Origin of the sequence: Microbacterium sp. NPDC090225 (genome assembly GCF_044772365.1) — a bacterium.
Taxonomy (GTDB): domain Bacteria; phylum Actinomycetota; class Actinomycetes; order Actinomycetales; family Microbacteriaceae; genus Microbacterium.
Genome location: NZ_JBIVYS010000001.1, coordinates 1 through 115,343, shown reverse-complemented (window position 1 = coordinate 115,343; position 115,343 = coordinate 1). Strand labels below are relative to the sequence as shown.

Genomic DNA, 115,343 nt, shown 5'->3' with positions numbered 1-115,343 from the left:
CGTTGCTGCGGCGCTGGAGCTCGGTGGCGAGCTTCACGCGCTGCGCCTCTCCGCCCGAGAGCGTCGTCGCCGACTGCCCGAGGCGCACGTAGCCGAGCCCCACGTCGACCAGCGTCTTCATATAGCGGTGGATCGCCTGGATGGGCTCGAAGAACTCCGCGGCCTCTTCGATCGGCATCTCGAGGACCTCGGCGATGTTCTTGCCCTTGTAGTGCACGGCGAGGGTGTCGCGGTTGTACCGCTTACCGTGGCAGACCTCGCAGTCCACGTACACATCGGGGAGGAAGTTCATCTCGATCTTGATCGTGCCGTCACCCGAGCACGCCTCGCAGCGCCCGCCCTTGACGTTGAAGCTGAAGCGCCCGGGCTGATAGCCGCGCACCTTCGCCTCGGGCGTCTCGCTGAAGAGCGAACGGATGCGGTCGAAGACACCGGTGTAGGTCGCCGGGTTCGAGCGCGGCGTGCGGCCGATCGGCGCCTGATCGACATGCACCACCTTGTCGAGGTTGTCGAGACCCGTCACGCGGGTGTGCTTGCCGGGGACGGTGCGGGCGCCGTTCAGGCGTGACGCGAGCACCTGGTAGAGGATGTCGTTGACCAGTGACGACTTACCCGAACCGCTGACGCCGGTGACAGCGGTGAGCACTCCGAGCGGGAAGCTCGCATCGACGTTCTTGAGATTGTTCTCGCGGGCGCCGATCACGTTGAGCATGCGCTTGCGATCGAGCTTGCGACGCTTGGTCGGGGTCGGGATCTCGCGACGACCGGAGAGGTACTCCCCCGTCATCGACGCGCGATCGTCGAGCAGAGCCGCGTAGGGACCCGAGTGCACGACCTCACCGCCGTTGACACCGGCTCCCGGGCCGATGTCGACCACCCAGTCAGCCGCCTCGATCGTCTCTTCATCGTGCTCGACCACGATCAGGGTGTTGCCCAGATCGCGCAGCTTGAGCAGGGTGTTGATCAAGCGCCGGTTGTCGCGTTGGTGGAGGCCGATCGAGGGCTCGTCGAGAACGTAGAGCACACCGGTCAGACCCGATCCGATCTGCGTCGCGAGACGGATGCGCTGCGCCTCACCGCCGGAGAGAGAACCGGCTGACCTGCTCAGGTTGAGGTACGAGAGCCCCACCTGCAGCAGGAAGTCGAGACGCAGACGGATCTCACGCAGGACCTGGGCGGCGATCTTCGCCTCGCGCTCGGTGAGGGTCAACGTCTGCATGAAGGACTGCGCATCGCTCAGGCTGAGGTGCGAGACCTCGGCGATGGAGTGCCCCTGCACCTGAACCGCGAGGACTTCGGGCTTCAGACGATTCCCGTCGCACACGGGGCACGGCACCTCGCGGAGGTACTCGCCCCATCGACCGCGCTGCGTGTCGGACTCGGCCTGCAGGTACTGTCGCTCGATGTAGGGTACGACGCCCTCGAACCCGGAGGCGTACCGCATCTCTCGCCCGTACCGGTTCTTCCACTTCACGGTGACCTTGTAGTTCTCGCCCCGCAGCACCGCGTCCTGGACGTCGGAGTGCAGCTCGCGCCAGGGCGTGTCGAGCGAGAAGTCGAGGTCGCGTGACAGGCCTTCGAGCAGGCGCTCGTAGTACTGGAAGAGACCCTTGCCCTGCGTGGTCCAGGGGATGATGACGCCCTCGCGGATCGAGAGGTCCTCGTCGCCGAGCATCAGGTCGACGTCGACCGACATGCGCGTGCCCAGACCGGAGCACGCGGGGCACGCCCCGAACGGAGCGTTGAACGAGAAGGTGCGGGGTTCGATCTCGGTGAGGCTGAGCGGGTGCCCGTTCGGGCAGGCGAGCTTCTCGGAGAAGGACTGCCATGCGTCGTCGCCCTCCTCATCGACGAAGTTGACCTGGACGACGCCTCCGGCGAGGCCGAGAGCCGTCTCGACGGAGTCCGTCACGCGGCCGAGGATGTCGTCCGACGCCACCAGACGGTCGACGACCACGGCGATGTCGTGCTTGTAGCTCTTCTTGAGGGTGGGCGGCTCGGCGAGCTGGATGAGATCGCCGTCGACGATCGCACGGGAGTATCCCTTGGCACCGAGCTCGCGGAAGAGGTCGACGAACTCGCCCTTCTTCTGCGACACGATCGGAGCGACGATCTGGTAACGGGTGCGCTCGGGCAGCTCCATGAGCTGGTCGGCGATCTGCTGCACGGTCTGCCGCTGGATCTTCTCGCCGCACTCGGGGCAGTGGGGAATGCCGATGCGGGCCCAGAGCAGACGCATGTAGTCGTAGATCTCGGTGATCGTTCCGACGGTAGAGCGCGGATTCCGGTTCGTCGACTTCTGGTCGATCGACACCGCCGGGCTCAGCCCCTCGATGAAATCGACGTCGGGCCTGTCGACCTGACCGAGGAACTGCCGCGCGTAGGCGCTCAGCGATTCGACATAGCGACGCTGCCCCTCCGCGAAGATCGTGTCGAACGCGAGGCTGGACTTGCCGGACCCGGAGAGGCCGGTGAACACGACGAGCGAGTCACGGGGAATGTCGATGTCGACGTTCTTGAGGTTGTGCACGCGGGAACCGCGAACACTGAGTTTTCCGGGGGTGGCGACGGGGACGATAGGCACCGCACAAGTCTACGAGGGGCCACCGACATTGGCTCCGCAGCGCCCAGATGCTCAGGCGCCTCCGAGGCGCCGCCCCGCGAACGGCCCCAGTCCGTCTCGCAAAGCAGAAACTTCCTGCACGTCCATCCCGACCGCGGCCATCACCCTCGCCGGCACCTCCAGCGCACGCTCTCGCAGCACTCCTCCCGCCTGGGTGAGGGTGATGTCGAGACGCCGCTCGTCCTCCGTGCTGCGCTCCCGCGCGATGAGCCCCTCGGCCTCCAGCCGCTTGACCAGCGGCGACGCCGTCGCCGGCTCCAGAGCTAGATCGGCGGCGAGATCGTTCAAAGTGCGCGGGGATCGCTCCCACAGTGCCAGCATCACCAGATACTGCGGGTGGGTCAGCCCCAGCGGTTCCAGGATCGGTCGATAGATCGCGACGACGTTGCGCGCCGCGGTCACCAGCGCGAAGCAGAGCTGGTTCTCGAGCCGGAGGAGTTCGTCGGATGCGCTCATCAGGCCAACTATACAACCGCCCTAATCGTTAGTACACTAATGAACATGGCACATGATCCGGAACGGGCTCCCCTGCGCACGCGTATCCGCGAGGCGGGAGGGCTGTACGCCTGGGTGAACACCAACCTCATCCGGTTCGCCGGGCCCGCGTCCGTCGGCCCCTACGAGAAGACTCCCCCTCCGAGTGCCGCGGAGCGCGCCGAGCGCGCCTGCCCGCTGTGCGGGGCGCCGATGACAGCGCACGAGATCGACCGATCGGGACCGAAGCCCCTCATCCACTGCCCCTGATCCACTGCCCCGCGCGAGCGCCCGCGGCCGGCGCTCGGGGACGACAGAGACGCCTCAGCCGGCTCCGGCGCGCGCGATATCGATCCAGAACAGCAGTTCATCGTCATCGGCGATCGCCGATGGGGAGACATCGATCCATCGCGTACTCATCGTCCGCGGCCCCATCACCGCGCGCGCGGCTCCCTCGCGCAGCAGCAGCATCTCCTCGTCATCTGCCGCGACCTTGATCAGCAGCACTCCTCCCGGCCGCGCGCCGGCCAGGATCCGGCCGTCGAGCAGGAAGGCTCGAGTTCCGAACATCCGCCTCTCTTCGATGTCGGATGCGGGCGCGACGATCGCACGGATCCGGTCGGCGAGTTCTTCCCCCGCGGCATCCATCTGCGCCCCCTCACCAGCCGATCAGCCTCAAGCGTGACCGGCTCGCTCCATCGCGCGCAGCTCCTTCTTGAGGTCCTGCACCTCGTCGCGGAGTCGGCCTGCCAACTCGAATTTGAGTTCGGCGGCAGCCGCCAGCATCTGATCCGACAGGTCTTGGATCGTCGCTTCCAGTTGCTGCGCCCCCTCGGCCGCAATGCCGGTGCGCCGGAGGTTCGGGGTCGGCGACTTCCCCTTGCCCGTTGCACGCCCCCTCCCCGACATCAACTCGGCGGTGTCCGCGCCTTCGCGCGCCAGAACGGCGGTGATGTCGGCGATCTTCTTCCGCAGCGGCTGCGGATCGATCCCGTGCTCCTTGTTGTACGCGACCTGCTTCTCACGACGACGATCGGTCTCCTCGATCGCCTTGGCCATCGAGTCCGTCATCTTGTCGGCGTACATGTGGACCTCGCCCGACACGTTTCGCGCCGCACGCCCGATCGTCTGGATGAGCGATGTCCCCGAGCGCAGGAAACCCTCCTTGTCGGCGTCGAGGATCGCCACGAGCGACACCTCGGGGAGATCGAGCCCCTCGCGGAGGAGGTTGATCCCGACCAGCACGTCGTACACCCCGGAACGCAGCTCGCTCAGTAGCTCGACGCGACGCAGGGTATCGACATCGGAGTGCAGGTAGCGGACGCGAACTCCGTGCTCGCCGAGGAAGTCGGTCAGCTCCTCTGCCATCTTCTTCGTCAGGGTCGTGACGAGGATGCGCTCATCGCGCTCCACGCGCAGCCGGATCTCTTCGAGCAGGTCGTCGATCTGCCCCTTCGAGGGCTTCACGATGATCTCGGGATCGACCAGGCCCGTCGGGCGGATGATCTGCTCGACGATCCCATCGGCGATCCCCATCTCGTACTTCCCGGGCGTCGCGGAGAGGTAGACGGTCTGTCCGATGCGGTTCTTGAACTCGTCCCATCGGAGCGGACGGTTGTCCATCGCGCTCGGCAGACGGAATCCGTGGTCGACGAGCGTGCGCTTGCGCGAGGCGTCACCCTCGTACATCGCACCGATCTGGGGAACGGTGACGTGCGACTCGTCGATCACGAGGAGGAAGTCGTCCGGGAAGAAGTCGAGCAGCGTATGCGGCGGCTCTCCTGGAGCGCGCCCGTCCATATGACGTGAGTAGTTCTCGATGCCCGAGCAGAATCCGAGTTGCTGCAGCATCTCGAGATCGAAGGTGGTGCGCATGCGCAGCCGCTGCGCCTCGAGCAGCTTTCCCTGCTTCTCGAACTCGGCGAGGCGTTGCTCGAGCTCGGTCTCGATCGTGCCGATCGAGCGCTGGATCACATCGGTTCCCGCAACGTAGTGCGACGCGGGGAAGATCGGCACGGCGTCGAGCTTCTCGATCACCTCTCCGGTGAGCGGATGGAGCGAGTACAGCGCTTCGATCTCGTCGCCGAAGAGTTCGATGCGGATCGCGTGCTCCTCGTAGACGGGGATGATCTCGATCGTGTCACCCCGCACGCGGAAGTTTCCCCGCGAGAAATCGACGTCATTGCGGTTGTACTGCATCGCGATGAACTGGCGGATGAGCGCATCCCGGTCGTAGCGTTCTCCCACCTGCAGGGCGACCATCGCACGGAGGTACTCCTCCGGAGCACCGAGCCCGTAGATGCAGGAGACGGTCGAGACCACCACGACGTCGCGCCGGCTGAGCAGCGAGTTCGTCGTCGAGTGCCGCAGCCGTTCGACCTCGGCGTTGATCGACGAGTCCTTCTCGATGAAGGTGTCGGTCTGCGGGACGTACGCCTCCGGCTGGTAGTAGTCGTAGTAAGAGACGAAGTACTCGACCGCGTTGTTCGGCATGAGCTCACGGAACTCGTTCGCGAGCTGGGCAGCGAGCGTCTTGTTGTGCGCGAGGACCAGCGTGGGGCGCTGCACCTGCTCGACGAGCCACGCCGTCGTCGCCGACTTTCCGGTACCCGTGGCTCCGAGCAGAACGACGTCCGTCTCACCCGCGTTGATGCGCGCGGCGAGATCGGCGATGGCCTGAGGCTGATCACCGGCGGGCGCGTATTCGCTGATGACCTCGAACGGGCGAACGCTGCGAGTGGGTTCCATACGTCCAGCGTAGGCGGGGCCACCGACATCGGGGCCCGCTTCCCCTCCGGGCGAACGGTGCTCACACCTTTCCAGCGGGAGACCTGCGCAGACCGACGCCCGCGATCGCCGCGGCCGCGGCGCACATCACCAGAATGGCGGCGATGAACCACACCCACCCCATCCCGCCGAAGATCAGACCGAGCGCCCATCCGAACAGGCTCGACCCGGCGTAGTAGCCGAAGTAGTAGAGCGACGAGGCCTGCGCGCGCACCGCCGGATCGGCATCCGCCGGCACCCACCCCGAGGCGATCGCATGCGCACCGAAGAACCCCGCCGTGAACAGCACGAGTCCGGTGAGCACCAGCCCGGTGCTCGGGATCGCCAACAGCACCGCGCCCGACGCGGTGACGCCGATCGAGACCAGCAGCACGGGGTATCGTCCGCGCCTGCTGGCGAGCGACCCGGCCCAGGGCGAGGAGATCGTACCGGCGAGATAGGCCACGAACAGCAGGGTGACCAGCCAGGCCGGGAGGAGGAACGGTGGAGCCGCCAGATGGAAGCCGAGGTAGTTGTACACCGCGACGAAGGCGCCCATCAGAAGGAAGCCCTGCGCATACAGCGCAAGCTGTCGTGCCGAGCGCAACGGAAGCAGGAGGCGCGTCAGCATCCCGGGGCCGCGCCCTCGCGCGGCAGGAAGGAACCCGCGGGCGCGCGGCGTGAGCCAGAGGAAGAGAACAGCGGAGACGATGCAGACCGCGGCGACTCCCCAGACTCCCGCACGCCACCCCACCGCCTCTCCGATGCCGCCGGCGACCAGGCGCCCCGTCAGCCCGCCGAGCGTGGTGCCCGCGATGTAGCTCCCCGCGGCCGCCGCCGCGTGCGACGAGCGGACCTCTTCGCTCAGGTACGCGAGGGCGACGGCGGGCACGGCGCCCAGCGCGATGCCCTCCCCCAGCCGCAGGACGAGCAGAGGGAGGATGCCGCCGCTCAGCGGCGCGCAGACTCCGAGAACGGTGGCGACGATCACCCCGATCGCCATCGCGGGGATCCGTCCGATCCGGTCGGCGACCATCGACCAGGGAACCACGGCCGCCGCCAGCCCGAGCGTGGCGGCGGACACGCTCAGGGCAGCCGATGCCGGCTCGATCCGGAGGTCTGCGGCGATCTGCGGGAGCACTGCCTGGGTGGCGTAAAGCTGCGCGAACGTGGCGACGCCGGCGAAGAAGAGCCCGATGATCAACCGGCGATACTCCCGTGATCCCGGAGCGTGGCCCGTGAACGGTTCGTTCACCGGGCGCGGATCCGCTCCCACAGGGCGTCGGTGCGGGCTTCGGTCTCGTCGAGAGAACCGGACGTGTCGATCACCGCGTCGGCGATCGCGAGACGCTGATCATCCGAGACCTGGGCGTCGATGCGCTCCTTCGCGGACTTCGCGTCCATTCCGCGGATCTCGACGAGGCGGCGCAACCTCTCCGTCTCGGGAGCGTGCGCCACGACGATGAGGTCCCAGGGGTCGTCGACGCGCGCCTCCACCAGGAGCGGGACGTCGTAGACGACGATCGCGTCCTCATCGGCTGCGAAGGCCTCTTCGAAGCGCCGCTGGGACTCGGCGCGAACGGCCGGGTGCACGATCGCGTTCAGGGCGAGGAGCCGCTCGGGCCGGCCGAAGACCTGGGCACCCAATTCCGGGCGGTCCAGCGACCCGTCGGCGGCGATGACGCCGTCGCCGAACTCTTCGGCGATCCGACGGAGCACGGGGCCACCCGGCGCCTGGACGTCACGCACGATCTGATCCGCATCGACGAGGATCGCCCCGTGCGAGGCGAGTCGTCGGGCGATGGTCGACTTCCCGGATGCGATGCCGCCGGTGAGCGCGATGAGAGGCATGGTCTCCATCCTGTCACGCGGGAGAACGCGGAACGGGCCGCCACCCGAAGGTGACGACCCGTTCCTCACGTGATGCTGCTTAGGCGTTGCCACCCGAGAGCTTCTCGCGGAGAGCCGCGAGCGCCTCGTCGTCGGCAAGCGTGCCCGCGCCAGCGGCCTCGCTCGAGAACGACTGGCCGCCGAAGTCCTCGCCGGCCGCAGCCTCGGCCTCGGCCGCCTTGGTGACCTGAGCCTTGTGCGCCTCCCAGCGAGCCTGGGCCGCAGCGTACTCCTGCTCCCATGCCTCGCGCTGGGCGTCGAAGCCTTCCTTCCATGCACCGGTCTCGGCGTCGAAGCCCTCCGGGTACTTGTACTCGCCGTTCTCGTCGTACTCAGCGACCATTCCGTAGAGGGCCGGGTCGAACTCGGTGCCGTTGGGGTCGACCGACTCGTTGGCCTGCTTCAGCGACAGCGAGATGCGACGACGCTCGAGGTCGATGTCGATGACCTTGACGAACACCTCTTCGCCGACGGAGACGACCTGCTCGGCCAGCTCGACGTGCTTGCTGGAGAGCTCGGAGATGTGAACGAGGCCCTCGATGCCGTCTGCGACGCGCACGAACGCACCGAACGGGACGAGCTTCGTGACCTTACCCGGGGTGACCTGACCGATCGCGTGGGTACGGGCGAAGACCTGCCACGGGTCCTCCTGCGTCGCCTTCAGCGACAGGGAGACGCGCTCGCGGTCGAGGTCGACCTCGAGGATCTCGACGGTGACCTCCTGGCCGACCTCGACGACCTCGGAGGCGTGCTCGATGTGCTTCCAGGACAGCTCGGAGACGTGCACGAGGCCGTCCACGCCACCCAGGTCGACGAACGCACCGAAGTTGACGATCGACGAGACGACACCCTTGCGGACCTGACCCTTGTGGAGGTTGTTCAGGAACGTGGTGCGCGACTCCGACTGCGTCTGCTCGAGCAGCGCGCGGCGGCTGAGCACGACGTTGTTGCGGTTCTTGTCGAGCTCGAGGATCTTGGCCTCGATCTCCTGGCCGAGGTACGGCGTGAGGTCGCGGACGCGGCGGAGCTCGATGAGCGAAGCCGGGAGGAAGCCGCGGAGGCCGATGTCAACGATGAGGCCACCCTTGACGACCTCGATGACGGTGCCGGTGACGACGCCGTCGTTCTCCTTGATCTTCTCGACGTCTCCCCAAGCGCGCTCGTACTGCGCACGCTTCTTGGAGAGGATCAGACGGCCTTCCTTGTCCTCCTTCTGGAGGACGAGGGCCTCGACCAGGTCGCCGACGGCGACGACCTCGTTGGGGTCGACGTCGTGCTTGATGGAGAGCTCGCGCGAGGGGATGACACCCTCGGTCTTGTAGCCCACATCGAGGAGGACCTCGTCGCGGTCGATCTTGACGATCGTGCCCTCGATGATGTCGCCATCGTTGAAGAACTTCAGGGTCTTCTCGACCGCGGCCAGGAAGTCCTCAGCAGATCCGATGTCGTTGATGGCGACCTGCTTGGTGGCCGGGGCGGTCGTTGCGGTAGTCATGTAGTGGGTTGTCCTTGTGAATGGAAACTCAGGCCGTGAACAGCGACCGCGCACGGCCGATATCCTGCTTCACAGCGATTGGATTGGATTGATCGTCACGAGAGCATGCGTATGCACGCCACGAGTGACGCTTCAGATTACCAGATCTCGGGATGCTGCGGGGGCTCGGGGGCGGGATGCCCGTGCGAGACTGTCCCCGTGACCGATCGCCTGATGCTGCTTGATACCGCCAGCCTCTACTTCCGTGCGTTCTACGGGGTCCCCGACAAGGTCACCGCACCGGACGGCTCCCCCATCAACGCCGCCCGTGGGTTGCTCGATATCGTCGCGAAGCTCATCACGCTCTACGAGCCCACCCAGGTCATCGCCTGCTGGGACGACGACTGGCGACCGCAGTGGCGCGTCGACCTCATTCCGAGCTACAAGGGCCACCGCGTCGTCGAGGTCGTCGAGGACGCCCCGGACGTCGAGGAGGTGCCCGATCCGCTCGAAGCGCAGATCCCTCTCATCCGTCAGACGCTCGCGGCTCTCGACATCCCCATCATCGGCGTCGCCGCGCACGAGGCCGACGACGTGATCGGCACGCTCGCCACGACATCCGTCCTTCCCGTCGACATCGTCACGGGGGATCGTGACCTCTTCCAACTCGTCGACGACGCGAGTGACGTTCGCGTGATCTACACCGCCCGCGGCATGAGCAACCTCGAGATAGTCACCGACGCGACCGTCGTCGCCAAGTACGGCGTGCTGCCCAGCCAGTACGCCGACTTCGCGACGATGCGCGGCGATGCCTCGGACGGCCTTCCCGGCGTCGCCGGCGTCGGAGAGAAGACCGCGGCGACACTGCTCCAGGCCCACGCCGATCTCGACGGCATCCGTGCAGCGGCCACCGAAGGCGAAGGGATGAGCGCCGGCGTTCGTGCGAAGATCCTGGCCGCCAGCGACTACCTCGATGTCGCCCCCACGGTCGTCGCGGTCGCCACCGGACTCGATATCGCAGCACCGGGCACGCCGCTGCATCCGTTCGACGACGTCGCCCGCGACGCGGCCGACGCACTCGCCGAGAGGTGGAATCTGACGTCCTCCATGAACCGCGCGATCGCCGCGATCGAAAAGGTCACGGCCTCCGCCTGACCTTCAATCCGCCCAGGCGAGCAGACGCTCGAGCCCCCAGGTCGTCACGATCCGTGAGGTCGGGATCCCTGCACGCTCCGCCCGCTCGGCTCCGTGGTCGAGGAGCGACAGCTGTCCCGGGGCATGGGCATCCGAATCGATCGAGAACAGGCACCCCGCATCGAGGGCGAGCGCGATCAGCTCATCCGGCGGGTCCCGGCGCTCCGGCCGAGAGTTGATCTCGACGGCGACACCGTGCTCGGCGCACGCCGCGAACACGGCGGCGGCATCGAACTCCGAAGGCGGGCGCGTACCGCGCTCCCCCTCGACCAGGCGCCCCGTGCAGTGGCCGAGCACGTTCACCCGCGGGTGCGCCACCGCCGCGAGCATCCGGCGAGTCATCGAGCGGGCATCCATCCGCAGTTTCGAGTGCACGGACGCGACCACGATGTCGAGTTCCCCGAGAAGCCCGTCCTCCTGGTCGAGCATCCCGTCGTCGAGGATGTCGACCTCGATGCCGGCCAAGAGCGTGAACCCGTCACCGGACTCGGCGCGTACGAGAGGCATCTGCTCGCGCAATCGCTCCGCCGAAAGCCCGCGCGCCACCCGCAGTCGCGGTGAATGATCGGTGATCGCCTGGTACTCGTGACCCTGCGCACGTGCGGCAGCGGCCATCACCGCGATCGACGTCGTCCCGTCCGACCAGTCGGTGTGCGCGTGGAGATCGCCACGCAGTTTCCGCCGCAGATCGGAGACGCGCTCCGGCTCCACGTCGCCGCGGAGCTCGACCAGGTAGTCGGGGACCTTCCCCTCCTGCGCCTGACGGATCACCGCGAAGGTCGATGCCCCGATCCCCGGAGCCGCCCGGAGACGGTTCGGATCGGCGCGGACGTCGGCGGGCAACCCTTCGAAGGTCGCAGCGGCCTGTCGGAACGCCTTGGCCCGGTACCTCGACGCCCGCTCGCGTTCGAGCAGCGAGGCGATCTCGAGCAGCGCGGCGACCGGTTCCATGATGCACCTCAGCCTGCGGCGAGCTCCCGGCTCACGCCGATCCACTCGTCGAGCTTCGACAACGCCCGCCCGTCGTCGATCGCGGCGGCTGCCCGCTCGTACGCGCTGCGCAGTCGTTCGAGGATCGGACGCTGCACTTGCGTGGCGTCCTGCGAGAGCTCGAAAGCGACGATGCCCGCGGCGGCGTTCAGCAGCACGATGTCGCGCACCGCTCCGCTCTCGCCCTCCAGGGTGCGACGCAGGATGGTCGCGTTGTGCTCCGGCGATCCCCCCAGCAGGTCCGACAGGTCGGCGAGCGGGATGCCGAGGTCACGCGGATCCAGGTCGTGCTCGTGCACGTCGCCTCGAGTGACCTCCCAGATGCGGCTGTGCCCGGTCGTGGTGAGTTCGTCGAGTCCGTCATCGCCGCGGAAGACCAGGGCGGTGGCGCCGCGCGTGCGGAACACTCCCGTGATCAGGGGCACGCGTTCGAGCTGCGCGACGCCCACGGCGTTCGCCTCGGCGCGAGCCGGGTTGCAGAGAGGTCCGAGCATGTTGAAGACGGTGGGGACGCCGAGCTGCGATCGAACGGCTCCCGCGTGCTTGAAGCCGGGGTGGAACGCGCCTGCCCAGGCGAAGGTGATTCCCGTGCGATCGAGGATCGACGCCACCGCGGCCGGATCCAGCGTGAGCTCGAGTCCGAGAGCACCGAGCACGTCGGAGGAGCCGGAGGCCGAACTCGCCGCCCTGTTGCCGTGCTTGACGACGGGGATGCCCATGGCGCCGATGATGATGGCGGCTGTCGTCGAGACGTTGACGGTGCCGACGCGGTCACCGCCCGTGCCCACGATGTCGAGCACGTCCGGCGAGACCGGGAGCGGGACGGCGGCTTCGAGGATCGCATCGCGGAACCCGACGATCTCGTCGATCGTCTCGCCCTTCGCACGCAGTGCGATGAGGAATCCGGCCAGTTGGGCTTCGCTCACATCGCCCCGCATGATCTGACGCATCGCCCACGTCGACTCCCAGACGCTGAGGTCGCGACGCTCCAGAAGAGTGGTGAGCACATCGGACCAGGTCAGGGATTCAGCCATGTGTGCGATCCTATCGGCGCCGAGAAAACGTGCATCGCCTCTGTAACGGATGCCGTCGGCCGGACCACCCGTGATTTCCCGCGGATTCACCGACGATTCGCAGTGTTTTCTTAGGGTTACCTAAGTGAAAAGCTGGCGAAACGGGACCTCCGAGTGCAAGAATCACCCCCGGGAATCGGCCATAATGGAACGGTGACGACCTCAGCGACGTATGCCCCGGCGGCGAGAACCATCAAGCGGCCCAACCCGGTAGCTGTCGGCACCATTGTGTGGCTCGGCAGTGAAGTGATGTTCTTCGCGGGACTCTTCGCGATCTACTTCACGCTCCGAAGCACCTCCCCCGAACTCTGGGCCGACCGGACCGAACTGCTGAACGTGCCGTTCGCATTCGTGAACACCGCGATCCTCGTGCTCTCGTCGTTCACCTGCCAGATGGGCGTCTTCGCGGCCGAGGACCTCCAGGCCTACAAGATCGGCAAGGGCCAGAAGAACGGCGCCGGCCGTCGCCGCCTGTTCGGCTGGGGAATGGTCGAGTGGTTCTTCCTCACCTTCGCCCTCGGTGCGGTCTTCGTCTCGGGTCAGGTCTGGGAGTACGCCCAGCTCGTCGCCGAGGGAATGCCCATCAGCGCCGACTCGTACGCTTCCGCGTTCTACCTGACCACCGGCTTCCACGCACTGCACGTGACGGGCGGGCTCGTCGCGTTCCTGCTCGTCATCGGACGCGCGTTCGCCGTCAAGAACTTCCGGCACAAGGAGGCGACCTCCTCGATCGTGGTGTCCTACTACTGGCACTTCGTCGACGTCGTCTGGATCGTGCTGTTCGTCGTAATTTACTTCCTGAAATAAGAGCGGAGCTGATCCCCGAGATGGCACGAGAGAAGAAGCGCCGTTCTGGCGGTCGCCGCAGCCCCCTGGCTGCCGCGGCCCTCATCGGAGCAGGCCTCATGATCACCGGCGCCGTGTACGCCGGCGCATCCGCGGCCTTCGCCGCGACCGACACGCAGACAGCGGCGACCACGCTGACCGTCGAGGACGGCGAGAAGCTGTTCCAGGCGAACTGCGCCACCTGCCACGGCCTCGACCTGCAGGGCACGCCCAACGGGCCGAGCCTCTACGGTGTCGGCGAGCTCGCCACGGAGTTCCAGCTCTCCACCGGTCGCATGCCCCTGCAGATGCAGGGACCGCAGGCGCCGCAGAAGGAGCCGCAGTTCACCGAGGACCAGATCCTCGCGATCTCGTCCTTCGTGCAGTCCACGGCCCCCGGCCCCACCTTCCCCGAGGAGCGCATCCTCGACGGCGAGGGTGACGTGGCTCACGGCGCCGAGCTCTTCCGCGTCAACTGCGCGATGTGCCACAACGTGGCCGCCGCGGGTGGAGCGCTCACCGAGGGCAAGTACGCCCCCGCACTGACCGAGACCAGCGCGCTGCACATGTACGCGGCCATGGTCACGGGCCCCCAGAACATGCCGGTCTTCGGCGACCTGAACCTGTCGGACGAAGACAAGCGCGACATCATCTCGGCTCTCCTGTACCAGCAGCAGTCCGTGCAGATCGGCGGGTTCTCCCTCGGATCGCTCGGACCGGTCTCGGAGGGCCTGTTCGTCTGGATCTTCGGCATCGGCGCACTCGTCGCCATCACCGTGTGGATCACGGCGAAGTCCAACTGACGCTTAATCATCGAAGAGGAACGTACGAGGAGCACCATGGCACACGACGACGACTCGCAGGCTCTTGACAGGGCCTACCAGCCCTCTCCGGGGCTGGGCGTCGCAGTCAGCGACCCTGTGCAGAACCCGGGCCTGCCGCCGCACCGCGAGCGGATGACCGATAAGGACCCGCGCGCGGAGAAGGCCGCGGTCCGCACCGTCTACACACTGTTCTACCTGTCTCTCGCGGGCAGCATCTGGGCGGTCGCCGCCTACATGCTGTTCCCGATCGAGAGCGGCGCGCTCATCGACATCCGTCAGAACAACCTCTTCATCGGACTCGGCATCGCCCTCGCGCTGCTGTCCCTCGGCCTCGGAGCGATCCACTGGTCGAAGGCGCTCATGTCCGACAAGGAGCACATCGAGCACCGCCACCCCACGCGTGGCAAGGATTCGACCCGCGAAGCGGCCATCAAGGCGTTCTCCGAAGCCAACGAGGAGTCCGGATTCGGACGCCGCACGATGATCCGCAACTCGCTGTTCGCCGCGCTCGTCGCCTCGATCATCCCCGGTGTCACGCTGTTCCGCGGCCTGGCCCCGCACGCCACTCCGGACGACCCCTACGCGGGCGACCCGGTGCACCTGCTCAAGCACACGATGTGGGAGGACGGCATGCGCCTCGTCCGCGACCCGGACGGCACGCCGATCCGCGCCGCCGACGTGACGCTCGGCTCCGCCTTCCATGTGATCCCGGCCGACCTGGCTGAGCTGAGCCACCACGACGGCTACCTCGAGGAGAAGGCGAAGGCCATCGTCCTGATGATGCGTCTCCGTCCCGAACAGCTGATCGAGGCCGAGGACCGCAAGGACTGGTCGTACGACGGCATCGTCGCGTACTCCAAGGTGTGCACCCACGTCGGATGCCCGGTCGCGCTCTACGAGCAGCAGACCCACCACCTCCTCTGCCCCTGCCACCAGTCGCAGTTCGATGTGACGGATCACGCCAAGGTCATCTTCGGACCTGCCGCGCGCCCGCTGCCTCAGCTGCCCATCACCGTCGACGACGAGGGCTACCTCATCGCACGCAGTGACTTCACCGAGCCCGTCGGCCCGAGCTTCTGGGAGCGCCATTGAGCACCGCAACGCTGTCCAAAGAGGACAAGGACACCAAGGCGCCTCTCGGCGGCCGATTCGTCGGCGCCGCGTCGAACTACATCGATGAGCGCACCAGTCTGTCCGGCTTCGTCAAGGAGCTCGGACGCAAGATCTTCCCCGACCACTGGTCGTTCATGCTGGGTGAGATCGCCCTGTGGAGCTTCGTCGTCGTGTTCCTCTCCGGAACCTTCCTGACGTTCTTCTTCCAGGCGTCGATGGTCGAGACCCACTACACCGGCGCGTACGCCCCGATGCGCGGCATCGAGATGTCCGCAGCGCTGGAGTCCTCGCTCCACATCTCGTTCGACCTGCGTGGCGGTCTGCTCGTCCGTCAGATCCACCACTGGGCCGCCTTGGTCTTCGTGGCCGGTATCGGCGTGCACATGCTCCGCGTGTTCTTCACCGGCGCATTCCGCAAGCCGCGCGAGCTCAACTGGGTGATCGGCTTCGTGCTCTTCATCCTCGCTCTCGCCGAGGGCTTCACGGGCTACTCGCTCCCCGACGACCTGCTCTCGGGTAACGGCCTCCGCATCATCGACGGCATGGTCAAGGGCCTCCCGCTCATCGGCACGTGGACCTCGTTCCTCCTCTTCGGTGGCGAGTTCCCCGGTACCGACATCGTCGGACGCCTGTACTCGCTGCACATCCTGCTGCTGCCGATGCTGGTGATCGCTCTGATCGTCGTGCACCTCATGCTCATGATCATCAACAAGCACACGCAGTTCGCCGGCCCCGGCCGCACGAACGACAACGTCGTGGGCTACCCGATGATGCCGGTGTACATGTCGAAGATGGGCGGATACCTGTTCATCGTCTTCGGCACGATCGTCCTGATCGCGACGTTCTTCCAGATCAACCCGATCTGGAACTACGGCCCCTACGACCCCTCCCCCGTGTCCGCCGGAACCCAGCCCGACTGGTACATCGGCTTCGCGGACGGCGCACTGCGTCTGGCGCCGTCGAACTGGGACATCGTCTTCCTCGACCACACCTGGTCGTTCGGCATCCTCGTCCCGGTCGCCGTGCTCGGACTCTTCATCGTCGCCGTCGCGATCTACCCCTTCATCGAGGCGTGGGTCACCGGAGACAAGCGTGAGCACCACATCGCGCAGCGTCCGCGGAACGCGGCGACCCGCACCGCCATCGGCGTGGCCGGCGTCATCTTCTACGCCGTCCTCTGGGCCGCAGCTTCCTCGGACCTCATCGCGACGCACTTCATGCTCACGATGGAGGGTGTCATCCATACGCTCCAGGCGCTGCTGTTCCTCGGGCCGATCCTCGGATACTTCGTGACCAAGCGCATCTGCATCGCCCTGCAGAAGAAGGATCGCGAGATCGTTCTCCACGGCTTCGAGTCGGGTCGCATTGTCCGACTTCCCGGCGGCGAGTTCATCGAGGTGCACCAGCCCGTCGATCAGTACGACCGCTGGAAGCTCATCGACGTCGACGGCTATGAGCCGCTCGTCGTGCGCCCCAACGCCAAGGGCCGCATCTCGTGGACGGAGAACCTCCGTTCGTCGATGTCGCGCTGGTTCTTCGAGGACCGTCTCGCGCCGCTCACTCAGGCCGAGGTCGCCGCTGCGGATGCACACCAACACCACGTCACGGCTCACAACGAGGAGACCGAGGTCGCCGAGATCCAGGGCGCTCACGAGCGTGCCGGATTCCCGGATGCCCCGCTCGAGTCGACCGAGGATCACGTCGACGAGACGCCGAACACCCCTAGCACGGTCATCGCGACCGAGCCCGTGAAGAAGCCTCGCAAGAAGAAGTCGGAGGACGGCGAGTAACGTCCCGCCGCTCCCCCACTCGAAGGGCCCTGTCCACGCGGACAGGGCCCTTCGAGGTTCCCGTGGGAGGATCGAAGCATGACGTCTGCAGTCCGACTCATCCGCTCCGACTCTCTCGCCGAGACCCCGTACGCGTACGCCGCGACCGCTCCCGCCGGCTCGCGCCTCATCTTCCTGGCCGGCGCATGCCCGTTGGATGATGACGGGAGCACGACTGCCCCGGGCGACTACGCAGCGCAGGCTACACGCTGCATCGAGACCCTGCAGACAGCTCTCACGGCATCCGGTGCGTCGCTGACGGACGTCATCAGCACTCGTGTGCTGGTGGCCTCCACGCGACAGGCCGATCTCGTCACCGCCTGGAACGTCGTCGAAGCAGCGTTCGGTGAGCACGACGTGCCGAGCACCTTGCTCGGCGTCACGGTTCTCGGATACGACGAGCAACTCGTCGAAATCGAGGCGGTCGCCGCAGTGCACGGAGAGAAAGGATGAACGCCAACATTCGCCCCGCGCGCTCCACCGATGCAGAATTCGTGGAGGCGATCGAGTCCGCGGCGGATGCTCTCCTCGTCGATGCTCTGGGTGCATGGGAATGGCCCCCTGCCCAAGACGGCGCAACGCGACTCGCTTCTCCGGGGTTCGTCCTGCTCATCGAAGACGATGCAACGCACTCCCCCGTCGGCTTCGTGCACGTGCTCGACGCAGACGGGCATGCGCACCTCGAGCAGCTGTCGGTGCTTCCCTCGGCCGGACGACAGGGCCACGGGCGCGCCCTCGTGCGCGCTGCCCTGCACGAGGCGCAGGAACGCGGGTACTCGCGGATCACGCTGCGCACTTACGCCGAAGTTCCCTGGAACGCTCCGTTCTACGCCAGCTGCGGTTTCCTCGAGAGCCTTCCGGAGACGGCGTTCCAGCGCTCCTTGATCGAGACGGAGGAAGCACTCGGGCTCGAACGCCACGGGCGGCGCGTACAGATGACCGCCGAGCTCGATGACGGCACGCTCCTGTCAGAAAAGCGCCCACGGGCGACCGTTTGACGAGCGCGGCGCTCACCCTGCTTCTCCTACGCTGGGAGGCATGATCGATCGCGCCGACTATTTCGCCGCCAAGCTCTCCTACGAGACCGACGCCAGTGACGTCCATGCCGACCTTCGAGCGGGCAAACCGCTCGTCGTGATCGACGTGCGCTCCGCCGAAGCCTGGTCGCAGGGTCGCGTGGCCGGGGCAACGCACATGCACTACAGCGAGATCGAAACCCGAGCGCCTGCGGAGATCGCTGCCGACAGCGAGGTCGTCGTCTACTGCTGGAGTCCCGGATGCAATGCCGGCGCGAAGGGCGCCCTCGTCTTCGCCCGCCTCGGCTACACCGTGCGCGAGATGATCGGCGGATTCGAGTACTGGGCTCGGGAGGGTTATCCGGTGGAGGACGCGGATGGTGTGCACCATCGCCCCGTCGACCCGCTCACGGGCATCCCCCGCGTACGTAGCCGCCCGTGAACGCAGAAGAGGCCCCCAGGATCCCTGGGGGCCTCTTTCTTGCCGCTCGATCAGCGCGCGAAGTTACCGCGGTAGTACTCGTACACCCAGCCGACGATCGCGACGACGAAGATCGCCAGGCCGATCGGCAGGAGGAAGTGGCCGACGGCCAGACCCACCACGAAGACTCCGGCGGAGGCGGCCAGCACCAGCGGCCACCACGACCACGGGCTGAACTCGCCGAGCTCCGGGTCGCCGTCGTCGATGTCCGACGTCAGGATGTCTTCCGGCAGCTCACCGCCCTGAGCGTTGTGCGTGCGGTCGAGGTAGAACGCGATCATCGCACCCATGAAGGCGGCGAAGAACAGCGCGGTCGTTCCGACCCACTCGATCCGCATGGCGAAGTTGTCGTCCGGCGTCGCGAGGATGTGCCAGCCGGTGTAGATCACTCCGACCAGGGCGAAGAAAGCGGTGAGAATCCACCAGAGAATGACGTTGTCGCGCATGGCTCAGTGGACCTCTCGCTCGCCCGGAGCCGTGGTGGCGAACTCCGCTGCTTCGGGGTGATTCAGGTCGAAGGCCGGGCGCTCGCTGCGGATGCGCGGAATCGACGTGAAGTTGTGACGCGGCGGCGGGCAGGAGGTCGCCCACTCGAGCGATGCCCCGTAGCCCCACGGGTCGTTGACGGTGACCTTCGGCGCCTTGCGGGCCGTGATCCAGACGTTCAGGAAGAACGGCAGCATCGAGGCGCCGAGGATCATCGCACCGATCGTCGAGACCTGGTTCTGCCAGGTCCACCCGTCGGCCGCGGAGTAGTCCGCGTAGCGACGCACCATGCCGTCGACGCCCAGCCAGTGCTGGATGAGGAAGGTCATGTGGAAGCCGATGAACAGCATCCAGAAGTGGACGTATCCGAGACGCTCGTTGAGCATGCGTCCCGTCCACTTCGGCCACCAGAAGTAGAAGCCGGCGAACATCGCGAACACGACGGTGCCGAAGACGACGTAGTGGAAGTGCGCCACGACGAAGTAGGAGTCAGACAGCGCGAAGTCCAGCGGCGGGGCGGCCAGGATGACACCCGTCAGACCACCGAAGACGAACGAGACGAGGAAGCCGAGGGAGAAAACCATCGGAGTCTCGAAGGTCACCGACCCTCGCCACATCGTGCCGATCCAGTTGAAGATCTTCACACCCGTCGGAACGGCGATGAGCATCGTCATCAGCGCGAAGAACGGGAGCAGCACGGATCCGGTCACGTACATGTGGTGCGCCCACACGGCGACGGAGAGCGCGGCGATCGCGATCGTCGCGTAGACGAGTGTCTTGTATCCGAAGATCGGCTTGCGACTGAACACCGGGAAGATCTCGGAGACGATGCCGAAGAACGGCAGCGCGATGATGTACACCTCGGGGTGCCCGAAGAACCAGAACAGGTGCTGCCAGAGCAGGACGCCGCCGTTGGCCGGGTCGTAGATGTGAGCGCCGAGAACGCGGTCGGCACCGGCGGCGAAGATCGCGGCCGCGAGGACCGGGAACGCCATCAGGATCAGGAGGCTCGTGACGAGCGTGTTCCACGAGAAGATCGGCATGCGCCACATCGTCATGCCCGGAGCGCGCATCGTGATGATGGTGGTGATGAAGTTCACCGCACCGAGGATGGTGCCGAATCCGGAGATACCGAGTCCGAGCATCCACAGGTTTCCACCCGCTCCCGGCGAGAACGAGGCGCTCGCGAGGGGCTGGTAGGCGAACCACCCGAAGGATGCCGCACCCTGCGGGGTGAGGAAGCCGGCGACCGCGATCGTGGAACCGAAGAGGAAGAGCCAGAACGCGAAGGCGTTCAGACGCGGGAACGCGACATCGGGAGCACCGATCTGCAGAGGCAGGATCGCGTTCGCGAAGCCCGCGAACAGCGGCGTCGCGAACATCAGCAGCATGATCGTGCCGTGCATGGTGAACAGCTGGTTGTACTGCTCCTTCGTCGGGATGATCTGCATTCCCGGAGCGAAGAGCTCGGCGCGGATGACGAGAGCCATCACGCCACCGAGGAGGAAGAACAGCACCGAGGCGATGAGGTACATGTACCCGATCGTCTTGTGGTCGGTGGAGGTGATCCACTTGACGACGATGTTGCCCTTCTGCTCGACGCGCGAGGAGCTCATGAGAGCGGCCTGGCGCGGGGGCAGCGTGGTGGGACGGGAGCGGTTCGCCTCGTCGGTGCGGGGTGCTTCGGTCGTCGACATGGCTTACTCCTCTCCTTCTTCGGAGTCGTTCTTCGGGGTCGTGCCGGGGTAGTTGGACAGACGGTCGTACGCGTCCGTGATGTCTCCCGTGTTGCCCTTGTCCTTGAGGGTCTCGAGGTAGGCGTCGTACTCATCCTGCTCGACGACCTTGACGTTGAAGAGCATCATCGAGTGGTACTCACCGCAGAGCTCGGCGCACTTTCCTGCGTACTCCCCCACGCGCGTGGGGATGAACGACCAGGAGTTGTCCTTGCCGATGTACATGTCCTTCTTGTACAGGAAGTCGATGATCCAGAAGGAGTGGATGACGTCGCGCGACTGCAGCTTGATCGTGACCTTCTGGTCGACCGGGAGCACCAGGGTCGGCAGCTGCGCCTGGTCGATGTTGCCCTCGGCGTCGGGCTGGGCCTGAATGCCCATCGTCCAGACCGTGTCGTCCTCGGAGTCCGCGTCGTACTGGAAGTCCCACGCCCACTGCTTCGCGATCGCGGTGATCTCGACGTCGGGATCGTCCCACTGGGTCTCGATCGCGGCCTGGTCGCGGGCGGTGAAGAAGAACATCCCGAGCACGAGGATCAACGGCACGATCGTGTAGAAGATCTCGATCGGCATGTTGTAGCGCATCTGGACGGGAAGACCCGTCTGGCCCTTGCGACGGCGGTACGCGATCGCAGCCCAGGCCATGAGACCCCAGGTGATGACACCGACGGCGAGAAGGACGATCCAGGAGTTCACCCAGAGCGACGACACACGCTCGGTCTGGTTGGTGGCAGCGGGGCCATCATCGACGAAGCCGGGGAGATAGCCGTTCAGCTCGGCGGTGGTACATCCCGCCAGGGCCACAGCTGCCGCGACTCCCAGAGGGAGTGCGGCCCAACGAAGGCGGCGGCGTTTCGAGGGCACGATGCACCTTTCAGATTGCGGATAGGGCACACCCAAGTCTAGAGCAACCTCACACCCGATTCATGCCAACCACGCAGGTTGGCGGAGCCGATACGAGTCAGTGGAAGCTGTCGCCGCAGGCGCAGCTGCCGGCCGCGTTGGGGTTGTCGATCGTGAACCCCTGCTCCGAGATCGAATCCTTGAAATCGATGGATGCGCCGTCGAGGTACGGCACGCTCATGTTGTCGACGATGACCTCGACGCCGTCGAAGTCGACGGTCTCGTCGCCCTCGAGGTAGCGCTCGTCGAAGTAGAGCTGGTAGATCAGGCCGGAGCATCCGCCGGGCTGGACGGCGACGCGCAGACGGAGGTCGTCGCGGCCTTCCTGCTCGAGCAGGTTCTTCACCTTGGTCGCGGCCGCGTCGGTGAGGCTGATGCCGTGGGCCTTGGTGGTCTCTGAGGTCAGGGTGGTGTCGCTCATGTCGCTCCTTGTGACGGGCCGCAGTCGCACGGCTTTCCCCGCAATTCTACCGCCGCCCTCGGCGAAGTCGGCGAGATCCGGGGAAGAACCGTGCGACGACGGTTCACTGCGGGAGCGTGAGGGCGTTCATCCGAGCCAGCAACAGCGCCTCGGTCGCGACCGCGTTGCGGAAGGTGTCGAGGTGCAGCGACTCGTTCGGGCTGTGCGCACGCGAGTGCGGATCCTCCACCCCGGTGACGAGGATCTGCGCCTCGGGGAACTCCCGCACCAGGTCGGCGATGAACGGGATGGAGCCGCCGACGCCGAGATCCACGGGCGGGACGCCGTACCCGTCGCGCATCGCGTCGCGCGTGAGCGCGACCGCCCATCCGGAGGTGTCGACCAGGAAGCCGTTGCCCAGGTCGACGTCGGAGAACGTCAGCTCGGCTCCGAAGGGCGCGTGCGCCCGCAGGTGCCGCTCCAGCGCCTCGTAGGCTTCCTGCCCGCTCTGCCCTGGCGCGACGCGGGCGCTGATCACGACCGTCGCCTCGGGGAGCAGGGTGTTGGATGCCGCAGCCACGCTCGTGGCGTCGATGCCGATCACGGTGACCGACGGCTTGTTCCAGATGCGGCTGAGGATCGTGCCCCCACCGATCGGCGTCGTGCCGGGCAGAAGCCCGGCCTCGTCGCGCAGCGTTTCCTCGGTGTACTCCGGCGTCGCGGCATCCCGCTCCGTCATTCCGTCCACGGCCACCGAGCCGTCGGCGTTCCACAGCGTCGAGAGGAGAGTGACGGTCGCCATCATCGCGTCGGGCACCGCTCCCCCGAACATCCCCGAGTGCGAGGCATGGTCGAGGGTGCGGACGCGCATCGTGAACCGCGCGTTCCCCCGCAGAGACACGGTGAGTCCGGGCGTCGTCGAATCCCAGTTGCCCGAATCGGCGACGACGATCGCATCGGCGCGCAGAGCTTCCTTGTTGTCGGAGAGGAACTGGGCGAATGAGCGCGAGCCGTACTCCTCCTCGCCTTCGATGAACATCGCGATCCCGAGGTCGAGATCGTCACCGATCACGTCTGCCACGGCGCGGATCGAGGCGATGTGCGCCATGATCCCCGCCTTGTCATCGGCTGCGCCCCGCCCGTACAGGCGACCGTCGCGCACGGTCGGCTCGAACGGCGGTGTCTCCCAGAGCGCGTCATCCCCGGGAGGCTGCACGTCGTGGTGCGCGTAGAGCAGGATCGTCGGACGCCCGTTCCGAGCCGCCCGAGTCGCCAGCACGGCGGGCTGCCCCTGTTCGTCGGTGCCGGGGATGTCGGCGCGGAGGATGCGCACCTCGTCGAAGACACCGGTGCTCGTCGCGAGCGCAGCGACGGCCTCGGCACTGCGCTCGAGCTGGGTCTGATCGAACGCCGGCCAGGCCATTCCCGGGATGCGGACGAGGTGCCCGAGGTCCGACAGCGCGGCCGGATTCCCGGTCGCCACCGCCTCGAGGATGTCCGGTTCGGAGACAGGGGGAATCTCAGCAGAGGTCATGCGAGTAATCTTAAGGTGATCCCCCGTCAGCGAACCGAGGAACCTCGTGGCCACTACTCCTGCATCCCCTTCGACGAACGACGACGCCCCCGAGACGCCCGCCGTCGGAAAGGGGCGGGCGACGCCGAGCCGTGCGGAGCAGGAGGCTGCCCGCCGCCGCCCCCTCGTCGCCAACACCAAAGAGGCCAAGGCGGCGGCCCGCGCCGACCTCAACGAGCGCCGCGCCCGCGCACAGGCCGGCATGGCCGCCGGCGAGGAGAAGTACCTCCCGGCCCGCGACAAGGGGCCGCAGCGCCGCTGGGTGCGCGACTACGTGGATGCCGGCTGGCACCCCGCCGAGTTCGTGATGGCGGTGATGGTGCTCGTGATCCTCGCGACGCTCGTTCCCTTCAGCACTCTGGTCTCCTACTACGCCTACCTCGTGATGATGGCGTACCTCGTCATCGCGATCGGCGGCATGATCCTCCTCGGCATCCGCGTGAAGCGCAAGGTCGCTGCGAAGTTCGGGCAGGAGCGGATGGAACGCGGCCTCGGCTGGTACGCCGCGATGCGTTCGCTGCAGATGCGTTTCATGCGCCTGCCGAAGCCGCAGGTCAAGCGCGGCCAGTACCCCGAGTGATCCGCTCACTCCTGACAAACGCCTCGCCTCCCTGCGGAGACGAGGCGTTTTTCGTGCAGGGAGCGGTCTCGCTGCAGGCGTCAGCGGCGCCGGAGTCCACGGTTGATCTGACGTGCCCAGAGCGGACCGCGGTAGAGGAATGCCGTGTATCCCTGCACCAGCGTCGCTCCGGCCGACAGGCGCTCCTCGACGTCGGACGCCGTCTCCACTCCCCCGACTGCGATGACGCAGAAGTCCTCGGGCACCGCGGCGCGTACGACGCGCAGCACCTGGAGCGACCGCTCCTTCAACGGCGCACCCGAGAGTCCACCGGCCCCGGCCGCCGCGACGATATCGGGTTCGGTGCGCAACCCGTCGCGGCTGATCGTCGTGTTGTGGGCGATGATGCCGGCGAGACCTTCGGCGACGGCCAGCTGAGCGATGCCCGTGATCTCCTCGTCTGGGAGGTCTGGGGCGATCTTCACCAGCAACGGAGTCGTACCGGAGGCGTCACGCACCGCGCGCAGCAGCGGCGCCAGCGTCTCCACCGCCTGAAGACCACGCAGTCCCGGGGTGTTGGGCGACGAGACGTTCACGGCGAGGTAGTCGGCGAGCGGGGCGAGCCGGGTGGCCGAGGCGACGTAGTCCGCCGTCGCGTCCTCGACGTCGACGACTCGGCTCTTGCCGATGTTCACGCCGATGACGGTGTTCGGGGCCCCGCGCCGCAGACGCGCGAGCCGCCGCGCGGCGGCATCCGCTCCCTTGTTGTTGAAGCCCATCCGGTTGATCACCGCGCGGTCGGGGACGAGCCGGAACAGTCGCGGCTTCGGGTTGCCGTCCTGCGGGATCGCCGTGATCGTGCCGACCTCGACGTGACCGAATCCGAGTGCCGCGAATCCGCGTACGCCGACCGCGTTCTTGTCGAAGCCCGCGGCGATGCCGAACGGCGAGGGGAACGTCAGGCCCAGAGCCTTCACCTGTAGCGACGGATCGGGACGCGTGAGCGAGCGGGTGACCGTGGAGAACGGCGGCACGCCGAGCACACGGATCACCGCCATGCCGGCGTGGTGGGCGAACTCGGGGTCGAAGCGCGAGAGGACAGCGCGGAAGAGCAGCGGATACATCACTGCCAGATTACCGCTCGGCGGACTCCGCCTTCGCGTGGTCGGCCCGGAGGTCGGTGATCGCGGATTCGAAGTCCTCGAGCGAGTCGAAGGCCTGGTACACGCTCGCGAATCGGAGGAACGCCACCTCGTCGAGATCGCGGAGCGGACCGAGGATGGCGAGACCGATCTCGTTCGTGTCGAGCTGGGAGACGCCCGTTTGACGGACGGCCTCTTCGACGCGCTGCGCCAGGATCGCGAGGTCCGCCTCGGTGACCGGTCGGCCCTGGCAGGCCTTGCGGACACCGGAGATGACCTTCTCCCGGCTGAACGGCTCCATCACGCCCGAGCGCTTGATCACGTTCAGGCTGGCTGTCTCGGTGGTCGTGAACCGCCCGCCGCACTCGGGGCACTGTCGGCGTCGGCGGATCGAGAGGCCGTCGTCGCTCGTGCGGGAGTCGATCACACGGGAATCGGGATGACGGCAGAAGGGGCAATGCATCCGTACAACCTACTCCGTGAATCGTGCTTCGATCGCCTCGCCGTGAGCGGGGAGGATCTCGCTGTTCGCCAGCGCGACCACGCCGTCGCGCACCTCGGCGAGAGCGGTCCGGTCGTAGGAGATCACCTGCTGCGGGCGCAGGAACGTGTACGCGCCGAGGCCCGGCGCATACCGCGCCTGTCCCCCCGTCGGCAGCACGTGGTTGCTGCCGGCCATGTAGTCGCCCAGGCTGACCGGCGTCTGGTCGCCGACGAACACGGCGCCCGCGCTGGTGAAGTCGGATGCCGCGGCCTCGGCGTCGGTGAGATGCAGCTCGAGGTGCTCCGGCGCGTACGCGTTGCTGAACGCAGCCGCCATCGCGCGGTCGTCGACGAGCACGATCGCGGACTGCGGTCCGTCGAGAGCGGCGGACACCCGCGCTCTGTGCCGGGTGGCCGTTCCCTGCGCCGCGACCTCGCGCGCCACACGAGTGGCGAGATCTTCGGAATCGGTCACGAGCACCGCGGAGGCCTGCTCGTCGTGCTCGGCCTGGCTGACGAGGTCGGCAGCGACGAGTCGGGCGTCGGCAGCGGCATCGGCGACGACCAGGATCTCGGTCGCTCCCGCCTCGGCATCCGTCCCGACCACACCCGCGACCGCCCGCTTCGCGGAGGCCACGTAGTTGTTGCCCGGACCGGACACCACGTCGACGGGATCGAGCCCGACGCCGGGGACACCCCATGCGAACGCACCGATCGCGCCGGCGCCTCCCATCGCGTAGACCTCGCTGATGCCGAGCAGCGCGGCCGCGCCGAGGATCGTCGGGTGGATGCGCCCGCCCTGGTCCGCCTGAGGCGGCGAGGCGAGGGCGATCTGCATGACGCCGGCGACCTGCGCCGGAACCACGTTCATGATGACGCTCGACGGATACACCGCCTTGCCTCCGGGAATGTAGACACCCACCCGGTTGACGGGCTGCCACCGCTGCACGATGCGCGCACCCGGGCTGAGGAGGGTCGTCTGGTCCGCGGGCACCTGGGCAGCGGAGGCGAGACGCACGCGGCGGATCGCCTCTTCGAGTGCGGCGCGCACGTCGGGAGCGAGCGCATCGAGCGCTTGCGAGATGTGCTCGGCCGGAACGCGGATCGCGTGCTCGGTGACGCGATCGAAGCGCTCCGCCTGATCACGCAGCGCGGACTCCCCCTGCGTCCGCACATCGTCGACGAGGCGGGCGGCCGTGTCGAGCGCCTCCGCGCGTGCCTGGGTCGCGCGCGGCACGGCCGCGAGCATGTCTGCCGGCGAGAGCTCGCGCCCCCGCAGATCGATGATTCGCACTTCAGCCCTTCGTGATGCCGGAGATGTCGTGGAGGTACCCGATGCGGCCGTCGTCGTGCCGGACGACGAAGGCGCCGCCGCGGTCCTCGATCACGAGCGCCCAGGCCTGCGGGCCGATGCGGAAGATCGCCTCGCCGCGCTCGTCGTGCACGTCGCGCTCGGACGGCGCGAGGATCCAGAAGGGCTGCGCCGCCTGTGCGGGATCGCGGGGCTGCGTCGCCTCGGGATCCGAGACGATGGAGTCGTCGCCGAACACATCGGTCGGGTGCTCCGCTACCGCACCAGCGGGAGCAGGCACCGGCTCGGCGACCTCCTCGAGGAAGGATTCGATCTCGCCGGTGTCGGAGATGATCTCCGGCGTGCGGGATCGACGGGAGTACGACGGGGTGTACTCCTCCTCGGTGACCGCTTCTCCGGTGCCGGTGCCACCGCCCGAGGCGTGCGCGGCCAGCGGCACCTGTTGCGGCAGGTCGAAGCGAGCGATCTCGTCGGTCGCGTGGCCGTCGGGGGTGTCGGCGTCGAGGGCAGCACGCCGGGTGGTAGGCGGTTCTGCGCCGTCCCAGGATTCGTCCGGGGCCGGAGACTCATGGGACGCGGCCGGCTCGGAGTCGATGGACTCGGACTCGGACGACTCGGGAACGAACGACTCGGGAACGGCGTCGGCCTCTGCCTCGGCGGGGGCGGGTCGCTCGGCGCGCGGGCGGGCGATGACCGGGCGCACCGGGTTCGCGTTGCGGTGCGCGAGCGTGACGAGCCGGCCGTGGAAGTCCTCTTTCAGCCCCGGGATGATCGGAGCGAAGACCGTGAGGACGACCAGGGCGAGAGAAGCGAGGAGCTGAACGATGCCGACCCAGTTGAGAGTCCAGACGCCGAACTCGATCGACGCGGCGATCGACGCCCACAAGGCACTGATCCACGTCACCGCCGAGACGGTGAAAGCGACCGACGCGAACTGGTCGATTCCGAGGGAGCCCACTCGGCGGATGCCGTCGGGCGAGAACCGCCGCAGCACGAGCAGGAAGACGGCTGCCGTCGGCACGCCGATCGGCAGGATCCACTGGATGCCCGCTCCCCAGATGGAGGCTCCCGCGGTCAGCGGGAAGAAGGATACGACGAAGGCGATGAGCCAGACGCCGGCGATCGACAGCTCGCGGAGGGTGAATCCGAGGATTCCGAACTCCGGCGTCACCTCTTCGTCGTACAGGACACCGTCATCATCGAGGAACGCCTCGTTCTCGGCATCCGCGTTGTCGGGGATATCGGTACTCATGAGTCTTCCTTTCGTCACGACGCGCAGAGGGGGAGGCGCGTTCCGACGCGTCCTGATACTACCCGCTCAGCCCAAGCAGCCCGGTCCGAGGAGCGACTTGAGGTCGCCGAACAGATCGGCGGAGACCTTCACGGGCATGGGCACCTCGAACACCTTCGCGGTGCCACCGCGATGCACGCGCAGCAGGACCTCGGTCTCACCCGAATGGCGGCGGAGGACATCGGCGAGCTCATGCATCACACGCTCCGTGGCACGCTGCTCGGCGAGCACGAGGGCGAGCGGTCCCGCGGCATCGAAAGATCCGACGTCCGGGGCGAACGCGGACTGCGCGTGGAGGTTGAGCCCATCGTCACGGCGAGAAACTCGCCCGCGCACGGCCAGGATCGAGTCCTGCTGGAGCACGTGCTGGAACTCGGTGTACGTCTTTCCCATGAACATCACGGTGACTTCGCCGTTGAAGTCCTCGACCGTGATCATGCCGTACGGGTTTCCACTCGCCTTCGCCACACGATGCTGCACGCTCGTGACGAGACCCGCGACCGTGACCTGATCACCGTCCTGGAGGTCCTCGGAGTTGTTGAGGTCGTGGATCGAGATGGACGCGTGCTTCGCGAGCGGAACCTCGAGTCCGGCGAGCGGGTGATCGGAGACGTAGAGCCCCAGCATCTCCCGCTCGAACGCGAGCTTGTCCTTCTTGATCCATTCCGGGCGTGCGGGGACCTTCGCCGGCGCTGCCTCTTCCATCCCGTCGTACAGACTGTCGAAATCGAAGCCGATCGCGCCCTGCGCCTCGTTCCGCTTGCGATCGACCGCGGCCTCGACGGCGTCCTCGTGGATCTCGACGAGAGCGCGACGCGAGTCGCCCATCGTGTCGAAGGCTCCGGCCTTGATGAGAGACTCGACCGTGCGCTTGTTCGCGACGTGCAGGGGCACCTTGTCGAGGAAGTGATGGAACGAGGTGAAGCGCTCGTCCTTCCGCGCCTGCACGATGCCCTCGACGACGTTGCTGCCGACATTGCGCACCGCTCCGAGCCCGAAGCGGATGTCGTCGCCGACGGCCGCGAAATAGTTGATCGACTCCGACACATCGGGCGGCAGCACCTTGATGCCCATTCGGCGGCACTCGTTGAGGTACAGAGCCATCTTGTCCTTGGAGTCGCCGACGCTGGTGAGCAGTGCGGCCATGTACTCGGCCGGATAGTGGGCCTTGAGGTACGCGGTCCAGTACGAGACGACGCCGTAGGCGGCGGAGTGCGCTTTGTTGAAGGCGTAGTCGGAGAAGGGCAGCAGGATCTCCCAGAGCGCGTTGACCGCTCCGTCGGAGTACCCGTTGGCGTGCATGCCGGCCTGGAATCCGGCGAACTGCTTGTCGAGCTCGGACTTCTTCTTCTTGCCCATCGCGCGACGGAGGATGTCGGCCTGGCCGAGGGAGAACCCGGCCACCCGCTGGGCGATGGCCATCACCTGCTCCTGATAGATGATCAGGCCGTACGACTCCTCGAGGATGTCGGCGAGCGACTCCGTGAACTCGGTGTGGATCGGGGTGATCGCCTGCTGGCCGTTCTTTCTCAGCGCGTAGTTGGTGTGCGAGTTCGCGCCCATGGGGCCCGGGCGGTAGAGCGCGATGAGGGCCGAGATGTCACCGAAGTTGTCGGGCTTCATCAGTCGCATGAGCGAGCGCATCGGCCCGCCGTCGAGCTGGAAGACTCCGAGAGATTCTCCTCGACCGAGCAGGTCGTACGCCCCACGGTCGTCGAGAGCGAGGTGCTCGAGGTCGAGCTCCTCTCCCCTGTTCATGCGGATGTTGTCGAGCGCGTCGGAGATGATCGTGAGGTTTCGCAGCCCCAGGAAGTCCATCTTGATCAGGCCGAGAGACTCGCACGACGGGTAGTCGAACTGCGTGACGATCTGGCCGTCCTGCTCGCGGCGCATGATCGGGATGATGTCGAGGAGCGGGTCCGACGACATGATGACACCGGCCGCGTGCACACCCCACTGACGCTTGAGGCCCTCGAGACCGAGCGCGCGGTCGAACACCGTCTTCGCCTCGGGATCGGTGTCGATCAGCGCGCGGAACTCGCTCGCCTCCTTGTACCGCGGGTGAGCCGAGTCGAACATGCCGTCGAGCGGCATGTCCTTGCCCATCACGGGGGGCGGCATCGCTTTGGTCAGACGCTCGCCCATGCTGAACGGGAACCCGAGCACACGCCCCGCGTCCTTGAGCGCCTGCTTGGACTTGATCGTGCCGTAGGTGACGATCTGCGCGACGCGCTCCGAGCCGTACTTCTTGGTCACGTACTCGATGACCTCGCCACGGCGACGGTCATCGAAGTCGACGTCGAAGTCGGGCATGGAAACACGATCCGGGTTGAGGAAGCGCTCGAAGATGAGGCCGTGCTCAAGCGGGTCGAGGTCCGTGATCTTCATCGCGTACGCGACCATCGATCCCGCACCGGAACCACGCCCCGGACCGACCCGGATGCCGTTGTCCTTCGCCCAGTTGATGAAGTCGGCGACGACGAGGAAGTACCCCGGGAAGCCCATCTGCAGGATGATCCCGGTCTCGTACTCGGCCTGCTTGCGCACCTTGTCGGGGATGCCACCCGGGTAGCGGTAGTGGAGACCCGCCTCGACCTCCTTGACGAGCCAGCTGTCTTCGGTCTCACCATCGGGCACGGGGAACCGCGGCATGTAATTCGCCGCGGTGTTGAACTCGACTTCGCAGCGCTCGGCGATCAGGAGCGTGTTGTCGCACGCCTCGGGGTGATCGCGGAACAGCTGACGCATCTCGGCAGCGGTCTTGATGTAGTAGCCGTCGCCGTCGAACTTGAAGCGGTTGGGGTCGTCGAGAGTCGATCCAGACTGCACGCACAGCAGCGCTTCATGCGCGTCGGCCTCGTGCTGGTGCGTGTAGTGCGAATCGTTCGTCGCGACCAGCGGGATGTGGAGGTCCTTCGCGAGACGCAGCAGATCGGTCATGACCCGGCGCTCGATGGAGAGCCCGTGATCCATGATCTCGGCGAAGTAGTTCTCCTTGCCGAAGATGTCCTGGAACTCGGCGGCCGCCGCGCGTGCCGCGTCGTACTGCCCGAGGCGCAGTCGCGTCTGCACCTCGCCCGAGGGGCATCCGGTCGTCGCGATCAACCCCTTGCCGTACGTCTGCAGCAGTTCCCGGTCCATGCGGGGCTTGAAGTAGTACCCCTCCATGCTCGACCGCGAGCTGATGCGGAAGAGGTTGTGCATGCCCTCGGTGCTCTGGCTCCACATCGTCATGTGAGTGTAGGCGCCCGAACCCGACACGTCGTCGCTCTTCTGGTCGGGCGATCCCCACTGGACGCGTGTCTTGTCGCTGCGGTGCGTGCCCGGGGTCATGTACGCCTCGAGCCCGATGATCGGCTTGACCCCCGCGTTGCGCGCCGCGTTGTAGAACTCGAAGGCCGCGAAGGTGTTGCCGTGGTCGGTGACGGCGATCGCCGGCATGCCGTATTCCGCGGCCGCCTGGGTCATCGCGTTGATCTTCGCCGCCCCGTCGAGCATCGAGTACTCGCTGTGCACGTGCAGGTGGACGAAGGAGTCGGATGCCATGCTTCGAGTCTACTTTCGGCGTCCGACATCAGGTCGCCGATCGGGATCCTCGGAGGTCACTCCGACAGGTCGAGCCGCATCAGCACGCGGGGGAATCCGTTCAGGCGCGAGGCCGTGTCGGCCGACTTCTCGAAGCCGGCCCTCTCGAACAGCGCGCGCGTGCCGACGTACGCCATCGTCAGGTCGACGCGCTCCCCCGCGTTGTCCACCGGATACGCCTCGATCGCAGGCGCCCCCTGTGCACGCGCGAAAGCGACCGCGCCATCGACCAGGGCGTGCGAGATCCCCTGCTTGCGATGCCCCGGACGCACGCGGATGCACCACAGCGACCAGACGTCCGCGTCGTCGACATGCGGGATCCTGCGATTGGTGGCGAAACTCGTGTCGCGTCGAGGATGCACCGCCGCCCATCCCACCGGCTCGTCGTCGAGATAGGCGATCACCCCGGGAGGCGGGTCTTCCGCGCAGAGCCCGCGCACACGCTCGGCGCGTTCCTCGCCGCGGAGCTGCTGGTTCTCGACGCTGCCGATCCGGTAGCTCAGGCAGAAGCAGACGTTCGACGTCGGTTTCTTCGGACCGACCAGCGCGGCGACGTCGGCGAAGACCCTGGCGGGTCGAACCTCGATGTCCATGCCGACAGTATGGCCCCGGCATCCGACATCCGCGGGAAGGACGCGGGATCAGTCGCCCCGGAGCACCGCCAGAGCGTGCTGGAAATCGGTCGGGTACGGCGACTCGAACTGCACCCATTCGCCGGTCGCCGGATGCGTGAACGCGAGCTGGTGGGCGTGCAACCACTGCCGCGTGAGACCGAGGCGGGCCGACAGCGTGGGGTCGGCCCCGTAGAGCGGGTCGCCGACGCACGGATGCCGGTGCGCCGCCATGTGCACACGGATCTGGTGGGTGCGTCCGGTCTCGAGATGGATCTCGAGAAGCGACGCCCCGGGGAACGCTTCGAGCGTCTCGTAATGCGTGACAGAGGGCTTGCCGTCCGGGGTGACCGCGAACTTCCAGGAGTGGTTCGGGTGCCGACCGATCGGCGCGTCGATCGTGCCCGCGAGCGGGTCGGGATGCCCCTGCACCACGGCGTGATAGATCTTCTCGACCGTGCGCTCCTTGAATGCGCGCTTGAGGTGCGTGTAGGCGGTCTCGGACTTGGCGACGACCATCAACCCGCTCGTGCCGACGTCGAGCCGGTGCACGACGCCCTGGCGCTCGGGGGCGCCGCTGGTGGCGGCCCGGAAGCCGGCGGCCGCCAGGGCTCCGACCACCGTCGGACCCTCCCAACCGAGGGACGGATGGGCCGCGACGCCGGTCGGCTTGTCGACCACGACGATGTCATCGTCGTCGAAGACGATCCCGAGTTCGGGCACCGCGATCGGAACGATCTTCGGCCCTTCCTTGGGCTGCCACTCGACCTCGAGCCATCCTCCGCCGCGCAGGCGGTCGGACTTGTCGAGCGTCACGCCGTCGAGGCGAACGCCGCCTGATGCCGCGACGTCGGCCGCGAAGGTGCGCGAGAAACCGAGCATCTTCGCGAGGGCAGCGTCGACACGCGCGCCCTCGAGTCCGTCGGGTACCGGCAGCGAGCGGGACTCCACGATCAGCGCTGATCCTCGGCCGCGGCGGCCTCGGCCTCTTCGTCCGTCTCGACGGGTGCGTGGTCGCGCTCGCGCGAGCCGTCGAAACGCAGACCGAAGACGACGAGGAGCGCGACGGAGATCATGCCGCACACGATGAAGATGTCGGCGATGTTGAAGATCGCGGGCATCATCCACGGCATCGAGATCATGTCGACCACATGGCCCACCGGGAATCCGGGGTCGCGGAAGAGGCGATCGCCGAGGTTTCCCAGGACGCCGCCGAGCAGAGCGCCGAGCACGACGGCCCAGAGCCGGGAGCGCAGACCGAACGCCTTCCAGACGATGACTCCGGCGACGACCGCGAGTGCGATCGTGAAGATCCAGGTGACGTCCGACCCGAGCGAGAAAGCCGCTCCCGGATTGCGGACGTAGTACAGCTGAAGGAACTCACCGAGGACGGGAACCGGCTCCTGATAGGGAAGGTTCTCGGTGGTGAGGTACTTCACAAACTGATCGGCGGCCAGTACGAGCGCTGCGAGAATCGCAACGATCGCACCGGCCGCCGACCGACGAAGGGGAAGGCGTGGGCTCAAGACCTACGACCTACAGTCCGATCGCGGAGACGGGCGTCGAGTCCGTGGAAGCCGACTTCTCGTCGAGGTCGCGGAGCTGACCCTCGATGTAGCCGCGCAGCTGCGAGCGGTAGTCGCGCTCGAAGTTGCGGAGCTCGGTGATCCGGGCCTCGAGCGTGTTGCGCTCGCGCTCGAGTCGAGCCGACTCCTCGCGCTGCTTCGCCTCCGCCTCGGTGCGGATGCGGGCGACCTCGGTCTCGGCGTCGGCGATGAGCTGGTTGCGCTTCGCCTCACCCTCGGCGACGTGCTCGTCGTGCAGGCGCTGTGCGAGCTCGATGATTCCGGCGGTCGCCGTGGCGGAGCCGGACGGAGCGGACTCCGCAGGAGCCTCGGCGACGGGGGCCGGAGCCGCAGGCGCGGGGGCCTCGACGACGGGAGCGGCCGCGACCGGCTCGGCGGCCGGGGTGGCACCCGACTCGTAAGCGGCCAGCTTGGCCTTGAGTTCGACGTTCTCCTCGAGGGCCTTGCGCCACTCGATGACGATCTCGTCGAGGAAGTCGTCCACCTCGTCCGGGTCGAAGCCGTCCTTGAAGCGAACGTGCTGGAACTGCTTGGTGACGACGTCATCCGGGGTAAGTGCCATGATGGCTCCTCTTTCGGTGAGTTCGGTTGCCAGTTTCGATATGGCGTGGTCGTGATCTGGCGCGAACCCGGGGCGCGCACCTGGGAGCCAGCATAGCCCCCGCACCTTGGAGCCGCGATGTCGCGACACCCGAGGTGGAGGAACTGGCAGTGGTCAGATGAAGAGTCTGACGATGTTCATGAGGATCAGCACGATGAGCATCGTCAGCGCGAACCCGAAGTCCAACGACAGCGTACCGATGCGCAGCGGCGGGATGATCCGCCGGAAGAACCGGATGGGCGGATCGGTCACCGTGTAGGCGGCTTCGGCGACGACCAGGCCGAAGCCCTTCGGACGCCACTCCCTGTTGAACAGGGGGATGTAGTCGAGGATCAGCCTCGCGAAGAGGACGAAGATGTACAGCAGCAGCACCAGATGAATGATGCTCGCGGCGATCGAGACCAGCTGCACGGCTTACTACTGATCGAAGCCCGCGGACTCCGCGTCCGCGTGCGCGATACCCCCCTGGCCCGAGACCGCGATGTTCTCCGGCGAGAGCAGGAAGACCTTCGAGGTCACGCGCTCGATACGACCGTAGAGGCCGAGGGAGAGACCGCTGGCGAAGTCGATGAGACGGCGGGCGTCTGCATCGCTCATCTGGGACAGGTTGATGATGACCGGAACACCCTCGCGGAAGCTCTCGGCGATCAGCTGAGCGTCACGGTACTGCTTGGGGTGGACCGTCAGGATCTCGTTCACAGCGCCCACCGACGGCTGACGGACGGCGACGGGGCGACGCAGCGGAGTGACGGGAGCCGGTGCCGGCTCTTCGCGGTCACGATCGCGGTCGCGGTCACGCTCGCGGTGAGCGCGAGCGGGTGCCTGCTGCTCTTCTTCATAGGCTTCTTCCTCATCGGCGAGGCCCAGGTACACCATGGTCTTCTTCAGCGGGTTACCCATCGTGTCCTCCGGTTCGAACGATACGGGTTGGTCTTTGTAGAGGTTAACCCCGGTCGGGGCGGGGGCCGGTGATTGCCGACCCGATCCGTAGGTGTGTCGCGCCTGCGGCGATGGCTTCGACGAAGTCGCCGGTCATCCCCGCAGAGATCCACGTGGCTTCGCGAGCCACACCGCGCACCTCGTCGGCGACACGGTGCAGACGTGCGAAAGCGGATGCCGGTTCCTCATCGAGAGGGGCGACGGCCATGATCCCGCGCAGCCGCAATGACGGGAGCGCGAGGACATGCTCGGCGAGGGCTGCGGCCTCCGAAGGCTGAACACCGCCGCGCCCGGCGTCGGCCGTGAGATTGACCTGGACGAGCACGTCGAGCACGTCGTCGTCCTCGGCGGCACGATGCAACGCGTCGGCGAGGCGCGCACGATCCACGGAATGGACGACATCGGCGCTGCGACGGATCGCCGCTGCCTTGTTCGTCTGCGCCTGACCGATGAAGTGCCAGGTGAGATCCAGCGCCTCGAGCTCGTCGCGCTTGGCGGACAGTTCCTGCTGCCGGTTCTCCCCGACTTCCCTCACTCCGAGAGCGCTGAGGTCGCGGACGAGCTGGGCGGGATGAAACTTCGTCACCACGATCCGGGTGATACTCGCCGCATCCCGTCCGGCCCGGCGCGCGGCATCGGCGATCTGTTCGTCGATCGCCGACAGCCGCGCTCCCAGGTCGGTCACTTCAGGAATTCGGGGATGTCGATGTCGTCATCGGCGAACGCCGGCTCGATGCTCGTCGTGTGGCTGCGCTGCGGAGCCGCGGCGGGCTCGACCTCGGTGGCCTCGTCCTCGGCGACGGCATCCTTCTCGTCCGAGAGCGCGACTTCCGGGAGCGTCGCCGCCGCTGGACGCGACACGACCATCGGGTCGAGGCGCAGGGAGGGCTCGCCGCCGTCGAAGCCCGCGGCGATGACCGTCACGCGCACCTCGTCGCCGAGGGTGTCGTCGATGACGGTACCGAAGATGATGTTCGCCTCGGGGTGTGCCGCTTCCTTGACGAGATCCGCCGCATCGTGGATCTCGAAGATGCCCAGGTTGGAACCACCCTGGATCGAGAGCAGCACGCCGTGCGCACCCTCGATCGATGCCTCGAGCAGCGGCGATTCGACGGCGAGCTCGGCCGCCTTGATCGCACGGTCGGCGCCTCGCGCGGAACCGATACCCATGAGCGCGGAGCCCGCGCCCTGCATGACCGACTTCACGTCGGCGAAGTCGAGGTTGATGAGACCCGGCGTGGTGATCAGGTCGGTGATGCCCTGCACACCGGCGAGGAGCACCTGGTCGGCCGTTGCGAACGCCTCGATCATCGAGATCCCGCGATCGCTGATCTCGAGGAGACGGTCGTTCGGCACGACGATGAGGGTGTCGACCTCTTCCTTGAGCTTCGCGACACCGGCCTCGGCCTGGCTCTGACGACGACGACCCTCGAACGAGAACGGCTTGGTGACGACACCGATGGTGAGAGCGCCGATCGACTTGGCGATGCGTGCGACGACGGGAGCGCCACCGGTCCCGGTGCCGCCTCCCTCTCCCGCGGTGACGAAGACCATGTCGGCACCGGTGAGGGCCTGCTCGATCTCCTCCGCGTGGTCCTCGGCGGCACGACGGCCGACCTCGGGGTCGGCACCGGCGCCGAGCCCGCGGGTGAGCTCACGACCGACGTCCAGCTTGACGTCGGCGTCGCTCATGAGCAGCGCCTGCGCATCGGTGTTCACCGCGATGAACTCGACTCCGCGGAGACCGAGGTCGATCATGCGGTTGACGGCGTTGACGCCGCCACCGCCGACGCCGACGACCTTGATCACGGCGAGGTAGTTCTGGTTCTGGCTCATGGCCGGCCTCCGAGTTTTTCGAGCCTGGATCGGGCCAAACCTTAAACCTCAAGTAGAGGTGTAAAGTATTTCCCGGTATTGCGTTCTCTTGATCGAAGGTATGCGCCGCATCGGCGTGCGCGCGCAACGAGATGGGCGTGTCGCGCGTTTCCTCGCGAAAGTCGTCAGCCGACGACGGCGGCGTTCGGGGACGACACGTCGATCGTCCCGGCACCGGGGTTCGCCGCGAGGGTGCGCGCGAGCACGATGCCCTTCGTCGCCGACTTGTCGTCGCTCCCCCACACCACCGTCAACCCGCTGCTCAGTGTCAACGTGACGTCATCGGCCGTTGTCGCGCGCACGCCCGTCAGCTGAGCGCGGACGTCGGCCGGGAGAGAGCGGATGACGAGGCCGGCGCTCTCGAAAGCCGACGAGTCGGTGCCTCCGGCGATGTCCAGGAGAGGCTGGCCCGCAGGCTGATCCGTCGTGGTCGAGAGCGCCACTCCGGCCGCATCGACGAGCGTGTACCCGGCATCCGACCGAAGCACGCCCACGGGCGTGCGCTCGACGATGCGCACCGTCAGGTCGTGCGGCGGACGAGCCTCGAGCGCATAGGTCTCGATGAGCGGGAAACCGATGAGCGCCGCCTTGATCTCACTGCTGTCGACGAGCGCGAGCGGCGTACCGATCTGGTCGGCGAGCGCCGCCTCGATCGCGGCCGGGTCCAGGGTGGTGGCGCCGACGATCGTGATCTTCTCGACGGCGAAGAGGGGGCTGTAAGCGGCCGCGACGCTCCCGCCCACCAGGAGGAGGAGAGCACCGACGACGCTCCACCCGACGATGCGTCGCCTGCGGGAGCGCTGGGTGAATCGACGGATCTCCGCCCGGAGCGCCTTGCGACGAGCGCGGGCCGCGCGCCAGACGTCACGCGTGGACGTCGGTACATCGCCGACTGCATCTGCGGGCGCATCGACCTGCGCCTCCGCACCGACATCGATGCCGGACTTCGCGCCCTCCGACGTCTCCGCACCGACCGGTTCGACCTCGCGCGGTGCGCGACGCGGCGACCGCGACATCGACGGGCTCGCGCCCTCCGCCGGGTCCTTCGGCCGATCGGTCGGAAGCGGAGCTGGACGTCGCACGGGCTACGCCCCGTCGGTCCGGCTCAGCGCCTCCAGCACCTGCGGGATCATCTGGTAGACGTTTCCGCAGCCGAGGGTCACCACGACGTCGCCGTCGCGCGCGACCGTCGCGGTGTAGTCCGAGGCCTGCTGCCAATCGGCGACGAAGTGCACGTGCGAGGGATCACGGAACGCGCCGCTCACGAGCTCGCCGGTGACTCCGGGAACCGGATCCTCCCGCGCGCCGTAGACATCGAGCATCACCGTGTGGTCGGCGTACGTCTCGAGGACGTCAGCGAACTCCTGGTACATGTGCTGGGTGCGCGAGTATGTGTGGGGCTGCTGGATCGCGATCAGCCGACCGGAGCCGGCGATGCCGCGCATCGCCTCGAGCGCCGCCCTGACCTCCGTCGGGTGATGCGCATAGTCGTCGTAGACGCTCACGCCCCGTGCAATGCCGTGCAGCTCCAGTCGCCGAACGGTACCGGCGAACCCTTCCACCGCACGGACGGCGTCCACGAGCGGGTAGCCGAGCGCACCGAGAACGGCCACTGCTCCGGCCGCATTGATCGCGTTGTGCACTCCCGGAACGGCGAGCTGCATGCGCACGCTCTCACCGTCGCGCGTGAGTGTGGCGGCGACCGCGCCGGCGGTCTCGATCTCGGTCACACGCAGGTCGGCATCCTCGGCCTGGCCGAAGGTGATCACCCGGGGGTGCGAGAGGTCCGCACCCACGCGAAGCGCTCCCGCGTCGTCACTGGAGATCACGACCGCCTCGGACGCGGCATCCGCGAACCGGACGAACGCGTCGTGGAACGCCTCCTCCGAGCCGAAGTGATCGAGGTGGTCGGGGTCGACGTTCGTGATCAGCGCGACCGCCGTGTCGTAGAGCAGGAACGTGCCGTCGGACTCGTCCGCCTCGATCACGAAGAGGTCGTCCGATCCCGTCGCGCTCGACGTACCGAGCTGTTCGATCACTCCGCCGTTGACGAAGTGCGGGTCAGCCCCGAGATCGCGCAGCGCCGTGACGATCATCCCCGTGGAACTCGTCTTGCCGTGAGCTCCGGCGACCGAGACCAGACGACGTTCGCCGATCAGCCAGTGCAGCGCCTGAGAGCGATGGATGACGTGGAGACCTCGCTCCTTCGCGGTGACGAACTCCGGGTTCGCGGGCCAGATCGCACCGGTGTGCACGACGGTGTCGGCATCGCCGAGGTGGGCGGCGTCGTGCCCGACATGCACCGTCGCGCCGGCGGCCGCCAGGGCGCGGAGATTGTCGCTGTCGGCCCGGTCCGATCCCGAGACGCGGATACCCGCGTCGAGGAACATCCGAGCGAGGCCGCTCATGCCCGAACCGCCGATGCCGATGAAGTGCGCGGCGGTGATCGAATCGGGAATCGGCAGGGAGAGGTCAGGTCTGATCATGTCGTGCTCAGTCTACTTCCGGGCGCTCAGCGAGCGATCGACGAGGGCGATGACATTCTCGGTCCCGCTGCGCGTTCCCGCTTTCTCGGCGGCATCGGCCATCTGCGCCAGGCGCGCACGATTCCCCAACAGGGGAACGACCTCTCGGCGCACGGCGTCACCGTCGAACGTCGCATCGTCGAGCAGCCGGGCTGCGCCCGCGGCGACGGCGGATGCCGCGTTCAGACGCTGCTCGCCGTTGCCGACGGAGTACGGGACGTACAGCGCGGGGATGCCCAGCGCACTGATCTCGCTGACCGTCGCAGCACCGGAGCGCGAGACGATGAGATCGGCGAGGGCGAAGGCGAGGTCCATTCGATCGACGTAGCGCCGCATCGCGTAACCGGGAACCTCCGGGTCGGCGAGGTCGCTGCGCTCCCCGGTGACGTGCAACAGCTGCCAACCGGCCGCGAGCACGTCGCCCCAGGAGCCCGCGAGCGCCTCGTTGAGGCGCTGGGCCCCGAGAGAGCCACCGAACACGAGCAGCACGGGCGCATCGGGTTCGAGGCCGAAGTGCCGCGCGGCCTCCGCACGGGTCGCGGAGCGGTCGAGGTCGATGATCTCGCGGCGCAGAGGCATGCCGACGGCCTCGCTCCGGCGCAGCGGCGTGCCCTCGAAGGCGACGCCGACTGCGGCGGCACCGCGCGCACCGAGCACGTTCGCGAGTCCCGGCTTGGCATTCGCCTCGTGCACCACGAACGGGATGCCCTCACGGCGCGCGGCCACGTAGGCCGGAGCCGAGGCGTACCCGCCGAAGCCGACGACGACGTCGACGGCGTGGGTGCGGATGTGCCGGCGCACCTGCGCGATCGCGCGGCGGAAGCGCTGCGGGAACCCCAGCGCCTGACGGTTCGGGCGGCGCGGGAACGGCACCTTGTCGACGATGAGCAGCTCGTAGCCGCGTTCGGGCACCAGACGCGCCTCGAGTCCCTCGGCCGTTCCGAGAACGAGGACGGTGGCGTCGGCGTCGCGCGCGACCAGTCCATCGGCGACGGCGAGCAGGGGGTTCACATGGCCGGCGGTACCACCGCCGGCGAGAAGGTACGAGGTCACTCCGAGACCCTACCCCGCCGTGCTGCGCGTGCTCCGCGAGCGCCGGTCCGCGCTGCGGCCTCCTGCTTCTCGCCGCTCGGAAGCGTGCGGGCGAAGGCGAGGAGCACGCCGCACGCCAGGAGCACCGCCAGGAGGGCCGTACCACCCTGAGACATGAACGGGAGCGGAACACCCATCACCGGGAACAGCCCGACGACGACGCCGACGTTGAGGACGGCCTGGCCGGCGATCCAGACCGTGATCCCGCCCGCCGCGACGCGGATGAACGGGTCGTCGGTCTTGCGGATGACATGGAACGCACCGACCGTGAAGAACGTGAAGAGGGCGAGCACGACGATGCATCCGATCAGGCCGAGCTCCTCCCCCACGATCGCGAAGATGAAGTCGTTGCCCGGAGCCGGGAGCCACCCGTACTTCTCCTGCGAGTTGCCGAGGCCGAGTCCGAAGATGCCGCCGTTGGCCATCCCCCAGATGCCGTGGATCGACTGGTAGCAGTCCGTGTTGTAGAGGGCCATGTCATCGCAGTTCGCGGTGATGCGCCGCATGCGGTCGGTGCTCGAGAGCGCGTAGGCGAGCACCGCGGCGACGCCCAGGATCACCGGAATGATGAACAGTCGCAGCTTCACCCCGGAGAAGAACAGGCAACCCAGGAGGATGAGCACCAGCACCATCGCGGTGCCGAGGTCCTTACCCGCGAGCACCGTGCCGATCGCGAGCGCACCGACCGGCACCACCGGGATGAAGACGTGGTGCCAGGTGCCGAGCATCGCGTGCTTGCGCAGCAGCACATAGGCGATCCAGAGCGACAGTGCGAGCTTGAGGAACTCGGACGGCTGCATCTGGAACCCGGCGATCTGGATCCAGTTGCGGTTTCCACCGTCGGCGACACCGAGCGGGGTGAAGACCAGGAGCTGGAGCGCGACGGCTCCGAACAGAGCCGGCCAGGCGAGCTTCTTGAGGAAGCGCACAGGGAGCCTGCTGATCAGGAACATGAGCGGGATGCCGAGGATTGCGAAGATCCCCTGGCGCAGTGCGCCGCTCATCGGGTTGGAACCGTTCGCCACGGCGGTGGCACTCGTCGCCGAGAGCACCATGACGAGCCCGAAGAGGGTGAGGAGCAGAGCGGTCGAGGCGATCAACAGGAACTCGGTCGACACCGGCGTGAACCGGCGCCCGAGCGAGACCCGAGCGGCGAGACCGCCCGACTCAGAACGCGGAGGGCGAGCCACCTGCGTCATCGGCACTCCCCCGGTCGATCCACGTGCGCACCGCCTCGGCGAAGCGATGGCCACGATCCGCATAACTGGCGAACTGGTCGAAGGATGCCGCCGCCGGGGCCAGCAGAACCGTGCCCTCGCCGTCGACGATCCCCGCCGCGATCTCCACGACTCGGTTCATGACATCTCCAGTGTCGCCAGCAACCACCTCGAACACCGGCACCGTCGGCGCGTGTCGTTCGAATGCTGCGACGACGGAGGCGCGCTCGACCCCGATCACGACCGCGGCGCGTGCTGTCCCGCCCGAACTCGCGACGAGGTCGGCGATGTCGACGCCCTTCAGGTCTCCCCCTACGACCCACACCGAACCGGGGTAGGCACGCAGCGAGGAGGCCGCGGCGTGCGGGTTCGTCGCCTTCGAGTCGTCGATCCAGGTGATGCCCGCATGCGTGGCGATGATCTGGATGCGGTGGGCGTCGAGCCGGAACGAGTCGAGCGCCGTGTGGATCGCCTCGGGTTCGACGCCGAGCGATCGCGCGAGCGCGCTGGCGGCGAGGATGTTCTGCACGATGTGCGGAGCCGCGAGGCCGACCTGCTGCAGATCGGCGACCGTGGTGATCTCGAGTGCGCTGCGGGCGCGATCGTCGAGGAAGGCCCGATCGACGAGCAGCCCCTCGACGACTCCGAGGTCGCTGGGGCCGGGAGTCCCGAGGTCGAAACCGATCGCCCGTGCCCCGTCGACGACCTCCGCCTCTTCGACCATGCGACGGGTGGCCTCGTCGGCCTTGTTGTAGACGCATGCGACGCGAGTGTTGCGATAGACCAGGGCCTTCGCGTCACGGTAGGCCTCGGCGCTGCCGTGCCACACGAGGTGATCGTCGGCGAGGTTCAGGCAGACGGCGGCGTACGGGAACAGCTCGCCCTCCGGCCGCGACAGCCCGAGGTACCAGAGCTGATGGCTCGACAGTTCGACCACGAAGACGTCGAATCCGGCGGGGTCGCGCACGGCATCGAGCACCGGCACACCGATGTTTCCGCAGGGCGCGGCGCGCAGCCCCCCTTCGACGAGCAGCGCCGCCGTGAGCTGGGTCGTGGTCGTCTTGCCGTTGGTCCCCGTGATGAGCACCCAGTCGGCCGGCGTACCGTCGGCGCGGACGACCTTGTCACGCACACGCCACGCGAGTTCGATGTCGCCCCACAGGGCGATTCCGGCATTCTGCGTCCACCGGATGATCGGATGCGAGGGCGCGAAGCCGGGCGACGCGATGACGACCTCGGGCTCGAAATCCGTGAGGGTCGCGGGCACCGCCGCGAGCGATCCGATCTCGAGGCGTGCGCCGATCACGGGGACCAGGCGCTCGTACTCCTCGTCGGCGGACTCGCTGAGCACGAGGACGTCGGCGCCGAGTTCGGTGAGAGTGTCGGCGGCGGAGAACCCGGTCATCGACAGTCCGAGGACGGCGACCCGCAGGCCCTTCCAGTCGGCGTTCCAGCTGGTGAGGGTGCGCAGACGCTCGTCAACCGACACGGGTGAGCCATTCGACGTAGAAGAGTCCGACGGCCGAGACCGCGAGGAGGCCCGCGATGATCCATAGCCGGACGACGATGGTCACCTCTGCCCAGCCGCGCATCTCGAGGTGGTGATGGAAGGGGCTCATGAGGAACAGCCGCTTGCCGCGGGTGATCTTGAAGTAGCCGCGCTGCAGGATGACCGACCCCGACGAGAGAACGAAGACACCGGCGATGACGAGCAGGAGCAGCTCGGTGCGAGTGAGGATCGCGAGGGCCGTGATGACGCCGCCGATCGCCATGGATCCCACGTCGCCCATGAAGACCTTGGCCTTCGGGGCGTTCCACCAGAGGAAACCGATCAGACCCGCAGCGAACGATGCCGCGATGATGGCGAGGTTGAACGGATCGCGCACCTCGTAGCAGCCGCCGAGCGCCCCCATGTCGACCCCCTCGCCGACGCAGGGCTGCTTGAACTGCCAGAAGGCGATGAGGCTGTATGCGCCGACGACGATGACCCCGGCACCGGCGGCGAGACCGTCGAGGCCGTCGGTGAGGTTGACGCTGTTCGAGGTCGCGACGCCGATGATCGAGATCCACACGAGGTAGAGAGCCCATCCGAGAACGACGCCGAACGCGAAGAGGTTGAGCCAGGTGATGTCCCGGAACAGCGAGATCGACTCGCTGGCCGGGGTCTGGCCGAACTTGTTGGGGAAGTTGAGCGCGACGATTCCGAAGGGGATGATCACCAGCAGCTGGCCGATCACCTTGCGCCACCCCGAGAGCCCGAGGCTGCGCTGGCTGCGCACTTTCATGTAGTCGTCGATGAAGCCGACCGCACCGAACCCGATCATGAGCCAGATGACGAGGAGTGCCGACAGCGCCGGGACTCCACCGCCGACGTACACGCCGGTGAAGTATCCGACGATGGTGCCGATGATGAAGATCACACCGCCCATCGTCGGCGTGCCGCGTTTGGCCTCGTGACTCGGATTCTCGAGCGCTTCCGGGGTGCGGATGACCTGCCCCCAGCCCCACTTGCGGAAGAGCCGCAGGAAGACGGGAGTCAGGAAAAGAGTGAAGGCGAGCGAGATCGCCGCCGCCATGATGAGTGACCTCACGAGAACAATTCTCCCAGACGATCGCCGAGATGCCGGAGGCCCACGGAGTTTGATGACTTGACGAGCACGCGGTCGCCGTCGCGCAGCTCGGTGCGCAGGTATTCGAATGCGGCGTCCTGATCGGGCAGGTGCACGGCTTCGCTGTCCCAAGAGCCCTCGCCCACGGCGGAGAGGTACAGGCGCCGCGCCTCGGGACCGACGACCACGATGCGCCGGATGTTGAGGCGGACGGCGAGCAGGCCGATACGGTCGTGCTCCTCTCCCGCGCTCTCCCCGAGCTCGCTCATGGCACCGAGCACCGCGACGGTGCGTTCGTGGGGCCCGGTGATCTGCGCGAGGGTGCGCAGGGCAGCCGCCATCGAGTCGGGGCTCGCGTTGTACGCGTCGTTGATGATGCGCACGCGATCGTTGCCGAGGGGCTGCATACGCCAGCGCTCCGCGATCTCGACGGTCTCGAGTCGCGCGATCGCATCCTCTGCGGACACGCCGAGGACCTCCGCGGCGGCGATGGCGGCGAGGGCGTTGGTGATGTGGTGCGCGCCGAGCACACGGAGATTCAGAGGAATGCTGCGCCCCTCCGCCTCGATCACGCACCGGGTACCCGAGGCGGACACCTCGATGTCGCGCGCACGCACCTCGGCCGCCGAGCTCTGCCCGAAGCCGACCACGCGCATGGCGCGGGATTCGGCGAGCTCGCGCATCGCCGCGACGCGCGCATCGTCGACGTTCAGCACGGCGGTGCCGGATGCTCGGGCGGCGGCGACGAGCTCGGACTTGGCCTTCGCGGTCTCCTCGATGCCGCCGAAGCCGCCGGCATGCGCCATCCCGACCATCAGCACGACAGCGACGTCCGGTTCGACGAGGCCTGCCAGCTGCGCGATGCTCCCGGGCGCGGCCGCCCCGAACTCGCTGACGAGGAACCGCGTGGACTCCGTCACGCGCAGCATCGTGACGGGGGCGCCCACCTCGTTGTTGAACGACTTGACGGGGGCGACGGTCTCTCCCGCGTCCGACAGGATGCGGGCGAGGAAGTTCTTGGTGGTCGTCTTGCCGTTCGAGCCGGTGATCCCGACGATCTTCAGGTCGCCCTTCTCCCGCACCCGGCGCACGACCTCGCGGGCGAGCGCACCGAGCGCGACGACGGCATCCGCCACCACGATCTGGCTCACCTCGACGTCGACCGCGTGCTCGACGATCGCGAGCGCGGCTCCGGCCTCGACGGCCGACCCGACGAAGCGGTGACCGTCGGTCTCGGCTCCGGGCTTCGCGACGAAGATCGAACGCGGACCCATGGTGCGGGAATCGGTGTCGACGGTGCCGTCGACGACGGTGCCGGCCGTATCGGTTCCGGCGAGGCGCAGCTCACCGCCGATGGCTTCGGCGATCTCAGCGAGCGACAGGGCGATCATGACATCTCCAGGCACGGCTCTCGCCGGCTATTCGAACTTGGGCAGCAACTCGTCCATGGGAGTCGAGGACGGCATCACGCGATAGGTCTTCATCACCTGCGTCATCGCCTTCTGGAAGGCGGATGCGGTTGCCGCGGACGATACAACCTTAGTCGGCTCGTCGAGGGTGACCACGACGACGTACTGCGGGTCGTCGACGGGCGCGAACCCGACCATGCTCGTGAAGTAGACCCCGGCCTTGTACCCGCCGTTGCCGTCGGGAACCTGCGCTGTACCGGTCTTGCTCGTCACTCGATAGCCCGGAACCTGGATGCGATCGGCGTTGCCGCCCTGCACCGCCACGTTCTCGAGCATCCGGGTGAGGTCGGATGCGGTCTGCTCGGTGATGATCTGCTCGTGCTGCGGGTCATCGGCCGCGACCACCGTGCCGTCGGGCTGCGTGCACGACTCCACCAGCGAAAGGTCGATCTTCTCGCCCTTGTTGGCGATCGCCTGGTACGCGCCGGCGACCTGAGCGGCCGTGACCGTGAAGTACTGACCGAACGTCGTCGTGTACAGCGACTGGCTGTCCCAGTCGCTCACGGGGTGCAGGATGCCGGACACCTCGGTGGGGAAGCCGACGGTGTCCTCGCCCACGCCGAAGCGCTGCAGGTAGTCGTAACGGACCTCGGGGCTCACCATGGTTCCGAACTTCGACAGCGCCACGTTGGACGAGTCGATCAGACCGCCGGCGAGCGTGTAGTTGTACGCCGGGTGGGTGAAGGCGTCGTTGATCACGGCGCCGTTCGGGAAGGTCTCCTTCGAGGCGGCGCTGACGGTACTCAGCGGCGTGACGCCCGCCCCCTCCATCACGGCCGCGGCGGTGATGGCCTTGAACGTCGAGCCGGGCTCGAAGTCGCGGTGGAAGATCTGGCTCCCCCACGACGACGGGCTCGCGCCGTCGAGATCGTTGGGGTCGAGTGAGGGCCACTCCGCTGCGGCGCGGATCTTGCCCGTCTTGACCTCGACGACCGTGACGGTGCCGCCCTTCGCGCCTTGGGCCTGCGCCTCCTCGGCGATCATCTGCTGCAGGTACCAGTTGAGGTCGCTGTTGATCGTGAGCTGCACGGTGCCGCCGTTGACGGCATCCGTGATCTTCTCGCTGCCGGGGATGACCACGCCGTCCTTGCCCTGGCGGTAGGTCTTCGCACCGTCGGTGGGCGCGAGGCACGACTGATCCATCTTCTCGATGCCCGCCTGCGCCTCGCCGCTGCCGTTGAGGAAGCCGACGATGTTGCCCGCCACGGCCCCGTTCGGATAGACGCGCGTCTCGCGTGCGGTCTGGTGGAGGTAGGCGAGTTTGAGGTCGCGCAGCTCGATGTGCTGCTCGGTGGTGAAGGACTTCCCCAGTTCGACGTACTGGCTCTTCGGGTTCACGGCCAGAGCATCGGCGACGAGCTTTCGCACCTCGTCGCCGGTCTGTCCGGTGATCGCGGCGATCTTCTCGGACGCCTGGGCCCACGGAAGCTCGGGGTCCTTCTCCTCGAGCTGGGTGATGACGAGCGGGCTGAGCTCCGCGTCGTAGACCAGCACGCTCTCGGCGAGCGGGATCCCGTCGGAGTCGACGATCGTGCCGCGCTGGCCCGTGATCGTGTTGCTGCCCCCGATGTAGCTCTGCGAGTCGGCGACGTGCGCGTCGGCGCTGACGACCTGGATGTCGACGAGCCGCACGACGAAGGCCGCGAGGACGGAGAGGATCACCGCGAGAGCGACGACAGTGCGTCGCCGCGGTCCGCGTGTGGCGCGTGTCGTCATGGGATCTCTCCGTCAGTTCGTGGTCAGTGCGTCGTGGGGCTGGGCAGCCCGTCGGTGATGGCCGGAGGGAGTTCCTGGCCGGAGGTCGGAGCGTCCGCATCCCCGTCAGCTGCCGCATCCTCCGCGGCGGGCGGGGGCGTGATCATCGCGTTGCTCACGGCACCTGCGCCGTTCGGATCGACGGTCGAGGTCCAGTCGGCACCGGCGCCGGTGCCGAACACCGCTCCGTCACTCAGGCGCAGATACGACGGAGAACCGGCGACGACCATTCCGAGCGCTGCGGCGTCCGTCGCCAGCACCTGCGGAGAACTGAGACCGAGGAGCTCCTCCTGGAGGGCGCTCGTCTGGAGATCCAATTCACGCTGCTGCGAGCTGAGGCCGGCGAGCGTGAAGGAGTCCTGCGTGATCGCCAGGGAGAGCGCGATCTGCACCCCACCGATGAGAAGCGCCCCGGCGAACGCGACGAGGGCGTAGGCGAGTTTCGGCTTGCGGCGCGTCGCAGGGGCAGTGACGGGCTGGAGCCGGCGCGGGGGCGCTGCCTTCGGTGCGACCGGCTGGGCCGGGCGACGGACGACGGCGGGGGCGCTCATGCGGTCTCCCGGAGCTTCTCGGCCGCCCGCAGACGCACGGGAATGGCGCGCGGATTGCGGGCGCGTTCTGCCTCGTCGGCGAGTTCGGCGCCCTTGGTGAGCACGCGGAATCGCGGTGCATGCTCGGGCAGCTCCACTGGAAGCCCCTTCGGAGCGGTCGATGCGGATGCCGCAGCGAACGCCTGCTTGACCAGGCGGTCCTCGAGGGACTGGTACGACATGACGACGATGCGCCCACCGACGCCGAGAGCGTCCATCGCCGGCGGGATGGCATCCGCCAGCACCGTGAGTTCGGCGTTGACCTCGATGCGCAGCGCCTGGAACACGCGTTTGGCGGGGTGGCCGGCTCGCTGCGCGGCCGCGGGCGTCGCCGCCTGCAGGATGTCGACGAGTTCGGCCGAGCGCGTGATCGGATTCTTCTGCCGCGCCTCGATGATGAACCGGGCGTAGCGACCGGCGAGCTTCTCCTCGCCGTAACGTTCGAAGATGCGACGGAGGTTGCCCTCGCTGTAGGTCGCGATGACATCGGCGGCCGTGACGCCCTTGGTCTGGTCCATCCGCATGTCGAGCGGCGCGTCCTTGGAGTAGGCGAAGCCGCGGTCGGCCTCGTCGAGCTGCAGCGACGACACTCCCAGGTCGAACAGGATGCCCGAGGCGCCCTGCGCGTGCAGACCGATCTCGTCGTACACCGTGTGGACGAGGGAGATGCGGTCGGCGAAGCGCTCGAGCCGCTGACCGGCGATCCGCAGCGCGTCGGTGTCGCGGTCCAGTCCGATCAGACGGATGTTGCCGAAACGCTCGAGGAAGGCCTCGGCGTGCCCACCCATGCCCAGCGTGGCGTCGACGAGGACGGCTCCGTCGGCCTGGAGGGCGGGAGCCAGCAGCTCGACGCAACGCTCGAGCAGGACAGGGGTGTGGATGTCTCGGAGGTTCATGATCTCTCTCGGGTGACCTTCGGCTCTGATCCCCCTCCGCTTCGCGACCCGGCACCGGGGAAGTGTGTCGGGGCGGGAGCGGCGGGGCATCACAGCCGTGGTCAGAACAGGCCCGGAATCACCTCCTGCTCCAGATCGGCGTAGGTCTCCTCGCCGGCGGCGAGGTAGGCGTTCCAGCTCTCGGCATCCCAGATCTCGGCGTGGGCGCCGACTCCGGTGACGATGAGTTCCTTCTGCAGACCCGCGTACTGGCGCAGGTGCGGCGGGATGGTGATGCGGTTCTGACTGTCGGGCATCTCCGCACTGGCACCGGAGAGGAACAGGCGCATGAAGTCACGTGCCTGCTTGTTCGCGAGCGGAGCCTGGCGGATCCGGTCGTGCATCGCCTCGAACTCGGCCGTGCTGAAGACGTAGAGGCAGCGCTCCTGACCACGGGTGACGACGATGCCGCCACCCAGGTCTTCGCGGAACTTCGCGGGAAGGATGACCCTTCCCTTGTCGTCCAGCTTCGGAGAATGCGTCCCCAACAACATCAGCCATCACCCCCTCTCCGTCCGGCCAACTCGAGGTGCGCCCCACTTTACTCCACTTCCCTCCACATTCCTACGACTATTCCGAGCATTCTCCCACCGAAGTCGAACGCGAGGGCCGATGTCCCGCATGATTCCGCGGTGGAGCAGGGTGGAGGGCGAGTGGAGGAGCGGTGGAGGGATGGGGAGCGCCGAGCCATACTCGGGCACGAAAAAGGCCCGGATGCTCAGAGCATCCGGGCCTTCAGAAGTGAGTGGGGGTCAGTTCCCCTCGTGGCGGCGATCCCATCGATCGTTCATGCGGTCCATGAAGGACGCGGAGTCCTGCCGCTTGGCGGTCGGCTTCTCCGACGGAGCCGCCGCGGGAGTGGAACGGCGCACGGGGGTGACGGCGAGCATGACGCCGGCGAGCATCGCAGCGAATCCGACGACGCCGATGACGATCCCCCAGGCGTCGCCCACGATGACACCGGCGACCAGACCACCGACGCCCGCGAACACCAGGAGAGCCCCGTAGACGAGGTTCCGATAGCTCAGTGCGCGATCGCCCGAAGGCGCGCTCACGACGTCGGCGTCGTTGTGGAGGAGATGGCGTTCCATCTCGTCGAGCAGACGCTGCTCCTGTTCGGAGAGTGGCATTTCGTCCCCCTCGGGTATCGTGCGTCCCATTCTACGCGCGCCCAGCGGTCGGAGGCTAGCCGTTCACCCCCTCATTGCTTTACGTATGCTGGGAGTCGTGCCCTCCCCCGCCCCGATCGTCGAAGCCGTCGCCTCCCGCCTGGAGCAGTTCGTCGAGAGGATGCGCGCCGAGTCGTCCGAGTACGGCCCCGATGCCGTCGCCCTCATCGACGCCGCGGCCGACACACTCGTGGGCGGCAAGCGGTTGCGTGCCCGGTTCTGCCACGCGGGGTGGCAGGCGGTGGCGCGCTCGACCGATCGTCACGCGGTCGAAGACGAGGCCCTCTGGAACGCGTGCGCCGCGCTCGAGATCTTCCAGTCGGCAGCGCTCGTGCACGACGACATCATCGACAATTCGGACACGCGCCGCGGCCGGCCTGCGGCGCACCGCGCCCTGGAGAGCTCCCACCGCTCCGCCGGGTGGAGCGGGGACGCCGAGGCGTTCGGGCGCGCGAGCGCGGTACTGCTCGGAGACCTGCTCGTGGCGTGGAGCGACGACCTCGTCGAGTCCGCGATCGCGGAGCACCCCCATGCAGCCGACGTACGTCGCGAGTACGCCCGTATGCGCAGGGACGTGACGGTCGGGCAGTATCTCGACATCGCCGAGGAGTCGGCCTGGAGAGTCAACGACGACGCGGAGCACGCGCACCGCGCACTCCGCGTGGCCTCGTTGAAGTCGGCCAGGTACAGCATCGAGCAGCCGCTCGTCCTCGGCGCATCCCTCGCCGGAGCGGATGCCTCGCAGCTGGCCGCCCTGCGGAGTTTCGGCCACCCCGTCGGCATGGCCTTCCAGCTGCGCGACGACGTGCTCGGGGTCTTCGGTGACGAATCGGTCACCGGCAAGCCCGCGGGCGACGATCTGCGCGAGGGCAAGCGCACCGTGCTGATCGCCCTCACCCGTGAGGCCCTCGACCGGCCCGCCCGCGGGGTCGTCGACGAGATGCTCGGCGACCCGGAGCTCGAATCTCGACAGGTCGAGTTCCTTCAGGCGACGATCCGAGACAGCGGCGCCCTCGACCGCGTCGAGGCGATGATCGCAGAATACGCCCGCGAGGCAGACCGGGCCCTGGTCGGTGCGCGCCTGGACAATGCCGCCGTCGGCGGTCTTCGCGATCTCGCGCGAGCCGCGACCGTCCGGACGGCCTGAGCGGCCGAGCGGAATCCTCAGGCGAGGGTGCGGGCGATCCGGCGGACCTCGCTCTTGTGACCGGCGAGCAGCGCCGCGATCGGCGATCGTCCCATGGATTCCTCTTCAGCGAGAAGCCAGTCGATCAGCTCGTCGTCGGTGAATCCGGCGTCCTGCAGCACGATGATCGTTCCGCGCAACGAACTGAGCGGATGCCCGTCGACGATGAAGAGCGACGGAACGGCGAACACCCCCGTGCGACGCGAACCGACGAGGTGGTGTTCGTCGATGAGTCGACGCACCTTGCCGAGCGGCTCGTCGAGCACCTCGACGAGATCGGGCAGCGTCAGCCACTCCAGGGCGGGGGTTCCATCAACGTTCTCAGACACTCAGCAACTATCTCATCTCGCAGCAGGACGCGCATGCCGAGATGCCTTCTTTCACATTGATCACTTCTTTCACTCCTGTTGACTTCCGTTTACTTCCGTGTCAGCGTGGCAGGGTTCGAAAAGGGGGCCCCTCGTGACACCGAACACCTCTTCCCGTCGCCAGCGATACGCCACGCTCGGCCTTCCGGCCGCCGTACTGGGTGCACTCGCCGGCGTCCTCGTCTCTGCTCCCGCCGGAGCGGACGTCGCCGCAGACGCCACGTCCACCGCTCGACTCAGCGGTGTTCCGCACCGCATCGCACCGGCGGAAGCCCCACCCACCGACTACGTCGTCGCCCCGGGCGACACCATCTTCGGCATCGCTCAGCGCTTCGGCCTGCGCACGGCCGACGTGCTCGCGTGGAACGGACTCGGCGCACGCTCCGTGATCTTCCCCGGGCAGGACCTGCGGCTCCAGGCGCCTTCGGCTGCGACGAATCCCGTCGCGCCAGCCGCGCCCCCGGCCCCCGCATCGCAGCCCGCTGCGTATACGGTCGCCGCCGGAGACACCCTCTTCGCGATCGCCCAGCGCCACGGCATCCCCCTCGACGCTCTCCTCACCACGAACGGGCTCGACCGGTCCTCGATCATCTACCCCGGCCAGAGCCTCGCCGTCTCCGCATCCGCCCCGGCGGCACCCGCTGCCGCGCCCGCACCGACACCAGCACCGGCCGCCGCGCCCGCCACTTACACGGTCGCCGCCGGAGACACCCTCTTCGCGATCGCCCAGCGCCACGGCATCCCGCTCGACGCTCTCCTCACCACGAACGGGCTCGACCGGTCCTCGATCATCTACCCCGGCCAGGCCCTCGCCGTGAGCGCCGCGGCCCCGGCAGCGGCCCCCGCGCCCGCTGCGGCTCCCACGCCCGTCGAGGCCGCACCCGCGCAGAAGTCCGCCGACCTCTCCCCCGAGCAGGCGGCGAATGCCGCACTGATCATCCGCATCGGACGCGAACTCGGCGTCTCCGATCACGGCATCGCGATCGCGCTGGCGACGGGGATGGTCGAGTCCGACCTGCGCAACCTCGACTGGGGAGACCGCGACTCGCTCGGCATCTTCCAGCAGCGACCGAGCACCGGCTGGGGCACGCCCGAGCAGATCCGGGATGCGGAGCGCAGCACACGCGTGTTCTACGGTGGCCCGAGCGACCCCAACGGCCAGACGACCCGCGGGTTGCTCGACATCCCCGGCTGGGAATCGATGGCGTTCACGGACGCCGCCCAGGCAGTGCAGATCTCGGCCTTCCCCCTCCGCTACGGACAGTGGGAGACGGCGGCCCACCGCTGGCTCGCCCTGTATCAGTGACCGCGCGTTCTGAAATCGGGTTGCCCTCAGGGGTGAGGCGCTCCCCGGCCTTTCAGGCAGTTCTCCATAGAATTCTGTCGTGACGTCCAATCAGCAAGCCGACCCCCTCATCGGGCGGCTTGTCGACGGCCGATACCGCGTCCGAGCCCGCATCGCCCGTGGCGGCATGGCCACCGTCTACGTCGCGACCGATCTGCGTCTCGAACGACGCATCGCGCTCAAGGTGATGCACGCGCACCTCAGCGACGATTCGGCCTTCCAGAGCCGGTTCATCCAGGAGGCTCGCTCAGCCGCCCGGCTGGCCGACCCGCACGTCGTCAACGTCTTCGACCAGGGGCAGGACGGCGAACTCGCCTACCTCGTGATGGAGTACCTGCCCGGCATCACGCTGCGCGAACTCCTGCGCGAACAGAAGCGTCTGACGATCACGCAGACGATCACGATCATGGATGCCGTGCTCTCCGGGCTGTCCGCCGCGCACCGCGCGAACATCGTCCACCGCGACGTGAAGCCCGAGAACGTGCTCCTCGCCGAGGACGGCCGCATCAAGATCGGCGACTTCGGCCTCGCCCGCGCGACCACCGCCAACACGGCGACGGGTCAACAGCTGCTGGGCACGATCGCGTACCTCGCTCCCGAACTCGTCACCCGGGGAACCGCCGACGCGCGCAGCGACATCTACGCACTCGGCATCATGTTGTACGAGATGCTCGTCGGCGAGCAGCCCTACAAGGGCGAGCAGCCGATGCAGATCGCCTTCCAGCACGCGACCGAGTCCGTCCCGCGCCCCAGCGCCCGCAACCCCGGCGTGCCCGAGCAGCTCGACGAACTCGTGCTGTGGGCGACCGAGAAGTCCCCCGACGAGCGTCCCGACGATGCGAAGCAGATGCTCGATCGGTTGCGCGAGATCGAACGCGAGCTCGGCGTCTCCCCCGCGGCGGCGACCACCTCGCCACCGGTGCGCTCCGCGAGCGACTCCGGCGATCTCACCAAGGTGATGCCCGCGACGGTGTCCGTCACCGATCCCGTCGCCCCCGCCCCGCAGGCCCTCGACAATGCGACGCTTCTGCGGCGGCGAGCGTCACGACGCCGCGCACGCGGTGCGTTCCTCCTCACGCTCGTCCTCCTGCTCGCGGTGCTTGCGGGCGGCGTCGGCTGGTGGTTCGGTTCCGGACCCGGCTCGCTCGTGGCGGTGCCCGGTGTGGCCGGCATGACCTACGACGAGGCCGCGGACGCGCTCACCGCCGACGGCTTCTCTCCTCAGCAGGAGGATCGCTTCTCGCTCGACATAGAACCGGGCACGGTCATCGAGACCGACCCCGGTGAGGGCCAGCGCCTCGACAAGGGCGCGGTCGTGTCGGTGATCGTCTCGGCCGGCCCCACCCCGCACACGGTCGAAACCCTCAATGGGCGGACCGAAGAGGATGCGCGCGACTACCTCGCGGGCATCAACGTGAACGTCGCGGAGACGACCGTCGTGCTCTTCTCCGATGCGGCCGAGGGCGTCGTCATCAACGCCTTCGCCACCCCGCGCGCCGGCGGCGACGCCTACGCGTGCGCCGAGGGCTGCGACCTCCTCGAAGCCGACACGATCGAGCTCTACGTCTCGGCGGGCACGTTCCCCGATGTCTCCGGGATGTCGGTCGACGAGGCGAGTTCGACCCTCACCGACCGCGGTCTGATCGTGGGCGAGCCGTCCTACGTCTTCAGCTCGGACGTCGACAAGGACATCGTGATCGGCGTCTCGGACCGCGCAGAAGAGGGCAACTGGCGTCCCGGTGACACCGTTCAGCTCATCGTCTCGAAGGGACCGGAGCTGTTCCCCGTTCCCGATGTGACGGGAATGACTCTCAACGAGGCGAAGCAGGTCCTCGACGACAATGGATTCCGCTCGTCCTACGCCGCGTGGGGCGATCTTCCCGGATTCGCGGAGATGGCGACGGTGACGGGCCAGAACCCCGGAGACGACAAGTCCCTCCCCCGTGGCGGGACCGTCAATCTCTCGATCCAGCTCTCGGGCTGAGCGAGATCGAGCACGCCGGTTCCGGCATCCGCACTATCCGCAACTCACGCGCACCAACGACGAAGGCCGCACCACCGGAATCCGGGGTGTGGCCTTCGACATTCGCGTGACGCGGTGTCAGCGCTTCTCGAGCTCCTCGGCGACGAGGAACGCCAGCTCGAGGGACTGCATGTGGTTCAGACGCGGGTCGCAGAGGCTCTCGTACCGGGTCGCCAGTGCAGCCTCGTCGATGTGCTCGGATCCGCCGAGGCACTCGGTCACGTCGTCGCCCGTGAGCTCGACGTGGATGCCTCCCGGGAAGGTGCCGACGGCGCGGTGCGCCTCGAAGAATCCGCGGACCTCGTCGACCACGTCGTCGAAGCGACGTGTCTTGTAACCGGTCGGCGTCGTGATGCCGTTCCCGTGCATCGGGTCCGTCACCCACAGCGGGGTCGCACCCGAGTCGCGCACTGCTTCGAGCAGCGGCGGAAGCGCGTCACGGATCTTTCCGGCCCCCATGCGCGTGATGAACGTGAGGCGTCCCGGCTCGCGGTTCGGGTCGAGCTTGTCGATGAGCTCGAGAGCCGTCTCGGGCGTGGTCGTCGGCCCCAGCTTCACCCCGATCGGGTTGCGGATCTTCGAGAAGTAGTCGACGTGGGCGCCGTCGAGCTCGCGCGTGCGCTCCCCGATCCAGAGGAAGTGCGCCGACGTGTTGTACGGCGTGTCGGTGCGCGAGTCGATACGCGTCATCGGGCGCTCGTAATCCATGAGCAGACCCTCGTGGCCCGTGAAGAACTCGACGCGCTTGAGCTCGTCGAAGTCGGCGCCGGCGGCCTCCATGAACTTGATGGCGCGATCGATCTCGGCGGCCATGCGCTCGTAGCGCTGGTTCGCCGGGTTCTGCGCGAAGCCCTTGTTCCACGAGTGCACCTCGCGGAGGTCGGCGAACCCGCCCTGCGTGAAGGCACGGATGAGGTTCAGCGTCGATGCAGCGGTGTGGTACCCCTGCAGCAGGCGCCCCGGGTCCGCCTGGCGCGAGCCCTCGGTGAAGTCGTATCCGTTGACGATGTCGCCCCGGTAGGCCGGCAGCGTGACGTCGCCCCGGGTCTCGGAGTCGCTCGAGCGCGGCTTGGCGAACTGCCCGGCCATACGGCCCATCTTGACGATGGGCATCGAGGCGCCATACGTGAGCACGACGGCCATCTGCAGCACCGTTTTGATGCGGTTGCGGATCTGCTCGGCGGTCGCACCGGCGAAGGTCTCGGCGCAGTCACCACCCTGGAGCAGGAAGGCGCGGCCGGAAGCAGCGCGGGCGAGACGGTCACGGAGGTTGTCGACCTCGCCGGCGAACACCAGCGGCGGCAGGGCCGCGATCTGTCGAGAGACCTCGGCGACGCGCTCGGCGTCGGGCCACTGCGGCTGCTGCTTGATCGGGAGCGAGCGCCACGCGTCCAGGGCGTCGATATCGTGCGGGAGCATCCTCCCAGCCTAGTGGTCGCTCGGCGCGTCGTCGGCGTCAGGAGCGTCGTGTGACGCGCACCGGAAGGCGGTCCTTCACGGTCGACGCGTAGACGTCTTCGTACTTCTGCTCTCCGAGTCGCTGCAGCGCCACCATGATCTCGTCGGTGACGGAACGGAGGATGTACCGGTCGTTCTCCATTCCCGCGTATCGCGAGAAGTCGAGCGGTTCGCCGATGACGATGCCGACGCGCACGATCCGCGGGAGCTTCTGCCCGATCGGCATCGCCGTATCGGTGTCGACCATGATCACGGGCACGACGGGGACCTTCGCCTCCAGCGCCATCCGTGCGATGCCGGTGCGCCCGCGGTAGAGGGTGCCGTCGGGACTCCGCGTGCCCTCGGGGTAGATGCCGAGCAGGTCACCGCCGCCCAGCACCTGGAGACCCGTGTTCAACGACGCCTCGGATGCCTTGCCGCCCGACCGGTCGATCGGGATCTGGCCGGTGGCGCTCATGAAGAACTTCGTCGCCCACCCCTTGAGGCCGCGCCCGGTGAAGTAGTCGCTCTTCGCGAGGAACGACATCTTCCGGTCGATGACCAGCGGCAGGAAGATCGAGTCGGCGAAGGAGAGGTGGTTGCTGGCGAGGATCGCCGCGCCGTTCGCGGGCACGTTCTTGCGGCCCACGATCCAGGGACGGAAGATCGCCTTGACCACGGGGCCGATCACGACGTACTTCATCAGCCAGTAGAACACCGTCGTGAGTCTAGCGCCGTGTGCGCACTCCGCCGGAAACTTCACAGGAACGACGACCAGGTAGCGACCCAGTTCCACCAGGTGTGCGACCGGGTGTCATGCCCTAGACTCGGGAGGAACCCGTACCCGACCGGTACCGAAGGAGCTGCCGTGGTCCAGTTTGAAGTTCCCGCCGTCGTCCCCGCCGACCCCGACGCGAACGTCGCCGACCTCCTGGTCGAACGCGTGCGCGCCACTCCCGACCGTGCTCTGTTCGCCGTCCCCGACCGCGACGGATGGCGCGATATCTCGGCCGCCGACTTCCAGACCGCCGTGATCGCACTGGCGAAGGGCTTCGCGGCCGCCGGCATCCAGCCCGGCGAGAAGGTCGGCTTCCTCGCCCGCACCACGTACGAGTGGACGCTCGTCGACTTCGCCCTCTTCTACGCCGGTGCCGTGATGGTGCCGATCTACGAGACGAGCTCGCCGTCGCAGATCCAGTGGATCCTCGAGGACTCCGGAGCGATCGCCCTGATCGTCGAGTCCCCCGAGCACTTCGCCCGCGTCGACGAGGTCCGCGGCGACCTCCCGCTCATCCGCGAGGTCTGGCAGCTGCACCTCGGCGCCATCGACACCCTCACCGCCCAGGGCGCGTCGGTCGAGGATGCCGAGATCGAACGTCGCCGGTCCCTCGCCGTGGGGTCGGACATCGCGACCCTCATCTACACCTCCGGGTCGACCGGTCGTCCCAAGGGATGCGTCCTCACCCACTCCAACTTCGTCGAGCTCTCGCGCAACTCCGCCAAGGCGCTCGACGAGGTCGTGCAGGTGCCGGGCGCCTCGACGCTCCTCTTCATCACCACCGCTCACGTCTTCGCGCGATTCATCTCGATCCTCGACATCCACGCCGGCGTCCGCACCGGTCACCAGCCCGACACCCGCCAGCTCCTGCCGGCGCTCGGGTCGTTCAAGCCGACCTTCCTGCTCGCGGTCCCTCGCGTGTTCGAGAAGGTCTACAACTCGGCCGAGCAGAAGGCCGAGGCCGGCGGCAAGGGCAAGATCTTCCGCGCGGCCGCCGATGTGGCGATCGAGCACTCCAAGCTCGTCGAAGAGGGCAAGAAGATCCCGTTCGGCACGAAGCTGAAGTTCGCCCTGTTCAACAAGCTCGTCTACAGCAAGCTGCGTGAGGCGATGGGTGGGAACGTCGCGTACGCCGTCTCGGGTTCCGCTCCGCTGGGACCGCGCCTCGGGCACTTCTTCCACAGCCTCGGCGTCGTCATCCTCGAGGGCTACGGCCTGACCGAGACGACCGCGCCCGCGACCGTGAACCTCGCCGACAAATCGAAGATCGGCACGGTCGGCCCGGCGCTCCCCGGCGTGGGCGTGCGTCTCGCTGACGACGGTGAGATCGAGGTCCGTGGAATCAACGTGTTCCGCGAGTACTGGAACAACCCGGAGGCGACGGCCGAGGCGTTCAGCGAGGGCGGCTGGTTCCGCACGGGCGACATCGGCAGCTTCGACTCCGAGGGCTTCCTCACGATCACGGGCCGCAAGAAGGAGATCATCGTCACGGCCGGCGGCAAGAACGTCGCTCCGGCTGCGCTCGAGGACCCGATCCGCGCGAATCCGATCATCGGTCAGGTCGTCGTCGTCGGCGACCAGAAGCCCTTCATCTCGGCGCTCATCACGCTCGACTCCGAGATGCTGCCCACCTGGCTCGCGAACAACGGCCTCCCGGCCGACCTCTCTCTCGCGGATGCGGCGAAGAACGAGGCCGTGCGCGCGGAGATCCAGCGAGCCGTCGATGCAGCCAACGCGCGCGTCTCGCGCGCCGAGTCGATCCGCAAGTTCACCGTGCTGGAGTCGGAGTGGACCGAGGCATCCGGCCACCTCACCCCCAAGCTGTCGATCAAGCGGAACATCATCATGAACGACTTCGCCGACGAGATCTCGGCGATCTACGACGAGCCGGTGTCGACGACGAACGTCGCGATCGGCGGCTGAGCCTCACACCGAGATCGCCGTTCGGAAAAAGAGAGAGCCCTCTGCGCACGTCGCGCAGAGGGCTCTCGCTTTCGGAGGAGGGATCTCGGCGTCAGAACCATTCGCTCTCGCGCACCTGACGCATCGCCGTGCGTCGCGTCTCGGGGTCGAGACGCGAGAGGTAGAGCTTGCCGTCGAGGTGATCGGTCTCGTGCTGCAGAGCCTGCGCGAGCAGACCTTCTCCCTCGAGCACGACCGGCGCGCCGTCGAGGTCGATGCCTTCGACGCGAGCCCACGGATACCGCAGCGCATCGTGCCAGAGGCCGGGCACCGACAGGCAGCCCTCCCCCGTCGGGACGGGCTCTCCGCGCACCTCGGTGAGGACGGGGTTGATGACATAACCGATGTCGCCGTCGATGTTGTAGCTGAACGCACGCAATGCGACACCGATCTGCGGCGCCGCGACACCGGCGCGCCCGGGCAGTTCCACGGTCTCGACGAGGTCGGTCACCAGAGCACGGACGCCGTCGTCGATCTCATCGATCGGTGCGCACACGGTGCGCAGCACGGGATCGCCGAAGATCCGGATCTCACGGACGGTCATGCGGATGCCTCCGCCCGCAGTCCCTCGACGAGCAGCGCGGCGAGTTGCCGCGCCGCGAGGCGCGTCTCGGGCTGCAGGTTCGCGAACACCATCACACCACCGGCGGCGATCTGCGCGTCGTAGGGCATCTGCACCACGCTGCGCACGCGTGAGGCGAAGTGCGCTTCCAACTCGTTCACCCGGACGAGCGGCGTTCCAGGAGTCGAGTGATTGAGCACGACGATCGCCTCATGCGCGCGATCCTCGAATCCGTTCGTCTCCAACCAGGTCAGGGTCTCTGACGCCAGGCGCGCCTCATCGACGCTGAGACCCGAGACGATGACGATGCGGTCGGCGCGGTCGAGCGTCGCCGCCATCACGGAGTGCACGATGCCGGTTCCGGTGTCGGTGAGAACCAGCGAGTAGTAATGAGCGGCCAGATCCGCCACGTCGCGGTAGTCGGTATCGCTGAACGCCTCGGCGATGCGCGGATCGGTGTCCGAGGCGAGCACGTCGAGCCGCGTCGCATCACGCGCGACGACCGCGGAGATGTCGTGGTATCCCGTGACCTGATCGTGGATGCGCACGAGATCGCGCACCGACTTCGTGTGCTGCGGACGCACGATCCGATCGGCGAGCGTTCCCCGGTCGGGGTTGGCGTCGATCGCGATGACCCGGTCGTCACGAGCATCCGCCAGCGCCATACCCAGCAGAGCCGTGATCGCGGTCTTTCCCACCCCGCCCTTGCGGGAGAGCACCGGGACGAACCGGGCGCCGCCGGGCAGCGGAGCGGCGATGCGGGCGGAGAGGGCCTTGCGCTCGCGCGCACGACGTCCGTCACCGATGTTGATACGCCGGCCGGAGATCGAGTACAGCAGATGACTCCAGGTGCCTTCGGGCTCGGGCTTCGTCTGGCGATGTGGGTCGAGCAACCGGTCGGTGGTGAGCAGATCGGCCGATTCGCGATTCGCGCCGCTCAGATCGCCGAGACGCTTGGATGTCAGCGCCACCTCCGGCGGAGCGGTACGCGGTGCGACGGACTTCTTCGGGCTCTCCACGGGAGCGGCCTCCTTCACGGGGGTGGGCGCAGGCTCCTCGACGGGCTCGGGCTCGGGCTCGGGCTCGGGCTCGACGATGACCTCGACGAGGGCGGGACGGGATTCGATGACGCGGTCGGCGCCTGCAGGAATCGGTGCGGCGACCGCCGCGATGGCGGCATCCTCCAGCACGATGTCGGCGATGACGGCCTCGTCGACCTCGCCGTCGATGACCGCCTCATCGGCGAGGTCGTCATCGTGCTCCTGCGGCATGACGACGCTCACCTGGGCGGTTCCGCCGAGGATGCCGATACCGGTCGTCGCCACGGAGGCGGCGTCGTCGAGCACCCCCATCTCGTCGTCCTCGCGGGGATCGGGGGTGTTCTTCGGGGTCACTGTCTCGCTCCAAGCATGCGCAGGCGAGGGCGCGCCGCATGGTGCGCTGCCCCCGCCCGGACAAGGTTAGTGCGCGGGACGGATGACGACCAAAAGATCGCCGGCGTCGACCTGCTGGGTCGACGCGATCGCGTGGCGTTCGACCACACCGTCGACGGGGGCCGTGATCGCGGCCTCCATCTTCATCGCCTCGATCGAAGCGACCGGTTCTCCGGCACGGACCGTGGCCCCGACCTCGGCTTTCAGAGTGACGACTCCCGAGAACGGAGCCGCGACCTGACCCGGCACGGAGGTGTCCGCCTTCTCCACCTCGTGCGCATCGACGGAGATCGCGCGATCCCGCACGAAGACCGGGCGGAGCTGGCCGTTGAGGGTCGTCATCACGGTGCGGATGCCGCGGTCGTCGGCGTCACCGATCGCCTCGAGCCCGACGTACAGTTGCACGCCGCGATCGATCTCGACCAGGTGCTCCTGGCCCGCGACCAAGCCGTACAGGTAGTCGCTGGTGTCGAGGACCGACAGATCGCCGAAGAGTTCACGCATCTGGCTGAACTCCTGCATCGGCGCCGGGAACAGCAGCGTGTTCAGCCGCGCCCGTCGTGTCGCGCTGTCGCCCGCGAGGGCCGACTCGTCGTCGGCGGTGAGGTCGGTCAGACCGACGCGCACCGTGCGCCCCGCGAGAACCTTCGAGCGGAACGGCTCCGGCCACCCACCCGGCAGGTCCCCGAGCTCGCCCGCCATGAAGCCCACGACCGAGTCCGGCACGTCGTACTTCTCCGGGTTCGCCTCGAAATCGGCGGGGTCGGCCTTCACCGCGGCGAGGTGCAGGGCGAGATCGCCGACCACCTTCGACGAGGGCGTGACCTTCGGCACCCGACCGAGGATCCGGTCGGCCGCGGCGTACATGTCCTCGATCAACTCGAAGTCGTCGGCGAGGCCGAGCGCCTTGGCCTGCTGGCGGAGGTTCGAGAGCTGACCACCCGGGATCTCGTGATGGTACACACGCCCCGTGGGTCCCGGAAGACCCGACTCGAACGGCGCGTACTGATGCCGCACCGCCTCCCAGAACGGCTCGAGATCCGAGACGCCCGCGAGATCGATGCCACTGTCGCGGTCGGTGTGCGCGAGCGCAGCGACCAGCGCCGACAACGAGGGCTGGCTCGTCGTGCCCGACAGCGGAGCGGCTGCGGCATCCACGGCATCGACGCCGACGGCGCTGGCGGCGAGGAGCGTCGCCAGCTGTCCGCCGGGGGTGTCATGCGTGTGCAGGTGCACCGGGAGGTCGAAGCGCTCTCGCAGCGCGGAGACGAGTTTCGCGGCAGCCGCCGGACGCAGCAGACCCGCCATGTCCTTGATCGCGATGATGTGCGCCCCGGCCTCGACGATCTTCTCGGCGAGGCCGAGGTAGTAGTCGAGCGTGTAGAGGTCCTCCGCCGGATTCAGCAGGTCCCCGGTGTAGCAGAGCGCCACCTCGGCGACCGCGGTTCCGGTGCGCCTGACCGCCGCGATCGCCGGACGCATCTGCTCGATGTCGTTGAGGGCGTCGAAGATGCGGAAGATGTCGACGCCGCTCGCTGCGGCCTCGGCCACGAACGCGTCGGTGACGGCCGTCGGGTACGGCGTGTAACCGACCGTGTTCCGCCCTCGGAGCAGCATCTGGATCGCCACGTTGGGTAGCTCGGCGCGCAGCTTGTCGAGACGCTCCCAGGGGTCCTCGCCCAGGAAGCGGAGCGCGACGTCGTAGGTCGCCCCGCCCCAGGCCTCGACCGAGAACAGGCCCGGCGTCAGCCGGGCGACGTAGGGGGCGGCCGCCACGAGGTCCTTCGTCCGCACACGCGTGGCGAGCAACGACTGGTGCGCGTCGCGGAAGGTCGTCTCGGTGATCGCGAGCGCGGTCTGCGCGCGCAGTTCGGCCGCGAACCCTTCCGGCCCGAGCTCGAGGAGGCGCTGACGCGAGCCGGGCACGGGGTCGGCGGTGAGGTCGATCGCCGGCAGCTTCGTGCGGGGGTCGACGGCTCCCGGGTGCGCACCGTTCGGCTTGTTGACGGTCACGTCGACCAGCCAATTGAGAATCTTCGTACCGCGGTCCTTCGACACCCGTCCGCGCAGAAGCTCGGGGCGCTCGTCGATGAACGACGTGCTGAGGTCACCGGCGACGAAGGCGTCGTCGTCGAGCAGCGCCTGCAGGAAGGGGATGTTCGTCGAGACGCCCCTGATACGGAACTCCGCCAGGGCGCGGCGCGCACGGGCGACCGCTGCGGGGAAGTCCCGCCCGCGGCAGGTCAGCTTCGACAGCATCGAATCGAAGTGGGGGCTGATCTGGGCGCCCTGGTGCACGGTTCCGCCGTCGAGACGGATGCCGGCGCCACCGGGCGAGCGGTAGGTCGTGATCTTCCCCGTGTCCGGGCGGAATCCCTGAGTGGGGTCCTCGGTCGTGATCCGGCACTGGAGCGCCGCTCCGCGCAGTTGCAGGTTCTGCTGCTGCAGGCCGAGCGCCGCCAGCGTCTGACCGGAGGCGATGCGCATCTGGCTCTGGACGAGGTCGACGTCGGTGACTTCCTCGGTGACCGTGTGCTCGACCTGGATGCGCGGGTTCATCTCGATGAAGACGACCTCGCCCGCGCGCTCCCCCGCCGTCTCGAGAAGGAACTCGACCGTGCCGGCGTTCTCGTAGCCGATCGACCGTGCGAAGGCGACGGCGTATCCGTGCAGTGCGGTGCGGATGCCGTCGTCGAGGTTCGGCGCCGGCGCGATCTCGACGACCTTCTGGTGGCGGCGCTGCACCGAGCAGTCGCGCTCGAAGAGGTGCACCGTCTCGCCGGTCTTGTCGGCGAGGATCTGCACCTCGATGTGACGGGGGCGGATGACGGCCTGCTCGAGGAACATCCGGGCGTCGCCGAAGGCGCTGTCCGCTTCGCGCATCGCTTCGGCCAGCGCGGGAGCGAGCTCCGCGGCGGTCTCGACGCGGCGCATGCCGCGCCCGCCACCGCCGGCCACGGCCTTGGCGAAGAGCGGGAATCCGATGTCGGCGGCCTGGGACACCAGCGCCTCGACATCGGCGGACGCCTCGGTCGAGCGCAGCACGGGCACGCCGGCCTCGACGGCGTGGCGCTTGGCCTCGACCTTGTTGCCGGCCATCTCGAGCACGGCGGCGGGCGGGCCGATGAAGACGATGCCGTTGGCCGCGGCCTTCTCGGCCAACTCGGGGTTCTCGGACAGGAAGCCGTAGCCGGGGTAGATCGCGTCGGCACCGGATTCGAGCGCGACGCGGATGATCTCGTCGACGTTCAGGTAGGCGCGCACCGGATGGCCGCGCTCGCCGATCTCGTAGGCCTCGTCCGCTTTGAGGCGGTGCACGGAGCCCCGATCCTCATGCGGGAAGACCGCGACGGTCCTGGCTCCGACTTCATAGGCCGCGCGGAAGGCACGGATCGCGATCTCGCCGCGGTTGGCCACAAGGATCTTCTGGAACATGCACACCTCTGGGAGCTCGATGTACGCGTGGATGCACGCACATGGGGCGGGGCTGAGTGTCCCCCCAGACTAGGGCAAGGTAACGTGGAGTCCGTGCACGTACTCAGCGTCAGCTCTCTCAAGGGAGGCGTCGGCAAGACGACCGTGACCCTCGGCCTGGCCTCAGCGGCCTTCGCCCGGGGCGTCCGTACTCTCGTCGTCGACCTCGACCCGCAGTCCGATGTGTCCACCGGCATGGACATCCAGGTGGCAGGACGACTCAACATCGCCGATGTCCTGGCGAACCCGAAGGAGAAGGTCGTCCGTCAGGCGATCACCTCCAGCGGCTGGGCGAAGGTGCACCCCGGAACGATCGACGTGCTCATCGGCAGCCCGTCGGCGATCAACTTCGACGGCCCGCACCCCAGCGTGCGCGACGTGTGGAAGCTCGAAGAGGCCCTCGCCGCCGTCGAGGCCGACTACGACCTCGTGCTCATCGACTGCGCCCCCTCGCTCAACGCCCTCACGCGCACCGCGTGGGCCGCGAGCGACCGCGTCATGGTGGTCACCGAACCCGGTCTGTTCTCGGTCGCCGCAGCCGACCGCGCTCTGCGCGCGATCGAGGAGATCCGTCGCGGTCTCTCCCCGCGTCTGCAGCCGCTGGGCATCGTCGTCAACCGCGTGCGCCCGCAGTCGATCGAGCACCAGTTCCGCATCAAAGAACTGCGCGACATGTTCGGCCCGCTCGTGCTCTCCCCCCAGCTCCCCGAGCGCACGTCGCTCCAGCAGGCGCAGGGCGCCGCCAAGCCGCTGCACATCTGGCCGGGCGACTCGGCCCAGGAGCTCGCCGCCGACTTCGATCAGCTCCTCGATCGGATCATCCGCACCGGACGCATCCCCGTTCCCGAGAGCGGACAGCAGGCGTAACGCCTCGCAGATATGAGAAACGGCCATCCTCCACGAGGATGGCCGTTCTTCTGTTCGGAGGTCTTGTGTCCAGAGGGAGGGTGAGTCAGGCCGAGCGCTTCGACCGGCGGCTGGCCAGCTCGTCGACGGGATCCGGAGCAGTGGGGTCGAACTCGACCAGCGTCGACTCGACCTCGCGGAGCACCTTGCCCACGGCGATGCCGAACACGCCCTGGCCGCGGCTCACGAGGTCGATGACCTCGTCGTTCGAGGTGCACAGGTACACGGAGGCACCATCGCTCATGAGGGTGGTGCCGGCGAGATCGCGGATGCCGGCGCGACGCAGCTCTTCGACCGCGGTGCGGATCTGCTGGAGCGAGATACCGGTGTCGAGGAGGCTCTTGACGAGCTTGAGCACGAGGATGTCGCGGAAACCGTAGAGGCGCTGCGAGCCGGACCCGCTGGCGCCGCGGACGGTCGGGACGACCAGTTCGGTGCGCGCCCAGTAGTCGAGCTGTCGGTAGGTGATGCCGGCGGCACGAGCGGCGACCGCTCCGCGGTATCCGACCTCGTCGTCCATCGCCGGGAGACCGTCGGTGAAGAGGAGTTCGGGCACGAACCGCGGGTCGCCTGTGAGCTCATCCGCATTCATTTCAAATCCTCCCTGGAACGGTTTAACTCCACGCTAGAGCAGCACCCCCGGAGCGGCAACGACATCCGCGACACCGTGAAGGTGTGTCGCAATCAGTTCGTTACGAAAGGACGCGCGTCAACGCCTCCTTGACGAAGAGACCGCGGACCTCATCGATCTTCGACGCCAGTTCCGGCGCCAGTTCGCTCGCCTTGGCGCGCGATGCGGTGTCGGTGCGCCGCAGCAGCGCCGACAGCGCCGATTCGATGAGGGCGACCTCGCGATCGGCTCCCTGGCGCAGTGCCCGCAGGTGGCGCGGCTCGATGCCGTGGCGGTCGAGGGCGACCAGTCCGCGCAACAGGGCGACGGTGGCCTCGGGGTACGACTCCTGCGCCGCGATGACGCCGGTGCTGATCGCGTCGTTCAGCAGCTGAGGACCAGCTCCGGCGGCCGAGAGCAGCTCGGTGCGACGGTAGCGACGCGGCGTCGGGGTGATCGACGGCGGAGGCGTGAGGGCTGCGGACTCCGCGCCTGCCTCATCCAGCTGCTCGCGGATCACGCTCAGCGGAAGATAGTGGTCGCGCTGCAGGGTGAGCCCGAGGCGCAGGCGCTCGATGTCGGCCTGCGAGAACTTGCGGTATCCCGACTCTGTGCGCGACGGGGTGACGATCCCCTGCACCTCGAGGAAGCGCAGCTTGCTGGAGGTGAGATCGGGGAAGTCGGGCGTGAGACGCGCGAGGACCTGACCGATGCTCAGAAGACCCGCGGACGCAGATCGTTCGCGGGCGGGGGAAGCCGCCATCAGGCGTTGGCCGCTGCGCGGTCGACCGGAGAGGCGAAGAAGTTCAGTCGGAACTTTCCGACGCGCACCTCTGCTCCGTCGACCAGGGGGCTGCGGTCGAACCGCTCACCGTTGACGTACGTGCCGTTCAGGGAGCGCTGATCGATGATCTCGAACGCCGCGCCGCTCCGGGTGACCTCGGCATGACGACGTGAAACGGTCACGTCGTCGAAGAAGATGTCGGCCTCGGGGTGACGCCCGATGGTGGTCACGTCGGTGTCGAGGAGGTAGCGTGCACCCGCCAGCGCGCCGGATCGCACCAGCAGCAGCGCCGAACCGGACGGGAGCGCGGCGATCGCCGACTGCTCCACCTCTGTCAATTCCACGCCGAAGGGGACGAACGACAGGTCGGAATCGTGTCCGAACGTCTGCGTCACGTCGTGCTTCTGCTCGCCGGATCGGTGGATCGCCGCTTCTGCGGCCGGTCGGCTGTCGCTGTCTGTCACTTTGCCCTCCTGATCGTCCAGACTATCGGATGCCGGGGCCCTCGCGGGAGCCGCATCCACAGTCGATTCCCACATTCAGGCATCGCACACCGGATATTCCTAGGGTGGTGGGGTGCAGACCACCATCCTCCGGCGCTCGACCGCGCCCCTCGCCCTCGCCGCGGCCCTTCTCGCCGCGTTCCTCGTGCTGTTCGCGCCCCTGTCGGCTTCGGCCCACGACGACCTCATCTCTTCCACCCCGGTGGCGGACTCGACCGTCGACGTCCTCCCCGCGGAGATCGTTCTGACGTTCAGTGCCGACCTGATCACCGGGGAGAACGCCACCGAGGTCCAGGTTCTCGACGCGAACGGGAATCTCGTCTCCGAGGGTGCTGCCGTGACCGAGGGAGCGACCGTCACCCAGCCTCTGATCACTGCGGCCGACGCCGGCGTGTATCGCGTCCTGTGGAAGGTCGTCTCGAGCGACGGACATCCGACGTCGAAGGAATTCTCCTTCACCGTGGCGAACAGCACGGCCCCGACCCCCGCGCCCTCGCCCGCCGCAACCGAGACGGCATCCGCCCCGTTCGCCTCGGCCGAACCCTCGGCATCGCCCTCGGCGACTCCGACTCTCACGGCCGATGACGACGCGGCGGCCACCCCGTCGACGGCGTGGATCTGGATCCTCGTCGTCCTCGGCATCCTGGTGATCGCCGCCGGGATCACGCTGGCCGTCATCCTCTCGCGGCGTCGCCGCAGCGCCTCGCCGACCGGTTCCGACGACTCCGCGGCGCGATAGGCTTAACGCATGCCTCATTACGACGTCGTCATCCTCGGTGCAGGTCCTGGTGGATACGTCGCTGCGGTTCGCAGCGCGCAGCTCGGCCTGTCCACCGCCATCATCGAGGAGAAGTACTGGGGTGGTGTCTGCCTCAACGTCGGCTGCATCCCCTCCAAGGCTCTCCTGAAGAACGCGGAGATCGCCCACACCCTGAAGCACAAGGCCGAATTCTTCGGCATCTCGGGCGACTTCACGCTCGACTTCGGCAAGGCGTTCGACCGCAGCCGTGACGTGGCCGAGGGCCGCGTCAAGGGCATCCACTTCCTGATGAAGAAGAACAAGGTCACCGAGTACGACGGCCGCGGCACTTTCACCGGCCCGAAGGCCATCTCGGTCGCCAAGTCCGACGGCACGACCGAAGAGGTCACCTTCGACAACGTCATCATCGCGACCGGCTCCACGGTCCGCCTGCTTCCGGGCGTCACGCTCAGCGAGAACGTCGTCACCTACGAAGAGCAGATCATGACGCGCGATCTGCCCGAGTCGATCGTCATCGTCGGTGCCGGCGCGATCGGCATGGAGTTCGCCTACGTGCTGACGAACTACGGCGTGAAGGTCACGATCATCGAGTTCCTCGACCGCGCCCTCCCCAACGAGGACGCCGACGTGTCGAAGGAGATCGCCAAGCAGTACAAGAACTACGGCGTCGACATCCTCACCTCGACCAAGGTCGAGACGGTCGTCGACAACGGCTCCTCCGTCACGGTCACCTACACCGGCAAGGACGGCCAGGCGGGTTCGATCGAGGCCTCGAAGGTCCTCATGTCGATCGGCTTCGCCCCTCGTGTCGAGGGCTTCGGTCTCGAGAACACCGGTGTCGAGCTCACCGAGCGAGGCGCGATCGCGATCGACGACCACATGCGCACCAACGTCGAGGGCATCTACGCCATCGGCGATGTGACCGCCAAGCTGCAGCTCGCCCACGTGGCGGAGGCGCAGGGTGTCGTCGCCGCCGAGACCATCGGCAAGGCCGAGACCATGACCCTCGGCGACTACCGCATGATGCCGCGCGCGACGTTCTGCTCGCCGCAGGTGGCCTCGTTCGGTCTCACCGAGCAGCAGGCGAAGGACGAGGGGCACGACGTCAAGGTCGTCAGCTTCCCGTTCATGGCCAACGGCAAGGCGCACGGCCTCGGCGAGCCGGTCGGCTTCGTCAAGCTGATCGCCGACGCGGAGCACCTCGAGCTCATCGGCGCCCACATGATCGGCCCCGACGTCTCGGAGCTGCTGCCCGAGCTGACGCTGGCCCAGAAGTGGGATCTCACCGCGCTCGAGCTGGCGCGTAACGTGCACACGCACCCGACGCTCTCGGAGGCTCTGCAGGAGGGCTTCCACGGCCTCGCGGGGCACATGATCAACTTCTGATCACGCGCGCCTCTCGAAGGCACTGCCACGAAGGCCCGGTCCGCGCTCGCGCGACCGGGCCTTCGTGCGTGTTGCGGCCGTACATGCTCAGCCGAGCGGATGCTCCCACCGCAGTTCGAGCCGAGCCGGCAGCGCCGATCTCACCCGCCATCCCGCCGGAACCACTGCGTCGAGCTCGACCGAGGTGTAGGAACGGCGGATGCTGCGCAGGCCGTCGATTCGGATGAACGAGTCCGCGAGGAGATTCTTCGCGAGCAGCCCCGTCCCCGCGGCGTAGAGCGCATAGGCGGCGCGTCCCCGCGCGATGTCCTGATGCGCGACGACGCCACCCGGCTCCACCAGCTTCTCGCTGTCGCGGAGGAGAGCCGTGAGTTCGGCGGAGTCGAGGTGGTGGAGCAGATGATTCGAGACGACGATGTCGAACCGCTCTCCGGCATCCGCCAGCGTCGCGCTGTCCGCACACCGGTAGTCGACCCCGGCCGTGCCGTCATGGGCGCGCGCCCACTCGATCGCCCGCTCGTCCGGGTCGAGCGCCGTGATCCGCGCCGACAGCCCCTCGCGACGAAGGCGCGCCGCCAGATACCGGCAGAGGTCTCCCCCACCCGCACCGATGTCGAGGATGCGCACCTCGCCGAGCCGCGCGCGCGGTCGCACGTGCCGCCGATAGACCAGCCCCGGACGCGACACCAGCGCGTTGACGGCCTCGAAGCGCTGGTACGTGCGCTCGAGCATCCGCAGGTCGGCCTCGGGATCGTCCATGAGTTCCCGCAGATCGACCGCCCGCTGCCGCAGGTCAGGCGTCATGACCGCGCGGCGTCTCGACCGTCATCAGCGCGCTCTCCGCGGTGAGCCCCGGGCCGAACGCCATCGCCGCCACACGATCCCCCCGCTGCGCGCCCTCCTCCTCGAGGATTCGCTTGAGCACGAACAGGATGGTGGCGCTCGACATGTTGCCGTTCTCGCGCAGCACGGCACGAGCCGGGTGCAGTTGCGCATCGCTCAGTTGGAGACGCTCCTGGATCCGGTCGAGGATGCTGCGGCCCCCGGGATGGATCGCCCAGTGCGCGACCCGCTCGCCGATCACGCCCTCCTCGAAGGCGATCGACATGTCGTGCTCCCCGACGTACAGAGGCCGGAGCGCTCCGAGGATGGTCTCGCCGATGATCTGCGGCACTGCGGTGGAGAGGATCATCTCGAAACCCTCGTCGCCGATCGTCCACGCCATGTCCTTCTCGCCCTCGGGGGCGATGGCGGTATGGAAGCGGTCGAGGCTCAGCGCCGGCACCTCCGACGGCAGCTGGCGCGCCGTGACGAGCCCGGCCGCCCCTCCATCGGCGAACAGCGAGGTCGCGACGATCGTGTCCGGATCCTCGGACGAACGCAGATGCAGTGTGCAGAGCTCGACGCTCACGACGAGCACGACGGCATCCGGGTCCGCCGCGCAGAACTGGCTCGCCGCCCGCAGGGCCGGCATGGCGGCGTAGCAACCCATGAATCCGAAATGGAAGCGCTGCACGCTGTCGGCCAGCCCGAGAGCGCGCACGATCTCGTACTCGGGTCCCGGAGCATGGAAGCCCGTGCACGAGACGGTGATCACGTGGGTCACATCGGAGGCCTGAAGGTCGGGGTCCTCCTCGACCGCCCGCTGCGCGACCTCCACGAACAGCCTCGTCGCCTCGCGCACGTAGATGTCGTTGCGCACCCGGGTACCCGGCGCGAGCAGTTGGCGTGTCGCCGGGGCGAAGAACACCGGCTCGTCCGTCTCGTGCAGCGGTGAGAACTCCTCGATCACGGTGCGCCGGGTGTCGATGCCCGAGCCGTCGAAGGATGCCGTGACGATCCGCTGCGCGAGACGCCCGAGACCGGGTTGCTGCGCGAAGACGTCTCTCACCGCGTCCTGCGCGATGACGGTGTCGGGAACGATCGTCTGCAGCGAGCGCAGGACGGCGGGACGGCTCATGGTGTCACTCAAGCACGCGGCTGCTTCCGGAGGGAAGGGGGTTGTGCCGTGTCGCGGCCTCTGCGAAGGCTCAGAACCCGAGTGCGCGGGCGAGCTTGGATCCGGAGGATGCGTCTCGTCCGCCGGCCGCGCGCACCGCGGCCTCGACTGCGGAGAAGAATGCCTCGCGCCCGTCGGCGTCCGCCGGTGCAGCCGGCCCCAGCTCCATCTCCCACTCGCGCCACGCGCGCTCGACGCCCTGGCGGAGGTCGGTGGCGCGGACCCGATCGTCGACGAACTCGGCGATCACGCCGCCGGGTCCGGTGAGGAGGTAGGCGGTGCGATCGTTGCGGATGCGCGCCAGGGGCGTCAACGGGTCGGTGGTCCAACGGGCGACCGTGGCGGCGACGGCATCCGGGATGCCCTCGCCGTCTCCGAGCGGCCATCCCAGCTCGAGCCGGCCATCCCCCTCGCGCGGGCCCTTGATGTGCCAGCCCGCATCAGGGCCACCGGTGCGTCGGCGCAGCGCCACTCCGGAGCGCGACAGTGTCCCGTCGGCCGTGTCGAAGTATTGGGCGTCGAGGTCACGGGACTCACCGTCCGTGACGGTGTCGACTCCGGGGATCGCGTCCCATCGAGGGAGCGGCGTCGCATCGTCGACGTCGAACTTGCGCTCGACCTCGACGGTGCGCGACGGCTCAGTCATCGTTGGACGTGAGGTCCTCGAGGGACTCGTCGTACCAGTAGTCGATCTCGGTGGGACCGTCGTCGGAGCCGGTGTTCTGCGGCTCGCCGCGGCGGTTGTACACCACCTGCGTCTCGCTGTAAGGGACGATCAGCTTGTCGTCCGCGTCACCGAGGGGAAGGATCTGCCCGTCCAGCGGGCCGCCGTGAAGTCGTGCGAGTGCCATGCCCTCACCCTATCCCCGTGCTCCGACCTTCGGGCGGAGAACCGGCGGGCCCGTTCAGACCGCGAGGACGCCGAGCACCGCACCGACGATCATCCAGGGGCCGAAGGCGATGCGCGTGGTGCGATCGGCCCGACGGAGCGCCATCAGCCCCAGGGCGTAGAGCGCACCGAGGACGAAGGCGGATGCCGCGCCCACGGCGAGCGCCGTCCATCCATGCCAGGCCAGCACCAGGCCGATCACGGCTGCGAGCTTCACGTCGCCGCCTCCCATGCCTGAGCGACTCAGCAGACGCAGCAGTGCGTAGAAGCCGCCGAGCACGATCATTCCCAGGAGCGCTCGGATCGATGGCGCCCGGTCGCCGGTGGCGAGCGCATCGACGAGTGCGAGCAGGAGGAGCCCCGCGAGGGTCGGGAGCACGATGCGATCGGGAAGGCGGTGGGTGCGCGCGTCGATGACGAGCAGCCACCCGCCGATGCCGAGCAGCGCGAGGTGGGCGAGCCCGACGAGGGCGAAGCGCGTATCCATCCCGGAAGGCTAGGAGATTCCGCCTCCACCCCGTGGAGGACTGTGGATAACCTCACGGCGCCGGTGCCCGACGACCGTGCGCACAATGTCCCATGTACGAATTAGTCTCGACTCCATCACTTGATATATTCGAATATTCGTTCGAGGATGGAGATTATGGGGATCGGGCTCGATGCGGTGACCGCGCTCTCTCCGAACAGCGATGCGCGTGCGGGAGAGGTGCTTCGTCTGCGCCGCGAGATCAGTCGGATGCAGCGCCGCCGCAGCGACCAGGCGGTGCTCCCCCTCGACCCCGCCCTCTCGTCCATCCTCCCCGACGACGGCCTCCTGGCCGGCACCGCGTACACGCTCTCCCCCTCGCCGAGCCTCGTGCTCGCCCTGCTGAGCGCGGCCTCGCAGAAAGGGCACTGGTGCGCCGTCGTCGGCATGCCGACGCTCGGCGTCGAGGCCGCCGCGGGATTCGGCATCGATCTCGATCGACTGATCCTGGTGCCCGATCCCGGCGATCGCTGGTTCGCCGCGACCTCCGCCCTCGCCGAGGTGGTCCCGTTGATCGCCGTGCACCCCGGAACACGGCTGCGCGACGCCGACGTCTCCCGCCTGAGCGCCCGGTTGCGCGATCGCGGCTGCACGCTGCTCGTCACCGGCGTCTGGCCGCAGAGCGAAGGGTCGATCCGCGTGCACGATCCGCAGTGGAACGGCCTCGGCGCCGGTTGGGGTCTGCTGTCCGATCGCACGGTGACCGTGACCGCGCAGACCCGCCGTCGCCCGCTCGCCTCCAGCGTCCGCGTGCGACTGCCCGGGCGCGACGGTGCGCTCGAATCCGTGACGACCGAACTCGCCGCACTCCCCTCGCTGCCCGTGTCACCCGCGCGCACGCAGAGCCCTGCGCCGGCACCCGAGCTCCTCCGTTGGGCGGAGGCCGGATGAACGCCCCTCTCCGCGTCCTGGTGCTGTGGTTCCCCGACTGGCCGCTGCGCGCCGCACTGGGCGACGCGCTTCCGCACCCGCCCACGGCCCTGATGCATGCGAACACCGTCGTCGCCTGCACCGCCTCCGCCCGCGAGCACGGGGTGCGGGTCGGGCAGCGCCGTCGCGAGGCGCAGGGCCGCCTCTCCTCCCTGCGCGTGCTCCCCCATGACCCCGACCGCGATGAGCGCGCCTTCCTCCCCGTGCTGCAGCTCATCGAGGAGCACGCCCCCGGCGTCACGCTGCTGCGTCCCGGTCTCGCGGTTCTCCGCGCCCGCGGCATCTCCCGCTATCACGGCGGAGAGGAGACGGCCGCGGCCTGGCTCGTGTCGCGCCTCACGGAGGCGGGATTCCCCGAGGTGCGCATCGGCGTCGGCGACGGCCCCTTCACCGCCGAGATCGCCGCACGCGGACCGCAGCGCTGCACCGTCGTACCTCCGGGTGAGGCACGGGAGTTCCTCGCGCCGTTCCCCGTGCAAGTGCTGCGCGACGAGCAGATCACCGGCCTCCTCCTCCGTCTCGGTGTCCGCACGCTCGGCGAGTTCGCGGCCCTCGACCCCGTCGATGTGCGCGACCGTTTCGGCGAGCGCGGCGCCCGCCTCCGAGCGCTGGCAGCGGGTGCGGACTCGCAGCACCTCACGCCTCGCCCTCCCGACCCCGAGCTGGTGCGGAGCGTGGAGTTCGAGACCCCGCTGGGCGGCGCCGATCAGGTGGCCTTCGCGGTGCGGCAGACAGCCGACGCGGTGATGCTCGCACTGGGCGAGGCATCCATGGTCTGCACAGAGGTGCGCATCGACCTGACCGACGACAACGGGCAGGTGTTCTCCCGACCGTGGCTGCACCCCTCGTGCTTCGACGCCTCCGACCTGGTCGACCGGGTGCGCTGGCAGCTGGAGGCGCTCGCGGCGCAGTCCGCGAAGGATCCGGTCGACGAGGCACGGGCGTTCGGGGGGATCTCGGCGGTGCGGATCGTGCCGGTCGCCGTCGATGACGCCGCCCACCACCAGCCTGGCCTCTTCGGCGCGGGAACCGACGAACGCCTGCACCATGCCGTGTCTCGCGTGCAGACCATGTTGGGGCACGAGGGCGTGGTCACCGCTGCACTCGCCGGCGGGCGGTGGCTCGCCGACCGCCAGGTGCTCACGCCGTGGGGAGAGCGCGCGGTCGCTCCGCGCGACCCCGTCTCCCCCTGGCCCGGGAGTCTGCCCGATCCGCTTCCCGCCGAGGTCTTCCGCCCGCCGCGTCCCCTCGGGGTCACCGGAGCCGACGGCGCCGTGGTCCGCATCGACGAGCGCGGAGCCCTCTCCTCCGACCCCGCGTTCATCGACGGCACCGCCGTGCACGCCTGGGCCGGCCCCTGGCCCGTGCACGAGCGCCGCTGGGCGTCGGGCGGAGGTAAGAAGGGACACCGCTTCCAGGTCGTCGACGACCGGGATCGCGCCTGGCTGGTGTTCTGCGCCGGTGGACGCTGGTGGGCCGAGGGGCGGTATCGCTGATGGGCTTCCACAACCCGCCGCTGAAGTGGGGCGAGCTGGCTCGCACCCTGAGCGGCGAGCCGCCGCCCGCCAGCGCCGAACCCGCCGGAGCACGCCCCGATCCCGGCCCGGTGAGCAGAAGACGCAAGAGCATCCCTCCGTCGTCCGTTCCGCGCCCCGATGACGCCGTGCCCTATGCAGAGTTGCACGCCCACTCCTCGTACTCGTTCCTCGACGGCGCCTCCTCCCCCGAGGCGCTCCTGATCGAGGCCGAGCGTCTCGGGCTCAGCGCCCTCGCGCTCACCGACCACGACGGCTTCTACGGCGCCGCGCGTTTCGCCGAGGTCGCCGAACTCATGGACGTCCGGCTGCAGACGGTCTTCGGGGCCGAGCTGTCGCTCGATCTGCCGGCCCCGCAGCGCGGCACCCCCGATCCGGCGGGTGAGCACCTGCTCGTCCTGGCTCGCGGGATGGAGGGCTACCACCGGCTCTCCGGAGTCATCACCGCCGCACAGCTGCGGGGCGGCGAGAAGGGCCGCCCCGTCTATGACATCGACGAGCTCGCGGCGAGCGCCGAGGGCCACTGGACCATCCTGACCGGATGCCGCAAGGGCGCAGTGCGTCGGGGACTCGAGCGTGGAGACGCCCGGGAACCGCTGCAGCACCTCATCGACCTCTTCGGCGCAGAGCACGTCGCCGTCGAACTCTTCGATCATGGGGACCCGCTCGACACCCGCCGCAACGACGTGCTCGCGGAGCTGGCGGGACGGATGCATCTCCCCGTCGTTGCGACGAACAACGTGCACTATGCCACCCCGATGCAGGCGCCGCTCGCCGAGGCCGTCGCCGCGGTCCGGGCGGTGCGCAGCATGGACGAGCTCGATGGATGGCTCCCCGCGCACGGGGGCGCGCACCTGCGCAGCGGCGCCGAGATGACGGCGCGCTTCCGGCGATACCCCGGAGCCATCTCCTCGGGGCTCGAGCTGGCCGCGGCATCCGCCTTCCCCCTGCGTCTCGCCCGTCCCGCCCTCCCCCGGCAGAGGGTCCCCGAGGGGCACACCCCGATGAGCTGGCTGCGGCGACTCGTCTGGGAGGCCGTGCCCTCGAAGTACCCCCGTATCGACGACGCCGGGCGGAGCCGGATCGAACGCGAGCTGAACGTGATCGAGGAGAAGGACTTCCCGGGCTACTTCCTGATCGTGCACGGCATCGTCGCCGAGGCTCGCCGCCGCGGCATCCTCTGCCAGGGGCGCGGATCGGCCGCGGCGAGCGCGGTCTGCTACCTGTTGGGGATCACCGCCGTAGACCCCATCCTGTACGGGCTGCCCTTCGAGAGGTTCCTCGCCACCACCCGTCAGGAGGAGCCCGACATCGACGTCGACTTCGACTCGCGACGCCGGGAGGAGATCATCCAGTGGGTGTACGCCGAGTACGGCCGGGAACGCGCCGCACAGGTGGCGAACGTGATCCAGTACCGGCCGAAGAACGCGGTGCGCGACATGGCCAGGGCGCTCGGACACTCCCCGGGGCAGCAGGACTCGTGGTCGCGGCAGGTCGACGGCTGGGGTGCCGGGCTGGAACCCGCCGAGGGGCACGACATCCCCGCGAACGTGCTCGCCTATGCGGGCGAGTTGATGAAGGCGCCGCGCCATCTCGGCATCCATTCGGGCGGGATGGTGCTCACGGCGCGCCCGGTCGGTGAGGTCGTTCCCGTCGAGCACGCACGCATGGAGAACAGGACCGTCATCCAGTGGGACAAGGACGACGCGGCGTTCATGGGCCTGGTCAAGTTCGACCTGCTGGGTCTCGGGATGCTGGCAGCCCTGCAGCACTGCTTCGACCTGATCCACGACGCGACGGGCGAGCGTTGGACGCTCGAGACCCTGCCCAAGGAGGAGCCCGGGGTCTACGACATGCTCTGCCGCGCCGACTCGATCGGTGTCTTCCAGGTGGAGTCGCGGGCGCAGATCGGGTTGCTGCCCCGATTGCAACCGCGGAGCTTCTACGACCTCGCGATCCAGATCGCCCTCATCCGCCCGGGTCCCATCCAGGGCGGGGCGGTGCATCCGTTCGTGCAGCGCAAGATGGCGAAGGATCGGGTCGACGAGGAGAACCGGGAACGCGCGGCCCGCGGTGAGGCGCCCGTCGACTTCCCGATCCCCTATCCGCACGCGGACCTCGAGCCGATCCTGAAGCGCACCCTGGGCATCCCGATCTTCCAGGAGCAGCTGATCCAGATGGCGACCGCGGTCGGTGACTGCACAGCCGACGAGGCCGACCTGCTGCGTCGGGCGATGGGCTCCAAGCGCGGTCTCGAGAAGATCGAGAAGGTACGCGAGAAGCTCTACGCGGGCATGGCACGACGCGGCCTCGACGAGGCGGCATCCGATCGCATCTATGCGCAGATCCAGGCGTTCGCGAACTTCGGCTTCGCGGAGTCGCACTCCCTGTCGTTCGCTCTCCTGGTGTACGCAAGCTCCTGGCTGAAGCTGCACTACCCCGCGGCCTTCCTCGCCGGGCTCCTGCGTTCGCAGCCCATGGGGTTCTACTCCGCGGCGACCCTGACGGCGGATGCCCGCCGGCACGGCGTGGAGGTGCGTCGCCCCGATCTGCAGGTCTCCGGCGCGACCGAGACGCTCGAACCGCTCACCGGAGCAGAGGGCCGGATGCCGACGGGACGCGACTCCTGCCGTGACATCCCCCAGCCGCCGACGTTGCGCTTCGACCGCGATGCCCCGGACGAATCCGATGCCCACCGTCGCGATGGCGGCTACGCCGTCCGGATGGGACTCAGCGGAGTGCGCGGGATCGGCGTGCCGATGGCCGAGCGGATCGTCGCGGAGCGCGAGGCGCACGGCCCGTATCGCGATCTGAACGATCTCGTGCGGCGCACGGATGCCACGGCCGCACAACTCGAGGCGCTCGCGACCGCCGGGGCGTTCGCCTGCCTCGGGCTCGAGCGCCGCGAGGCCATCTGGCTCGCCGGCGCGGCAGCCGATGACCGCTCGCGTTTCCTGCCCGGGACGACCGTGGCGGTGCAGCCTCCCCTGTTCGCCGATCAGAGCAGCTACGAACGCCTCTCCGCCGATCTCTGGGCCACCGGGGTCTCGACCGACGACCACCCGATGCTGCACTTCCGCGAGGCATTGGGCGAGCGCGGCGTGCTCACCTCCGCCGATCTGCGCACCCACGAGACGGGTCGGCGTGTCGAAGTCGCCGGCCTCGTGACCCACCGCCAGCGGCCGGCGACCGCAGCGGGCGTGACCTTCGTGAATCTCGAGGACGAGACGGGGCTCGTCAACATCATCTGCTCCGCGGGCGTCTGGAACCGCTACCGTCGGGTTGCTCGGGATTCCCCCGCACTGATCATCCGGGGCATCCTCGAACGATCCGAGGAGGGGGTCATCAACGTGCTCGCGGATGCCTTCGACGACCTGCGCACCGGCCTCTCCCACCGTTCGCGGGACTTCCGATGAGGCGTCCCGGACGTCGGGTCGCGGGGCTCACCAGAATCGCTCGGACTCCTCGACGGATGGCGGGCGATCGGATCCGCCCCAGCGGTCGGCTTCGGCCTTGGCGGCGTCGGCCGCGGCATCCGCCTCGCGCAGCGCGACCTTCGCGCCGACCGGGCCCGGCCCGCGGGCATCCACGCGCAGCTCGGTGCGCGACCCCGTCGACGACACACTGATCGTGCAGTCCAGCACCCTGCCCAGCCAGCGCAGCTCATCGATACCGGCCGCCTCCTCGACGAGCCGGTAGCGGATGTTCGTCTCGAGATCGCGGACGGCGATCGCGAGCGTCTCGCCGCTGAGCGGATCGAGCTGCTCGGTCACCTCGACGCGGTGGCCCTGCGCGATGGCGATCTGCCCCGGAAAAACGATCGATCTGTCCATGACTCCACCTTAGGAAGCATCCGTTCGGGGCGGTAGAGACCCCGGAAAATCACGACTTTCAAAAAAGTTTGTCCCCCAAATGGCGGACAAGACAATTTCGAGATATTCTGATATGCGTAGCGGGGGCTACAGGGCTGAGGACTGGGGAATCAGCCCGAGAGAGAGCAGCGAGTTTTCATCGCCGCCTCCCCACCGTCCGGGAAGGACGGTGAAGCCCTCTCGAGAAGACCTGCGTGGGGCAGACGACTCGAGAGGGCTCATCCCCGTCGTGCTAGATCTCCTCCTGGAGCATCCGCTGACGGACGTCCTTCCGGAGGACCTTCCCGATCAGCGATCGGGGCAGATCATCCATCGGCACGATCCGGCGTGGAACCTTGTAGGCCGCAAGCCGGGTCCGGCAGTAGTCGCGGAGCGCCTCCATCCCGACCGCCGCCGATGCGTGCAGCACCACCGCGGCCGCGACCATCTCGGCGCCATCGCCACGCGGGAGCGACACGACCGCGGCGTCCTCCACATCCGGGTGCGAGCGCAGCGCCTCCTCCACCTCGCTGGGCGAGACGTTGAAGCCGCCCGTGATGATGAGTTCCTTGCGGCGATCGACCACCGTCACGAAGCCGTCCTCCGACACCGTGACGATGTCTCCGGTGCGCACCCAGCCTCCCGGCAAGAGGGTCTCGGCCGTCTCCTCCGGGCGTCCCCAGTAGCCCGAGAACACCTGCGGTCCGTGGATGAGCAGCTCGCCCGACTCGCCCGGCGCGACCTCGACCTGTGCGTCATCGGGATCGACCACGCGGATCGTGGTGCTCGGGAACGGGACGCCGACGGTACCGGGTCGCCGCGTCGGGCCGACGGGGTTGCCGAGAGCGACGGGCGAGGTCTCGGTCATCCCGTACCCCTCGACGAGGAGGCCGCCGGTCACCTCCTCCCAGCGCGCGACCGTCGACACGGGCAGGCTCATCGCCCCCGAGATCGCGAAGCGCACGGTCGAGAGGTCGAGGCCGTCACGGGATGCCGCCCGCGTCAGACGATCGTAGATCGGCGGCACCGCGGGAAGGAACGTGGGCGGAGACTTGCGCACGGCTGTCGAGACCAGTCCCACGTCGAACGTCGGGAACAGCACGAGCTTGGCGCCGATGCCCATCGCGAACGTCAGGCACAGCGTCATCCCGTAGGCATGGAACAGCGGCAGCACTCCGTAGACCGTCTCCTCGCCCTCGCGGAGACCGGGCAGCCAGGCGCGCCCCTGCATCGCGTTCGCGCGGAGGTTGCGATGGGTGAGCATCGCCCCCTTGGGCTCGCCCGTGGTGCCGCTCGTGTACTGCAGCAGGGCGATGTCGTCGAGCTCGGGACCGGGCGCGCGCCGCGGCAGCGGACGGGCGCCCTCGATGCTCTCCCATTCGCGGATGCCACGACCCCGCGGCGCCTTGGCGGTCAGAGCCGCGCGTGCATCGCGTGCACGGCGGACCGGCAGGCGCAGGGCGAGGCGCTGCGCGGCCGGCATCGCCCGCGTCAGGTCGACGGTGAGGATGTGCGCCGGGCGCACGTCGGATGGGAACGCCGCGACGGTGTCGGCGACCTTGTTCCACACGATCGCGAACGTCGCACCGTGATCCTCGAACTGATGGCGCAGCTCGCGCGGCGTGTAGAGCGGGTTGTGCTCGACGACGATCGCGCCGAGCCGCAGCGCCGCGTAGAACGCGACGACGTGCTGAGGGCAGTTCGGGAGGACGAGAGCGACCCGGTCGCCCTTTCGCACGCCGAGGTTTCGGAGACCCGCGGCCGCGCGCCTCACCCGCTCGTCGAGATCGGCGTAGCTCGTGCGGCTGCCGAAGAACTCCAGCGCCGTGCGCTTGGCGTGCTTCTTGGCGCTCTGCCGAAGCATCTCGGGGAGAGTCTGGGTGACCTCGTCAATGTCGTGCGGAACGCCCTCGGCGTACGCGTTCAGCCAGGGCTTGGCCTCGGACAGCGGGGTGTGGTCCATCGGATCCTCCTCGGCACGGGCGCCGTGCCGCCCAGTCTAGGAGCGGGACGAATGCGGATGCTGAGTGCCGACCCGACCGCCGCGTGAAGGTCACGATTGAGTCGTCAGTTGTACGCAGATCGGGACCAGCGGTATATCGGTGATAGACAGGCGGAAGGTGCCGACCTGTTGACCGCTGTCGATGACGAGCCCTCCCGAACGGAAGGAACGTCATGTTCCGGATTCGAAGACCTGCCCTCCTCCTCGCCGCGACGACCGCCACGGTCATCCTCCTCGCCTTCCCTGGCGCGGCGTCGGCCGACACGACGATCGATGGCCCGATCGACCTCGGAACGGCCACGCCCTTCGCCGTTCTGGCTGCCTCGGCCGTGACCAACACCGGGCCGTCGGTGCTCGATGGCGACCTCGGCCTGAGCCCGGAGACATCGATCACCGGCTTTCCGCCGGGAACCGTGACCGGCACCGTGCATCAGACCGACGCGGTCGCGGCTCAGGCGCAGGCCGATCTGACGACGGCGTACGGTGTCGCCGCCGGACTGACGCCGACGACGTCCGGGCTCGGCGATCTCACGGGCCAGTCGCTGACCCCGGGCGTGTACTCGGGAGGAGAGCTCTCCCTCTCCGGAGCACTGACCCTCGAGGGCACGGCCGAATCGGTCTGGGTCTTCCAAGCGGCATCGACGCTGACGATCGGGACCGGCGCGACCATCACCCTCACCGGTGGCGCGAGCGCGTGCAACGTGTTCTGGCAAGTGGGGTCGTCGGCCACGATCGGCTCGGCGGCTCAGTTCATCGGCACCGTCATGGCCGACGTCTCGGTCACGGCGCAGACCGCGGCGACCGTCGAGGGCCGGTTGCTGGCCCGAACCGGGGCCGTGACGCTCGATGACAACATCATCGTCGCACCGAGTGGGTGCTCGGCTCCCGGCACGGTGAGCACCAGCCCCGAGGTCACCTCGGGCGCTCCGGGGAACGGCGAGACCGGTGTGGACTACACGCATACGATCACCGCCACCGGCACCCCGACCCCGACCTACGCGATCGGCGAGGGCACGCTGCCTCCCGGACTCGCGCTCGACGGGATCACCGGCATCATCAGCGGGACGCCGACCACCTCGGGAGCCTTCCCCTTCACGGTGGTGGTGAGCAACGGCACCTCCCCCGATGTCGTGGTCGCGTACGAGATCACGATCGAACCCACGGTCGTCGCGGTACCTCCGGCGGCGCCGGGCTCCGGAGCACCCCAGGAATCGGGCGCGCCGGAACTGGCGGAGAGCGGACTCGATCTCGGCGGCGGGCTGTGGGGCGCCATGGCACTGCTCCTGGGCGGGATCGCTCTTTTGTCGCGGAGACAGTCGCGCCGCGAGGGCTGACGCTGCCTGCTCCCCGCCGGCCGTATCCGGTCGACCACGCCACGTCAAGGGAGAGCAGCGATCGGATGAAATAGCTAACCTGGTTAGACAACGAGTCGTAGACGCGACTCCGCGTCGGTCGAACCAGGCGGCACAACCGGATACTCTCTCGGGTCCGAGCGTTCCAATCGGGGGTGGGTGCGCTTGCGGACCTTCTCGCTCGACTTCGCCGGCCCCTCATCTCGGGCGATGAGGGGCCGGATCGTTTTCCCCTCGGTTCGCCATCTCCGCGACTCGCGAGATCCATGCACATCGATATACCTGTGTGTATCCTGAGCGCGAGGCTCCATGGCGGAGTCCATTCAGGGGAGAAGCATGCGCAATCGCGTACGTATTACGGCGATATCCGTCGCGCTCGTCATCATCGGCTCCGCAACACCGATCGCCGCTCTGGCCGCGCCTCCGGCGGGCCAGCAGGTCCTCGTGTCGGATCTGCTCAACGAGCTCAGGGTGGAGGTGACTTCCGGGCCGGCGTACAACCGAGACCTCTTCTTCGAGGGGCAGGATCTCGACGGCGACGGATGCCGCACACGCCAGGAAGTTCTCATCGAGGAGTCCCAGGTCCCGGCGGTCGTCGCCGAGGGATGCGACGTCGTGAGCGGTCAGTGGCTCTCGACCTACGACAACGTGCTGCACGTCGATCCGGCGGCGGTGGAGATGGACCACCTCGTCGCGTTGAAGGAAGCCTGGGTCTCGGGCGCGTGGACGTGGACCGACGCACAGCGAACGGCGTTCGCGAACGACACCGGTGATGCGCGATCCCTGCGTATGGTGACCGCCGCGGTCAACACCGCGAAGTCCGACAAGGATCCGGCCGGATGGCTGCCGACGACCTCGCTCCCCGCTGCGCGCTGCGCCTACGTCTCCGACTGGGTCGCAGTGAAGTGGCGGTGGAATCTCTCCATCGATGAGGCCGAGAAGTCTGCGGTGCAGAACGTGCTCGCCGGATGCGGGCCGCAGACGGCCGTCGTTCCGACGCTTCCGGACGACCGCCCCGCCACACCGGCATCGCCGACCGATTACTACATCACGAAGTACGACGGGACGATCTGGGCGGTCACCGGTACCTCCATCACCGCCCTCACCTTCGCGCAGTGGAAGGCGGCGGGCACCCCCACTCCTCGACCGGCACCGACCAGCTACGTGAAGTACGCGTGGTCACCCACCATCAGCGCCGTCACGATCTTCGGTACCGACAGGTCGCGCTGGATCTGGAAGCACGTGAGCGCAGCCGAGTGGAAGAAGGCGGGCAATCCGCAGCCGCGCAACGCCGGGTGGATCGAAGGGTCGACCTACTATCAGTGGGCCGGATCCTCGCAGATCTTCGTCCAGGACGTGGGCGGAACCAAGCATGCACTGACCGGCGCGGAATGGGCGGCCGCCGGAAAGCCGGCATTCGAGAAGCGCTCCAATCAGGGCTTCGTCAAACTCTCGTGGAACTCCAGCATCGCGTACCTCACGGACTACTCCCAGGGCCTCGGCATGCCGATCACTGGCGCGCGCTGGGCGGCGGAAGGCAACCCCGTACCGGTGGTGCGCACTCGCTTCCCGAACGACCGGGTCTGGCAGAACTACGGCAGCAATACCATCTACTACTCCGGATCGACGGTGTCGAAAGCCCTGACGGCCGCCGAGTACAGGGCGATGGGTTCCCCCCGTCCCGAGATGCAGGGCACGCCTCCGAAGCCGACCACTCCCCCCAAGCCGACCGCGCCGCCGAAGCCGAACTTCGACAAGAACTGCGCTGACTACCCGTCGCAGGCGGCAGCGCAAGCAGATTTCAACAAGTACTACCCGTGGTACGGGGATGTGTTCCGGCTGGACGGCGACAACGACCGCATCGCTTGCGAGTCGCACTTCGGGTGAGCCGAGGGGGCTCGTCGGCGGATGCTGGCGGGCCCCCTCGACACACGACAAAGCCCCGGAGATCCGCATCGTCCTGCGATCTCCGGGGCTTATCTGGTCGGGCTGACAGGATTTGAACCTGCGACCCCTTGACCCCCAGTCAAGTGCGCTACCAAGCTGCGCCACAGCCCGTTGTTCTGCACTCTCGCGCAGGCAACTCATCCATCTTAGCCTGACGCCGGGGCCTCCGCGAACCACCGCCGTTGCGAGTGTCGGATGCCCGGCGTAGCGTGCCGCCCATGACCACGATCACGACGGAGCCGGCAACGATAACCCGGTGGGACGACGTGCAGCACGCGCTGACCGGAGGCGGCGACGGCGCCAGCTGTCAGTGCATCTGGCCGATGCTGCGCAACAAGGACTGGAATGCGACGACAACGCCCGAGCGCACGACGATGCTCCACGACGAGATCGACGCGGGGCCGCCGCCGGGACTGATCGCCTACGTCGACGGCGAGGCCGCCGGATGGATCCGAATCGGCCCGCGAACGGTGCAGCGCCGCCTGGAGCACACCCGCGCCATCGCCGCCGCCACGGAAGAGCCCTTCGACGACGCCTCGGTGTGGGCCGTCACGTGCTTCGTCGTGCGTCGCGAGCACCGTGGGCAGGGCCTCAACGGTGCTCTGCTGCACGCGGCCGTCGAGTATGCCCGCACGGCGGGGGCCCGCCTGATCGAGGGATACCCCGTCGACACCGGCGGCACGAAGCAGCACGCGAACGAACTGTTCCACGGCATGCTCACGACCTTCCTCGCCGAGGGTTTCCGCGCGCGCGGCGAGCTGAAGCCCGGACGTCCCCTCGTGACGCTCGACCTCTCGAAATGACCCCGGACGCGCCTGGGTCGACCGATAGCGTGGAGACATGAGCGACGAGCATCCGATCATCGACGACGCCGTACTCGGCACCTTCACCCGCGCGACGACCGAGCTCACCGACGGCACGGTGCTCACCCACGACTGGTACGGCGGATCACTCGCGCGAGACGATTCCCCTGTAGAGCTCATGCTCGAGGGGACGTCGGCCGAGGAGTCCCGCGAACGACTCCCCCGACTCCGCGCCGTCGTCGCCGACATCGACACGATCCAACGACGAGCATCTGACGCCGTGGTCACGGCCTTCAGCCAGGGCGACCCTGATCCCCACGAGCTCGACGAGGCGGCATCCGACCTGGCGCTCGAAGCGATCGAGGCGGCCTCCGACGGCACGATCGTGCTCCACCTGACCGACACCTGCGGCACGCACTTCCCGGAGGGCTACTGGCCCGCGGCCCACCTCGGCGATGACGACACCATCACGCACGTCACCGTCGAATCCTGATCCGGCGGTCGGTCCGCGGCAACTCTACGATGGGGGGATGCACCGACGCATCCTCTCCCCCGCGCTGGTGTGGTCCTTCACGCCCTACACCGTCGTCTCGATCGCGCACGTCATCCTTCTCGCGCTCGACAGCGCAGCGGCGGGACCGACGAAGATCCTGCTGATGCCGCTGCTCGCCATCCCGGTGATCGTCTTCGCGCGACGGCTCGGATCCCCACAGGCCACGTGGCTCCTGGCAGCGGCGCTCGTCTTCTCGTGGCTCGGCGACAGCGCGGGCGCCTTCTTCCCCGCGCTTCCCGAACTGCCGGTGATGCTCGGATTCTTCGGCCTCGCCCACCTGGCCTACATCGCGCTCTTCCTCGGAGTCCTCGCCCGGAGACGGATGCCATGGTGGACGCTGATCTACGCCGTCTGGTGGATCGCGATGCTGACGATTCTCGGGCCGCACACCGATGGGCTCCTCCTCGCCCTGGCGATCTACGGGATCGTCCTCGCCGGGACAGCGGCCAGTTCGGCACGCAGCACCTCGACCATCGCGGTCGGCGGCGCATTCTTCCTCGCGAGCGACACGATCCTCGCCTTCCGCCTCTTCCTTCCCGAGGTCGTCTCCCCCTGGGGCAGCCCTGTCGTGATGCTGACCTACACGCTCGGACAGGGCCTCCTCATCGCCGGCGCGATCGCCGCTCTCACCCGCAGGAGCACTCCATGAGCACCACGGCACGCGTCGACAGCTGGCTCTGGGCCGTGCGCGTCTACAAAACCCGCTCCGCTGCGACCACGGCATGCCGTGCGGGGCATGTGCGCGTCAACGGCGACAAGGTCAAGGCAGCGCAGGCTCTCAGGATCGGCGATGAGGTGCGCATCCGCATCGCCGGATTCGATCGCATCCTCTTCGTGCGGCAGCTGCTCGTCAAGCGCGTCGGCGCACCGCTCGCCGCCGTCGCCTACGATGACCGGACCCCCGAGCGCGAGCCGCAGGCGGCACTCGGCCTCCGCGACCGCGGGGCCGGACGCCCGACCAAACGCGAGCGTCGGGAGATCGATCGCCTGCACGCACGTTCCGAGCGCGGATCGGACGATTTCCTCCGCTGACCTTTCGCACCGCGAGCACGCAGGAGGGAACGTTCAGAGTCGGTCGAGCAGCCATCCCGCCGAGCGCACCTGCGCCGGCTCGGTCCGCCGGATGCGGTCGGCGAGCTCCCGGTCGCTCGTGACTCCCACCACGTTCGCTCCGGAACCGACGCGCCGCTCGACCTCGGCGACGATGGCGTCATCACCGGCGGCATCCGCGCGCACGATCGAGACCGCCGGCGGATGCGCGTCGAGCGCCCGCGCCTGCCCCTCCACCACGAGGGATACCTCCGGGAACCATTCGGTCCCGCCGACGCCCAGCTCGGAGGCGGCGACCCCGACACCGTCCAGCCGTCCGGCCAGTCGCTCGGCGGCACCGGCACGATCCTTCCACCAGCCGTCGGGCACGGACCCCACCACGTTGGCCGCATCGACCACGAGCGCCACGTGCTCCTGGAGCAGACGACGCAGCTCCGGCCAGGCCCGAGCGAAGCCGGGATGCAGCGGCCGGGAATCCACGTCGTCGAGGGCCACCCATTCGAGCGCGACGCTCTCCGGGTCGCTGATCACCGGCTCGAACGGCGTCTGCACATCGGCGACGACGGTCGTGTACGACCAGATCTCGAGATCGAGCACGCTGGTGAATCGCGGGCGAACGGCGCCGTCGGGCACTCCCGCTTCTTCCTGCGCCTCGCGCAGTGCACCCGCGATCGAGCTCTCGCCCTCGTGCAGCGCGCCACCCGGTAGGCCCCAGGTACCGCCGAAGTGGCTCCAGGCGACGCGGTGCTGCAGGAGCACCCCGCGTTCGGCATCCACGGCCAACAGCCCGGCAGCGCCGAAGCGTCCCCAGTACCGCTCCCCCGAGTCGGCGACGACCCAGGCATCCCCGGGATCGCGCGGCCCCTCCGGGCGGCGCGGCTCATCGAAAGCGGGAGGAACGATCGTCACCCCTCCACCCTGTCACAGCCGCGGCCCGACAGCGCTGGATCGGTCACAGAACGAAAAAAGCGGGCGCACCCCGAAGGAGTGCGCCCGCTTTCACGAGAACGAGGATCAGCGCTGGCGCTTCTCGCGCACCCGCATGTTGATCACGATCGGCGTTCCCTCGAACGAGTACAGCTCGCGCAGACGACGCTGGATGAACCGACGGTACCCCGGGTCGAGGAACCCGGTGGTGAACAGCACGAACGTCGGCGGACGCGTCGACGCCTGCGTCCCGAAGAGGATGCGCGGCTGCTTGCCACCGCGCAGCGGGTGCGGGTGCTCGGCCACAAGCTCGGCGAGGAACGCGTTGAACTTGCCGGTGGGGATGCGGCGGTCCCAGTTCTCCAGCGACGTCTCGAGCGCGGGCACCAGCTTGTCGAGGTGACGACCCGTCTTCGCCGAGATGTTCACGCGCGGAGCCCAGGCGACGTGCGCGAGGTCCTGCTCGATCTCGCGCTCCAGGTAGCGACGACGATCGGCGTTCTCGAGGTCGTCGTCGTTGAGACGATCCCACTTGTTGAACGCGAGCACGAGCGCGCGCCCCGACTCGAGCACGAGGTCGATGATGCGCACGTCCTGCTCGCTGATCGTCTCCGAGACGTCGAGCACGACCACGGCGACCTCGGCCTTCTCGAGAGCGGCCGAGGTGCGCAGCGACGCGTAGAAGTCGGCGCCCTGCGCCATGTGGACGCGGCGACGGATGCCGGCCGTGTCGACCAGGGTCCACAGCTTGCCGCCCAGCTCGACGATCTCGTCGACCGGGTCGCGGGTGGTGCCGGCGAGGTCGTTCACGACGACGCGCTCCTCGCCCGCGGCCTTGTTGAGCAGCGACGACTTTCCGACGTTCGGGCGTCCGAGGATCGCCACGCGACGCGGTCCGCCGATCTCGGCCTTCGCGACGGCCGAGACGTCGGGCAGCTTCTTGAGCACCTCGTCGAGCAGATCCGCGACGCCACGACCGTGGATCGCCGAGACCGGGTGCGGTTCTCCGAGACCGAGGTTCCAGAGAGCCGCAGCTTCGGGCTCCTGGCGGGCGTCGTCGATCTTGTTCGCGACGAGGAAGACCGTCTTGCCACTCTTGCGCAGCAGCTTGACGACGTGCTCATCGGTCGACGTGGCGCCGACCATCGCGTCGACGACGAACAGCACGAGGTCCGAGAGATCGATCGCGACCTCTGCCTGGGCGGCGACGGACCGATCGATGCCACGGGCATCCGGCTCCCACCCGCCGGTGTCGACGAGGGTGAACCGACGGTCTCCCCACTCGGCCTTGTAGGTGACGCGGTCGCGCGTGACACCGGGGGTGTCCTCGACGACGGCCTCGCGGCGGCCGAGGATGCGGTTCACGAGCGCCGACTTGCCGACGTTCGGTCGCCCGACGATCGCGACGACGGGCAGGGCCGGGAGGAACTGGATCCCGTCCTCGCCGAGTTCGACGCCGGCGAGGAGCGCGGCATCCTCGTCGTCGAGCTCGTAATCGGCGAGGCCGGCGCGCAGCGTCTCGGCGCGCTGCTCGGCGAGGTGCTCGTCGAGCTCCTCCATCTTCTCGGCGAGACGGTCAGGGCCGCCTTCGTATTCTTCGTCAGCCACGGTGTGCTCCTCGGAGTCGTTCGATCACCGTGAGGACGGCGTCGATGGTCTGGGGGAAATCGAGCTCCGTCGAGTCGACGACCTCGACGCCGTCCGCGGCGTTGAGGAAGTCGACGACGGCGCTGTCGGAGGCGTCGCGCTTGTGCAGGGCGGCAGCGACGGCATCCGCGCTCTCGCCGGCGAGTTCACCGGCGCGGCGCGCGGCCCGTACTTCGGGGGCCGCGGTCAGCAGGATGCGGACGGGGGCGTCGGGGGCGACGACCGTCGTGATGTCGCGTCCCTCGACGACGACGGCCGGATAGGGAGCCTCGGCGACGAGCGAGCGGAAGAGGTCGTTGACCTGGGCCCGCACGGCGGGCACGCGGGCGACGCCGCTCACGGCACCGGAAACCCGCGGTTCACGGATCGCGTCGGTGATGTCGACCTCGCCGACGCGCACGGTGCGGTCGTCGGGATCGAGCCCGAGGCGCACGGGGAAGTCGGATGCCGCGGCGAGCACCGCATCGGCATCCGCAGTGTCAGCGCCCCGATCGAGCACGTGCCAGGCGAGCGCCCGATACGCGGATCCGGTATCGAGGTATCCGAAGCCGAGTCGCCGTGCGACCGCCTTCGACACGCTCGACTTTCCGGAACCTGCGGGGCCGTCGATCGCGATGAAGTCCACGGCCGAGGTGTCGGCGTCGGACCGGTCGAGAGTGGTGTCAGTCATTGGTGTTCCCCGCAATCCGCCATCCGCGTTCCTGAAGCCCCGAGATCGCGCCGTGCAGAGACGCCGGTTCGACGCTGATCTCGGCGAGGCCGAACTGCGCGCCCGGCGAGTGCTCGAGACGCAGGTCCTCGACGTTGACACCGAGCTCGCCGAGTTCGCCGAACAGACGGCCGAGCTGGCCAGGGGTGTCGTCGATCATCACGACGAGCGACTCGAAACGCTGGTTCTGGCCGTGCTTGCCGGGAAGCCGGTCGACGCCGTCGTTACCGTGGCGGATCGTCTCCGCGACGACACGACGGGCACCCGCGGCGCCGGGCTCGCGCAGCGCGTCCGACACCTCACGCAGGTCGGCGGCCAGGGAATCGAGGATCTCGACGACGGGCCCGGCGTTCGCGCCGAGGATCTGCACCCACAGCTCCGGAGCGGATGCCGCGATGCGCGTCGTGTCGCGCACGCCCTGGCCCGACAGTCGGAGGGAACCCTCGTCGGCCTCGGCCAGGCGCCCGGCGAGCAGGCTCGCGACGACCTGCGGAACGTGCGAGGTGAGAGCGACCGACCGATCGTGCTCCTCGGGGGTCATCTCCAACGGCATGGCGCCGACGTCGAGGGCGAGCGCCTCCACGAGAGCGAGGTCGGCGGCGGCGGTGTCACCGTCACGGCACACGACCCAGGGGCGCCCGATGAAGAGGTCGGCGCGCGCGGAGATCGCTCCCCCGCGCTCGCGCCCGGCGAGCGGATGCGAACCGATGTAGCGAGCGAGATCGACGCCGCGTTCCTGCAGTGCGCGGAACGGCTCGAGCTTCACGCTCGCGACGTCGGTGACGACGGCATCCGGGTAGTGCGCGAGCTCGGCCTGCACGACATCCGCCGTCACGTCCGGCGGCACGGCGACCACGATGAGGGCGGGATGATCGTCCTCCGCGGCGGGGCGGCCGGCACCGTAGTCGACGGCGAGGCGCAACTGTGCGGGCGACGAGTCCGTCAGAACGACGTCGATGCCCTTCGCGCGGAGCGCATGCCCGACGCTCGCGCCGAGGAGTCCGGCGCCCACGACGCGGACGGTGCCCGACAGTCGCGGGGCGACCGCCGATCGCTCCGCTCCCGGACGACGACCAGCGTCGACGGACGTCGGTCGCACGCTGGACGCGCTAGACGTGTCGGTCACTCGTTCTCCTGTTGCTCGCCTGGCGCCGAGGCGACACCGGAATCACGGCGCGACAGAGTGAGCAGCGCGCCGAGTTCGATTTTACCCAGTTCGCGCGACTTTCCTGCCGGGAGCGTTCCCAGGTGGAGCGGCCCGAACTGACGACGCACCAGTTCGGTGACCGGGTGACCCACCGCGGCCATCATGCGACGCACGATGCGGTTGCGGCCGGAGTGCAGTGTGAGCTCGACGAGGCTCGATCCGCGCGACGTGTCGAGCAGACGAGCCTTGTCCGCACGGATGGGCCCGTCCTCCAGGTCGAACCCGGCGGTCAGCTTCGCGATGGTCTGCGCCGTGACGGTGCCCTCGACCTTCGCGATGTAGACCTTGGTGACGCCGAACGAGGGGTGCGCGAGCACGTGCGCGAGCTCCCCGTCGTTCGTGAGGATCAGCAGCCCGCTGGTCTCGGCGTCCAGGCGACCGACGTTGTAGAGGCGCTCCTCGTACTGGTCGGTGAACCGGCGCAGGTCGGGACGACCGCTCTCGTCGCGCATGCTGCTGACGACCCCGGTGGGCTTGTTGAGCATGACATAGCGCTTCGAGACGTCGAGCTGGATCGCGGTGCCGTCGACGTCGACCAGATCGGTCTCGGGGTCGATCCGGCGTCCGAGCTCGCTGACGACCTCGCCGTTCACGCGGATGCGCCCCGCGACGATGTACTCCTCGACGACACGGCGGGAGGCCACACCGGCCGCGGCCAGCACCTTCTGCAGGCGGACACCTTCGGGCGCGGGGGAATCGGTCATCGGATGGTCCCTTCGTCGAACCCATCCGCACCGTCGTCGAGCAGCGGTGAGATGGGAGGCAGCTCGTCGAGCGAGTTGATACCGAGGTGCTGGAGCAGCGCCTCGGTCGTGCCGTAGTTGATGGCGCCGGTCTCGGAATCGGCGAACAGTTCGGTGATCAGGCCACGGGCGAGCAGCGTGCGCACGACCGAGTCGACGTTCACCGCGCGGATCGATGCGACCTGACTGCGGGTGACCGGCTGCTTGTAGGCGATCACCGCGAGCGTCTCGAGCGCTGCCTGCGAGAGCCGCGCGGGCGCCTGTCCGCCGACGAACTCGGCGATCAGATCGTCGTGATCCTCGCGCACGTAGAGGCGCCAGCCACCACCGACCTCGCGCAGTTCGAAACCGCGTCGGGGCCCCTGTCCACGGCCGTCGTAGTCGTCGACCAGTGTCTCGAGCGTCTGCCGCACCGCCGGCACGGGCGACCCGACGGCGGCGGCGAGGGCGACGAGTCCGATCGGCTCGTCGATGATGAGCAGGATCGCCTCGATGCGCTCCGACAGAGGCGTCGACGCGGCCTGCTCGGCATCGCCGTTACTCGTGGCGTTGCTCGTGGTCTCGGCAGCGGTCACGTCATCGGTCATAGTCGGCCCCCAGGCTCGCGAGTGTCTCGTCCGACCAGGAGTCGGCGGCCCAGCGCAGCGTCAGCTCGCCGAGCGGTTCCAGTTGTTCGAAGGAGAGTGCCGCATGCCGATACAGCTCGAGCACCGAGATGAATCGCGCGACCACGATGCCGGGCTCGCTCACACCGGCCACGAGCTCGCGGAAGCTCAGCGACTCCGTGCCACGCAGGAGGGTCACGACGATCGCCGCCTGCTCACGGATGCTCACCAGCGGCGCATGCAGGTGATCGAGGCCGACGTGCGGGATCTCCTTCGGCGCGAACGCCAGGAGCGCGAGCGCGGCGAAGTCGTCGGCGGTGAGCGACCAGACGAGCTCGGGCGTCTTGCGACTGTGCTTCTCATCGAGCCGCACCGCTCGCACGTGCCGACGGTCCTCCCGCTGGAGGCATCGCGAGAACCATGCCGAGACCTCTTTGAAGGCGCGGTACTGCAGCAGACGCGCGAAGAGAAGGTCGCGTGCTTCGAGCAACGCCACGGCTTCGGCATCCACCAGTTCGCCCTGCGGGAGCAGCCCCGCCACCTTCATGTCGAGGAGCGTCGCCGCGACCACGAGGAACTCGGAGGCCTGGTCCAGCTCCTCATCGCCGTCGAGGTCGCGGAGGTAGGCGATGAACTCGTTGGTCACCGCGCTCAGCGAGACCTCGGTGATGTCCATCTCGTGCTTCGAGATGAGGTTCAGGAGCAGGTCGAACGGTCCGTCGAAGTTTGACAGCGAGACGCGGAAACCGGGATCGGATGCCGATGACGACTGCTCGACGACAGTGGCCTCGCCCTCGGGCGCGAGCGAAACGCCGTCCGACTCGTTGGCGGTGCCGTCGGGCGCAAGAGTGGCGTCGAACTCGGAATCAGGCGACGGCGCCACGGGCGACCAGCTCCCGCGCAAGTCGCAGATACGCCTGTGCGGCGGCGTGCTCCGGCGCGAACTCGGTGATGGGGACGCCCGACACCGACGCATCGGGGAACTTCACGGTGCGACCGATCACGGTCTCGAGCACGTCGTCGCCGAACGCCTCGACGACGCGTTCGAGCACCTCGCGCGAGTGCAGCGTGCGCGGGTCGTACATCGTCGCGAGCAGGCCGTCCATGGTGATCGAGGGGTTGAGCCGGTCGCGCACCTTGTCGATCGTCTCGATCAGGAGCGCCACCCCGCGCAGCGCGAAGAACTCGCACTCGAGCGGGATGATCACGCCGTGCGCCGCGGTGAGCGCGTTCACGGTGAGCAGACCGAGCGACGGCTGGCAGTCGATGAGGATGACGTCGTACTCCCCCGCGACCTGGCGGAGCACCCGGGCGAGGATCGTCTCGCGGGCGACCTCGTTCACGAGGTGCACCTCGGCGGCGGACAGATCGATGTTCGCGGGCAGGACGTCGAGGTTCTCGACGCCGGAGTGGACGATCGCGTCGTTCGCATCCCGCTTGGTGTCGAGCAGCAGGTCGTAGATCGTCGGCACGTCGTGCGTCTGGATGCCGAGGCCCGCGGAGAGCGCACCCTGCGGGTCGAAGTCGACGGCGAGCACCTTGCGGCCGTATTCGGCGAGGGCCGCGGCGAGGTTGATGGTCGTCGTCGTCTTGCCGACGCCGCCCTTCTGGTTGCACAGCGCGATGATCCTCGCCGGACCGTGAGAACTCAACGGTTCGGGTGTGTCGAACCCGTGATAGGGCCGTCCGGTGGGTCCCATGGGTGTCTCGTCGACCTTCTTGGCCGTCGCCCTGGACTTCGCCGCTTTCTCCGCCACCGGTTCTCCTGCTCCTTCGTGCTTGCTCGATTCTAGCGGTCGCCCTCTCCCTCACACGCCGCGCAACGCGGCGACCGGCTCGATGCGTGCGGCGCGCCGTGCCGGATACCAGCCCGATCCCCATCCCACCAGCGCCCCCAGGAAGATCCCGGCGACCGCGATGAGCGGGTCGGTGACGGGCGACCACCCCTGGACGGCGGCGACCACGATCACCGCGACGACCCCCAGGGCGGAGCCGATGATCCCCCCGATGAAGCCGATCACGATCGACTCGACCATGAACTGCCCGCCGATCTGGCGGCGCGTCGCCCCCAACGCCCGACGGAGACCGATCTCACCGATGCGCTCCATGACGGAGAGCAGGGTGACGTTCGCGATCCCGAGCCCGCCGGCGAGGAGCGCGATGATCCCGAGGATGAGGAAGACGACGTTCACATCGGCCTGGACGTTCTGGCTGAGGTCGGAGGATGCCGATGGCGCGCGGGCCTCCAACGATTCCGGGTCGTCCGGCTGGAGCGCGATCACCGACTGCTCGGCGACCTGCGGTCCCGCGCCGACGACGATGTGGATCGCCAGTTCCGACGGCGCGGCCAACCCGAAGTCCGCGCGGGCTGCTCCCTGCGGGATGATCACCCCGTCGACGAACTCGGAGCGCCTCTCCATCCCGTCGATGATGCCGATGACGGAATACGACACCCCGGCGATGAAGATCGACGGTTGGGAATCGACGCGATTTATCCCCATCCGCTCCGCGGCGCGCTGTCCGAGCACCGCCACGCGATCGCCCCGCGCATCGTGACCGTCGTCGAAGAAGCGTCCCGTCACGAGTTCCCCGTCGACGGCGTCCTGCAGGTCCTGGGTTGTCGCGAACAGCTTCGGCGAGGCAGTGATCGGGGCCGAGGGGTCGTTCACCGGCACGGCCGTGATCGTCTCGCCATCGGCGAGCTCGACCTCGGCGATGAGAGCTGCGCTGTCGACACCGGCGAGGAGCTTCACGCGCTCCGGGGCGTCCCAGGGCAGGCGTCCGGCCGCGACGGTCGTGTTCTCCCGGCCGGACTGCGCTTTCGCCGGCGTGACGACGACCTGCGTCGCCGCGACTCCGTCGAACTGCGCGGCGATCTGCGCTGCCGCCGTCTGGGCGAACCCGAGCGTCGCGACGAGTGACGCGATGCCGAGCACCGTTCCGAGGATCGTCATCACCAGACGGGCGGGCCGTGATCCGATGTCGGCCGTCGCCTCGGCGACCAGATCCTGGAACGTGAACCGATCGGCATGTTTCACCGACGGCAGGAGCGCCGTGGCCGCGTTCTCGGGAGCCGTGCTCTCGGGTGGGGAGGTCTCGGCGGTCGGCGTCTCGACCGGATCGCCCGTCGACTCGGCATCCGTGCGCCGACGCCGGAACAAGCGCTTCACAGTTCGCTCAATCGGCCGTCGGAGATGCGGATGCTCCGTCCGGCGCGGCGCGCGACCGCATCGTCATGCGTGATGACGATGAGCGTGAGCCCGTCCGCATTGAGCTCCTCGAAGAGTTCCATGACTTCACCGGATGTGCGCTGGTCGAGGTTTCCCGTCGGCTCATCGGCCAGCAGCAGCTGGGGTCCGCTCACGACCGCGCGCGCCACCGCGACGCGCTGCCGCTCGCCACCGGACAGCGAGTTCGGGAAGAAATCGATACGGTGTCCGAGGCCCACGCGGGAGAGCGCCTCGCGCGCCCGGTCCTCCCGCTCGCGCCGCGGCACACCGCTGTAGAGCATCGGCATGAGCACGTTGTCGAGCACGCTTCGTCGGGGAAGCAGATGGAACGATTGGAAGACGAAGCCGATGAATCGGGCGCGTACCGCCGCTCGCTCGTCGTCCGACAGGTCTCCCGTGAGTGATCCCGCCAGCCGGTACTCGCCGACGCTGGGCCGGTCGAGCAGCCCGAGCAGGTTGAGCATGGTCGACTTGCCGGATCCGCTGGGTCCGACGATCGAGATGTAGTCCCCTGCCGCCACACTCAGCGTGGCGGCCTTCAACGCCTGAACCTCGGGCGGCCCGGGGAACGAACGCGTCACGTCACGGAGCTCGACCAGCGGCGGCGCGGCCGTCACCGGCCCACCACCACGAGATCGCCCTCGTCGAGTTCACCGTCGACCGGGGTGACCTCGACGGCACCCTTGGCCGCGAGGCCCGGCTCGACGACGACGAGGCGCGTCTTGGCGTCCTCGCCCTCACGGGGATCGGACTCGACCACCTCGACGCGCGACTCGCCACCGGGTCCGGCGGTGAGCGCTGCGAGGGGAACGGAGAGCACGTCGCCGTCCGTGGCCCCGACGGCGATCTTCACGCGCACGTTGCTTCCCTGGAGCTGGCTGATCTGCTCGGGAGTGAGCGGGTCCGGTTCGAGGATCACCGACCACCGAGCACTGCTGTCCTTCCCCTCCTTGAGCGTCGCGATCACCGCGCGGTGCTCCGTGCCGTCGGGCAGCTCGAACGTCGCCTCGGCTCCCGCCGCGAGCAGGCGGGCATCCGCCTCGGCAGCGGCTCCGGTGAGACGCACGGTCGCACCCGAAACGGTCATCGCCGCTCCCTCGACGATCGAGCCTCGCTGCACGTTCACCGCGTCCACGCGACGCGGGAGCTCGGTGAGGTACAGCACCTCGCTGGCAGGCAGGAAGGGAAGCGCCTTCTGGCGCGCCTCCTCCAGCGCCTCGTTCGCCGAGGTCACTGCGGCGCGTGCGCTCTCCAGAGCGGATGCTTCGCTGCTCGTGTCCCGCGGCGCCCAGATCGCATCCCGCTCGAGCTGCGCCGTGTGCAGGGCGCGCTCCGCGGCAGGGACTCCTTCGCCGGTCGCACGTGCAGCGTCGAGTGCCTCGACGGCCGTCTGCACGGCCACGTCCGCTTGGAAGGCTTCGACCGGGGTCGGGCCCGCTCCCGCGGCAGTCAGCGACTTCTCGGCGTCGGCGACTCCGGACTGCGCGGAGCGGACGGCCTCCTCGGCGGACCGCACACCATCGGCGGTTCCCTCCTCGGACTCCGGCACCGGGTACCCGGCCTGCGCGTAGAGCTGCGCGATCCCGTCGGCAGTGGCCTGATCGAACATGTTGGAATTCACGTCGCCCGCGCCGATACCGACGCTCGCGAGCGCCTGCTTCAGCTGCAGTACGTCCGGACCCGACACGCCGAATCGCAGGGTGCGATACGCCGGAAGCTCTCCGGGCAGCACGATCACCGGGCGTCCGACGATCTCGAGCGCGACCGACAGCGGCTCGAGCGTGGCACCCACTTCGGGCGTCTTCCCGGTGACGACGGCGCCGCCGGTGAGTGTGGAGGTATCGATCTTGACGTCGACGGCATCCGCGTATCCGACATCCGCCCGCAGCGTGACGTCGTTACTCAACGGGCAGAACTCCACAGGAGCCGTCACGAGCCCGGGCTCGGGCGCATCCGCGCTCGACGCATCCGGCGAGAGCAGGAAGCGCCCCACCAGTAGCCCGGCCACCAGGCAGACCACCGCGGCGAGCGCCACGATCCAGAGGGCGCGGTTGCCGCGGAGCACACGCCCCCACCCGCTCACCCGCGAAGTGTCGGTCGTTCCCGCCGCATCGTCGGCGATGCCGTCCGCGGATTCCGCACTCGCACCGTCGGGGCCGTCGATCAGGTCGGTGAACGTCGTGGTCTCCACCGTGGCAGAGTCCTCCCCTGCCCCGGCGTCGCTTCCCTCTGCGGGGATCTTCGTCGTCGGGGTCTCGTCGTCGCGCATCACTTGCTCTGCTCGGCGGCGGCCTTGAAGGCGTCGAGGTCGGCCTTGTTCGCGGCGATGAACTTCTCCTCCAGCGCGAACTGGATCTCCATCGACTTCTTCGTGAAGGATGTCTTCTCGCGGCACTCGAGATCGACGAGGGCAAGGGCGATCTCACGCTCGCCCAGTTCCTTCATCTCGGGGCTCTCACTGGGGTCGACGAAATCGGGCGAATCGAGGTCGACCTGCTCGGAGCCGTCACCGTAGGCCGCGTCGTACAGCGCGTTCTGGTCGTCGATGATCGACTGGCCGGCATCCATCTGCTTCTCGAATCCGGGTTCGCCCTTGTCGGCCATGCACGTGGCCCACTCCGCGTTCAGCTCGGCGAGCTCGGGAGTGTCCTGAGACGTCGTCCACAGCTCCTCCATGTTGGCGCGCAGCTCGGCGAACTCCTCCGCCTGCCAGGGATCATCACCCTCGAGCTCGTGCTGTGCCCAGCCCTGGCAGCCGGCCGTCTCCCAGTCGTACTCGTAGCTGCCGTCCTCCGACATCTCGGATTCCTCCTGCGGCGGACCATAGAGGACCTCGTAGAACGCCGTCTGCTCGGATTCCGAGAGCGACGAGACGTAGTCCGCGTTCGGGTCGACGTACTCCTGGTCGGTGGGGCCCTCGTCCTGCTGCTCGGCGAACGGGCTGTTGACGTAGCCGTAGCCGTACTTCTCGACCCATTCGCGCTTGTCCGGCTCCCACTCGCCGCCGTCGCTGGTCATCACGCCGCCGCTGCTGGTATTCGGGACGTATTCGAAGCCTTCTTCCGACATGCACTCCGAGATCAGTTCCTCGACCTTGATCTGCTGCTCGTCGTACTTCTTCTGCTGTTCCTCGGGGGACATGTCGCTGCCCCACGCTGCGGCGAGGTACTCGTTCAGGGGCGAGTCCTCGTAGCTGAGCTCGTCGGAGGACGCGCCTCCGCAGCCCGAGAGGACGAACACCATGGCGGTCGCCGCGAGAGCGGCGAGAGGAACGGTGGAACGCATGTCAAGACTCCTTTATGCGACCGACGGTGGCCGGAAGTATCCACAGTAGAGAGTGTCGAGCGAATCTCGCGTCCGCCGAAAGGATGACATGGAAGCGCTTCTGCTCCCTGCGCACCGCGGTCAGCAGCGATGCTCGGTTGCGGGCGTATACGGATCGATCCCCGGATGCCGGTGCGAAAATGCGCGCCTTGTCAGCGGGCGCGCGGGTGCGACGTCGCGTAGATGTCGCGCAGGGTGTCGACCGAGACGTGCGTGTAGATCTGCGTGGTCGCAACCGATGCGTGCCCGAGCAGTTCCTGCACGACGCGCACATCCGCTCCGCCCTGGAGAAGGTGCGTGGCGAAGGAGTGGCGCAGCGTGTGCGGCGAGACCTCGGCGGTGATCTGCGCACGCTCGGCGGCCGAGCGGATGACCAGCCAGGCGCTCTGTCGAGAAAGGGGCGCGCCTCGAGCCCCGAGGAACAGGCGTGCCGATGCCCGGCCCTTCGCGGCGAGACCGGGTCGCACCCTCGTCAGGTACGCGTCGACCGCCTCGCGCGCAAACGATCCGATGGGAACGATGCGCTCCTTCGACCCCTTGCCGCGCAGACGCAGCACATCACCATGGGCCAGATCGTCGACGTCGAGGCCGACCGCCTCCGACACGCGCGCACCGGTCGCATAGAGCAGCTCGAGCAGCGCACGGTCACGGATGCCGATCGGCTCCTCAAACGAGGGCGCCTGGAGCAGTCTCTCGACCTGGTCGATCGTCAGCGCCTTCGGCAGCCTGTGCGGAGCCTTCGGCGGCCGGAGACGCCCGCTCGGATCGTCCTGTTCGATGCCCTCGCGCGCGAGATACCGATGCCATCCGCGCACCGACGACTGCAGTCGCGCGAGGCTGGTCGCAGCCGGCGGCGGCACCTCCGAGGAGCGCTCTTCGATGAACCGGCCGATCACCTGGGCCGTCACCTCGGAGGTATCCGTGACACCTTCCTCGGACAACCAGACGATGTAGCCGTCGAGGTCTCGCCGATAGGCGGAAACCGTGTGGTCGCTCAGGCCGCGCTCGATCGTGACGTGACGCAGATACGAGTCGAGGGCGCGCGCGAGCAGCATCCTCAGCCCCGGTCGCGCAGCCTCAGCGTCGCCGACATCACGCCCAGGCTCAGGATGCCGTTGCGCATGCGCCCGGCGAGCACCGCGTCGACGGCATCCGCCAGAGGAACCCACTCGACGCGAATGTCGGCCTCTTCGTCTTCTCTCGCGTGCGGAGTCTCGGCATCCGAGAGTCCCGTCGCGAGGAAGATGTGGATGAGCTCGTCGTTTCCACCCGGAGTCGTCCACGACGCCACCAGAGGCTCCCAGTGGGAAGCGGTGAGGTCGGCCTCTTCGGCGAGCTCTCGGCGAGCCGCCTCCAGAGGCTCCTCCCCCGGAACGTCGAGAAGCCCGGCGGGCAGCTCCCAGTCGCGATGACGGATCGGATGACGGTACTGCTGGATGAGCAACACGCGTCCGTCGTCGTCGAGAGCGAGGATCGCGACCGCTCCGGTGTGGGCGACGTACTGGCGACGGATCTCCCCGTCGCCGTAGCGCACCCGGTCGTCGCGCACGTCCCACACGGCCCCCTCGAACGCGAGGGCGCTCTGCAGGACCTCGGGTTCGAAGGGCTCGTCGTGCAGGTCGCCCGCGTCGACGTGGTTCTCAGGCATCGGCGGCCGCGTCGACATCGAACAGCTCGCTGGCGCGGTGGCGCTCGATGGCCGCGCCGACGAGACCGCGGAACAGCGGGTGCGGGTCGGTCGGGCGCGAACGCAGCTCGGGGTGAGCCTGGGTGGCGATGTAGTACGGGTGCACGTCGCGTGGCAGCTCGACGTACTCGACGAGGTCGAGCTCGGGGTTCAGGCCTGAGAAGACCAGGCCCGCGTCGGAGAGACGGTCGCGGTAGGCGTTGTTGACCTCGTAGCGGTGACGGTGGCGCTCGGATGCCTGGGCCGCGCCGTACACCTCGCGTGCCAGCGACCCCTCGGCGAGAGCCGCCTGGTAGAGGCCCAGACGCATCGTGCCGCCCAGGTCGCCGCCGTCGAGGATCTCGACCTGCTCCGCCATCGTCGCGATGACCGGCTCGGAGGTCTCGGGATCGAACTCGCTCGACGACGCACCCTCGATGCCGGCGACGTGACGGGCGTACTCGATGACCATGCACTGCAGGCCGAGGCACAGGCCGAGCGTGGGGATGCCCTGCTCACGGGCGAAGCGCAGAGCGCCGAGCTTGCCCTCGATGCCGCGGATGCCGAAGCCGCCGGGAACGCAGATGCCATCGAGCTGCGACAGCTGCTCCTGTGCGCCCTCGGGGGTTTCGCAGAGGTCGGAGGGGATCCAGCGGATGTTGACCTTCGTCTCCTGCGCGAAGCCGCCGGCCTTCAGCGCCTCGGTGACCGAGAGGTACGCGTCGGGCAGGTCGATGTACTTGCCGACGAGCCCGATCGTGACCTCGTGCTTGGGGTTGTGGACCGCGTGCAGCACCTTGCTCCAGCGCGTCCAGTCGACATCGGCCGCCTTGGCGTCGAGTCCGAGGCGGCGCACGATGTAGGAGTCGAGGCCCTGGTCGTTGAGCGTGGACGGGATGTCGTAGATGCTCGGCAGGTCGACGGTGTTGATGACTCCTTCGACGTCGACGTCGCACATGAGGGCGATCTTGTTGCGATTGCTCTCGCTCACCGGGCGGTCGCTGCGCAGCACGAGCGCGTCGGGCTGGATGCCGACCTGGCGAAGCGCCGCGACCGAGTGCTGCGTCGGCTTGGTCTTCTGCTCGCCCGATGCCCCCATGAACGGGACCAGGGAGACGTGCACGAAGAAGACGCTGTCGCGACCGAGTTCGTGGCGCAGCTGGCGGGCCGCCTCGAGGAAGGGCTGCGACTCGATGTCGCCGACGGTGCCGCCGACCTCGGTGATGATGACGTCGGGACGCGGGTCCTCCGAGGCCTGCAGGCGCATGCGGCGCTTGATCTCGTCGGTGATGTGCGGGATGACCTGGACGGTGTCGCCGAGGTACTCCCCCCGGCGCTCACGGGCGATGACCTGCGAGTAGATCTGGCCGGTCGTGACGTTCGCGGCCTGCGACAGGTTGATGTCGAGGAAACGCTCGTAGTGGCCGATGTCGAGGTCGGTCTCGGCGCCGTCGTCGGTGACGAAGACCTCACCGTGCTGGAACGGGTTCATCGTTCCCGGATCGACGTTGAGGTACGGGTCGAGCTTCTGCATCACGACGCGCATTCCGCGCGCCGTGAGCAGGTTTCCCAGGCTCGCTGCGGTGAGCCCCTTACCCAAAGACGAAACGACACCGCCCGTCACAAAAATGTGCTTGGTGGTGTCGTTGTTGGGTCCCGCAGAAGAAGAGTTCATCACGGGCTTCTATCCTAACAGTTCGTTCAGCGACCGAGGCTGAGTAGTTCACGGGCGTGGGTCAGTGCGGCGTCGGAATCGGCTAGTCCGGAGAGCAGACGAGCCATCTCCGCCTCTCGATCCGCACCGTCGAGCCGCCTCACATTCGAGGCGGTGACTGCTCCGTCGTTCGACTTCACGACGGACAGGTGGTTCGTGGCGAACGCGGCGACCTGGGCGAGGTGCGTCACCGCGATCACCTGCGACTTCTCTGCAAGCCGGGCGAGTCGCCGCCCGACCTCGATCGCCGCCGCGCCGCCGATGCCGGCATCGACCTCGTCGAAGACGAAGGTCGGCACGGGATCGGTCGCGGCGATGACGACCTCGATCGCCAGCATCACGCGGGAGAGTTCTCCTCCCGAGGCACCCTTGGCGACGGAGCGCGGTTCGGCACCGGGATGCGGGGCGAGCAGGATGGCGACATCGTCACGACCGTGGGTGCTCTCGGCCCCGGCGGACACGGCGACGGCGAGACGCGCATCCGGCATCGCCAGCGCATGCAGCTCTTCGGTCACGGCGGCACCCAGACGTTCGGCCGCCTCCGTGCGTGCGGCGGTGAGACGATCCGCTGCGGTGTCGAGCTCGTCACGGGCGGCGTCGCGCTCGGCGAGCAGCCGCTCGAGACGGTCGTCATCGTCGTCGAGCTCGGCGAGCCGGGCCGAACCGGTCTGCCACACCTCGAGCGCTTCGCCGAGGGAGCCGTGAGCGCGGATCAGGGTGCCGAGGGCCGCACGCCGCTCTTCGACGGCTGCGAGCTCGTGCGGGCCGGATTCATCGAGGTCGGCCAGGTACGCCGAGAGGAGGCCTGCCACATCGGTCAGGCGGTAGCCGATGTCGGCGAGGCTCTCGGAGATCGCCGCCAGCTTGGTATCGGTCACCCGCTCGAGCACGCGTCGCGCCTCGGCCACCAGAGCCGAGGCGTCCGGCTCGCCCTCTTCGTTCGAGAGGGCTCCGTGGGCGACCGATGCCGCGAGCCGGAGTTCCTCGGAGTTCGCGAGGCGCTCCGCGCGTTCGGCGAGTTCCTCGTCTTCCCCCGCCTCGGGTGCCGTCGCCTCGATCAGGGCGAGCGCCTCCCGCAACCGGCTCGCTTCGTCGGCGCGCCGGTCGCGATTCTCGCTGATGTCGGAGATCTCGGCATCCAACGCCCTCCAACGCTCGAACGCGATGCCGTAGGTCTGGAGTGAGGACGAGATCGGAGTTCCGCCGAAGCGGTCGAGAGCGTCGCGCTGAGCGGCAGCGGATCGAAGCCGCAGCTGTTCTGACTGGCCGTGGACCACCACGAGCTCGTCGGCGAGTGCCGAGAGCACGCCCGCCGGCGCCGCCCGGCCGCCGACGCTCGCGCGGCTGCGGCCTTCGGCGCTCAGCGTGCGCGAGACGTAGAGCTCGGAACGACCGCTGCCTGCGGGTTCGAGCTCGCCCCCGGCGTCCGACACGATGTCCGAGACCGGCCCGGTCTCGGGCACGATCCACACGCCGGCGACGGATGCCTGGGCGGCCCCCGCCCGCACCGCGCCGGAATCAGCGCGCTGACCGAGCAGCAGTCCGAGGCCGGTGACGACCATGGTCTTTCCTGCACCGGTCTCGCCGGTGATCGCCGTGAACCCGGGACCCAGCGGCAGCACCGCGTCATCGATGACGCCGAGTCCCTGCATCCGCATCTCTTCGATCACGACGGCACCTCCTGCCCTCTCCACCCTTCGACCGGGAGCTGGAACTTGCGCACCAGACGGTCCGTGAATGCGGTCGGGTGCAGACGAGCGAGACGCACGGGCCGAGACGAGCGGCGCGCGACCACGCGTGCGCCCGGGGGAAGCTCGTGGGATCGGCGTCCGTCGCACCAGAGGATACCGGAGCCGTCCGTACGCTCGAGCATCTCGATCGCGACGGCGGCGTCGGGGCTGACGACGAGAGGCTTGGCGAACAGCGCGTGCGCCGAGAGCGGCACGACGGCGATCGCTTCCACACTCGGCCAGATCACCGGACCACCGGCCGAGAAGTTGTACGCGGTCGAGCCCGTGGGCGTCGAGATCACCATTCCGTCGCATCCGAAACTCGACAGGGGGCGCCCGTCGATCTCGAGCACGACCTCGATCATGCGCTCACGGCTGGCCTTCTCGACCGTCGCCTCGTTGAGAGCCCAGGTCTCGTAGACGACCGCGCCGTCCGCATCCTTGACGCGCACCGACAGGGCCAGACGCTCTTCGACCTCGTAGTCGCGAGCGATCACGCGCCGTACGGCGTCGTCCATGTCGTCGCGGTCGATCTCGGCGAGGAAGCCGACATGGCCCATGTTGATGCCCAGGACCGGTGCGCCGGTCTCCCGAACGAGTTCGGCCGCTCGCAGGATCGTTCCGTCGCCGCCGAGCACGATCGCGAGTTCCAGGGCGACAGGGTCGACGGTGGTGCCCAACTCGGCGACATCAGAGAAGAAGGGATCGACCGCGGCGAGTTCTGAGCGGTCGTCGGCCGCCAGCACGGGGCGGGCGCCCGCACCTCGCAGAGCCTCGATCACCCGCCGCGCGGCCGCAACCGTGTCGGCGCGGCCGGCGTGGGCGACGACCAGGATGCTGCGCTCGTTCATCGTCCTCCTGCCAAAGCGTTGATGCGATCCAACCATTCTGTCGGATTGCTGCCGCGCCCCGGCGCGAGATGGACGAGGTATTCGGAGTTGCCGTGGGTTCCGAGAATCGGGGAGGGAAGGATGCCGAGCATCCCGAGCCCCGCGTCCCACGCGCTCCAGACCGTTCGCGCGACGGCATCTGCGCGCGTTGCCGGATCGGTGACGAGTCCGCCGCGCACAGCTGTGCGCCCCACCTCGAACTGCGGCTTCACCAGAAGGACGATGTCGGCTGCGGGAGCAGCGATACCCGCGACGGCCGGGAGCACGAGTTCGAGGGAGATGAAGGAGAGATCACCGACGATGACATCGGGCAGCGCCTGCTCCCCCGTCGCCTCCGCGAGATTCTCGGGGGTCATGTGGCGAACGTTGTACCCCTCGACCGAGACGACGGAGGTGTCCGCCGCGATCGACGGCGCGAGTTGTCCGTGACCGACGTCGACCGCGAGGACTCGACGAGCACCGCGTTCACGGAGCACCTGAGTGAAGCCGCCGGTGGACGCCCCCATGTCGAGGGCGAGACGCCCATCGACATCGACATCGAATCCATCGAGCGCGGCGATCAGCTTGTGCGCGGCGCGCCCGACGTAGTGATCGGCGCCCGCGATCGAGATCTCGGACGCGTCTGACACCGCAGTCGATGCTTTGACGACCGGAGTGCCGTCGACCGACACCAGGCCTTCGGCGATCAGAGTGGCGGCGTGCGTGCGCGAACGAGCGAGTCCTCGCGCGGCAAGAGCGGCGTCGAGGCGCGTCATCGTGCCGGCGTCTCCCGGGAGTCGAGTTTCGCGCCGCTCTCGAGGCGTCGGGCGAGGTCGTCATGCAGCGCCGAGTAGGCGTCGGCGCGGGCAGACAGCGGCTGTCCTTCGATCAGACGCAGCCGACTCCACAGACCGTCGGTCGGGGTGCTCGTCTTATCTTCGCTCACGGGTTCCACTGTACGCGGCGCGTCCGACAGCGGCGGGCGCCACGGCGGGGCGATGACCCGCACGCGATGTCCGATCAGGGCCGATGGAACGGATCGTCGTAGAGGTGCTCGGGCACCCGCAGCACGAACACCGGGGTACCCGACGCCCAGATCGCTGCCGCTCCCGCCCGGAGCAGATCGATCTGTTCCCCGGCGTCCGCGACGATCTCGACATCGGCGCCGCGCACGCGCACCGCGGCGCCGTTCACATGGAAGACGCCGTCGCGCTCGACGGTCTCCGGGTACGGCTGGTGCAGCTCCCGGAGGTCGCTCACGATGAATGTCGGGCGCGACCCCTCGGGGGCGGCGAGAACGTGCTTCGGTCGGTCGATCCCGGTCAGCACGAGCACGGAGTCGATGCCGACGCGATTGGCTCCCATGATGTCGGTGTCGAGGCGATCACCGATGAAGAGCGCCTTCTTCGCGGCGAAGCGCGCAATGGCCTCGTCGAAGATCGGCTTCTCGGGCTTTCCCGCCACGGTCGCGAGGCGGCCGACCGCCGTGTGCACCGCCGAGACGAGCGTGCCATTGCCGGGAGCGACTCCCCGCTCGCGCGGGATGGTCCAGTCGGTGTTGGTGGCGATCCAGGGGATGCCACCCTCGTCCTCCGGCACCTGCAACGCGAAGGATGCTTCGGCGAGATCCGTCCAGGCCACCTCGGGTGCGAAGCCCTGCACGACGGCCTGCGGTGAGTCCTGCGCGCTGCGAGTGACGGTGTAGCCGGCCTTCTGCAGCTCGTCGACGAGACCGTCGCCCCCGACGACCAGAATCGTCGCCGGTGCAGGGACGATATCGCCGAGAAGCCGCAACGCCGCTTGAGGGCTGGTCACCACATCACGCGGCGCGACCTCGAGACCCAGGCTGGTCAGATGAGCCGCGACGGACGCATCCGTGCGGGATGCGTTGTTGGTGATGTACCCGAGACGCACACGACGCGCCGCTTCGTTCAAGCTGTCGACAGCGAACGGCAGAGCCCCGGGACCGGCATAGACCACGCCATCGAGGTCGGCCAGAACGGTGTCGACGCCGTCGAGCGGGGTCGCTGCTGCGCGCTTCTTGGAGAACAGCGCCACTCAGGCCTCCGGAGTCTCGGCATAGTCATCGGATTCCCCGAGGAGTTCGCGCACCTCGTCCTCGACGGACGGCTCGGCGTCCACGGCATCCGACTCGGCAACCGAGTCTTCTGCCGCTTCGGAATCCGAAGTCGTTTCGGCGGCGGTCTCGTCCTCCGTATCGGTGTCCTCGTCATCGTCATCGAAGTCGCCCTCGACGAGGCCGTCCTCGATGAAGATCTCCTCGTCGCCTGCCTCGTCGATACCGAGTGCTTCGGCGGCGACCTCCGCGCGGTGCGCCCAGAATGTCGCCTCGTCGTCACGACCGAGATCCTCGAGTACGGCGGCGCGCGCGGCGAAGAGTGCCGGGCTCCACTCGAAGGCACGATCGGGGTCGAGTTCGGGGATCTCGAGCTCACCGAGGGCGAGCTCGAGGTCGCCCTGATCGAGACGAGCACCCGACATCGCGATAGCCAGCGCGACCCGCACGGGAGTCGCCAGCGTGGAGCGGTCGACGGAACGCCCGGTCTCGAGCGCACGGTCGGGACGACCGATGCCGCGTTCGCTGTCGACCATGAGCGCGATCTGGTCGTCCTTTCCGGAGATACGACGGAAGGTACGAAGTTCGCGCAGCGCCAGGGCGAAGTCCTCGGTCGCGTAGGCCGTGATTCCGAGGGTCTCGCGAACGATAGCGATACGCCCCGCGCTCCGCGACGCGGCAAGCGCGTGCTCGTGTGCCAGCGCGGGGTCTTCGTCGATGAGACGAGACGCCATCGCGAGATGACGAGCGACGTGCTCAGCGTTCTCCTTGCTCAGCGTCTTGAGTTCATTGCGTGCGGCGCCGTTGAGATCGCGCGCGGTGACCTCTTCGGGAATCTGCGGCTCATCGAAGCGGGGACGCTCGTTCGTCGCCTGCACCGGACGCTCACGCCCCGCTCCCCCGCGCTGCGGGTAGGAGCGGCCAGCGCCGGCGCCTTCGCGGCGGGGCGCGCGGTCGCGGTCATACCCGCCCTCGCGACGCGGGGCGCCACCGTCGCGGTTGTACCCGCCTTCACGACGCGGGGCGCCACCGTCACGGTTGTACCCACCCTCACGACGCGGGGCACCACCGTCACGACGCGGGGCACCACCGTCACGACGCGGAGCGCCGCCCTCACGGTTGTACCCACCCTCACGACGCGGGGCACCACCGTCACGGTTGTACCCGCCCTCACGACGGGGCGCGGAACCACCATCACGGTTGTAACCACCCTCACGACGCGGAGCACCACCGTCACGGTTGTAGCCACCCTCACGACGAGGAGCAGAACCACCATCACGGTTGTAGCCACCCTCGCGACGCGGAGCACCACCGTCACGGTTGTAACCGCCCTCACGACGAGGAGCAGAACCACCATCACGGTTGTAACCACCCTCACGACGCGGAGCACCACCCTCACGGTTGTAGCCACCCTCACGACGCGGCGCGGAACCACCATCACGGTTGTAACCGCCCTCACGACGCGGAGCACCACCGTCACGGTTGTAGCCACCTTCACGACGCGGAGCAGAACCACCATCACGGTTATAGCCACCCTCACGACGAGGAGCAGAACCACCATCACGGTTATAGCCACCCTCACGACGCGGGGCACCACCGTCACGGTTGTACCCGCCCTCACGGCGCGGGGCAGAACCACCATCACGGTTATAGCCACCCTCACGACGCGGGGCTCCACCGTCACGGTTATAGCCACCCTCGCGGCGCTGTCCGCCTTCGCGATAGTTCGGTCGTCCGCCGGAAGGGCGCTCGTTGCGGGCTCCGCGGTCGTTGTCGCGACGCGGGCGGCGCTGGTCGTCTTCCGGCATGATTATTCCTATCCCTGTAAACGCAAAATGGCCACCCAGCATTGGGTGGCCATTTTACTTAAAAGAAGTCCGGCGGTGTCCTACTCTCCCACAGGGTCCCCCCTGCAGTACCATCGGCGCTGTGAGGCTTAGCTTCCGGGTTCGGAATGTAACCGGGCGTTTCCCTCACGCTATGGCCGCCGAAACACTATTGATGTTTCAATCAAACACATAACAAAGTCATTGTTGTTATGCGGTTCTCGACCGTACATCGAGAACCACTCAGTGGACGCGTAGCACCAACAAACGGTGTGTTATCAAGTCATCGGCTTATTAGTACCAGTCAGCTGCATGCATTACTGCACTTCCACATCTGGCCTATCAACCCAGTAGTCTGGCTGGGAGCCTCTCACCCGAAGGTATGGAAATCTCATCTTGAGGCCGGCTTCCCGCTTAGATGCTTTCAGCGGTTATCCATCCCGAACGTAGCTAATCAGCGGTGCTCCTGGCGGAACAACTGACACACCAGAGGTTCGTCCAACCCGGTCCTCTCGTACTAGGGTCAGATCCTCTCAAATTTCCTACGCGCGCAGCGGATAGGGACCGAACTGTCTCACGACGTTCTAAACCCAGCTCGCGTACCGCTTTAATGGGCGAACAGCCCAACCCTTGGGACCTACTCCAGCCCCAGGATGCGACGAGCCGACATCGAGGTGCCAAACCATGCCGTCGATATGGACTCTTGGGCAAGATCAGCCTGTTATCCCCGAGGTACCTTTTATCCGTTGAGCGACAGCGCTTCCACAAGCCACTGCCGGATCACTAGTCCCGACTTTCGTCCCTGCTCGACCTGTCAGTCTCACAGTCAAGCTCCCTTGTGCACTTACACTCGACACCTGATTACCAACCAGGTTGAGGGAACCTTTGGGCGCCTCCGTTACTTTTTGGGAGGCAACCGCCCCAGTTAAACTACCCACCAGGCACTGTCCCTGAACCGGATTACGGTTCGAAGTTAGATATCCAGAGTGACCAGAGTGGTATTTCAACAATGACTCCACATGAACTGGCGTCCATGCTTCAAAGTCTCCCACCTATCCTACACAAGCCACACCGAACACCAATACCAAGCTGTAGTAAAGGTCACGGGGTCTTTCCGTCCTGCTGCGCGTAACGAGCATCTTTACTCGTAATGCAATTTCGCCGAGTTCGCGGTTGAGACAGTTGGGAAGTCGTTACGCCATTCGTGCAGGTCGGAACTTACCCGACAAGGAATTTCGCTACCTTAGGATGGTTATAGTTACCACCGCCGTTTACTGGGGCTTAAATTCTCAGCTTCGCCTTGCGGCTAACCGGTCCTCTTAACCTTCCAGCACCGGGCAGGCGTCAGTCCGTATACATCGTCTTGCGACTTGGCACGGACCTGTGTTTTTAGTAAACAGTCGCTACCCACTAGTCTCTGCGGCCTCCAAACGCTTTCGGAGCAAGTCCTAATACGTCGAAGGCCCCCCTTCTCCCGAAGTTACGGGGGCATTTTGCCGAGTTCCTTAACCACGATTCTCTCGATCTCCTTGGTATTCTCTACCTGACCACCTGAGTCGGTTTGGGGTACGGGCGGCTAGAACCTCGCGTCGATGCTTTTCTTGGCAGCATAGGATCACCCACTTATTATCCGCATCGTGTCTCAGCCTATGTGAACGGCGGATTTGCCTACCGTTCGGCCTACGCACTTGCACCAGGACTACCATCGCCTGGCTGGGCTACCTTCCTGCGTCACACCTGTTAATACGCTAACCGCACCAGAATGGGGTCGTGCGCTAGGCCCAACGCTTCACCCCGAAGGGATCCGTCAGTGGGATTCAGACACTTAGCACTACTGGATTAGCTTGGGCGGTTCTTCGCCGGTACGGGAATATCAACCCGTTGTCCATCGACTACGCCTGTCGGCCTCGCCTTAGGTCCCGACTTACCCAGGGAAGATTAGCTTGACCCTGGAACCCTTGGTCTTTCGGAGGACGTGTTTCTCACACGTCTTTCGCTACTCATGCCTGCATTCTCACTCGTGTAGCCTCCACGGCTGGTTTACACCGCCGCTTCGCTGGCCACACGACGCTCTCCTACCCATCAACACGGCTGGACCACGAAGGCCTACCAATAATGTCAATGCCACAACTTCGGTGGCGTGCTTGAGCCCCGTTACATTGTCGGCGCGGAATCACTTGACCAGTGAGCTATTACGCACTCTTTCAAGGGTGGCTGCTTCTAAGCCAACCTCCTGGTTGTCAAGGCAACTCCACATCCTTTCCCACTTAGCACGCGCTTTGGGACCTTAGTTGGTGGTCTGGGTTGTTTCCCTCTCGACTATGAAGCTTATCCCCCACAGTCTCACTGCTGCGCTCTCACTTACCGGCATTCGGAGTTTGGCTGACGTCAGTAACCTTGTAGGGCCCATCGGCCATCCAGTAGCTCTACCTCCGGCAAGAAACACGCAACGCTGCACCTAAATGCATTTCGGAGAGAACCAGCTATCACGAAGTTTGATTGGCCTTTCACCCCTATCCACAGCTCATCCCCTCAGTTTTCAACCTAAGTGGGTTCGGTCCTCCACGACGTCTTACCGTCGCTTCAACCTGGCCATGGATAGATCACTTCGCTTCGGGTCTAGGACATGCGACTGAATCGCCCTATTCAGACTCGCTTTCGCTACGGCTACCCCACACGGGTTAACCTCGCCACATATCGCTAACTCGCAGGCTCATTCTTCAAAAGGCACGCTGTCACAGCTACTAAGGCTGCTCCAACGGTTTGTAAGCAAACGGTTTCAGGTACTATTTCACTCCCCTCCCGGGGTACTTTTCACCTTTCCCTCACGGTACTTGTCCGCTATCGGTCATCTGGGAGTATTTAGGCTTATCAGGTGGTCCTGACAGATTCACACGGGATTTCACGGGCCCCGTGCTACTTGGGATACTCTTCGCGCCAAGAGAGGCATTTCGACTACGGGGTTGGCACCCTCTATGACCGGCCTTTCAAGACCGTTCGTCTATACCTTCTTGTAACGCCGCCACCTCGGCAGAGATGACTGAAAAGTCCCACAACCCCCAACGTGCAACGCCTGCCGGCTATCACACACGCTAGGTTTAGCCTGTTCCGGTTTCGCTCGCCACTACTAACGGAATCGCGGTTGCTTTCTCTTCCTGTGGGTACTGAGATGTTTCACTTCCCCACGTTCCCTCTACCCGCCCTATATATTCAGGCGGGAGTCACTAGGTCGGCACGCCGCCCAGCGGGGTTTCCCCATTCGGACACCCTCGGATCAAAACTTGCTTATCAGTTCCCCGAGGCTTATCGCAGATTGCTACGTCCTTCTTCGGCTCCAGATGCCAAGGCATCCACCGTTTGCTCTTAAAGACTTGAAATCACATGAGTTTGAATCAGAATCGACACCAGGCCCGAAAGCCTGGCATGAAATTGACTAATGATCTTTAAGATCATCTTGTGCAACCGATCCGAAGATCAGCTGCAAGATGCTCGCGTCCACTGTGTAGTTCTCAAAGTACGGGCGGTGCCCCCACCAGCCACCCCGAAACGGGGAAACCAGAAGAGGCCCAGAGGTACAGACCGAATCCCAAAGGATCCGCATCCGGTCCCTCAGGACCCAACAGCGTGCAGGCACCGATCCCCTCACCCCACTCTTTCCAACAACCGAAGTTGCGTACTCGACCAGAGATCAGATCTCGATGCCATGTCAAATGTTCCACCCATGAGCTCCCAGCGAAGAACGTATGCCTTCGATCTGGGTTCTGGACATCCGAAGATGTCAGATGCTCCTTAGAAAGGAGGTGATCCAGCCGCACCTTCCGGTACGGCTACCTTGTTACGACTTAGTCCTAATTACCAATCCCACCTTCGACGGCTCCCTCCAAAAAGGTTAGGCCACCGGCTTCAGGTGTTACCGACTTTCATGACTTGACGGGCGGTGTGTACAAGACCCGGGAACGTATTCACCGCAGCGTTGCTGATCTGCGATTACTAGCGACTCCGACTTCATGAGGTCGAGTTGCAGACCTCAATCCGAACTGGGACCGGCTTTTTGGGATTCGCTCCACCTCGCGGTATTGCAGCCCTTTGTACCGGCCATTGTAGCATGCGTGAAGCCCAAGACATAAGGGGCATGATGATTTGACGTCATCCCCACCTTCCTCCGAGTTGACCCCGGCAGTATCCCATGAGTTCCCACCATTACGTGCTGGCAACATAGAACGAGGGTTGCGCTCGTTGCGGGACTTAACCCAACATCTCACGACACGAGCTGACGACAACCATGCACCACCTGTTTACGAGTGTCCAAAGAGTTGACCATTTCTGGCCCGTTCTCGTATATGTCAAGCCTTGGTAAGGTTCTTCGCGTTGCATCGAATTAATCCGCATGCTCCGCCGCTTGTGCGGGTCCCCGTCAATTCCTTTGAGTTTTAGCCTTGCGGCCGTACTCCCCAGGCGGGGAACTTAATGCGTTAGCTGCGTCACGGAATCCGTGGAATGGACCCCACAACTAGTTCCCAACGTTTACGGGGTGGACTACCAGGGTATCTAAGCCTGTTTGCTCCCCACCCTTTCGCTCCTCAGCGTCAGTTACGGCCCAGAGATCTGCCTTCGCCATCGGTGTTCCTCCTGATATCTGCGCATTCCACCGCTACACCAGGAATTCCAATCTCCCCTACCGCACTCTAGTCTGCCCGTACCCACTGCAGGCCGGAGGTTGAGCCTCCGGATTTCACAGCAGACGCGACAAACCGCCTACGAGCTCTTTACGCCCAATAATTCCGGATAACGCTTGCGCCCTACGTATTACCGCGGCTGCTGGCACGTAGTTAGCCGGCGCTTTTTCTGCAGGTACCGTCACTTTCGCTTCTTCCCTGCTAAAAGAGGTTTACAACCCGAAGGCCGTCATCCCTCACGCGGCGTTGCTGCATCAGGCTTCCGCCCATTGTGCAATATTCCCCACTGCTGCCTCCCGTAGGAGTCTGGGCCGTGTCTCAGTCCCAGTGTGGCCGGTCACCCTCTCAGGCCGGCTACCCGTCGACGCCTTGGTGAGCCATTACCTCACCAACAAGCTGATAGGCCGCGAGCCCATCCCCAACC

The 115,343-nt window shown here is 67.6% G+C and carries 102 protein-coding genes, 1 tRNA gene and 3 rRNA genes (1 of these 106 running past the window's edge); 26 read left to right on the top strand and 80 right to left on the bottom strand.

Going from position 1 to position 115,343, the window contains the following annotated elements:
• Together uvrA and ACIQTT_RS00525 are read right to left on the bottom strand one after the other, a co-directional pair.
• Positions 1-2,584: the 5' portion of an excinuclease ABC subunit UvrA gene (gene uvrA / locus ACIQTT_RS00530; protein ID WP_402784600.1), read on the bottom strand. 305 nt of this gene lie to the left of the window's left edge; only the first 2,584 of its 2,889 coding nucleotides appear in the window; its start codon is at positions 2,582-2,584; its stop codon lies beyond the left edge, outside the window.
• 51 nt (positions 2,585-2,635) lie between these two features.
• Positions 2,636-3,079: a MarR family winged helix-turn-helix transcriptional regulator gene (locus ACIQTT_RS00525; protein WP_402784597.1), complete on the bottom strand. Its 444-nt coding sequence runs from the start codon at positions 3,077-3,079 to the stop codon at positions 2,636-2,638.
• 45 nt (positions 3,080-3,124) lie between these two features.
• Here ACIQTT_RS00525 and ACIQTT_RS00520 point away from each other — a divergent pair, with 45 nt between their 5' ends.
• Entirely contained in the window at positions 3,125-3,367 is a 243-nt protein-coding gene (locus tag ACIQTT_RS00520) for a hypothetical protein (protein ID WP_247622122.1), read from the top strand.
• Between the two features lie 54 nt (positions 3,368-3,421).
• Here the strand turns inward: ACIQTT_RS00520 and ACIQTT_RS00515 are convergent, their stop codons facing one another.
• The 5 genes from ACIQTT_RS00515 to rpsA form a co-directional block, all read right to left on the bottom strand.
• Positions 3,422-3,745: a TfoX/Sxy family protein gene (locus ACIQTT_RS00515; RefSeq protein WP_402784594.1), complete on the bottom strand. Its 324-nt coding sequence runs from the start codon at positions 3,743-3,745 to the stop codon at positions 3,422-3,424.
• 27 nt (positions 3,746-3,772) lie between these two features.
• The gene (uvrB, locus tag ACIQTT_RS00510; protein WP_402784591.1) at positions 3,773-5,845 is read right to left on the bottom strand and encodes an excinuclease ABC subunit UvrB; all 2,073 of its coding nucleotides are present in this window, start codon (positions 5,843-5,845) and stop codon (positions 3,773-3,775) included.
• Between the two features lie 61 nt (positions 5,846-5,906).
• The gene (locus ACIQTT_RS00505; protein ID WP_402784588.1) at positions 5,907-7,118 is read right to left on the bottom strand and encodes an MFS transporter; all 1,212 of its coding nucleotides are present in this window, start codon (positions 7,116-7,118) and stop codon (positions 5,907-5,909) included.
• Complete coding sequence (coaE, locus tag ACIQTT_RS00500) at positions 7,115-7,714, bottom strand: dephospho-CoA kinase (RefSeq protein WP_402784585.1); 600 nt, start codon at positions 7,712-7,714, stop codon at positions 7,115-7,117. Before coaE ends, ACIQTT_RS00505 begins: the two co-directional genes overlap by 4 nt.
• A gap of 79 nt (positions 7,715-7,793) precedes the next feature.
• A complete protein-coding gene (gene rpsA, locus ACIQTT_RS00495; protein ID WP_400438141.1) occupies positions 7,794-9,248 on the bottom strand; it encodes a 30S ribosomal protein S1 in 1,455 nt (484 codons plus the stop codon).
• A gap of 198 nt (positions 9,249-9,446) precedes the next feature.
• On the opposite strand from rpsA, the gene ACIQTT_RS00490 reads away from it, so the two are divergent.
• On the top strand, positions 9,447-10,382 hold the full coding sequence (locus tag ACIQTT_RS00490; protein WP_402784582.1) for a 5'-3' exonuclease H3TH domain-containing protein: 936 nt from the start codon (positions 9,447-9,449) through the stop codon (positions 10,380-10,382).
• Positions 10,383-10,385: 3 nt separating this feature from the next.
• Here the strand turns inward: ACIQTT_RS00490 and ACIQTT_RS00485 are convergent, their stop codons facing one another.
• Together ACIQTT_RS00485 and trpD are read right to left on the bottom strand one after the other, a co-directional pair.
• Positions 10,386-11,372 carry a PHP domain-containing protein gene (locus ACIQTT_RS00485; protein WP_402784579.1) on the bottom strand — a complete coding sequence of 329 codons (987 nt, stop codon included), beginning with the start codon at positions 11,370-11,372 and terminating at the stop codon, positions 10,386-10,388.
• A gap of 8 nt (positions 11,373-11,380) precedes the next feature.
• Positions 11,381-12,445: an anthranilate phosphoribosyltransferase gene (gene trpD / locus ACIQTT_RS00480; RefSeq protein WP_402784576.1), complete on the bottom strand. Its 1,065-nt coding sequence runs from the start codon at positions 12,443-12,445 to the stop codon at positions 11,381-11,383.
• Between the two features lie 288 nt (positions 12,446-12,733).
• Between trpD and ACIQTT_RS00475 the strand changes: the two genes are divergently transcribed.
• The 7 genes from ACIQTT_RS00475 to ACIQTT_RS00445 all read left to right on the top strand — a co-directional run bounded on the left by ACIQTT_RS00475 (position 12,734) and on the right by ACIQTT_RS00445 (position 18,533).
• Positions 12,734-13,291, top strand: a complete 558-nt coding sequence (locus ACIQTT_RS00475; protein ID WP_247624676.1) for a heme-copper oxidase subunit III — start codon at positions 12,734-12,736, stop codon at positions 13,289-13,291.
• 20 nt (positions 13,292-13,311) lie between these two features.
• Positions 13,312-14,112 carry a c-type cytochrome gene (locus tag ACIQTT_RS00470; RefSeq protein ID WP_402784573.1) on the top strand — a complete coding sequence of 267 codons (801 nt, stop codon included), beginning with the start codon at positions 13,312-13,314 and terminating at the stop codon, positions 14,110-14,112.
• Positions 14,113-14,148: 36 nt separating this feature from the next.
• The gene (locus ACIQTT_RS00465; RefSeq protein WP_402784570.1) at positions 14,149-15,225 is read left to right on the top strand and encodes a Rieske 2Fe-2S domain-containing protein; all 1,077 of its coding nucleotides are present in this window, start codon (positions 14,149-14,151) and stop codon (positions 15,223-15,225) included.
• A complete protein-coding gene (locus tag ACIQTT_RS00460) occupies positions 15,222-17,036 on the top strand; it encodes a cytochrome bc complex cytochrome b subunit (RefSeq protein ID WP_402784567.1) in 1,815 nt (604 codons plus the stop codon). Before ACIQTT_RS00465 ends, ACIQTT_RS00460 begins: the two co-directional genes overlap by 4 nt.
• Positions 17,037-17,114: 78 nt before the next feature.
• Entirely contained in the window at positions 17,115-17,528 is a 414-nt protein-coding gene (locus ACIQTT_RS00455) for a Rid family hydrolase (RefSeq protein ID WP_402784564.1), read from the top strand.
• Entirely contained in the window at positions 17,525-18,073 is a 549-nt protein-coding gene (locus ACIQTT_RS00450; RefSeq protein WP_402784561.1) for a GNAT family N-acetyltransferase, read from the top strand. Before ACIQTT_RS00455 ends, ACIQTT_RS00450 begins: the two co-directional genes overlap by 4 nt.
• 40 nt (positions 18,074-18,113) lie before the next feature.
• Positions 18,114-18,533, top strand: a complete 420-nt coding sequence (locus ACIQTT_RS00445) for a rhodanese-like domain-containing protein (protein ID WP_402784558.1) — start codon at positions 18,114-18,116, stop codon at positions 18,531-18,533.
• Positions 18,534-18,583: 50 nt separating this feature from the next.
• Here the strand turns inward: ACIQTT_RS00445 and ACIQTT_RS00440 are convergent, their stop codons facing one another.
• From ACIQTT_RS00440 to ACIQTT_RS00420, 5 genes are all read right to left on the bottom strand, one after another.
• On the bottom strand, positions 18,584-19,018 hold the full coding sequence (locus ACIQTT_RS00440) for a cytochrome c oxidase subunit 4 (protein WP_247622107.1): 435 nt from the start codon (positions 19,016-19,018) through the stop codon (positions 18,584-18,586).
• A gap of 3 nt (positions 19,019-19,021) precedes the next feature.
• Positions 19,022-20,755 (bottom strand): cytochrome c oxidase subunit I, encoded by a 1,734-nt coding sequence (gene ctaD, locus ACIQTT_RS00435; protein ID WP_402784554.1) that lies wholly within the window; start codon positions 20,753-20,755, stop codon positions 19,022-19,024.
• A gap of 3 nt (positions 20,756-20,758) precedes the next feature.
• On the bottom strand, positions 20,759-21,658 hold the full coding sequence (gene coxB / locus ACIQTT_RS00430; RefSeq protein WP_402784552.1) for a cytochrome c oxidase subunit II: 900 nt from the start codon (positions 21,656-21,658) through the stop codon (positions 20,759-20,761).
• A gap of 97 nt (positions 21,659-21,755) precedes the next feature.
• A complete protein-coding gene (gene erpA / locus ACIQTT_RS00425) occupies positions 21,756-22,118 on the bottom strand; it encodes an iron-sulfur cluster insertion protein ErpA (RefSeq protein ID WP_247622104.1) in 363 nt (120 codons plus the stop codon).
• Positions 22,119-22,221: 103 nt separating this feature from the next.
• Entirely contained in the window at positions 22,222-23,631 is a 1,410-nt protein-coding gene (locus ACIQTT_RS00420) for a dipeptidase (protein WP_402784549.1), read from the bottom strand.
• Positions 23,632-23,677: 46 nt separating this feature from the next.
• Here ACIQTT_RS00420 and ACIQTT_RS00415 point away from each other — a divergent pair, with 46 nt between their 5' ends.
• Positions 23,678-24,250 (top strand): DUF3043 domain-containing protein, encoded by a 573-nt coding sequence (locus ACIQTT_RS00415; protein WP_402784546.1) that lies wholly within the window; start codon positions 23,678-23,680, stop codon positions 24,248-24,250.
• 80 nt (positions 24,251-24,330) lie between these two features.
• Here ACIQTT_RS00415 and ACIQTT_RS00410 read toward each other — a convergent pair whose 3' ends face one another.
• The 25 genes from ACIQTT_RS00410 to ACIQTT_RS00290 all read right to left on the bottom strand — a co-directional run bounded on the left by ACIQTT_RS00410 (position 24,331) and on the right by ACIQTT_RS00290 (position 50,976).
• Positions 24,331-25,353, bottom strand: a complete 1,023-nt coding sequence (locus tag ACIQTT_RS00410; RefSeq protein WP_402784543.1) for a quinone-dependent dihydroorotate dehydrogenase — start codon at positions 25,351-25,353, stop codon at positions 24,331-24,333.
• A 10-nt stretch (positions 25,354-25,363) separates the two neighbouring features.
• Positions 25,364-25,834 carry a transcriptional regulator NrdR gene (gene nrdR, locus ACIQTT_RS00405; protein WP_400438109.1) on the bottom strand — a complete coding sequence of 157 codons (471 nt, stop codon included), beginning with the start codon at positions 25,832-25,834 and terminating at the stop codon, positions 25,364-25,366.
• 9 nt (positions 25,835-25,843) lie between these two features.
• Positions 25,844-27,148, bottom strand: a complete 1,305-nt coding sequence (hisD, locus tag ACIQTT_RS00400; RefSeq protein ID WP_402784539.1) for a histidinol dehydrogenase — start codon at positions 27,146-27,148, stop codon at positions 25,844-25,846.
• A gap of 1 nt (position 27,149) precedes the next feature.
• The gene (locus tag ACIQTT_RS00395; protein ID WP_402784536.1) at positions 27,150-28,418 is read right to left on the bottom strand and encodes a hypothetical protein; all 1,269 of its coding nucleotides are present in this window, start codon (positions 28,416-28,418) and stop codon (positions 27,150-27,152) included.
• 66 nt (positions 28,419-28,484) lie between these two features.
• Positions 28,485-32,003, bottom strand: a complete 3,519-nt coding sequence (gene dnaE, locus ACIQTT_RS00390) for a DNA polymerase III subunit alpha (RefSeq protein WP_402784531.1) — start codon at positions 32,001-32,003, stop codon at positions 28,485-28,487.
• Positions 32,004-32,059: 56 nt separating this feature from the next.
• Positions 32,060-32,635, bottom strand: a complete 576-nt coding sequence (locus ACIQTT_RS00385; protein ID WP_402784528.1) for a GNAT family N-acetyltransferase — start codon at positions 32,633-32,635, stop codon at positions 32,060-32,062.
• 48 nt (positions 32,636-32,683) lie between these two features.
• Complete coding sequence (locus ACIQTT_RS00380) at positions 32,684-33,604, bottom strand: RluA family pseudouridine synthase (RefSeq protein ID WP_402784525.1); 921 nt, start codon at positions 33,602-33,604, stop codon at positions 32,684-32,686.
• Positions 33,605-33,606: 2 nt separating this feature from the next.
• Positions 33,607-34,179, bottom strand: a complete 573-nt coding sequence (lspA, locus tag ACIQTT_RS00375; protein WP_402784522.1) for a signal peptidase II — start codon at positions 34,177-34,179, stop codon at positions 33,607-33,609.
• A gap of 10 nt (positions 34,180-34,189) precedes the next feature.
• Positions 34,190-34,801: a DivIVA domain-containing protein gene (locus tag ACIQTT_RS00370; RefSeq protein ID WP_402784519.1), complete on the bottom strand. Its 612-nt coding sequence runs from the start codon at positions 34,799-34,801 to the stop codon at positions 34,190-34,192.
• A gap of 153 nt (positions 34,802-34,954) precedes the next feature.
• On the bottom strand, positions 34,955-35,251 hold the full coding sequence (locus tag ACIQTT_RS00365; protein ID WP_247622092.1) for a YggT family protein: 297 nt from the start codon (positions 35,249-35,251) through the stop codon (positions 34,955-34,957).
• A gap of 6 nt (positions 35,252-35,257) precedes the next feature.
• On the bottom strand, positions 35,258-35,740 hold the full coding sequence (locus ACIQTT_RS00360; protein ID WP_402784515.1) for a cell division protein SepF: 483 nt from the start codon (positions 35,738-35,740) through the stop codon (positions 35,258-35,260).
• Between the two features lie 43 nt (positions 35,741-35,783).
• On the bottom strand, positions 35,784-36,464 hold the full coding sequence (locus tag ACIQTT_RS00355; protein WP_402784512.1) for a YggS family pyridoxal phosphate-dependent enzyme: 681 nt from the start codon (positions 36,462-36,464) through the stop codon (positions 35,784-35,786).
• Entirely contained in the window at positions 36,461-37,615 is a 1,155-nt protein-coding gene (ftsZ, locus tag ACIQTT_RS00350) for a cell division protein FtsZ (protein ID WP_402784510.1), read from the bottom strand. The genes ACIQTT_RS00355 and ftsZ overlap by 4 nt, the downstream gene beginning before the upstream one ends.
• A gap of 164 nt (positions 37,616-37,779) precedes the next feature.
• Positions 37,780-38,736, bottom strand: a complete 957-nt coding sequence (locus ACIQTT_RS00345) for an FtsQ-type POTRA domain-containing protein (protein ID WP_402784507.1) — start codon at positions 38,734-38,736, stop codon at positions 37,780-37,782.
• Positions 38,737-38,739: 3 nt separating this feature from the next.
• The gene (gene murC / locus ACIQTT_RS00340; protein WP_402784504.1) at positions 38,740-40,140 is read right to left on the bottom strand and encodes a UDP-N-acetylmuramate--L-alanine ligase; all 1,401 of its coding nucleotides are present in this window, start codon (positions 40,138-40,140) and stop codon (positions 38,740-38,742) included.
• Between the two features lie 12 nt (positions 40,141-40,152).
• Positions 40,153-41,232: a UDP-N-acetylglucosamine--N-acetylmuramyl-(pentapeptide) pyrophosphoryl-undecaprenol N-acetylglucosamine transferase gene (locus tag ACIQTT_RS00335; protein WP_402784501.1), complete on the bottom strand. Its 1,080-nt coding sequence runs from the start codon at positions 41,230-41,232 to the stop codon at positions 40,153-40,155.
• A complete protein-coding gene (gene ftsW / locus ACIQTT_RS00330) occupies positions 41,229-42,470 on the bottom strand; it encodes a putative lipid II flippase FtsW (RefSeq protein ID WP_402784498.1) in 1,242 nt (413 codons plus the stop codon). Before ftsW ends, ACIQTT_RS00335 begins: the two co-directional genes overlap by 4 nt.
• Entirely contained in the window at positions 42,439-43,977 is a 1,539-nt protein-coding gene (murD, locus tag ACIQTT_RS00325; RefSeq protein WP_402784495.1) for a UDP-N-acetylmuramoyl-L-alanine--D-glutamate ligase, read from the bottom strand. Before murD ends, ftsW begins: the two co-directional genes overlap by 32 nt.
• Positions 43,967-45,079 carry a phospho-N-acetylmuramoyl-pentapeptide-transferase gene (gene mraY, locus ACIQTT_RS00320; protein WP_402784492.1) on the bottom strand — a complete coding sequence of 371 codons (1,113 nt, stop codon included), beginning with the start codon at positions 45,077-45,079 and terminating at the stop codon, positions 43,967-43,969. The genes murD and mraY overlap by 11 nt, the downstream gene beginning before the upstream one ends.
• Positions 45,076-46,488, bottom strand: a complete 1,413-nt coding sequence (murF, locus tag ACIQTT_RS00315; protein WP_402784489.1) for a UDP-N-acetylmuramoyl-tripeptide--D-alanyl-D-alanine ligase — start codon at positions 46,486-46,488, stop codon at positions 45,076-45,078. The genes mraY and murF overlap by 4 nt, the downstream gene beginning before the upstream one ends.
• Before the next feature lie 27 nt (positions 46,489-46,515).
• Positions 46,516-48,282: a peptidoglycan D,D-transpeptidase FtsI family protein gene (locus ACIQTT_RS00310; RefSeq protein ID WP_402784486.1), complete on the bottom strand. Its 1,767-nt coding sequence runs from the start codon at positions 48,280-48,282 to the stop codon at positions 46,516-46,518.
• A gap of 23 nt (positions 48,283-48,305) precedes the next feature.
• Positions 48,306-48,872 (bottom strand): hypothetical protein, encoded by a 567-nt coding sequence (locus ACIQTT_RS00305; protein WP_402784483.1) that lies wholly within the window; start codon positions 48,870-48,872, stop codon positions 48,306-48,308.
• The gene (gene rsmH / locus ACIQTT_RS00300) at positions 48,869-49,807 is read right to left on the bottom strand and encodes a 16S rRNA (cytosine(1402)-N(4))-methyltransferase RsmH (RefSeq protein WP_402784480.1); all 939 of its coding nucleotides are present in this window, start codon (positions 49,805-49,807) and stop codon (positions 48,869-48,871) included. The genes ACIQTT_RS00305 and rsmH overlap by 4 nt, the downstream gene beginning before the upstream one ends.
• 101 nt (positions 49,808-49,908) lie before the next feature.
• On the bottom strand, positions 49,909-50,340 hold the full coding sequence (gene mraZ, locus ACIQTT_RS00295; protein ID WP_402784477.1) for a division/cell wall cluster transcriptional repressor MraZ: 432 nt from the start codon (positions 50,338-50,340) through the stop codon (positions 49,909-49,911).
• Between the two features lie 258 nt (positions 50,341-50,598).
• On the bottom strand, positions 50,599-50,976 hold the full coding sequence (locus ACIQTT_RS00290) for a DUF3040 domain-containing protein (RefSeq protein WP_402784474.1): 378 nt from the start codon (positions 50,974-50,976) through the stop codon (positions 50,599-50,601).
• Between the two features lie 97 nt (positions 50,977-51,073).
• Between ACIQTT_RS00290 and ACIQTT_RS00285 the strand changes: the two genes are divergently transcribed.
• Positions 51,074-52,162: a polyprenyl synthetase family protein gene (locus ACIQTT_RS00285; protein WP_402784471.1), complete on the top strand. Its 1,089-nt coding sequence runs from the start codon at positions 51,074-51,076 to the stop codon at positions 52,160-52,162.
• A 17-nt stretch (positions 52,163-52,179) separates the two neighbouring features.
• Here the strand turns inward: ACIQTT_RS00285 and ACIQTT_RS00280 are convergent, their stop codons facing one another.
• Positions 52,180-52,530, bottom strand: a complete 351-nt coding sequence (locus ACIQTT_RS00280; RefSeq protein WP_402784468.1) for an Rv2175c family DNA-binding protein — start codon at positions 52,528-52,530, stop codon at positions 52,180-52,182.
• Positions 52,531-52,663: 133 nt separating this feature from the next.
• Here ACIQTT_RS00280 and ACIQTT_RS00275 point away from each other — a divergent pair, with 133 nt between their 5' ends.
• On the top strand, positions 52,664-53,875 hold the full coding sequence (locus ACIQTT_RS00275) for a LysM peptidoglycan-binding domain-containing protein (protein WP_402784465.1): 1,212 nt from the start codon (positions 52,664-52,666) through the stop codon (positions 53,873-53,875).
• A gap of 79 nt (positions 53,876-53,954) precedes the next feature.
• On the top strand, positions 53,955-55,898 hold the full coding sequence (pknB, locus tag ACIQTT_RS00270) for a Stk1 family PASTA domain-containing Ser/Thr kinase (protein ID WP_402784462.1): 1,944 nt from the start codon (positions 53,955-53,957) through the stop codon (positions 55,896-55,898).
• 117 nt (positions 55,899-56,015) lie between these two features.
• On the opposite strand, the gene ACIQTT_RS00265 is transcribed toward pknB, so the two are convergent.
• Entirely contained in the window at positions 56,016-57,356 is a 1,341-nt protein-coding gene (locus ACIQTT_RS00265; protein WP_402784459.1) for a class II 3-deoxy-7-phosphoheptulonate synthase, read from the bottom strand.
• A gap of 37 nt (positions 57,357-57,393) precedes the next feature.
• Entirely contained in the window at positions 57,394-58,092 is a 699-nt protein-coding gene (locus tag ACIQTT_RS00260; RefSeq protein WP_402784456.1) for a lysophospholipid acyltransferase family protein, read from the bottom strand.
• A gap of 150 nt (positions 58,093-58,242) precedes the next feature.
• Here ACIQTT_RS00260 and ACIQTT_RS00255 point away from each other — a divergent pair, with 150 nt between their 5' ends.
• Complete coding sequence (locus ACIQTT_RS00255) at positions 58,243-60,075, top strand: AMP-dependent synthetase/ligase (RefSeq protein ID WP_402784453.1); 1,833 nt, start codon at positions 58,243-58,245, stop codon at positions 60,073-60,075.
• Positions 60,076-60,166: 91 nt separating this feature from the next.
• Here the strand turns inward: ACIQTT_RS00255 and def are convergent, their stop codons facing one another.
• From def to ACIQTT_RS00240, 3 genes are all read right to left on the bottom strand, one after another.
• Positions 60,167-60,658: a peptide deformylase gene (gene def, locus ACIQTT_RS00250; protein WP_402784450.1), complete on the bottom strand. Its 492-nt coding sequence runs from the start codon at positions 60,656-60,658 to the stop codon at positions 60,167-60,169.
• Positions 60,655-62,070 (bottom strand): MinD/ParA family protein, encoded by a 1,416-nt coding sequence (locus ACIQTT_RS00245; protein WP_402784447.1) that lies wholly within the window; start codon positions 62,068-62,070, stop codon positions 60,655-60,657. Before ACIQTT_RS00245 ends, def begins: the two co-directional genes overlap by 4 nt.
• 66 nt (positions 62,071-62,136) lie before the next feature.
• Complete coding sequence (locus ACIQTT_RS00240; protein WP_402784444.1) at positions 62,137-65,544, bottom strand: pyruvate carboxylase; 3,408 nt, start codon at positions 65,542-65,544, stop codon at positions 62,137-62,139.
• A 93-nt stretch (positions 65,545-65,637) separates the two neighbouring features.
• On the opposite strand from ACIQTT_RS00240, the gene ACIQTT_RS00235 reads away from it, so the two are divergent.
• Complete coding sequence (locus ACIQTT_RS00235) at positions 65,638-66,450, top strand: ParA family protein (RefSeq protein WP_391478482.1); 813 nt, start codon at positions 65,638-65,640, stop codon at positions 66,448-66,450.
• An 85-nt stretch (positions 66,451-66,535) separates the two neighbouring features.
• On the opposite strand, the gene ACIQTT_RS00230 is transcribed toward ACIQTT_RS00235, so the two are convergent.
• From ACIQTT_RS00230 to ACIQTT_RS00220, 3 genes are all read right to left on the bottom strand, one after another.
• On the bottom strand, positions 66,536-67,081 hold the full coding sequence (locus ACIQTT_RS00230) for a MerR family transcriptional regulator (RefSeq protein WP_247622066.1): 546 nt from the start codon (positions 67,079-67,081) through the stop codon (positions 66,536-66,538).
• Between the two features lie 100 nt (positions 67,082-67,181).
• Positions 67,182-67,862 (bottom strand): MerR family transcriptional regulator, encoded by a 681-nt coding sequence (locus tag ACIQTT_RS00225; protein ID WP_402784439.1) that lies wholly within the window; start codon positions 67,860-67,862, stop codon positions 67,182-67,184.
• Complete coding sequence (locus tag ACIQTT_RS00220; protein ID WP_402784436.1) at positions 67,862-68,347, bottom strand: FHA domain-containing protein; 486 nt, start codon at positions 68,345-68,347, stop codon at positions 67,862-67,864. The genes ACIQTT_RS00225 and ACIQTT_RS00220 overlap by 1 nt, the downstream gene beginning before the upstream one ends.
• Positions 68,348-68,459: 112 nt before the next feature.
• Between ACIQTT_RS00220 and ACIQTT_RS00215 the strand changes: the two genes are divergently transcribed.
• Both ACIQTT_RS00215 and lpdA read left to right on the top strand, forming a co-directional pair.
• Positions 68,460-69,125 (top strand): copper resistance protein CopC, encoded by a 666-nt coding sequence (locus tag ACIQTT_RS00215; protein WP_402784433.1) that lies wholly within the window; start codon positions 68,460-68,462, stop codon positions 69,123-69,125.
• A 9-nt stretch (positions 69,126-69,134) separates the two neighbouring features.
• Entirely contained in the window at positions 69,135-70,532 is a 1,398-nt protein-coding gene (lpdA, locus tag ACIQTT_RS00210) for a dihydrolipoyl dehydrogenase (protein WP_402784430.1), read from the top strand.
• Positions 70,533-70,619: 87 nt separating this feature from the next.
• On the opposite strand, the gene ACIQTT_RS00205 is transcribed toward lpdA, so the two are convergent.
• The 5 genes from ACIQTT_RS00205 to ACIQTT_RS00185 form a co-directional block, all read right to left on the bottom strand.
• A complete protein-coding gene (locus ACIQTT_RS00205) occupies positions 70,620-71,336 on the bottom strand; it encodes a methyltransferase domain-containing protein (RefSeq protein ID WP_402784427.1) in 717 nt (238 codons plus the stop codon).
• Complete coding sequence (locus ACIQTT_RS00200) at positions 71,326-72,492, bottom strand: type III polyketide synthase (RefSeq protein WP_402784424.1); 1,167 nt, start codon at positions 72,490-72,492, stop codon at positions 71,326-71,328. Before ACIQTT_RS00200 ends, ACIQTT_RS00205 begins: the two co-directional genes overlap by 11 nt.
• 70 nt (positions 72,493-72,562) lie before the next feature.
• Positions 72,563-73,177: a CYTH domain-containing protein gene (locus tag ACIQTT_RS00195; RefSeq protein ID WP_402784421.1), complete on the bottom strand. Its 615-nt coding sequence runs from the start codon at positions 73,175-73,177 to the stop codon at positions 72,563-72,565.
• Positions 73,170-73,382, bottom strand: a complete 213-nt coding sequence (locus ACIQTT_RS00190; protein ID WP_402784418.1) for a response regulator — start codon at positions 73,380-73,382, stop codon at positions 73,170-73,172. The genes ACIQTT_RS00195 and ACIQTT_RS00190 overlap by 8 nt, the downstream gene beginning before the upstream one ends.
• A gap of 54 nt (positions 73,383-73,436) precedes the next feature.
• Entirely contained in the window at positions 73,437-73,907 is a 471-nt protein-coding gene (locus ACIQTT_RS00185) for a prepilin peptidase (RefSeq protein WP_402784416.1), read from the bottom strand.
• Between the two features lie 156 nt (positions 73,908-74,063).
• Here ACIQTT_RS00185 and ACIQTT_RS00180 point away from each other — a divergent pair, with 156 nt between their 5' ends.
• Genes ACIQTT_RS00180 through ACIQTT_RS00170 form a run of 3 tightly spaced genes read left to right on the top strand, consistent with a single transcriptional unit; the run spans position 74,064 to position 79,827 of the window.
• Positions 74,064-74,837, top strand: a complete 774-nt coding sequence (locus ACIQTT_RS00180) for a hypothetical protein (protein WP_402784414.1) — start codon at positions 74,064-74,066, stop codon at positions 74,835-74,837.
• Positions 74,834-76,372 (top strand): DNA polymerase Y family protein, encoded by a 1,539-nt coding sequence (locus tag ACIQTT_RS00175; protein ID WP_402784412.1) that lies wholly within the window; start codon positions 74,834-74,836, stop codon positions 76,370-76,372. Before ACIQTT_RS00180 ends, ACIQTT_RS00175 begins: the two co-directional genes overlap by 4 nt.
• Complete coding sequence (locus ACIQTT_RS00170) at positions 76,372-79,827, top strand: error-prone DNA polymerase (protein WP_402784411.1); 3,456 nt, start codon at positions 76,372-76,374, stop codon at positions 79,825-79,827. The genes ACIQTT_RS00175 and ACIQTT_RS00170 overlap by 1 nt, the downstream gene beginning before the upstream one ends.
• Positions 79,828-79,854: 27 nt before the next feature.
• Here ACIQTT_RS00170 and ACIQTT_RS00165 read toward each other — a convergent pair whose 3' ends face one another.
• On the bottom strand, positions 79,855-80,244 hold the full coding sequence (locus ACIQTT_RS00165) for a hypothetical protein (protein WP_402784409.1): 390 nt from the start codon (positions 80,242-80,244) through the stop codon (positions 79,855-79,857).
• 271 nt (positions 80,245-80,515) lie between these two features.
• Positions 80,516-82,225, bottom strand: coding sequence for a long-chain-fatty-acid--CoA ligase (locus ACIQTT_RS00160; protein WP_402784407.1), 1,710 nt, complete (start codon positions 82,223-82,225; stop codon positions 80,516-80,518).
• A 212-nt stretch (positions 82,226-82,437) separates the two neighbouring features.
• On the opposite strand from ACIQTT_RS00160, the gene ACIQTT_RS00155 reads away from it, so the two are divergent.
• Both ACIQTT_RS00155 and ACIQTT_RS00150 read left to right on the top strand, forming a co-directional pair.
• Positions 82,438-83,598, top strand: a complete 1,161-nt coding sequence (locus ACIQTT_RS00155) for an ice-binding family protein (protein WP_402784405.1) — start codon at positions 82,438-82,440, stop codon at positions 83,596-83,598.
• Between the two features lie 354 nt (positions 83,599-83,952).
• On the top strand, positions 83,953-85,503 hold the full coding sequence (locus tag ACIQTT_RS00150) for a DUF1524 domain-containing protein (RefSeq protein WP_402784403.1): 1,551 nt from the start codon (positions 83,953-83,955) through the stop codon (positions 85,501-85,503).
• 94 nt (positions 85,504-85,597) lie between these two features.
• Here the strand turns inward: ACIQTT_RS00150 and ACIQTT_RS00145 are convergent.
• Positions 85,598-85,674: transfer RNA gene (locus ACIQTT_RS00145), tRNA-Pro, on the bottom strand.
• A 107-nt stretch (positions 85,675-85,781) separates the two neighbouring features.
• Here ACIQTT_RS00145 and ACIQTT_RS00140 point away from each other — a divergent pair.
• Genes ACIQTT_RS00140 through ACIQTT_RS00125 form a run of 4 tightly spaced genes read left to right on the top strand, consistent with a single transcriptional unit; the run spans position 85,782 to position 87,951 of the window.
• Entirely contained in the window at positions 85,782-86,366 is a 585-nt protein-coding gene (locus tag ACIQTT_RS00140; RefSeq protein ID WP_402784400.1) for a GNAT family N-acetyltransferase, read from the top strand.
• A 37-nt stretch (positions 86,367-86,403) separates the two neighbouring features.
• Positions 86,404-86,859, top strand: a complete 456-nt coding sequence (locus ACIQTT_RS00135) for a hypothetical protein (protein ID WP_402784397.1) — start codon at positions 86,404-86,406, stop codon at positions 86,857-86,859.
• A gap of 37 nt (positions 86,860-86,896) precedes the next feature.
• Positions 86,897-87,568, top strand: coding sequence for a lysoplasmalogenase family protein (locus tag ACIQTT_RS00130; RefSeq protein WP_402784394.1), 672 nt, complete (start codon positions 86,897-86,899; stop codon positions 87,566-87,568).
• Positions 87,565-87,951, top strand: a complete 387-nt coding sequence (locus ACIQTT_RS00125) for an RNA-binding S4 domain-containing protein (RefSeq protein ID WP_402784391.1) — start codon at positions 87,565-87,567, stop codon at positions 87,949-87,951. The genes ACIQTT_RS00130 and ACIQTT_RS00125 overlap by 4 nt, the downstream gene beginning before the upstream one ends.
• Before the next feature lie 33 nt (positions 87,952-87,984).
• Here the strand turns inward: ACIQTT_RS00125 and ACIQTT_RS00120 are convergent, their stop codons facing one another.
• The 24 genes from ACIQTT_RS00120 to ACIQTT_RS00005 form a co-directional block, all read right to left on the bottom strand.
• On the bottom strand, positions 87,985-88,878 hold the full coding sequence (locus tag ACIQTT_RS00120; RefSeq protein WP_402784388.1) for an NUDIX domain-containing protein: 894 nt from the start codon (positions 88,876-88,878) through the stop codon (positions 87,985-87,987).
• 105 nt (positions 88,879-88,983) lie between these two features.
• The gene (der, locus tag ACIQTT_RS00115) at positions 88,984-90,456 is read right to left on the bottom strand and encodes a ribosome biogenesis GTPase Der (RefSeq protein WP_402791045.1); all 1,473 of its coding nucleotides are present in this window, start codon (positions 90,454-90,456) and stop codon (positions 88,984-88,986) included.
• Positions 90,457-90,496: 40 nt separating this feature from the next.
• Positions 90,497-91,213, bottom strand: a complete 717-nt coding sequence (gene cmk, locus ACIQTT_RS00110) for a (d)CMP kinase (RefSeq protein ID WP_402784385.1) — start codon at positions 91,211-91,213, stop codon at positions 90,497-90,499.
• Positions 91,206-92,351: a prephenate dehydrogenase gene (locus tag ACIQTT_RS00105; protein WP_402791042.1), complete on the bottom strand. Its 1,146-nt coding sequence runs from the start codon at positions 92,349-92,351 to the stop codon at positions 91,206-91,208. The genes cmk and ACIQTT_RS00105 overlap by 8 nt, the downstream gene beginning before the upstream one ends.
• A gap of 23 nt (positions 92,352-92,374) precedes the next feature.
• Positions 92,375-93,163: a pseudouridine synthase gene (locus tag ACIQTT_RS00100; protein WP_402784382.1), complete on the bottom strand. Its 789-nt coding sequence runs from the start codon at positions 93,161-93,163 to the stop codon at positions 92,375-92,377.
• Positions 93,160-93,789 (bottom strand): SMC-Scp complex subunit ScpB, encoded by a 630-nt coding sequence (scpB, locus tag ACIQTT_RS00095; RefSeq protein ID WP_402784379.1) that lies wholly within the window; start codon positions 93,787-93,789, stop codon positions 93,160-93,162. The genes ACIQTT_RS00100 and scpB overlap by 4 nt, the downstream gene beginning before the upstream one ends.
• Entirely contained in the window at positions 93,779-94,690 is a 912-nt protein-coding gene (locus tag ACIQTT_RS00090; RefSeq protein ID WP_402784376.1) for a segregation and condensation protein A, read from the bottom strand. The genes scpB and ACIQTT_RS00090 overlap by 11 nt, the downstream gene beginning before the upstream one ends.
• Complete coding sequence (locus ACIQTT_RS00085; protein ID WP_402791039.1) at positions 94,674-95,507, bottom strand: ParA family protein; 834 nt, start codon at positions 95,505-95,507, stop codon at positions 94,674-94,676. Before ACIQTT_RS00085 ends, ACIQTT_RS00090 begins: the two co-directional genes overlap by 17 nt.
• A gap of 108 nt (positions 95,508-95,615) precedes the next feature.
• Positions 95,616-96,977 carry an ABC transporter permease gene (locus tag ACIQTT_RS00080; RefSeq protein WP_402784373.1) on the bottom strand — a complete coding sequence of 454 codons (1,362 nt, stop codon included), beginning with the start codon at positions 96,975-96,977 and terminating at the stop codon, positions 95,616-95,618.
• Complete coding sequence (locus ACIQTT_RS00075) at positions 96,974-97,654, bottom strand: ABC transporter ATP-binding protein (protein WP_336640070.1); 681 nt, start codon at positions 97,652-97,654, stop codon at positions 96,974-96,976. Before ACIQTT_RS00075 ends, ACIQTT_RS00080 begins: the two co-directional genes overlap by 4 nt.
• The gene (locus tag ACIQTT_RS00070; protein ID WP_402784368.1) at positions 97,651-99,306 is read right to left on the bottom strand and encodes a hypothetical protein; all 1,656 of its coding nucleotides are present in this window, start codon (positions 99,304-99,306) and stop codon (positions 97,651-97,653) included. The genes ACIQTT_RS00075 and ACIQTT_RS00070 overlap by 4 nt, the downstream gene beginning before the upstream one ends.
• Positions 99,306-100,322, bottom strand: a complete 1,017-nt coding sequence (locus ACIQTT_RS00065; protein WP_402784365.1) for a hypothetical protein — start codon at positions 100,320-100,322, stop codon at positions 99,306-99,308. The genes ACIQTT_RS00070 and ACIQTT_RS00065 overlap by 1 nt, the downstream gene beginning before the upstream one ends.
• A gap of 191 nt (positions 100,323-100,513) precedes the next feature.
• Positions 100,514-101,416: a site-specific tyrosine recombinase XerD gene (xerD, locus tag ACIQTT_RS00060; protein WP_402784362.1), complete on the bottom strand. Its 903-nt coding sequence runs from the start codon at positions 101,414-101,416 to the stop codon at positions 100,514-100,516.
• Between the two features lie 2 nt (positions 101,417-101,418).
• The gene (locus tag ACIQTT_RS00055; protein ID WP_402784358.1) at positions 101,419-102,009 is read right to left on the bottom strand and encodes an NUDIX domain-containing protein; all 591 of its coding nucleotides are present in this window, start codon (positions 102,007-102,009) and stop codon (positions 101,419-101,421) included.
• Positions 102,002-103,702: a CTP synthase gene (locus ACIQTT_RS00050; protein WP_402784355.1), complete on the bottom strand. Its 1,701-nt coding sequence runs from the start codon at positions 103,700-103,702 to the stop codon at positions 102,002-102,004. The genes ACIQTT_RS00055 and ACIQTT_RS00050 overlap by 8 nt, the downstream gene beginning before the upstream one ends.
• A 26-nt stretch (positions 103,703-103,728) precedes the next feature.
• A complete protein-coding gene (gene recN / locus ACIQTT_RS00045; RefSeq protein WP_402784352.1) occupies positions 103,729-105,411 on the bottom strand; it encodes a DNA repair protein RecN in 1,683 nt (560 codons plus the stop codon).
• Entirely contained in the window at positions 105,408-106,322 is a 915-nt protein-coding gene (locus ACIQTT_RS00040; protein WP_402784349.1) for an NAD kinase, read from the bottom strand. The genes recN and ACIQTT_RS00040 overlap by 4 nt, the downstream gene beginning before the upstream one ends.
• Positions 106,319-107,116, bottom strand: coding sequence for a TlyA family RNA methyltransferase (locus ACIQTT_RS00035; RefSeq protein WP_402784346.1), 798 nt, complete (start codon positions 107,114-107,116; stop codon positions 106,319-106,321). Before ACIQTT_RS00035 ends, ACIQTT_RS00040 begins: the two co-directional genes overlap by 4 nt.
• A complete protein-coding gene (locus ACIQTT_RS00030; protein WP_402784343.1) occupies positions 107,113-107,286 on the bottom strand; it encodes a hypothetical protein in 174 nt (57 codons plus the stop codon). Before ACIQTT_RS00030 ends, ACIQTT_RS00035 begins: the two co-directional genes overlap by 4 nt.
• Positions 107,287-107,360: 74 nt before the next feature.
• Positions 107,361-108,398: an HAD-IIA family hydrolase gene (locus ACIQTT_RS00025; protein WP_402784340.1), complete on the bottom strand. Its 1,038-nt coding sequence runs from the start codon at positions 108,396-108,398 to the stop codon at positions 107,361-107,363.
• Positions 108,399-110,225, bottom strand: coding sequence for a primosomal protein (locus ACIQTT_RS00020; RefSeq protein WP_402784337.1), 1,827 nt, complete (start codon positions 110,223-110,225; stop codon positions 108,399-108,401). It lies immediately after the preceding gene.
• A gap of 67 nt (positions 110,226-110,292) precedes the next feature.
• Positions 110,293-110,409, bottom strand: a 5S ribosomal RNA gene (rrf, locus tag ACIQTT_RS00015).
• 108 nt (positions 110,410-110,517) lie between these two features.
• A 23S ribosomal RNA gene (locus ACIQTT_RS00010) occupies positions 110,518-113,620 on the bottom strand.
• A gap of 416 nt (positions 113,621-114,036) precedes the next feature.
• Positions 114,037-115,343, bottom strand: a 16S ribosomal RNA gene (locus tag ACIQTT_RS00005); the annotation flags it as partial.

Excerpts from the sequence above, each read along its gene's own strand:
- ACIQTT_RS00525 (WP_402784597.1), bottom strand. The coding sequence starts at position 3,079 with ATGAGCGCATCCGACGAACTCCTCCGGCTCGAGAACCAGCTCTGCTTC.
- ACIQTT_RS00520 (WP_247622122.1), top strand. The coding sequence starts at position 3,125 with ATGGCACATGATCCGGAACGGGCTCCCCTGCGCACGCGTATCCGCGAG.
- ACIQTT_RS00515 (WP_402784594.1), bottom strand. The coding sequence starts at position 3,745 with ATGGATGCCGCGGGGGAAGAACTCGCCGACCGGATCCGTGCGATCGTC.
- uvrB (WP_402784591.1), bottom strand. The coding sequence starts at position 5,845 with ATGGAACCCACTCGCAGCGTTCGCCCGTTCGAGGTCATCAGCGAATAC.
- coaE (WP_402784585.1), bottom strand. The coding sequence starts at position 7,714 with ATGCCTCTCATCGCGCTCACCGGCGGCATCGCATCCGGGAAGTCGACC.
- rpsA (WP_400438141.1), bottom strand. The coding sequence starts at position 9,248 with ATGACTACCGCAACGACCGCCCCGGCCACCAAGCAGGTCGCCATCAAC.
- ACIQTT_RS00485 (WP_402784579.1), bottom strand. The coding sequence starts at position 11,372 with ATGGAACCGGTCGCCGCGCTGCTCGAGATCGCCTCGCTGCTCGAACGC.
- trpD (WP_402784576.1), bottom strand. The coding sequence starts at position 12,445 with ATGGCTGAATCCCTGACCTGGTCCGATGTGCTCACCACTCTTCTGGAG.
- ACIQTT_RS00475 (WP_247624676.1), top strand. The coding sequence starts at position 12,734 with ATGTTCTTCGCGGGACTCTTCGCGATCTACTTCACGCTCCGAAGCACC.
- ACIQTT_RS00470 (WP_402784573.1), top strand. The coding sequence starts at position 13,312 with ATGGCACGAGAGAAGAAGCGCCGTTCTGGCGGTCGCCGCAGCCCCCTG.
- ACIQTT_RS00465 (WP_402784570.1), top strand. The coding sequence starts at position 14,149 with ATGGCACACGACGACGACTCGCAGGCTCTTGACAGGGCCTACCAGCCC.
- ACIQTT_RS00455 (WP_402784564.1), top strand. The coding sequence starts at position 17,115 with ATGACGTCTGCAGTCCGACTCATCCGCTCCGACTCTCTCGCCGAGACC.
- ACIQTT_RS00450 (WP_402784561.1), top strand. The coding sequence starts at position 17,525 with ATGAACGCCAACATTCGCCCCGCGCGCTCCACCGATGCAGAATTCGTG.
- ACIQTT_RS00445 (WP_402784558.1), top strand. The coding sequence starts at position 18,114 with ATGATCGATCGCGCCGACTATTTCGCCGCCAAGCTCTCCTACGAGACC.
- ACIQTT_RS00440 (WP_247622107.1), bottom strand. The coding sequence starts at position 19,018 with ATGCGCGACAACGTCATTCTCTGGTGGATTCTCACCGCTTTCTTCGCC.
- ctaD (WP_402784554.1), bottom strand. The coding sequence starts at position 20,755 with ATGTCGACGACCGAAGCACCCCGCACCGACGAGGCGAACCGCTCCCGT.
- erpA (WP_247622104.1), bottom strand. The coding sequence starts at position 22,118 with ATGAGCGACACCACCCTGACCTCAGAGACCACCAAGGCCCACGGCATC.
- ACIQTT_RS00420 (WP_402784549.1), bottom strand. The coding sequence starts at position 23,631 with ATGACCTCTGCTGAGATTCCCCCTGTCTCCGAACCGGACATCCTCGAG.
- ACIQTT_RS00410 (WP_402784543.1), bottom strand. The coding sequence starts at position 25,353 with ATGTATCCGCTGCTCTTCCGCGCTGTCCTCTCGCGCTTCGACCCCGAG.
- nrdR (WP_400438109.1), bottom strand. The coding sequence starts at position 25,834 with ATGCATTGCCCCTTCTGCCGTCATCCCGATTCCCGTGTGATCGACTCC.
- ACIQTT_RS00395 (WP_402784536.1), bottom strand. The coding sequence starts at position 28,418 with ATGAGTACCGATATCCCCGACAACGCGGATGCCGAGAACGAGGCGTTC.
- dnaE (WP_402784531.1), bottom strand. The coding sequence starts at position 32,003 with ATGGCATCCGACTCCTTCGTCCACCTGCACGTGCACAGCGAGTACTCG.
- ACIQTT_RS00385 (WP_402784528.1), bottom strand. The coding sequence starts at position 32,635 with ATGGACATCGAGGTTCGACCCGCCAGGGTCTTCGCCGACGTCGCCGCG.
- ACIQTT_RS00370 (WP_402784519.1), bottom strand. The coding sequence starts at position 34,801 with ATGGCACTTACCCCGGATGACGTCGTCACCAAGCAGTTCCAGCACGTT.
- ACIQTT_RS00360 (WP_402784515.1), bottom strand. The coding sequence starts at position 35,740 with ATGGGTAACCCGCTGAAGAAGACCATGGTGTACCTGGGCCTCGCCGAT.
- ftsZ (WP_402784510.1), bottom strand. The coding sequence starts at position 37,615 with ATGAGCCAGAACCAGAACTACCTCGCCGTGATCAAGGTCGTCGGCGTC.
- murC (WP_402784504.1), bottom strand. The coding sequence starts at position 40,140 with ATGATCAGACCTGACCTCTCCCTGCCGATTCCCGATTCGATCACCGCC.
- ftsW (WP_402784498.1), bottom strand. The coding sequence starts at position 42,470 with ATGACGCAGGTGGCTCGCCCTCCGCGTTCTGAGTCGGGCGGTCTCGCC.
- murF (WP_402784489.1), bottom strand. The coding sequence starts at position 46,488 with ATGATCGCCCTGTCGCTCGCTGAGATCGCCGAAGCCATCGGCGGTGAG.
- ACIQTT_RS00310 (WP_402784486.1), bottom strand. The coding sequence starts at position 48,282 with ATGACGACACGCGCCACACGCGGACCGCGGCGACGCACTGTCGTCGCT.
- ACIQTT_RS00305 (WP_402784483.1), bottom strand. The coding sequence starts at position 48,872 with ATGAGCGCCCCCGCCGTCGTCCGTCGCCCGGCCCAGCCGGTCGCACCG.
- rsmH (WP_402784480.1), bottom strand. The coding sequence starts at position 49,807 with ATGAACCTCCGAGACATCCACACCCCTGTCCTGCTCGAGCGTTGCGTC.
- mraZ (WP_402784477.1), bottom strand. The coding sequence starts at position 50,340 with ATGTTGTTGGGGACGCATTCTCCGAAGCTGGACGACAAGGGAAGGGTC.
- ACIQTT_RS00290 (WP_402784474.1), bottom strand. The coding sequence starts at position 50,976 with ATGCCACTCTCCGAACAGGAGCAGCGTCTGCTCGACGAGATGGAACGC.
- ACIQTT_RS00265 (WP_402784459.1), bottom strand. The coding sequence starts at position 57,356 with ATGCTCCCGCACGATATCGACGCCCTGGACGCGTGGCGCTCGCTCCCG.
- def (WP_402784450.1), bottom strand. The coding sequence starts at position 60,658 with ATGACCGTCCGTGAGATCCGGATCTTCGGCGATCCCGTGCTGCGCACC.
- ACIQTT_RS00240 (WP_402784444.1), bottom strand. The coding sequence starts at position 65,544 with ATGTTCCAGAAGATCCTTGTGGCCAACCGCGGCGAGATCGCGATCCGT.
- ACIQTT_RS00230 (WP_247622066.1), bottom strand. The coding sequence starts at position 67,081 with ATGAATGCGGATGAGCTCACAGGCGACCCGCGGTTCGTGCCCGAACTC.
- ACIQTT_RS00225 (WP_402784439.1), bottom strand. The coding sequence starts at position 67,862 with ATGGCGGCTTCCCCCGCCCGCGAACGATCTGCGTCCGCGGGTCTTCTG.
- lpdA (WP_402784430.1), top strand. The coding sequence starts at position 69,135 with ATGCCTCATTACGACGTCGTCATCCTCGGTGCAGGTCCTGGTGGATAC.
- ACIQTT_RS00205 (WP_402784427.1), bottom strand. The coding sequence starts at position 71,336 with ATGACGCCTGACCTGCGGCAGCGGGCGGTCGATCTGCGGGAACTCATG.
- ACIQTT_RS00200 (WP_402784424.1), bottom strand. The coding sequence starts at position 72,492 with ATGAGCCGTCCCGCCGTCCTGCGCTCGCTGCAGACGATCGTTCCCGAC.
- ACIQTT_RS00195 (WP_402784421.1), bottom strand. The coding sequence starts at position 73,177 with ATGACTGAGCCGTCGCGCACCGTCGAGGTCGAGCGCAAGTTCGACGTC.
- ACIQTT_RS00190 (WP_402784418.1), bottom strand. The coding sequence starts at position 73,382 with ATGGCACTCGCACGACTTCACGGCGGCCCGCTGGACGGGCAGATCCTT.
- ACIQTT_RS00185 (WP_402784416.1), bottom strand. The coding sequence starts at position 73,907 with ATGGATACGCGCTTCGCCCTCGTCGGGCTCGCCCACCTCGCGCTGCTC.
- ACIQTT_RS00180 (WP_402784414.1), top strand. The coding sequence starts at position 74,064 with ATGGGGATCGGGCTCGATGCGGTGACCGCGCTCTCTCCGAACAGCGAT.
- ACIQTT_RS00175 (WP_402784412.1), top strand. The coding sequence starts at position 74,834 with ATGAACGCCCCTCTCCGCGTCCTGGTGCTGTGGTTCCCCGACTGGCCG.
- ACIQTT_RS00170 (WP_402784411.1), top strand. The coding sequence starts at position 76,372 with ATGGGCTTCCACAACCCGCCGCTGAAGTGGGGCGAGCTGGCTCGCACC.
- ACIQTT_RS00165 (WP_402784409.1), bottom strand. The coding sequence starts at position 80,244 with ATGGACAGATCGATCGTTTTTCCGGGGCAGATCGCCATCGCGCAGGGC.
- ACIQTT_RS00160 (WP_402784407.1), bottom strand. The coding sequence starts at position 82,225 with ATGGACCACACCCCGCTGTCCGAGGCCAAGCCCTGGCTGAACGCGTAC.
- ACIQTT_RS00155 (WP_402784405.1), top strand. The coding sequence starts at position 82,438 with ATGTTCCGGATTCGAAGACCTGCCCTCCTCCTCGCCGCGACGACCGCC.
- ACIQTT_RS00150 (WP_402784403.1), top strand. The coding sequence starts at position 83,953 with ATGCGCAATCGCGTACGTATTACGGCGATATCCGTCGCGCTCGTCATC.
- ACIQTT_RS00140 (WP_402784400.1), top strand. The coding sequence starts at position 85,782 with ATGACCACGATCACGACGGAGCCGGCAACGATAACCCGGTGGGACGAC.
- ACIQTT_RS00135 (WP_402784397.1), top strand. The coding sequence starts at position 86,404 with ATGAGCGACGAGCATCCGATCATCGACGACGCCGTACTCGGCACCTTC.
- ACIQTT_RS00130 (WP_402784394.1), top strand. The coding sequence starts at position 86,897 with ATGCACCGACGCATCCTCTCCCCCGCGCTGGTGTGGTCCTTCACGCCC.
- ACIQTT_RS00125 (WP_402784391.1), top strand. The coding sequence starts at position 87,565 with ATGAGCACCACGGCACGCGTCGACAGCTGGCTCTGGGCCGTGCGCGTC.
- der (WP_402791045.1), bottom strand. The coding sequence starts at position 90,456 with ATGGAGGAGCTCGACGAGCACCTCGCCGAGCAGCGCGCCGAGACGCTG.
- cmk (WP_402784385.1), bottom strand. The coding sequence starts at position 91,213 with ATGACTGACACCACTCTCGACCGGTCCGACGCCGACACCTCGGCCGTG.
- ACIQTT_RS00100 (WP_402784382.1), bottom strand. The coding sequence starts at position 93,163 with ATGACCGATTCCCCCGCGCCCGAAGGTGTCCGCCTGCAGAAGGTGCTG.
- scpB (WP_402784379.1), bottom strand. The coding sequence starts at position 93,789 with ATGACCGATGACGTGACCGCTGCCGAGACCACGAGCAACGCCACGAGT.
- ACIQTT_RS00085 (WP_402791039.1), bottom strand. The coding sequence starts at position 95,507 with ATGGGACCCACCGGACGGCCCTATCACGGGTTCGACACACCCGAACCG.
- ACIQTT_RS00070 (WP_402784368.1), bottom strand. The coding sequence starts at position 99,306 with ATGCGCGACGACGAGACCCCGACGACGAAGATCCCCGCAGAGGGAAGC.
- ACIQTT_RS00065 (WP_402784365.1), bottom strand. The coding sequence starts at position 100,322 with ATGCGTTCCACCGTTCCTCTCGCCGCTCTCGCGGCGACCGCCATGGTG.
- xerD (WP_402784362.1), bottom strand. The coding sequence starts at position 101,416 with ATGCTGCTCGCGCGCGCCCTCGACTCGTATCTGCGTCACGTCACGATC.
- ACIQTT_RS00055 (WP_402784358.1), bottom strand. The coding sequence starts at position 102,009 with ATGCCTGAGAACCACGTCGACGCGGGCGACCTGCACGACGAGCCCTTC.
- ACIQTT_RS00050 (WP_402784355.1), bottom strand. The coding sequence starts at position 103,702 with ATGAACTCTTCTTCTGCGGGACCCAACAACGACACCACCAAGCACATT.
- ACIQTT_RS00040 (WP_402784349.1), bottom strand. The coding sequence starts at position 106,322 with ATGAACGAGCGCAGCATCCTGGTCGTCGCCCACGCCGGCCGCGCCGAC.
- ACIQTT_RS00035 (WP_402784346.1), bottom strand. The coding sequence starts at position 107,116 with ATGACGCGCCTCGACGCCGCTCTTGCCGCGCGAGGACTCGCTCGTTCG.
- ACIQTT_RS00020 (WP_402784337.1), bottom strand. The coding sequence starts at position 110,225 with ATGCCGGAAGACGACCAGCGCCGCCCGCGTCGCGACAACGACCGCGGA.